The sequence below is a fragment of the Acidobacteriota bacterium genome, assembly GCA_003225175.1.
In the GTDB taxonomy this organism is placed as follows: Bacteria; Acidobacteriota; Terriglobia; order Terriglobales; family Acidobacteriaceae; genus Gp1-AA112.
On record QIBA01000071.1, the window covers coordinates 1 to 81908 of the forward strand.

At 55.9% G+C, this 81908-nt stretch carries 86 protein-coding genes and 2 tRNA genes; 39 read left to right on the forward strand and 49 right to left on the reverse strand.

The features are described from left to right. Nucleotides 1-172 precede the first annotated feature (172 nt). Nucleotides 173-640, forward strand: a complete 468-nt coding sequence (locus DMG62_20630; GenBank protein ID PYY20953.1) for a hypothetical protein — start codon at nucleotides 173-175, stop codon at nucleotides 638-640. A gap of 202 nt (nucleotides 641-842) precedes the next feature. Here DMG62_20630 and DMG62_20635 read toward each other — a convergent pair whose 3' ends face one another. After that, entirely contained in the window at nucleotides 843-2759 is a 1917-nt protein-coding gene (locus DMG62_20635) for a hypothetical protein (protein ID PYY20954.1), read from the reverse strand. A gap of 220 nt (nucleotides 2760-2979) precedes the next feature. On the opposite strand from DMG62_20635, the gene DMG62_20640 reads away from it, so the two are divergent. Continuing rightward, the gene (locus DMG62_20640; GenBank protein ID PYY20955.1) at nucleotides 2980-3477 is read left to right on the forward strand and encodes a hypothetical protein; all 498 of its coding nucleotides are present in this window, start codon (nucleotides 2980-2982) and stop codon (nucleotides 3475-3477) included. Nucleotides 3478-3633: 156 nt separating this feature from the next. Here DMG62_20640 and DMG62_20645 read toward each other — a convergent pair whose 3' ends face one another. Both DMG62_20645 and DMG62_20650 read right to left on the reverse strand, forming a co-directional pair. After that, the gene (locus DMG62_20645; GenBank protein PYY20956.1) at nucleotides 3634-4230 is read right to left on the reverse strand and encodes a hypothetical protein; all 597 of its coding nucleotides are present in this window, start codon (nucleotides 4228-4230) and stop codon (nucleotides 3634-3636) included. Between the two features lie 513 nt (nucleotides 4231-4743). Beyond that, the gene (locus tag DMG62_20650) at nucleotides 4744-5202 is read right to left on the reverse strand and encodes a hypothetical protein (protein PYY20957.1); all 459 of its coding nucleotides are present in this window, start codon (nucleotides 5200-5202) and stop codon (nucleotides 4744-4746) included. Nucleotides 5203-5418: 216 nt separating this feature from the next. On the opposite strand from DMG62_20650, the gene DMG62_20655 reads away from it, so the two are divergent. Then, nucleotides 5419-6147, forward strand: coding sequence for a hypothetical protein (locus tag DMG62_20655; protein ID PYY20958.1), 729 nt, complete (start codon nucleotides 5419-5421; stop codon nucleotides 6145-6147). A gap of 78 nt (nucleotides 6148-6225) precedes the next feature. Here the strand turns inward: DMG62_20655 and DMG62_20660 are convergent, their stop codons facing one another. Beyond that, nucleotides 6226-6477, reverse strand: coding sequence for a hypothetical protein (locus tag DMG62_20660; GenBank protein PYY20959.1), 252 nt, complete (start codon nucleotides 6475-6477; stop codon nucleotides 6226-6228). A gap of 63 nt (nucleotides 6478-6540) precedes the next feature. On the opposite strand from DMG62_20660, the gene DMG62_20665 reads away from it, so the two are divergent. After that, a complete protein-coding gene (locus DMG62_20665; GenBank protein ID PYY21033.1) occupies nucleotides 6541-6999 on the forward strand; it encodes a carbohydrate-binding protein in 459 nt (152 codons plus the stop codon). A gap of 175 nt (nucleotides 7000-7174) precedes the next feature. Here the strand turns inward: DMG62_20665 and DMG62_20670 are convergent, their stop codons facing one another. Continuing rightward, nucleotides 7175-8278 carry a hypothetical protein gene (locus tag DMG62_20670; GenBank protein PYY20960.1) on the reverse strand — a complete coding sequence of 368 codons (1104 nt, stop codon included), beginning with the start codon at nucleotides 8276-8278 and terminating at the stop codon, nucleotides 7175-7177. Here DMG62_20670 and DMG62_20675 point away from each other — a divergent pair. Then, nucleotides 8267-8554, forward strand: coding sequence for a hypothetical protein (locus DMG62_20675; GenBank protein ID PYY20961.1), 288 nt, complete (start codon nucleotides 8267-8269; stop codon nucleotides 8552-8554). The genes DMG62_20670 and DMG62_20675 overlap by 12 nt on opposite strands. 86 nt (nucleotides 8555-8640) lie before the next feature. On the opposite strand, the gene xth is transcribed toward DMG62_20675, so the two are convergent. Then, on the reverse strand, nucleotides 8641-9414 hold the full coding sequence (xth, locus tag DMG62_20680; GenBank protein ID PYY21034.1) for an exodeoxyribonuclease III: 774 nt from the start codon (nucleotides 9412-9414) through the stop codon (nucleotides 8641-8643). A 42-nt stretch (nucleotides 9415-9456) separates the two neighbouring features. Next, complete coding sequence (locus DMG62_20685; GenBank protein ID PYY20962.1) at nucleotides 9457-10434, reverse strand: chromosome partitioning protein ParB; 978 nt, start codon at nucleotides 10432-10434, stop codon at nucleotides 9457-9459. 1065 nt (nucleotides 10435-11499) lie between these two features. On the opposite strand from DMG62_20685, the gene DMG62_20690 reads away from it, so the two are divergent. Next, entirely contained in the window at nucleotides 11500-13329 is a 1830-nt protein-coding gene (locus tag DMG62_20690; GenBank protein PYY20963.1) for a hypothetical protein, read from the forward strand. Nucleotides 13330-13521: 192 nt separating this feature from the next. Here the strand turns inward: DMG62_20690 and DMG62_20695 are convergent, their stop codons facing one another. Then, on the reverse strand, nucleotides 13522-14001 hold the full coding sequence (locus DMG62_20695; GenBank protein ID PYY20964.1) for a hypothetical protein: 480 nt from the start codon (nucleotides 13999-14001) through the stop codon (nucleotides 13522-13524). Nucleotides 14002-14133: 132 nt separating this feature from the next. On the opposite strand from DMG62_20695, the gene DMG62_20700 reads away from it, so the two are divergent. Beyond that, nucleotides 14134-14682 (forward strand): hypothetical protein, encoded by a 549-nt coding sequence (locus DMG62_20700; GenBank protein ID PYY20965.1) that lies wholly within the window; start codon nucleotides 14134-14136, stop codon nucleotides 14680-14682. A gap of 938 nt (nucleotides 14683-15620) precedes the next feature. After that, complete coding sequence (locus DMG62_20705; protein PYY20966.1) at nucleotides 15621-16550, forward strand: phosphoesterase; 930 nt, start codon at nucleotides 15621-15623, stop codon at nucleotides 16548-16550. A gap of 292 nt (nucleotides 16551-16842) precedes the next feature. Here DMG62_20705 and DMG62_20710 read toward each other — a convergent pair whose 3' ends face one another. The 7 genes from DMG62_20710 to DMG62_20740 all read right to left on the reverse strand — a co-directional run bounded on the left by DMG62_20710 (nucleotide 16843) and on the right by DMG62_20740 (nucleotide 21939). Further along, on the reverse strand, nucleotides 16843-17130 hold the full coding sequence (locus DMG62_20710; protein ID PYY20967.1) for a hypothetical protein: 288 nt from the start codon (nucleotides 17128-17130) through the stop codon (nucleotides 16843-16845). A gap of 144 nt (nucleotides 17131-17274) precedes the next feature. Next, nucleotides 17275-18123 (reverse strand): alpha/beta hydrolase, encoded by an 849-nt coding sequence (locus DMG62_20715; GenBank protein ID PYY20968.1) that lies wholly within the window; start codon nucleotides 18121-18123, stop codon nucleotides 17275-17277. A 51-nt stretch (nucleotides 18124-18174) separates the two neighbouring features. Continuing rightward, entirely contained in the window at nucleotides 18175-18564 is a 390-nt protein-coding gene (locus tag DMG62_20720) for a cupin (GenBank protein ID PYY20969.1), read from the reverse strand. A 118-nt stretch (nucleotides 18565-18682) separates the two neighbouring features. Continuing rightward, the gene (locus DMG62_20725; protein PYY20970.1) at nucleotides 18683-19465 is read right to left on the reverse strand and encodes an NmrA family transcriptional regulator; all 783 of its coding nucleotides are present in this window, start codon (nucleotides 19463-19465) and stop codon (nucleotides 18683-18685) included. Nucleotides 19466-19794: 329 nt separating this feature from the next. Beyond that, nucleotides 19795-20076: a hypothetical protein gene (locus tag DMG62_20730; GenBank protein PYY20971.1), complete on the reverse strand. Its 282-nt coding sequence runs from the start codon at nucleotides 20074-20076 to the stop codon at nucleotides 19795-19797. 18 nt (nucleotides 20077-20094) lie between these two features. Further along, nucleotides 20095-20574 (reverse strand): hypothetical protein, encoded by a 480-nt coding sequence (locus DMG62_20735; GenBank protein ID PYY20972.1) that lies wholly within the window; start codon nucleotides 20572-20574, stop codon nucleotides 20095-20097. Between the two features lie 135 nt (nucleotides 20575-20709). Further along, nucleotides 20710-21939 (reverse strand): amidohydrolase, encoded by a 1230-nt coding sequence (locus DMG62_20740; GenBank protein PYY21035.1) that lies wholly within the window; start codon nucleotides 21937-21939, stop codon nucleotides 20710-20712. Nucleotides 21940-22710: 771 nt separating this feature from the next. Between DMG62_20740 and DMG62_20745 the strand changes: the two genes are divergently transcribed. After that, complete coding sequence (locus tag DMG62_20745; protein ID PYY20973.1) at nucleotides 22711-23535, forward strand: 2-methylisocitrate lyase; 825 nt, start codon at nucleotides 22711-22713, stop codon at nucleotides 23533-23535. 27 nt (nucleotides 23536-23562) lie between these two features. On the opposite strand, the gene DMG62_20750 is transcribed toward DMG62_20745, so the two are convergent. From DMG62_20750 to DMG62_20760, 3 genes are all read right to left on the reverse strand, one after another. Then, nucleotides 23563-23901 carry a histidine triad nucleotide-binding protein gene (locus tag DMG62_20750; GenBank protein PYY21036.1) on the reverse strand — a complete coding sequence of 113 codons (339 nt, stop codon included), beginning with the start codon at nucleotides 23899-23901 and terminating at the stop codon, nucleotides 23563-23565. 65 nt (nucleotides 23902-23966) lie between these two features. Continuing rightward, the gene (locus DMG62_20755) at nucleotides 23967-24731 is read right to left on the reverse strand and encodes a septal ring lytic transglycosylase RlpA family lipoprotein (protein PYY20974.1); all 765 of its coding nucleotides are present in this window, start codon (nucleotides 24729-24731) and stop codon (nucleotides 23967-23969) included. Then, complete coding sequence (locus tag DMG62_20760) at nucleotides 24728-24943, reverse strand: hypothetical protein (protein PYY20975.1); 216 nt, start codon at nucleotides 24941-24943, stop codon at nucleotides 24728-24730. The genes DMG62_20755 and DMG62_20760 overlap by 4 nt, the downstream gene beginning before the upstream one ends. A gap of 266 nt (nucleotides 24944-25209) precedes the next feature. Between DMG62_20760 and DMG62_20765 the strand changes: the two genes are divergently transcribed. After that, nucleotides 25210-25977: an NADH-specific enoyl-ACP reductase gene (locus tag DMG62_20765; GenBank protein ID PYY20976.1), complete on the forward strand. Its 768-nt coding sequence runs from the start codon at nucleotides 25210-25212 to the stop codon at nucleotides 25975-25977. Nucleotides 25978-26012: 35 nt separating this feature from the next. Further along, nucleotides 26013-26198, forward strand: a complete 186-nt coding sequence (locus DMG62_20770; protein PYY20977.1) for a hypothetical protein — start codon at nucleotides 26013-26015, stop codon at nucleotides 26196-26198. Nucleotides 26199-26206: 8 nt separating this feature from the next. Here DMG62_20770 and DMG62_20775 read toward each other — a convergent pair whose 3' ends face one another. The 17 genes from DMG62_20775 to DMG62_20855 form a co-directional block, all read right to left on the reverse strand. Further along, nucleotides 26207-26641, reverse strand: a complete 435-nt coding sequence (locus DMG62_20775) for a tRNA (adenosine(37)-N6)-threonylcarbamoyltransferase complex ATPase subunit type 1 TsaE (protein PYY20978.1) — start codon at nucleotides 26639-26641, stop codon at nucleotides 26207-26209. Further along, nucleotides 26638-28215, reverse strand: coding sequence for a bifunctional ADP-dependent NAD(P)H-hydrate dehydratase/NAD(P)H-hydrate epimerase (locus DMG62_20780; protein ID PYY20979.1), 1578 nt, complete (start codon nucleotides 28213-28215; stop codon nucleotides 26638-26640). The genes DMG62_20775 and DMG62_20780 overlap by 4 nt, the downstream gene beginning before the upstream one ends. Continuing rightward, nucleotides 28212-29243, reverse strand: a complete 1032-nt coding sequence (locus DMG62_20785) for a potassium channel protein (protein ID PYY20980.1) — start codon at nucleotides 29241-29243, stop codon at nucleotides 28212-28214. Before DMG62_20785 ends, DMG62_20780 begins: the two co-directional genes overlap by 4 nt. Nucleotides 29244-29330: 87 nt before the next feature. Beyond that, the gene (locus tag DMG62_20790; GenBank protein ID PYY20981.1) at nucleotides 29331-30887 is read right to left on the reverse strand and encodes an amino acid permease; all 1557 of its coding nucleotides are present in this window, start codon (nucleotides 30885-30887) and stop codon (nucleotides 29331-29333) included. A 23-nt stretch (nucleotides 30888-30910) separates the two neighbouring features. After that, complete coding sequence (locus DMG62_20795; GenBank protein PYY20982.1) at nucleotides 30911-32479, reverse strand: amino acid transporter; 1569 nt, start codon at nucleotides 32477-32479, stop codon at nucleotides 30911-30913. A gap of 12 nt (nucleotides 32480-32491) precedes the next feature. Beyond that, the gene (locus tag DMG62_20800) at nucleotides 32492-32824 is read right to left on the reverse strand and encodes a hypothetical protein (GenBank protein ID PYY20983.1); all 333 of its coding nucleotides are present in this window, start codon (nucleotides 32822-32824) and stop codon (nucleotides 32492-32494) included. A 25-nt stretch (nucleotides 32825-32849) separates the two neighbouring features. Further along, nucleotides 32850-33053, reverse strand: coding sequence for a hypothetical protein (locus DMG62_20805; GenBank protein PYY20984.1), 204 nt, complete (start codon nucleotides 33051-33053; stop codon nucleotides 32850-32852). 18 nt (nucleotides 33054-33071) lie between these two features. Further along, the gene (gene accC / locus DMG62_20810) at nucleotides 33072-34436 is read right to left on the reverse strand and encodes an acetyl-CoA carboxylase biotin carboxylase subunit (GenBank protein PYY20985.1); all 1365 of its coding nucleotides are present in this window, start codon (nucleotides 34434-34436) and stop codon (nucleotides 33072-33074) included. 24 nt (nucleotides 34437-34460) lie between these two features. Next, on the reverse strand, nucleotides 34461-34937 hold the full coding sequence (accB, locus tag DMG62_20815) for an acetyl-CoA carboxylase biotin carboxyl carrier protein (GenBank protein PYY20986.1): 477 nt from the start codon (nucleotides 34935-34937) through the stop codon (nucleotides 34461-34463). A gap of 22 nt (nucleotides 34938-34959) precedes the next feature. Then, entirely contained in the window at nucleotides 34960-36090 is a 1131-nt protein-coding gene (locus tag DMG62_20820; protein ID PYY20987.1) for an aminopeptidase P family protein, read from the reverse strand. Nucleotides 36091-36140: 50 nt separating this feature from the next. Then, entirely contained in the window at nucleotides 36141-38573 is a 2433-nt protein-coding gene (locus DMG62_20825) for a hypothetical protein (protein PYY20988.1), read from the reverse strand. A 326-nt stretch (nucleotides 38574-38899) separates the two neighbouring features. Beyond that, nucleotides 38900-39712 (reverse strand): hypothetical protein, encoded by an 813-nt coding sequence (locus tag DMG62_20830; GenBank protein PYY20989.1) that lies wholly within the window; start codon nucleotides 39710-39712, stop codon nucleotides 38900-38902. Nucleotides 39713-39727: 15 nt separating this feature from the next. After that, nucleotides 39728-40393 (reverse strand): hypothetical protein, encoded by a 666-nt coding sequence (locus DMG62_20835; GenBank protein PYY20990.1) that lies wholly within the window; start codon nucleotides 40391-40393, stop codon nucleotides 39728-39730. Nucleotides 40394-40410: 17 nt separating this feature from the next. Continuing rightward, nucleotides 40411-41028: a hypothetical protein gene (locus DMG62_20840; protein ID PYY20991.1), complete on the reverse strand. Its 618-nt coding sequence runs from the start codon at nucleotides 41026-41028 to the stop codon at nucleotides 40411-40413. Beyond that, the gene (locus DMG62_20845; protein PYY20992.1) at nucleotides 41025-42074 is read right to left on the reverse strand and encodes a pilus assembly protein PilM; all 1050 of its coding nucleotides are present in this window, start codon (nucleotides 42072-42074) and stop codon (nucleotides 41025-41027) included. Before DMG62_20845 ends, DMG62_20840 begins: the two co-directional genes overlap by 4 nt. An 11-nt stretch (nucleotides 42075-42085) precedes the next feature. Next, nucleotides 42086-42304, reverse strand: a complete 219-nt coding sequence (locus DMG62_20850) for a DNA-binding protein (protein PYY21037.1) — start codon at nucleotides 42302-42304, stop codon at nucleotides 42086-42088. 579 nt (nucleotides 42305-42883) lie between these two features. Then, on the reverse strand, nucleotides 42884-43138 hold the full coding sequence (locus tag DMG62_20855; protein PYY20993.1) for a hypothetical protein: 255 nt from the start codon (nucleotides 43136-43138) through the stop codon (nucleotides 42884-42886). A 3-nt stretch (nucleotides 43139-43141) separates the two neighbouring features. Between DMG62_20855 and DMG62_20860 the strand changes: the two genes are divergently transcribed. After that, a complete protein-coding gene (locus tag DMG62_20860) occupies nucleotides 43142-43543 on the forward strand; it encodes a hypothetical protein (protein PYY20994.1) in 402 nt (133 codons plus the stop codon). Nucleotides 43544-43587: 44 nt separating this feature from the next. Here DMG62_20860 and DMG62_20865 read toward each other — a convergent pair whose 3' ends face one another. Beyond that, complete coding sequence (locus DMG62_20865; GenBank protein PYY20995.1) at nucleotides 43588-45423, reverse strand: hypothetical protein; 1836 nt, start codon at nucleotides 45421-45423, stop codon at nucleotides 43588-43590. 303 nt (nucleotides 45424-45726) lie between these two features. On the opposite strand from DMG62_20865, the gene DMG62_20870 reads away from it, so the two are divergent. The 5 genes from DMG62_20870 (at nucleotide 45727) to DMG62_20890 (ending at nucleotide 49346) form a co-directional block, all read left to right on the forward strand. Further along, on the forward strand, nucleotides 45727-46965 hold the full coding sequence (locus DMG62_20870) for a hypothetical protein (GenBank protein ID PYY20996.1): 1239 nt from the start codon (nucleotides 45727-45729) through the stop codon (nucleotides 46963-46965). 49 nt (nucleotides 46966-47014) lie between these two features. After that, the gene (locus DMG62_20875) at nucleotides 47015-47209 is read left to right on the forward strand and encodes a hypothetical protein (GenBank protein PYY20997.1); all 195 of its coding nucleotides are present in this window, start codon (nucleotides 47015-47017) and stop codon (nucleotides 47207-47209) included. Between the two features lie 199 nt (nucleotides 47210-47408). Further along, entirely contained in the window at nucleotides 47409-47810 is a 402-nt protein-coding gene (locus DMG62_20880; protein PYY20998.1) for a hypothetical protein, read from the forward strand. 60 nt (nucleotides 47811-47870) lie between these two features. After that, nucleotides 47871-48413 carry a hypothetical protein gene (locus tag DMG62_20885; protein ID PYY20999.1) on the forward strand — a complete coding sequence of 181 codons (543 nt, stop codon included), beginning with the start codon at nucleotides 47871-47873 and terminating at the stop codon, nucleotides 48411-48413. A 240-nt stretch (nucleotides 48414-48653) separates the two neighbouring features. Continuing rightward, nucleotides 48654-49346, forward strand: a complete 693-nt coding sequence (locus DMG62_20890) for a hypothetical protein (protein PYY21000.1) — start codon at nucleotides 48654-48656, stop codon at nucleotides 49344-49346. 3 nt (nucleotides 49347-49349) lie between these two features. Here DMG62_20890 and DMG62_20895 read toward each other — a convergent pair whose 3' ends face one another. The 6 genes from DMG62_20895 to recN all read right to left on the reverse strand — a co-directional run bounded on the left by DMG62_20895 (nucleotide 49350) and on the right by recN (nucleotide 56375). Next, entirely contained in the window at nucleotides 49350-49706 is a 357-nt protein-coding gene (locus tag DMG62_20895; protein ID PYY21001.1) for a hypothetical protein, read from the reverse strand. A gap of 15 nt (nucleotides 49707-49721) precedes the next feature. After that, nucleotides 49722-50165 carry a hypothetical protein gene (locus DMG62_20900; GenBank protein ID PYY21002.1) on the reverse strand — a complete coding sequence of 148 codons (444 nt, stop codon included), beginning with the start codon at nucleotides 50163-50165 and terminating at the stop codon, nucleotides 49722-49724. After that, nucleotides 50162-51286: an adenosyl-hopene transferase HpnH gene (gene hpnH / locus DMG62_20905; protein PYY21003.1), complete on the reverse strand. Its 1125-nt coding sequence runs from the start codon at nucleotides 51284-51286 to the stop codon at nucleotides 50162-50164. Before hpnH ends, DMG62_20900 begins: the two co-directional genes overlap by 4 nt. Before the next feature lie 170 nt (nucleotides 51287-51456). Beyond that, nucleotides 51457-53430 carry a squalene--hopene cyclase gene (gene shc, locus DMG62_20910; protein PYY21004.1) on the reverse strand — a complete coding sequence of 658 codons (1974 nt, stop codon included), beginning with the start codon at nucleotides 53428-53430 and terminating at the stop codon, nucleotides 51457-51459. 3 nt (nucleotides 53431-53433) lie between these two features. Further along, complete coding sequence (locus DMG62_20915; GenBank protein ID PYY21005.1) at nucleotides 53434-54423, reverse strand: 4-hydroxy-3-methylbut-2-enyl diphosphate reductase; 990 nt, start codon at nucleotides 54421-54423, stop codon at nucleotides 53434-53436. A gap of 254 nt (nucleotides 54424-54677) precedes the next feature. Continuing rightward, complete coding sequence (gene recN, locus DMG62_20920; protein PYY21038.1) at nucleotides 54678-56375, reverse strand: DNA repair protein RecN; 1698 nt, start codon at nucleotides 56373-56375, stop codon at nucleotides 54678-54680. Nucleotides 56376-56527: 152 nt separating this feature from the next. On the opposite strand from recN, the gene DMG62_20925 reads away from it, so the two are divergent. From DMG62_20925 to tolB, 5 genes are all read left to right on the forward strand, one after another. Then, nucleotides 56528-56806 carry an excinuclease ABC subunit C gene (locus DMG62_20925; GenBank protein PYY21006.1) on the forward strand — a complete coding sequence of 93 codons (279 nt, stop codon included), beginning with the start codon at nucleotides 56528-56530 and terminating at the stop codon, nucleotides 56804-56806. 216 nt (nucleotides 56807-57022) lie between these two features. Beyond that, complete coding sequence (locus DMG62_20930; protein ID PYY21007.1) at nucleotides 57023-57751, forward strand: flagellar motor protein MotA; 729 nt, start codon at nucleotides 57023-57025, stop codon at nucleotides 57749-57751. A 226-nt stretch (nucleotides 57752-57977) separates the two neighbouring features. Beyond that, nucleotides 57978-58409 carry a biopolymer transporter ExbD gene (locus DMG62_20935; GenBank protein PYY21008.1) on the forward strand — a complete coding sequence of 144 codons (432 nt, stop codon included), beginning with the start codon at nucleotides 57978-57980 and terminating at the stop codon, nucleotides 58407-58409. Then, complete coding sequence (locus DMG62_20940) at nucleotides 58393-59190, forward strand: hypothetical protein (protein PYY21009.1); 798 nt, start codon at nucleotides 58393-58395, stop codon at nucleotides 59188-59190. Before DMG62_20935 ends, DMG62_20940 begins: the two co-directional genes overlap by 17 nt. 317 nt (nucleotides 59191-59507) lie before the next feature. Then, nucleotides 59508-60887, forward strand: a complete 1380-nt coding sequence (tolB, locus tag DMG62_20945) for a Tol-Pal system beta propeller repeat protein TolB (protein PYY21010.1) — start codon at nucleotides 59508-59510, stop codon at nucleotides 60885-60887. A 55-nt stretch (nucleotides 60888-60942) separates the two neighbouring features. Here the strand turns inward: tolB and DMG62_20950 are convergent, their stop codons facing one another. Continuing rightward, on the reverse strand, nucleotides 60943-61308 hold the full coding sequence (locus DMG62_20950; GenBank protein ID PYY21011.1) for a hypothetical protein: 366 nt from the start codon (nucleotides 61306-61308) through the stop codon (nucleotides 60943-60945). Between DMG62_20950 and pal the strand changes: the two genes are divergently transcribed. From pal to DMG62_20970, 4 genes are all read left to right on the forward strand, one after another. Further along, nucleotides 61303-62028, forward strand: coding sequence for a peptidoglycan-associated lipoprotein Pal (gene pal / locus DMG62_20955; protein PYY21012.1), 726 nt, complete (start codon nucleotides 61303-61305; stop codon nucleotides 62026-62028). The two genes, DMG62_20950 and pal, sit on opposite strands and share 6 nt — an antisense overlap. Nucleotides 62029-62059: 31 nt before the next feature. Further along, complete coding sequence (locus DMG62_20960; GenBank protein ID PYY21013.1) at nucleotides 62060-63061, forward strand: transporter; 1002 nt, start codon at nucleotides 62060-62062, stop codon at nucleotides 63059-63061. Nucleotides 63062-63273: 212 nt separating this feature from the next. Beyond that, nucleotides 63274-63525 carry a CopG family transcriptional regulator gene (locus tag DMG62_20965; protein ID PYY21014.1) on the forward strand — a complete coding sequence of 84 codons (252 nt, stop codon included), beginning with the start codon at nucleotides 63274-63276 and terminating at the stop codon, nucleotides 63523-63525. Continuing rightward, on the forward strand, nucleotides 63522-63806 hold the full coding sequence (locus tag DMG62_20970) for a type II toxin-antitoxin system mRNA interferase toxin, RelE/StbE family (protein PYY21015.1): 285 nt from the start codon (nucleotides 63522-63524) through the stop codon (nucleotides 63804-63806). Before DMG62_20965 ends, DMG62_20970 begins: the two co-directional genes overlap by 4 nt. A 214-nt stretch (nucleotides 63807-64020) precedes the next feature. Here the strand turns inward: DMG62_20970 and tnpA are convergent, their stop codons facing one another. The 3 genes from tnpA to DMG62_20985 form a co-directional block, all read right to left on the reverse strand. Continuing rightward, complete coding sequence (gene tnpA / locus DMG62_20975) at nucleotides 64021-64497, reverse strand: IS200/IS605 family transposase (GenBank protein PYY21016.1); 477 nt, start codon at nucleotides 64495-64497, stop codon at nucleotides 64021-64023. Between the two features lie 118 nt (nucleotides 64498-64615). Continuing rightward, nucleotides 64616-65245, reverse strand: coding sequence for a hypothetical protein (locus DMG62_20980; GenBank protein ID PYY21017.1), 630 nt, complete (start codon nucleotides 65243-65245; stop codon nucleotides 64616-64618). Between the two features lie 202 nt (nucleotides 65246-65447). Beyond that, entirely contained in the window at nucleotides 65448-65759 is a 312-nt protein-coding gene (locus DMG62_20985; protein ID PYY21018.1) for a hypothetical protein, read from the reverse strand. Between the two features lie 346 nt (nucleotides 65760-66105). Here DMG62_20985 and DMG62_20990 point away from each other — a divergent pair, with 346 nt between their 5' ends. The 9 genes from DMG62_20990 (at nucleotide 66106) to DMG62_21030 (ending at nucleotide 74855) form a co-directional block, all read left to right on the forward strand. After that, nucleotides 66106-66348, forward strand: coding sequence for a hypothetical protein (locus DMG62_20990; protein ID PYY21019.1), 243 nt, complete (start codon nucleotides 66106-66108; stop codon nucleotides 66346-66348). Nucleotides 66349-66420: 72 nt separating this feature from the next. Then, on the forward strand, nucleotides 66421-66639 hold the full coding sequence (locus DMG62_20995; protein ID PYY21020.1) for a hypothetical protein: 219 nt from the start codon (nucleotides 66421-66423) through the stop codon (nucleotides 66637-66639). An 82-nt stretch (nucleotides 66640-66721) separates the two neighbouring features. Further along, complete coding sequence (locus tag DMG62_21000) at nucleotides 66722-68722, forward strand: peptidase S9, prolyl oligopeptidase (GenBank protein PYY21021.1); 2001 nt, start codon at nucleotides 66722-66724, stop codon at nucleotides 68720-68722. Nucleotides 68723-68767: 45 nt separating this feature from the next. Next, nucleotides 68768-69832 (forward strand): dihydrodipicolinate synthase family protein, encoded by a 1065-nt coding sequence (locus DMG62_21005; GenBank protein ID PYY21022.1) that lies wholly within the window; start codon nucleotides 68768-68770, stop codon nucleotides 69830-69832. Between the two features lie 137 nt (nucleotides 69833-69969). After that, nucleotides 69970-71808 (forward strand): 2-oxoacid:acceptor oxidoreductase subunit alpha, encoded by a 1839-nt coding sequence (locus DMG62_21010; GenBank protein ID PYY21023.1) that lies wholly within the window; start codon nucleotides 69970-69972, stop codon nucleotides 71806-71808. Between the two features lie 3 nt (nucleotides 71809-71811). Continuing rightward, nucleotides 71812-72858: a 2-oxoglutarate ferredoxin oxidoreductase subunit beta gene (locus tag DMG62_21015; GenBank protein PYY21024.1), complete on the forward strand. Its 1047-nt coding sequence runs from the start codon at nucleotides 71812-71814 to the stop codon at nucleotides 72856-72858. A 156-nt stretch (nucleotides 72859-73014) separates the two neighbouring features. After that, on the forward strand, nucleotides 73015-74037 hold the full coding sequence (locus tag DMG62_21020; protein PYY21025.1) for a dihydroflavonol 4-reductase: 1023 nt from the start codon (nucleotides 73015-73017) through the stop codon (nucleotides 74035-74037). Then, nucleotides 73974-74756, forward strand: a complete 783-nt coding sequence (locus tag DMG62_21025) for a nucleoside phosphorylase (protein PYY21026.1) — start codon at nucleotides 73974-73976, stop codon at nucleotides 74754-74756. The genes DMG62_21020 and DMG62_21025 overlap by 64 nt, the downstream gene beginning before the upstream one ends. A 21-nt stretch (nucleotides 74757-74777) precedes the next feature. Continuing rightward, nucleotides 74778-74855: transfer RNA gene (locus tag DMG62_21030), tRNA-Arg, on the forward strand. An 82-nt stretch (nucleotides 74856-74937) separates the two neighbouring features. Here the strand turns inward: DMG62_21030 and DMG62_21035 are convergent. The 3 genes from DMG62_21035 to DMG62_21045 all read right to left on the reverse strand — a co-directional run bounded on the left by DMG62_21035 (nucleotide 74938) and on the right by DMG62_21045 (nucleotide 77939). Further along, nucleotides 74938-75519 (reverse strand): hypothetical protein, encoded by a 582-nt coding sequence (locus DMG62_21035; GenBank protein PYY21027.1) that lies wholly within the window; start codon nucleotides 75517-75519, stop codon nucleotides 74938-74940. 75 nt (nucleotides 75520-75594) lie between these two features. Continuing rightward, the gene (locus DMG62_21040) at nucleotides 75595-76989 is read right to left on the reverse strand and encodes a hypothetical protein (protein PYY21028.1); all 1395 of its coding nucleotides are present in this window, start codon (nucleotides 76987-76989) and stop codon (nucleotides 75595-75597) included. Between the two features lie 110 nt (nucleotides 76990-77099). Next, nucleotides 77100-77939 (reverse strand): hypothetical protein, encoded by an 840-nt coding sequence (locus tag DMG62_21045; protein PYY21029.1) that lies wholly within the window; start codon nucleotides 77937-77939, stop codon nucleotides 77100-77102. Between the two features lie 421 nt (nucleotides 77940-78360). Between DMG62_21045 and DMG62_21050 the strand changes: the two genes are divergently transcribed. The 4 genes from DMG62_21050 to DMG62_21065 all read left to right on the forward strand — a co-directional run. After that, entirely contained in the window at nucleotides 78361-79638 is a 1278-nt protein-coding gene (locus DMG62_21050) for a threonine synthase (GenBank protein ID PYY21030.1), read from the forward strand. A gap of 138 nt (nucleotides 79639-79776) precedes the next feature. Then, the gene (locus DMG62_21055; GenBank protein ID PYY21031.1) at nucleotides 79777-81021 is read left to right on the forward strand and encodes an alanyl-tRNA editing protein; all 1245 of its coding nucleotides are present in this window, start codon (nucleotides 79777-79779) and stop codon (nucleotides 81019-81021) included. 90 nt (nucleotides 81022-81111) lie between these two features. Continuing rightward, nucleotides 81112-81187 (forward strand) — tRNA-Ala (locus DMG62_21060). A 109-nt stretch (nucleotides 81188-81296) separates the two neighbouring features. Continuing rightward, nucleotides 81297-81908, forward strand: a 612-nt coding sequence (locus DMG62_21065) for a hypothetical protein (protein ID PYY21032.1), incomplete at its 3' end; no start/stop codon positions are given.

The following is an 81908-nucleotide window of genomic DNA, read 5'->3' on the forward strand; positions in this document are numbered from 1 at the left end:
TACAGCGGCGCTATGCCTTCGCCCTGGTTTTTCGCCCAGGCTTCTAAACTGACTCCCAATTCGATAAGTACAAAGGACAGCTTGAGACAGTCGCCTTTCTGCCACTCAAGGTGTTCTAATCTTACTGCTGGGGCGGACCGGCCTCTATTTCGTGTCATTGAGGAATTTAACCATGAAGAAGGTTTATCTAGTCCTCGCAGCAACCACCATGTTCGCCATTGGTGGCGCCGCTTTTGCGCGCGGACCGCAAGACGCGCAGAACAGTCAACCACCCAGCCAATCAGGACAAGGCCATGGGCAGGGCAGAGGAGAAGGACACGGTCAAGGCATGATGAGTCCCGATGCGATGCTCGAGCACATGTCGCAGGAACTCAGTCTTACCGATGACCAAAAGGCCAAGCTCAAGCCCATTCTCGAAGACCAAGCCAAACAGATGCAGGAGTTGCGCAAGGATACGTCCAGCTCCGATCAAGATCGCCACGCAAAGATGAAGCAGATCCACGAGAACACCATCAGCCAGATGCGTCCCATTCTGAATGCGGACCAGCAGAAGAAGCTCGAAGAGATGATGAGCCGCCGCTCCGAACATGGAAAGCGCGAGCACGACGGCAACCACAGCTCCGGTTCCAAGCCGCAGTAGTGTTCCAACCGTATACCTGCGGAGCCACTGAGTGTGCTCCGCAGGTATCTGGACGGCAAACGATTCGAATAGGGCTTCTTCGACCAGGAGAATTCTTAGGGGAATTCTTGAGGAAGATGAGGCTAGAGAGGACCAAATAGGGACGATCAAGTAGGGACAACCAGAAAACCGGTGACAGTTCCCGGTTTCTCCAGCCTCTAAATTACTCCGGCAAGCCTATATGGTGTATCAACGTCTGAAAGCGGGGCTCGGTGCCCATCTTGGGGAATTGGGAGTAATCGATTTTCGTCCATACTGCCATGCCGGAGCGCTCCTCGCAGATCTTCTCCAGGATATCGAGAGCAGCGGCGTTGTTCCCAATCTGGGCGTAGGCCTGGGCTAATGCCAGTCGCCCTAAGATGGTCTGCGGCGCCTGCCGCTTTGCCGCTGTGATAACGATTTCTGCTTCCATTCGGTGATAGCCGGCGATGCCTGCGCTCGCGTACGCATCCTTCAATCGAGCGATGTCTTGCTCGCTTGCACCGTCCAGCGAATGTTGCTTCAACGAAGCTTCCACTGCTTCACGGGAACGGCCTTTCGCTTCGTAAGCCGCGCTCATGTACCCATACGCAGCCGAGTAGTTCGGGCTCAGCTCCTGCAGTTTTTTGGAGCGCTCGATGGTCTCGTCGCGATGTGGCGAGTGCGCGAGGATGAGCGCCACGATGTTGTTCAAAGGTACGGAGAGGGGATCGAGCTCCAGCGCGCGATTGGCTTCCGCGATAGCATCATCCCAGCGGCCATAGACGGCCAGGAGCAACACGGCATATCCGTGGTGAGCGGTGGGATAATTCGGATTCAGTTCGATGGCGCGTTTGAACTCCGCCTCTGCGCCCGGCCAGTCCCAGTCATAAAAGAATTTCACCAGAGCCATCGACGTGTGGCTCTCGGCAAGATTGGGATCGAGTTCCAGCGCCTTCAACGCCGCGGCTCTCGCTTTTGGCATTCCCTCACGAGAGGGCATGTTCCCGAAGGCATACGAGCGGTAGAAGTAAGCGTCGGCTAAGCCTGAGTATGCCAAGGCATATCGGGGCTCGTACTTCAGGACGTCCTCGAAGTATTGGATGGCTGTTGCGAGATCAGAATCTGTCCTTTTATTCCAGAAAAAGCGCCCCCGGGCATATGCCTCATGGGCGCGCGGATCGCTGAACTGGAGCGCCGCCAGACGCTGCTGGTGCTGAGGAGTGAGCTCGACCTGAATCTCATTGGCGATGGCATTGGCCACCTCCTGTTGCATGGTCAGAATGCCGCCGTGAGTGCGTTCATAACTGCGGGCCCAAACGTGGGTCTGATCCTTCACGCGAATGAGCTGAGCGGTGACGCGCACACGATCGGCTTCCGTCCGGATGCTGCCCTCGAGGACGTAGTCAACCGCAAGTTCCTTCCCAATCTGGTCCACCGCGACGCGGGCGCCTTTGTACTTCATCGCGGACGTGCGCGCGATTACTCCCAGCCGTTCCGGCTGCAGCGAGCCAAGCTGGGTGATCATCTCTTCGGTCAACCCATCGGCGAGGTATTCCCGCTCAGCGCCCGGGCTGTAGTTCTGGAAGGGAAGCACGGCCAACATGATCTTCGCAGTTGAGCGCGCGGCCGATGCCCGGCTGCGAACCAAATAAATCGCTGCGAGCGCAGTCAGTATCAGAACCATTGCGCTTGCAATCAGCAGGACTTTGCCGGGCACTAGTGTCGTGCGAGGCGGGATTTGTGGAACAGTAACCGCGGCAGCAGCGCTCGCGATGCCATTTCCTGAAGCGACAGGAGCGACGAAGCGATAACCCTTGCGGGGAACGGTCTGAACAAAACGGGGTTTGTCCGGATCGTCAGCCAGCACGCTACGGATCTGGCGTATGCAGGAGTTGAGTCCCTGCTCGAAGTCAACGAAGGTGTCCTGTCCCCAGAGCGCTTCCCTTATTTCCTCGCGGGTCACCAACTGGTTGGCGCGGCTCGCGAGCAGGATCAGCACCTTGGCCGGCTGAGGATGCAGCTTCAGCAGAAGTCCGCTCTTGCGCACCTCTCCCGAACTTGAATCGAGCTCAAAAACTCCAAAGCGAAGAACAGAATTGGGCGCGGAAGCTGTGGCCATAGTAAGCGCTGAGGGGGTGCCAGATTATAGTCCGGATTTCGCCCTGCAGGCCGCAATCATGTATTGAATCAACTCTTCTGCTTTCAGCTGATTGCGCAATCAGAAAAGAACTATGCGGACGATCATTGACCTTCTCTCCGCGAAGTAGCAAATATTCCGCTCGAGTCTCAATTCCGGCATGCATGGAAAAGACCGCAATCAAGCACAAAGGAGATTATTTATGCGATCGACCACTCGCTACTTCGGCCTCTCTCTTGAAGTCATTCTGCTGCTGGCATCGCTCGGCACAACCGCGTTCGCGAAAAACCCAACCTGCTCAGAAGTTGGCGGCGCGATTCTGACCAATATCGGCGGCTTTGGGCAAATCGATGGCCATCCCACGACCCTCGGTCCCGCCACCGGCGATCTGAAGGGCGCAGTGGGCGTCGAGATCAAGGACGTGAATCAGAGTTCGACCGTCATCACTGTGCAGCACCACTGGGTTACAGAGAACGGCGACACCCTGAATATCGATGAAGCCCAGGCGGCGGGCATGTTTCTCCCTAATTCGGCTTTGTTCGCGATCACCGACTATAAGATCACGCTGAGCGGCGGCACCGGACGTTTTGCCAACGCGACCGGCCAGATGAACGCAATCGGCGAAGTCGATTTCAGTACTGGCCATGCCATCCTCCGTTACTCCGGCCAGATTTGCTACAGCGCGCAGGAAAGACGCTAACATGACGACGCGGTCGGCTTGCTTTACGTGGAAGGCACGGCGGAGTTGAGACGTGTGACGCACTCTCCTACCCCAGCAAGAAAACCGAGTTGCCGGGGACCCCGAGTCTGCGTGGAGTTTTGCAGGGTGACGCTGGGGCACCCCCGGCCGCCAAGTCTAGTTCTGAAAAATCTCGAACAGCGAATTCGTCGTCTTGCCGATGTTTCCCAAGTCGCTGGTAAAGCTGTTTCCCAGGAAGCTGCCCGTAACATGGGCGCTGTTAAGTTCATTATTGAGCTGTGTGTGCAGACGCGCTCCGGGAAAGGTCTTCCAGTTCTGACTCAAGGTTCGGTTCGACATTACTCCATCCTGCTGCCAGTCAATCTGGATTACGCCGAACGGTCCTGGAGTGCAGGTGGAACTCTGGCCAGGGAAGTGTGTGCAGCTCGTTGCCATAAATCGGGACACCTGTGACGTGTCCACATTCAAACTCGCGACATTCGCATTGTTGAGTTGAGCCGCGTCATTCGGGATATAGCCACCGCCGAATTGGAAGGTGGAGGAGCCGTCCGGGCTCGAGAACGAGTAATTGTAGATAAGCAGGGTCTGCCCGCTGGTGTCCTGGCTCACAGAGATGTGAGCGATGTATCCGTTGATGCTGAAGGTGTCGTCGGCAAATGTGCCCGTCATGCGGGTACTGATCACCGGCGCACTGTCCTGCGCGAAAGCAAGTGTGGAAAGCGAGACAAGAACGAGAAGGAGGCGGATTTTCATGGCATGGGCCCTTTCTGCCCCGTAAGGGCATGTCTTTCTGGATTTCGGGGGCTTTGATGTCCTGAGATTTCGCAGCTCGCGTGCGAGTTGTCTCAGCCGCGAAGACTTCTCCGGATTGGCGCGAGGGTGGCCTGAGATGAATGTTCATCAGCCCGAGGGCGAGGAGTGAGGGAAAACGCCTCTTTCAAATACCGAAATGGGAATAAAACAGCTGCGGTTCAGGCACCTCAGTGGCACCAGAAAAATTTCCTAGTACGCGCCTTAGTTCTCTTAATTCTTCCGTCGGTCGCCACGCGGGGGGGCGTGGACGGATGGCGCACCTGCTGCCCACCCTTTGATGTTGGTTCCAATATGGAACTTTAGGATGTGGGTGCCCGGCTTATGGAGGGGCACCCTTTGTGTTGGAGTCCGAGCAAAAAAACCGAAACGGGAAAGAGCAGCCAGCCAGTCCTGTTTCGCTGTGGCCGAGTCCGAAAAGGCCCGCTCATTGCCGAGCGAATCTCGGCGGGGATGCTAAGAAACGTTTGTGCTGTGGAAGGCTACTTCCTGCCACTTGCCGCCTCGTTTCACGAAAACACGCGTAACCTGATGTCGCCCGCTCATGTCCTTGCCTTTTTGCGTGCCCTTCACATCAACAGTGTAGGTTGCAACTGCCGCGTTACCGTAATCACGAACTTTCACATCGCTGGTTTCAATTGACTGAATTTTCACATCGCCGTTCTTGAAGGCGCTTACCCATTCACTTTTGGTCAGTAGCTTGCCGTCCTGTCCCACTCGAGTGTAGTCCTCGGCAGCATTCTTCTCGGTGTAAGAGGAGTCACCCTTCAGTGTGGCTTCTCGCGACTGATTGAGCAGCGCCTTGATTTGATCTTCAACGCCGCTCGCACTCTTCTTTTCCTGCGCGACCGCGCTGGAAGAGAGACAAAGCGCCATGCACACTAATAGAGCCAGTGTTCCGATCCTGTTTTTCATGTGTTCTCTCCTGTCATTGCAATCAGACGAGCAGGAATGCTACTCGCCGACACGGAGCGAGTCAAAAATTGGTGCCGCACTCTGGCTGAATCTTGGCCAATTGCGGAATGTCTCACCTGAAGCAGAGTTGAAGTGTGCACCCGGAGAGAAATCCTGGTAATCACGAATTGCACCTCATTACTGCTTGAGAGAGAATGACACCCGGAGGCAGCCATCATGGTTCACACAGTAGTTGATGGAACGTTTCGGCAAACTAATTTGACCAACGAATCTTCCGAGTATCTGGCCAAGCGCGAGGAGCTTCGCCTTGCCGAAATCGAGCTCATGCGACAGCGCGAACGCGTCGCTGGGCTGCGCCGTAGTCTTCCTAAAGGTGCTCCTATTAAGGACTATCAATTTGAAGAGGGTCCACGTGACCTCAACGCTGGTGATGCGCCTGGGAGCACTGTCCGCCTCAGCGAACTCTTCACCCAGCGCAATCGCTCGCTCGTCATCTATCACTTCATGTTCGGAAAAAGGCAGACTAAGGCTTGCCCTATGTGCACCGCCTGGCTTGACGGTGCGAATGGTGTCGCCCATCATCTCGCTCAGAATCTTGACTTCGCTGTTGTCGCGGCCGCCGATCTGCCGACTCTGCGCGCTCACGCTCGCGAGCGGGGCTGGGACAAGTTGCGTCTCCTCAGCGCCGGCAACAACACTTTCAAATACGACTTCGGCAGCGAAGACCGCGAAGGCGGTCAGGATTCAACCGTTTCCGTTTTCACGCGCGACGCCGACGGCACCCTGCGTCACTTTTACACAGCGCATCCTTGGATGGCGCCGGACATTCGGGAGCGTGGCATCGATCTGCTCACTCCTATTTGGCACTTCATGGACCTCACCCCACAAGGCCGGGGCACTTGGTACGCCAGCCTTGCTTACGGTACCAAAGTCCAGGCTGCCTAGTTCACCTCGAGCCAAGGCTTAAACGCGCCATTTCAACGCGGAGTCTACGTACGAGTCGCATCATCGTACATGTTGAGGCTATACAAGCATCTCCGGGTTGCCGTTTACCAAGGAGTTAGGCGATCGCGTCTGAATTGCCGACAATCCGGAAGTCAGGAATTGCACCGGTTGCGCACGCGCTGCTCCGGTCAGCGGTATGATGCGAGTATGCCTATGAATCAGCAATGCCCAGTCTGCAAGGGTCGGCGGACAGACGGAAACGGCAGAACCTGCCGGCAGTGCGGCGGTACAGGAGAACTCAGGCCCGGCCCGGATGAGCGCGACGTGCAAGCCCATGTTCCATATCCGCACCGGCAAGGGCAGCAGCAGAAAGAAAAATCGTTACGCAAGCGCCTGATCAGCCCGATCCGGCAGGTCGCGCCGGTCCCCGAAGCCGAGTGGCTGGAGTTGGACAGAGCGGCCTCGGTGGAAGTGACTTCCGAGGATCCGCAGCATCCGATCGAAGGCGCCCTGCTGAGGGAAGACAAACGTGGATGGCGCGCGTCGGAAGCCGGCCCGCAAACTGTACGGCTCATCTTCGATCAGCCCCAGAATATCCAGCGCATTCAGCTGGCATTCGAGGAGAACGAGGCGGCCCGCACACAGGAGTTTGTCCTGCGATGGATGCCCAAAACGGGACAGTCCCATGAAATCGTGCGCCAGCAGTGGAATTTCAGTCCTCCAGCCACCGTCCATGAGGCTGAGAACTTCTCCGTACAGCTTTCCGGAGTGAGCACGCTGGAACTCGTCATCACTCCCGACATCAGCGGCGGAAAAGCTCATGCTTCTCTATCGCAATTGCGTTTAGCCTGACGTCGACCATGAAGGCCGAGCAGTACTCCAGGCGCGTAATTCAACGCTCACCAATATCACTGGTGCTCGACGCGACCCGCCGCTGGGGATCGCAAAATCCGGAAAGCCCGATCTGCCCCTTTGTGAACTGAGCGCCAGAAAGGAAATAGGACGATTAGCTTCGCAAATTTCCACGCTACGGAGCAGCCAGCGCTAGTTTGATCCTCTTCACATTGTTCTCCCGCTGGCTCTGACTGGGGATCTGCTGGGCTACGTCCAGGGCCTGCTCCAACGCGCGATGAGCTTCTGCCGATTGGCCTTTTCGCTTCAGCGCGTCGGCTTTGGTTTGCAGCAGCCAGGAGCGACCGAGGGCTCCCGGGTTGCGAGACAAGCCACGATCGCAGGCGACAATGGCTGCGTCGTAGTGTTTGGCTGCTTTTTCCATCTGCGCTACGCGCAGTGACGCGTTGTAATTGTGCGGCATGGCGAGCTCGGATGTTCGCAGCGAGGGGAGCACGCGTTCGGGATCGCCGTTTATCTGGATGGCTTCGACGCGGGCGATGTCCACGGCCGAGCGCTCCTCGTCATCCACCGGCTTAATAGCATCGAGTTCGGCCAGCCATTTGTCCTCCAAGCTTGCCGCCAGCGGTTCCTCATTCCGTGAAATAGCGAAGTACATGAGCGTGCGGTAAAGCTCGTTGCGCTCATCGCGTACCGTTTCGGGAGAGGAGAGAGCTTGTTTTGCCAGAGGCACCAGTCTATCCGAAGCCGCACTACGCCAGGCTGCGGCTGTGTCACCCTGGACCAAGCACCACATGCCCGCAGCAACAATGCTGGCAAAGGTATTGTCATGCGTCATGAGCGAGGCTTCCCGGGCGGCAGTTTCTGCGCACTGCTGATGCTGCTCATGCAATTGCAGCGCGGTGACGAGCGAATACTGGGCCACTGGGCGAGGCGGCCAGTCCGGCGGCGCGAGGCGCAGCGCTTCCTGATAAGCGGCGACAGCTTCCGGCGACTTGGTGCTGAGAAGCTCGTCGGCCCGTTGCAGGGCGGCGTCGGCCGACGACTGCGGATTTCGTGCGAGGCTCACTCCCCGGTCCAGGAACGCTCTGAGCTCCGTCTCGGACATAGCTCCCGGTTGATCGGACAGGACCTTGCCGTCGGCATTGATCACATAAAAGGTTGGAGTCGCACTGGCCTCAAAATGGGAAAAGAAATCCTGGTTCTCCGGCTTGTCGAAGTTCAATTCCAGCCAGACAAACTGTCCGGCGTACCTGCTGAGATCGGCATGCGCGAGCATGGTCCTCATCAGGCGGCAGCTCGATCACCACGGAGCCCAGCACTCGACGAAGATCGGCTGCTTGCGTTGCTTTGCTTGCGCGAGCGCTTGTTGATAATTGTCCTGGATGAACGGGAGCTCTGCGGCAAGCACTGGCGCAAAGCCGATAACGATCAGCAAAGCAAGAATCTTTTTCATGCGACGGGAGATGGACGCGTCCGGCAGGTCGAAGGTGAGCAAGAAAGCAGGGAACAGGTTACATGGGACAGGGAACAGCGGGATGGCGTGATCGCGTGATCAGTTGAAGTGAACAGCCAGTGCACAACAATAAGGGTGCCAAAAAATGCGACGGGCTGATCTCTCCATTCATGAAAGTACGTGCTCTAAAGATCGACCTTGATCCACACCGGAGCATGGTCGCTGGCGTTTAGTTCGCCCCGCACCCATCGGTCTACACTGCCGTCCGAAAGTCGCTTCGAGATGTTCGGTGAGAGCAGGAAGTGATCGAGTCGCATGCCTTTGTCCTTCTCCCATCGTTGAAATTTGTAATCCCAGAATGTCCAGAGTGGACCGGCTGGGCGCAGCTTGCGCATTGCGTCGGTCCAGCCTTGAGCGAGCAAACGCGCGAAGGCTTGCCGGCTTTCCGGCTGGATTAACGCGTTGTTGTCCAGGGAGCGAGTCGGATAGATGTCCTGCGGGGTGGGCACGACGTTGTAGTCACCAGCCAATATCACGGGTACACCGCTCGCCATGAGTTCAGCCGCATGAGTAATCAGACGCTCAAACCACGTCAGCTTGTAGTTGAATTTCGGACCAGGCTGCGGATTCCCGTTGGGCAGATAGATGGAGGTGACCAGGACTCCATTCACAGCCGCTTCGATGTAGCGCGCCTGACGATCTTCAGGATCGCCGGGCAGGCTTGAGCGGGTCAGCACAGGAGGGTGGTTCCGCGCGAGAATGGCCACTCCATTCCAGGAACGCTCGCCTTGCCAAACTGCTTCGTATCCGAGCTGGCGAAAGGCATTCACGGGAAAACCGTCGTGATCTGCCTTGAGTTCCTGGAGACTCACAACGTCCGGCTTCGCTTTGGCCAGCCAGGCCAAGAGATTATCCAGCCGCTTGTGGATGTTATTAATGTTGAAGGTCGCGACTTTCACAATAGGCAATTAGCGAATAGCAGATCGACTGTAAAGGTGGCACTATCCTTCGTTGTCCGGTGGCCCGGCTGCTCCTGCCAGGTCTTGCGACTTAATTTTCTCCACGTTAAATCTTGCGGCGCGTTCGCGCATGGTTTGAAGCAGGTCTTCCAGCTCGGGCGAGTCGCCTTTGATCCAGCGTAGAGGATTGATGCGAGCTACCACAAACGATCTTAGATAGGGACTGACTAGCCCGCGCTCCTTGAGTTTTTTCACTACGGCTGCGACCTTCTCCTCGAGGTCGAGTACCGATTTGGCATTCTTCTCGTGCTGCTTGAGGGAGATTCGCAGCGGCTCGTCAGTGAAGGCTTCAAGGCGGCGCAGGATCGGGTGATAGACTCCGCCACCAAAGCGGGGTACACGTTCGTAGCAGATGCCAAGTGTGACCAGCGCGGCTTCGTCAAGGTAAAACGTAAATTTGGATTCGGGACGGGAGGCGTCTTCGTCAACCAGTCCGCGGTAGATGCGGATCACCTCGAGAGAGCGCTCTTTCAGGTTATGGGCTTTCTCCGTGTTGAGAGCCAGGATCTGCCATGCGACTTCCCGATCTGGAACCACGAGCGCCGAAATAGATTTGGCTCCCAGGCGACGCATGGCTGCAAGGCGATGGCGTCCGTTGGGGGTCCAGAAGCCCCCGCCATTAGGAGCGGTGACAGCGATGATGGGATCGAGAAAGCGTCCGGTCTTATTGATTACGTCGGCCAGGCGCTTGTGATGCGCGTCGGAGAGGTCGCGCTGAAAGGGTGTGGGCTCGATAGCGTCGATCGGCAGAATGGAGACCAGGACAGCATGACCGCCAAGCGGATCTTTATAGGAACCTACGACGCATCCGCCGGCTTTCTGAACGGCTCCGGCGATCTCGGCTGCATTTCCTGAAGGTTCAGGTAACTGGCACTCTGCCGGGCCGAGCCCCTTCGTTCCGGGCTTCGCTTTGCGGGGACGCTTCTTCGGCGCTGCGCGTTTCACCATAGGGATTCCCATTCTAGTCGCTCGCCACTCCACGCCGAATGGTGAAACGAATTCCGGCTGCGAGCAACGGATTCAGCGTGAACGTGGCTTAATTCACTGGTGTTCGCGGAACAGTGAATTTATCAGCGAATTTAACAGCGAATATTTTCTCAAGATGAGGGCGAGCAACGGACGATTCCCCGCAACCTCCTGCCCCGTCAGGAATTACGGACATTCGCGATTTTTAGCCGCCAAAAAGAACAGTGAATAACAGTGAATAAGCAGTGAATTGTGAAATTCGCATCCGTTGCTCGCGCCAACATAAGATGATTGCCACGAGCACTTTCCCAAAGCCGCCTGAGTTCCAAAATGAAATTTTCGTTGACTCGCAATCTTGACTCGTGGTAGCACCGAACCAGGTTCGGTGCTGAGGAATAGTTTAGGGACGGAAACGATTTCCAGTCATCATTTGGATTTTCAGGTGGGAGCCCCAGATTTGGGCCTTCAGGTGGGTGGAAGCCCCCGACTTCAGTCGGGGGAGCAAGGCTTTTCAAGCCTTGCGAAAGAAGCGATCGCATAACATTTTGTGGGCTTTAGCCCTGGCGCTTCCCGATCTGAAACCCCACGGCTAAAGCCGCAGCGAAGGCGAATGCGCGCGTTTGCGAGGCTTGAAAGCCTCTCCCACGCATGAATGCGTGGGCTCCCACCCAAAAGGCAAGAGCGTAGGATCGCCCCTGATTTGGATTTTCAGGTGGGAGCTCCCAAATTTAGGTTTTCAGGTAGGAGCCCCCGGATTTATCCGGAGGCAATGCTTCAGCGTTGCAAAGAAGTCCCAACGACGGAATAAACCTAATATAAACAATGGGGTACGCGCATTACGTTAGTGCTTTGACTTTCCCCTCCTGGGATGGCAACTTTATGCACATAACCGAAGTGGCATTTCCCCACCACCGAAGGAAGGGATCAATAGAGCCGAACTTCTCCCCTACTCTCCGCTAAGGATTTCTGTACCCGGACTTGGAAGGTACCGCGAGTGAGCGCTCTGGCCGACGCTTACTGAAAGGCGGTTTCGTGGCCAAGGAATGAGAGGGTAAGAAAGTGAGAAATTCAAGCTCTTTCCTGCGCGGACTCGCCTTTCTTCTTGTTCTGTATCCTTCGTTTTTGTTCTCCCAGGCACCCGTTAGCGACGACACCTTTTCGTCTGCCGATCGCAAAGCAAACTATGGCGATAAAGATTACCTCGCGGTGCAGAGTCCTGCCTCGACTGCATACATCAGGTTCGATCTTTCCCGCTTGCCGCAAGGAATAACCGGAGAACAAATCAATAAGGCCACGGTTCGACTCTGGGTTTCCGCTGTCACTCAGCCTGGTTCACTTGATGTGGTCCGCGTGGCGAGCTCGTGGAATGAGGACACACTCCAAGGCAACAACTTGCCGTTACTTGGAATTACTGATGTACACAACGTGCAAGTGTCCAAGGAATCAAAGAACCATTATCTGGTCATCGATCTCACTGACTTAGTGCGGGACTGGGTGAACAATGCGCAAATGAATTACGGCATCGCCCTCGTTCCCGCAGGAAATATCTCTGCGGCGTTCGATAGCAAGGAGAACGGAACCAACAGTCACGACGCAGAATTGAACGTGGAGCTCCAAAAAATCGGACCGATGGGTCCACAAGGGCCTCAGGGTGTGCGCGGCTTGGTTGGAGCTGCCGGAGCCGCTGGACCTGCAGGGCCGCAAGGTGTACCGGGACCTGCCGGACCTGCGGGCGCAACCGGGTCTGCTGGACCTGCCGGAGCAGTTGGCCCCGCCGGAGCTCCTGGACCGAAAGGGGATACCGGTGCAACCGGAGCCCAGGGTCTCGCCGGACCGCAAGGACCCAAAGGTGATACCGGAGCAACCGGCGCACAAGGTCCAAAGGGGGATACCGGTGCAACCGGAGCCCAGGGACCTACCGGAGCGCAAGGACCCAAAGGTGATACCGGAGCAACTGGCGCACAAGGTCCGAAGGGTGACACCGGAGCAACCGGAGGCCAGGGGCCCGCCGGCGCTGCTGGTCCACAAGGCCCTGCTGGAGCAACCGGCGCGCAAGGTCTGAAGGGTGACACCGGAGCAACCGGAGGGCAGGGGCCCGCCGGCGCTGCTGGTCCACAAGGTCCGGCCGGAGCAACCGGCGCGCAGGGTCCGAAGGGTGACACAGGTGCGATGGGAGTCCAGGGACCCGCCGGTCCGCAAGGCCCGGTTACGTTGGCGTATCCAGACAATCCTCCAGCCAATCCGTCAGCTTACGATGACGAGTTCAATTCTGGGACTTCACTCAAATCCATCTGGGCTGGACCCAGCGCAGGAGTGGTTGATGGCGAGAATGCAGCGTCCTCTGTTGCCGGCTGGGACGTGAACAACACCATCCCAGATTGGTTGAATGTCCATCTCAGCAACGTGGGCGGAGCAAGCTTCGTCATTCAGCAAGCCACTGCCCCGAGCGCTCCGTTCTCCTGCACGGTGAAGTTCAGCATGGCAGGCTTCGCGAATTTTACTGGAGTGTATCTCTACTTCATGAACGGAACTTCTGGCGCAGCCACGGATGGAGTCCGGCCAGGAGTTGAATTCAATCCCTCTGCTTTGGCTTACCAGAGTGTTCAGGCGACATTTAGCACAAAAGATTCGGGCAACTGGAATTTCACTCGCAGCGGGCATGTGATCCCACTTTGGGGAACCTTCTACATGCACGTGAAGTACGATGGAACAAGCTGGCGCATGTGGATATCGCCGAATGCGGTTTCATGGCTTGAAGTAACGTCAGGCAACTTCGTGAAAGCCTTCACGGTTCGTGCTGTTGACGTCTCGATCAAGCTGAACGGCGCAAGCACTGATTCGCGCTTCGGCGTAGATTGGATCCGCTTCAACTGGCTCACGCTTCCGTAACTTGGGAGCCACCCAATGTCGAACGATCAGTGGCCCTCACGTAAGTGTGCGCGACTTGATTGCGTTCGTGCTGCACCGCTCGGCCCAGTCTTTCTTCCCGTTTCGGCTTCTGGGTCCGAGTGCGCCACCCGCCCCTTAGCAGACCTGCCCGGTACCAATCTGCGGTCGTTCAAACGTAACCAGTAGCCCGATTTAGGATCGCGTTCGCCCGGCACCCTTCTTGAGACGAACGGAAAGACACTCGGTCTTGATGCGATTCGGATTCAAAGCGCGCAGCAGATGGGCTGGTTCTCCATTAGGAGTGCGGGAAAGACGTTGATCCCACTCTGCCAGCGTGTGGCGAATCGCGCGGCGGGCAGCCTTTAATTCATCGATCTGCCGATCCACGCGGGCAAGAATCTCCTCGGCGGCAGCTCGCACTTCCCGGCACGGCGCATGCCCGGAGTCGCGCGCCTGCAAGAACGTCGTCACCTGCTTAAGCGAAAATCCGAACCGCAATGCATTCCGCACAAAACGGATTCGCTCCAGCATCGCCTCGGAATACCATCGATATCCGGAATCGGTTCGTTCGATCTTCGGCAGCACTCCCATGCGCTCGTAATAACGCAGTGTATCGGGGCTAACCCCGGCCAGTTCAGCCGCCTCACCAATTCGCAGTGCGCGAGAGTTCATCCCGCCGATGATAGACCCTGGAGCGATTCCAGGGTCAACGGCAGCGCTCAGTCAACTTTACCCTTGACTCTGGAATCGCTTCGAGCCTCTAGGATTTCAGCTACATGCGGTATTCCCTGTGGAGAGGAAACAATGCCAATGCCGAGTTGTAGAAAATTCAGGTTACTGACATTCGCCATCGCCCTCCTGTTCGCACCGCGCACTGTAGCCATGCAACATGAAATGCCGGCAGGCATGACGCACGAACAGCATCTCGCACAAATGAAAAAAGAAGCAGAGATGAAAAAACGCGGGAACGCAGCCATGGGATTTGACCAGGACAAAACCACGCATCACTTCCTGCTTACCCGCGACGGAGGCACAATCCAAGTCGAAGCCGACAATGCGGCCGACACCACCACTCGCGATCTAATTCGCACGCACCTAAGGGCAATCTCAGAGCAATTCGCCAAAGGCGACTTCAGCGCACCTTTGATGACTCACCATGAGGTTCCTCCGGGTGTACCCATGATGCGGCAACTGAAATCGACCATTACCTATACGTTTGAAGAAAATCCCCAAGGCGCAGTCGTGCGCATCAGCTCGGCGAATGGCGACGCGATAAAGGCCTTACACGCGTTTTTGCGCTATCAAATAAAGGAGCACGCAACCGGAGACCCTACGAGCATCAAGGCAGAATAGCAGCCCGAGCGAGCCCGAAAAACGTTCTGTTTGTTACGGTGAACCCGATCGCCAACAGCCCTTCTACAAATGTTTTTCCTAAACGCGGCATTCGCTCCACCAGTGCCGCCCCATCCTGAGCGTAGTCGAAGGATCCTGTGTTTATGCTGTGGCTGTTTGCGGCACGGCATAACAGGATCCCGGCAGAGGCCGATGTCCTCGGAAGTCCCGCCAACTGGCGGGACGCATGCTAGTAGCCCACCACAGCCCAGTGGTGGGCTAGGGAATAACAGAATTGAAGTTCGGCTTCCAGCCGGACGGTCGAGAATTGTCTCAGGTGGGAGCCCCCGCATACCGGGGTCCCCAGCAAACGCGGGGTTCGTTTGCTGGGGTGGATTCATGCGGGGGAACAACGCTTCAGCGTTGCAAAGAAGCGATCGCATAATAATGTTTGGGCTTTAGCCCCGGAGCCGTCCCGATCTGAAACCCACGGCTGAAGCCGGAGAAAAAGGAGAATGCCCGCGTTTGCGAGGCTTGAAAGCCTCTCCCACGCATAAATCCACCCCAGCAAACAAATACGACGTTTGCTGGGGACCCCGGTATGCGTGGGCTCCCACCCAAAAGCCAACAACGTTGCCTTAGCTAATTGCTGATTGCTAATTGCTTTCTTCAAGCTGATTGCTAATTGCTGAATGCTGCTTTTCTTGCAAGAAACAAGGCCAGGGCACCCGCAACTAGCTTTTCTGAAGTGAACGGTCAACTTCGCATTTGTAAGAACGAGAGCTACTCCGCTTCCTTGGAATCGTCAGAATTGGGCGATTACGCCCCTGCGAATGCCCGGCATCTAAGAAAGCTGTGGCCAGCGCAGGTGTGTGGCGTGCTCACTGGTTCGACCAGATTGCAGTGCCCTTACTTCCTCTGGCGCCATTCGACTCATCATTGTTCCGGAGAAGAAAAGTATGTGGACAAACCGACTGTATTCTCTTTCGCTCACAGTCATCGGCGCCATCTTGCTGTCGCCACTCAGCGGCGCGGGGCAACAAAAAGTACAGCATCACATCAAGACCGTTTTCATCATCCTGATGGAGAACCAGAACTGGGCGGCGATCAAGGGCAACCCGCAGGCTCCGTACATCAACAACACGCTGCTGCCGAAGGGCTCGCACGCGGAGCTGTATTTCAACCCGACGCTCAACCATCCGAGCCTACCCAATTACCTTTGGCTGGAGGCGGGCACAAATTTCGGCATCCACGACGACAATCCTCCGAGTGTGAACCACCAGAGCACCACCGAGCACTTGGTAACCCTGCTTAAAAACGCGAATGTCACCTGGAAGGCATATGCCGAGAATATCGATGGAGTTACGTGTCCGCTGACGGATAACTATCCTTATGCGGTCAAGCACAATCCATTTGTTTACTTCGACGATGTGACTGACAATCTGAATCCCAATTCGGCGTACTGCATTCAACACGTCCGTCCATTCTCCGAGCTAAGCACTGATTTGCAGAACGGCACTGTAGCCAGCTACAACTTCATCATTCCGAACCTCTGCGACGACATGCACGACCTCTGCCAGCCAACGCAGATGCAGATCAAACAAGGCGACGACTGGCTGTCACAGCAGGTGCCGGCGATCCTCCACTCGCACGCTTACCACCAGGGCGGCGCGCTGTTCGTCACCTGGGATGAAGCCGAGATCGGCGATGGACCTATCGGCATGATCGTCCTTTCGCCATTTGCAAAAGGAAATGGCTATCAAAATTTCGTCTACTATGAGCATGGCTCGACCCTGCGCACGATGGAAGAGATCTTTGGCGTCAATCCGTTGCTGGGAGATGCGGCGGGCCAAAGTGATCTCAGGGATTTGTTCGCCGTGTTTCCCTGATGAGGCAGAGCTCCGATTCGAACAGCAAAGCAAAGCCCCTTCTGAACCGGCGGCCATCAAGAAGAAGTCGGTGAAAAGACAGCCTGAAACTGCGCGATTATTTTTTTTGTAAATGACGCAGTTCAGGAGCCTGTCGGAGATAGATTTTTTGAAACGAAGAATCAACAACTTGCAAGGAGTGCTGTGTCTGTAAGTTGTTGATTCCTGGTTCGGGAATCGTTCACTCCGACAGGCTCTCAGGCCGTCCCCAGTTTCCTTTTTCTCAAAAAAGAAATAAAAGGTGGCGCGACTCTCAAGATGCAATGGTTGATGGAGAATTACTCGCGCGTATCTTGCGGATCGTGACGAACTGTCCGTCAAGCGAATAGCGGCCGTTCGTCATCAACAGCACATTGTCTATCACTCCGCTTGTCTCTCCTTCACGACTGATTTCTAACCAGGAACAGATATAGTCTTCGCTCTCTGGCCCAAGCCCCTCCTCCATATCAGACAACGTGCGGCATACAGTGGCAGTTATCTCATCACCAGGTATGTCATCGAATGTCAGACTGATGCGATCACCGACGAATAGATCTTCCATTTTGAACCTCTTTCTGCGCGTTAACCATCGAGCTGGATCGCAGCATCTCTCGGGAGTTGTCGATCATTTCCCTACAGACCGATTTGTCAGAACCTCACGCCCGGCAGATCGGCAAAGAAATCCGATCTGCCGCGGCGTCAAGATTCAGGCTGCCGTCCTGCGAGCTTTTTGAACCGAGTTCAGAAATTTCAGCAAGTCGGCGTTGACTTCATCCGGGTGCGTAGCCGTTAGGCCGTGAGGCCTACCCGGATAGTAAATTTCCTGTGCTCCTTTGATGAGCCTCGCCGATTTCTTCGCTGAATCTTTGATCGGCACAATCTGATCGTCCTCCCCGTGCATCACCAGCGTGGGCACATCGAACTTCTTGAGGTCCTCGGTGAAATCGGTCTCGGAAAATGCCTTGATGCTGTCGTAGGCATTCTTGAGACCGCTCTGCATGCTCCACAGCCAGAACTGGTCCAGTATCCCCTGCGAAACGCTCGCACCTACTCGATTGGCGCCATAGAAGGTTGCGGCAAAGTCTTTGTAGTATTGTGAACGGTCTTTGGCAAGACTGCTTCGCCCTCCGTCAAACACCTCGATCGGGACGCCTTCCGGGTTTGAAGCGGACTTCACCAGGAGCGGCGGCACAGCAGCGATCAGAATGGCCGCGGCAACCCGCTTTGTGCCGTGCCGTCCGATGTAACGTGCCACTTCGCCTCCGCCCGTGGAGTGACCGACCAGAGTCACGTCCTTGAGATCGAGCGTCTCAATGACCGCGGCTAGATCGTCGGCGTACCCATTCATGTCGTTCCCGGACGAGGCCTGGCTGGACCGGCCATGGCCACGCCGGTCGTGCGCGACGACTCGGAAACCGTTCTGCGCGAGGAAAAGCATTTGGCCGTCCCACATGTCCGAGTTCAGCGGCCATCCGTGTGAAAACGTGACGACCGGGCCTTCGCCCCAGTCTTTGTAGTAGATTGTCGTGCCATCTTTCACCGTAAGTGTGCTCATACAAATTTCCTCCTTGATTTTTTTCGAAATGGAAATGCTTGCGGTTTTGATTTAGTTGGCGGGTACCAACACGGGAGCGCCTTTGTCCTTCACGAAGAACACCACGAATTTCGCTGGTTTGGTTTGGCTTGCGTTCCGCCCCACGACGTGAACATCATCGGGGCCTTCGTAGAAGGTCTGACCTGGTGTCAGCGTAACTTCCTTTCCGCCTCTCACCTGCATCACGATCGAGCCTTCCAGCACATAAATAAATCCATGGGCATTGTGCCGATGTATTGGGTCTACACTTCCCGGCGGATAATCCACGATGAGCATCAGGCCTTCTTTGCCAGGAAGGTTTGTCAGGTCTTTCGACAGGAGCTCCGTTACCTTAGCTTCCTGTGCTACCAGCGTGCCGGACATCAGAAATGCGAGCACCAGAATTAACTTTGTGAACGTCATAAGGTCACCTTTCGTTTGACCGATGCTATACGCGGCATGAATTGCAGGTGTGTTAGCTGGAAGCCACGCGCCGCTGCGGTTTCACGGTTTTTGCTAGCCGCTAGTGGCAGCCACCGCATCATGCTGCGGGATGCGATTTCGCATGAGGAATCTCAGCTGTGGTCTGATTCACCCAAGCTTCGTAGCGGGTCTCGCCGAGTCGCGCGTTATCACCCGGAACCAGTGTTCTGTCGTTGATCTTCGCCCCAGAGTAGAGCGCATTCGGATCAGCGACGACTTCACGAGGATCTCCGAGCTGGGCCAAACGCCGCCGGACTAGTTCGTCCATACGAAACTGTTCCGGCCCTCCTATTTCGACGGTGCCATTTACCGGCGTCCCTACCGCGATCCTGCCTACAAGAGTCGCGATATCGTCGGCAGCCATTGGCTGGAAGAGCACAGGAGGCAAATGCACCTTGTCGCCAACCATGGAAATGTCGGCAAGACCCTTGACGAATTCGAAGAACTGCGTTGCCTGGACGATCGAGTAGGGGATTGACGATTCCTTAATCAATTTCTCCTGAGCGATCTTGGCGCGGAAGTAACCGCTTTCGGACAGCCGCTGGGTCCCCACGACGGATAGTGCAACGTGATGTCCGACGCCTGCGGCAGCTTCAGAGGTGAGAAGGTTACGCGTTGATGTTTCGAAGAAATTCAGCACCGCCGCGTCTTCCCAAGAGGGAGAGTTCGATACGTCGACGACCACCGATGCACCCTTCAGCGCTTCGGCCAGTCCCTCGCCCGTGAGGGTGTTGACCCCAGTGTTGGGGGCTGCCGCTACTGCTTCATGCCCCTGTTCATGAAGCTTGTTGACGAGCTTTGATCCGATGAGTCCAGTGCCGCCGATCACTACGATTTTCATGATTGACTCCTTTAATAATCAGGTTTGCTGTTTCAGACGCCTTCAAAAACTAGAGCGGTGAACGCAGGCTCTCTTTACTTTACTAGGTCAATGAAGTGAGGCTATCGAAGCTCACCTGAGTACGCCATCCTAATCGCCCGGTTTTGAACGAATCTTCCGATTTCTTTTCAGCACAAACCGTTTCGGCGGTAGAAAGAGGGACAGCCTGAGAGTCTGTCGGAGTAAAAGATTCCCGAACCAGGAATCAACAACTTAAAGACACAGCACTCCTTGCAAGTTGTTGATTCTTCGTTCCAGAAAATCTATCTCCGACAGGCTCCTGACCTGCCCTATTTTTCTAGAATCTGTGTCGATTTGAAACGGGGCAGATCAGGCTGTTCCGTTTCTTTCACACATGAGTAACGTCCAACGACGCGACGGTCTGGGATATTATCCTCGTGATTCGAACCCTTATGTCCTCTTTCCCCGCAGTAGGTCAGCAGCCAACGCCCATTTTGGACTTGCGCGAAGATGCACCGGAAAATATGCCACATGAATTCAGCTTCCGCAGGGTGCAGCAATCCAAAATCGAACACTGGCTCCTTCGATTCGCTCAGGATTCGCAAGATCAAATGCGGGTAAACGCTACCTCACATTGACGGGTAATTGGGATCGATGTCGATGCTGTCGGCTAGGAACGCCTCCAAGAATGCCTCAAAATTAACGGCTGTTGGTTTCTTGAGCTGTGCGATCTGTTCTGCCGTTATCTCCTCCCAGAACCAATCATGCGCAATGAGCACGACGGGCGTTCCGGTTTCCGGCGACGCGGCGTTCAAATCGAAACAAAATGTATCTCCGAAAAGCGTCGTTGAGAAGACAAGGTATCCATGCTCACGGATGTAACAGCCAGGGACATAGTCGGTGTTCTCCTCAATGATGTTCTTGATCGGCCACAGGCGAACACCATCAATCTCAGCGCAAAGAACCGGTTCGGCCTCACGGTAGAACGCGATTGCTTCTTTCGGTACTTTCAGAGATCTGAGTTGATCGATTCCGCCTGGTGTCGCTGGAACAAAATCGATTTCCGTCTGCTTTTTGAGCGTGGCAATCAGGTCTTGCCGATCAGCCATGCGCGAGAGTTTATCAGAGTGGTCGGACGAGCGGGCCCATCCTCTTGCTGCCGGTTCCAATGTGGAACCTAGAAAATGAGTGCGGGATGTACCAGTATCGGCAAGATCAAATCCAAGAACAGCTTTGGCTTTACGCTATCGTCTGTCCTTGTACACGACTCCGCCCTTCATCACGAACACCACTCGGCGTACTGCGGTAATGTCCCTGGTCGGATCGCCATCCAGGGCGATGATGTCCGCTTGCATGACTGGACTGAGTGAGCCGATTTCCTTGTCCAGATTCAGGGCTTGCGCGGCGAGGGAGTTGGCTGAGACCATGGCTGCCATGGGATCCTGGCCGCCGTCCTTGACTCGATAGATGAACTCCTCGGCATTGCGACCGTGGGCTCCGGCCACGGCATCGGTCCCAAAGACGATCTTCAACCCGGGAGTCTTCAGCGCGCGCTTGAACATTTCCACGTTGAGTGGAAGGACTTCTTGCATCTTGGCGAAGCCTTCTTCGGTGTAGCCGGGCGCGCCGAGAAACTTTTCTTTGTTATCCAGATAATTGTGGATCACCAGCCCAACCTGCGGATCGAACCAGGTGCCGTGACTCGCCATGTTGCGCAGATTATCGTCGGTGGTAAGGCTGCCGTGTTCCACTTCGGTACAGCCGGCGTCGGCTGAGGCCTTCACCGCATCTTTGTAAGCGTGCACCACGGAGCGCATACCTTGCGCACGAGCTTCGTCGCAGGCGGCTTTGAGCTGCTCGTTGCCGAGCGTTTGACCTCCACCCTGACGGATGCTGCTCGAAGCAAAAATCTTTAGTACGTCGGCGCCGTCGGCTTTCACCTTGCGGACGAACTCGCGGATCTGATCGGGAGTGAGCTTCTCGTCGGTGAGGGGATTGACCGCCGTCAGAATTCTCGGTCCAGGCACGACGCCGCGATTGATCGCGTCGCGCAGCGGCACGTCTTCCGGCGATCCCAGGCTTTGAATGGTCGTGAAGCCCGCCAGCAGCGTACGCCACGCGTTGCCCTCGGCCTCAAGCGTCGCTCTCTCGGGCAGCTCGTCCTTCTCGCCAAAGTGCCCGTTCGGCCCGAAATGCCATGTAGGATGCGTATGGCTGTCGATCCATCCAGGCAAAACCGTGAAACCGCGTAGATCGTAGTTCGGACGACTGCTGTTGCCGCCAGATTTCCGAATTGAAACAATTTTGTCTCCGCGGATTTCAATCTCTAAGTTACGCAGCACCTTGCCGCGACCGTCAAATGCATAGTCGGTGACGATGGTTAGGGAGCGTTCCTGCGCCTGATCTGAGTTGAGCTGAAAGACGAGGAAGTAATCCTCGCGGTCGGGTTTTACGAAGTCGTATTGTTCAACCAGGCGATAACCCGCTTGCGCGGCTTCCTTTATTACAACGTCCTTCTGAACACCATGATCTTGGCCGTTGCCGTTACGGTCGATGATGCCGAGACGGGCGCTGCTGCGAAGCGACCTTCGCAAGTTTTCCAGCAAGACTACAGGAGCGGCGATCTCGTGGTAGGTCTTCAGTATCAAAACGGAATCCACGCTGTTGGGAGGCAACTTCGGATCATCCGGCGTGCTGAGAATGGTTTTCACATTGTGGAATCGTTCTTTTTGCACTCTATCGTCGATGTACTTGATCGATTCGGGATTGATGTCGACGGCATACACGGTGCCGTCGTTTCCCGTGCGCTTTGCTGCTCTTACCGTGAACCAGCCGGAACCTGCGCCGATATCCGCGACATTGGTTCCTGAATGGATGCCGAGAATGTCCATGACGCGCTGAATCTGGAGCTTCTGGTCTCGCTCCGGATTCTCGAAAATCGAAAGGTCGCCGGCATAGGGTGTGCTGGTCTTTCTGTGTTCGGTGCTCTGGGTTGCGGCTGACTGTGCGGCTAAGCTTGAAAGCTGCAACAGGCAGAGAATGGTCGTGTGAAGACAACGAAGGAGGAAGCTCGTGCGCGATTTGTCCAATGCAACTTGTTGCTGACCTTGCATGTGTTTCAACCAAACCCATCTGAGCCGCTATCTGGCTGCGCGGCAGCGACTTGTCCCATCAGCTTTTTGCGTTTCGAGAAATGGCGAAACGATGCCGATCCGCTGACCATAGAATAATCGCGGAGCCCTCCAATGCCTACTCAAGCAGAAAAAGGAAAAGTATTCCGCGGGCTGCATCAGCGCGATCGTGCGTTCATCATTCCTAATCCGTGGGATGTGGGGACAGCGCGATTATTGCAGTCGCTGGGATTTGCGGCGTTAGCCACTACGAGCGGGGGATTTGCATTCTCTCTTGGCAAATCCGATGGCGCTGTCGATCGGGATACGATGCTCGCGCATTGCGCGGCACTGGCCGCTGCTACCGATCTGCCCGTCAGCGCGGATCTGGAAAATGGTTATGCAGATAGCCCGAGCGACGTCGCAAATACAGTTCGACTGGCCGCGAAAGCCGGCCTGGCCGGCTGCTCCATCGAGGATGTACGTCAAGGTGGTGGAAATGCGCCCTATGAGATCTCATTCGCAGCCGAACGAGTACGTGCTGCCGCTGAGGCTGCGCATTCGCTTGGATTTGCATTCACGCTAACCGCAAGATCAGAGAATTTCATTGTGGGACGTCCTGATTTAGGCGATACGATTGCGCGGTTACAGGCGTTTCAGGAAGCAGGCGCTGATGTGCTCTTTGCCCCAGGACTAAAAACCAAGGACGACATCCGAACAGTAGTTCGATCCGTGGATCGTCCGCTCAATGTCATTATGGGACTTCAGGGCGTGCAACTGAGTCTGGCCGAACTTTCGGAACTTGGAGTGAAGCGAATCAGCGTGGGCTCCGCGCTGGCTCGATCAGCGTTGGGCGCCTTTCTCCGCGCTGCGCGGGAGATGCAGGCCTCAGGAACATTTACCTTCGCCGAGGATGCAGTGAAGTATGCAGACTTAAATGCGATGTTTGCGGGCGCTTAATAACAAACGGAGCATGATGCTGCCGCATTATCCTGGAGGCCAGCTTAGAGGCCGTCCGCCCAGGAGATGCAGATGCAGGTGGAATACTGACTGTCCGGCGCCGGGCCCAACGTTGAACACGGTTCGATAGCTATTCTCGATATTTCGCTCGCGCGCGATCTGCGCGGCTACAAGATGAAGCTTGCCAATGATTGCGGCATCTTCAGCCTTTGCTTGCCGGAGTCCAACAACGTGTTTCTTCGGAATAATCAGCACATGTGTGGGAGCCTGCGGCTTGATGTCCTCGAAGACGAAAGTTTCCGCGTCTTCATAGACTTTCTTAGCGGGAATCTCACCGCGAATGATGCGGCAGAAAAGGCAATCCATCTCCGTTCCTCTATTTGCCTGGACAGCATAGCGAAGACGCAGCATGCTGCGTCTCTACCCGGCTTCTAGTCTAATCGCACGAGGAAGACTCCGCCTTCGGGAGTGGTAATACTTTGCGAAATCTGTTCGGCAAGTTGGCGGTCGTCGTTCTGCACGCGTATGCGGACCCACTCGCCTGTCGGTCCAGCAAACTCGAGTACATTCGCGGGATGATAACGGTCGATCACAGATTGCTCCATTTGCAACGCAGCTTCTCGAGTGTCGAAGGCGCCAATCTGCACGGCCCACTTTCCGCCAGTGTCAAGAGGGGCAGGAGTCTCGAGCAACTCGACTCTTACCCAGGCGGTACCCGGTCCCCACACATCAATAGCCTTGGCCGCAGCCATCGAGAGATCGACGATGCGCTCGCCAATAAATGGGCCACGATCAGTGATGCGTACCACTGCGGAACTCCCGGTCTTGACGTTGGTGACACGAACGAGACTGTTCAATGGGAGCGTTCGGTGTGCGGCGGTCATCGCATGCATGTCGTAAAGCTGTCCATTTGAGCCGCGACGGTTGTGATATGGCGCACCGTACCAACTCGCTAGTCCCAATTGCGTGTACAGAGGCTTTTCGTTTGGCGTAATAGGAACCGGTGTCGCTGGAACCGGTGCGTTCGTGGTTGTCGTGTCGCGATTTGCCGGCGAGGGCAGCGGCGGCGGCGTTGTGACCGTCGCTTGCGGGGGGAGCTCTGGTGGAGGTGGAACGCTCACCGTAGCTTGTTTATGGCCGCAGCCCGAAAGCAGAGGCAAGAACAATACGAGTATAAGAAGACGAGTTGTTCTCATTTCTGCCGCGAGGCCGATTTCTTGGAGTTGTCCAACCGGTCAGCAAGCTTTTTCAGTTCCTGGGCAACGTTGCGCAGGGCCTGCGTTCCCTCGGTTCGCACTTTTGGCACAACGTGATCGTTCAAATGCTGGATCACACTCCTGATCTCCTGCTCAATCTTAGATGCTGCTTCATCCAGCTTGCGTCTTGTCTGATCGAAATCCGAAGGCATGGCTCACCTCGATTTCTGGATTATGAACGCAGAGTGCGGCCAGAGGCAATTGCCGATTTCACTACGGAGCCATACAGGACAGGCAGAACATTCTTCTTGTTCGTCATTCCGAACCGCCGGTTTATGGCGCTGAGGAATCCCTGCGCGAGGCCCTCAATGGTCTTCTATAGATCCCCGCGGTAGTGACGCGGCGTTTCGGAGTGACGAACAACAAACTCGCGGTGAAAATTGCCTCTGTTATTCTTAGAAGTTTCTCGGAGCACTGGATGATCAACATGCAAGGTCGGGTAGCGGTCGTTTTTGGCATTGCCAATAAACGCAGCATTGCCTGGGCGATCGCGCAGAAGTTACAGGCGGCTGGTGCAACCCTGGCTATTACCTATCAGAACGAACGCCTTGCACAGGAAGCGAAAGACCTCATAGAAGCTCTTCCCGGAGCTGCGGCATTTCAGTGCGACGTTTCGAACGACGTGGAGATCAATCAACTGTTCGAGCAGTTCAAGTCACGCTACGGCAAGCTGCACACGCTGGTCCACAGCGTTGCATATGCTCCCGCCGACGAATTGAAGAATGATTTTATCTTTACCACGCGGGAAGGTTTTCGCATTGCTCACGACATCAGCGTGTATTCCCTGATCGCGGTCGCTCGCGCGGCCACGCCACTGATGACGGAAGGCGGAAGCATCATTACGCTCACTTATTACGGCGCCGAAAAAGTTGTGCCTAGATACAACGTAATGGGCGTTGCGAAAGCCGCACTGGAAGCTTCGGTTCGGTATCTCGCTGCTGATCTGGGGCCGCAGAAGATCCGTGTAAACGCAATTTCAGCCGGTCCCATCAAGACGTTGGCTGCCCGGGGAATTTCAGGTTTAGGAGACATGCTGAAGGCGCATGCGGAACGCGCACCGCTGAAGCGCAACGTGGAAACAAGCGAAGTAGGCGATACCGCGCTATATCTCTCTTCCGATCTCAGTACGGGAATCACGGGCGAGACGATTTATGTCGATTGCGGCTACAACATCATGGGGTTCTGAGTAAGCGCTGACTGCTGGAGTGTCATCTTCGCATTATGCCCAAAAAGCAACTGACCGTTTTCGTGATCGTCGATCTAATTCTTGTGGCGGCAGCAATCCTTGCGGTTTTGCGTCACGTGAAGGTGTTATACGTCATGTTGGGTTTTATCGCGTTCTCAGTAATTAACGGAATATTTTTGCTTGTCACCGTTTTGAGAAAGACGGAACCGCGGCAGAAATAGTGATTGTGCTACCGGCGATAAACAATCCTTCTTTCATTTTCCCCAGTTCTGTCGATCGATATCTCTCCATCACATTCGGTCTTAATTTTGTCGAACTTTTCTCCCCACTCCACCAGCAGGATGCTCCCGGGTTCTGAGCGTAGGTCATCGATCCCCAAAGTCGCAAGTTCGCGCTCTGTATCAATTCGGTACAGGTCAATGTGAAAGAGTGTGACCGATTGTCCCCGATACTCGTGCACTAGAGTGAAGGTTGGACTGGTGACATCTTCCTGGCGCGCAGCCTCGAAGCCCTCAGCGATACCCTTTACCAGTGTCGTTTTCCCAGCTCCCAGATCGCCTCGCAAAATGATCATTTGTCCTGCCGTGAGATCTTGCGTGAGCTGGCGGCCAGCAGCGATGGTTTCTTCTGACGAACGAGTGTGGAATTCGCGCTTTGCGCTCACCCACGCTGCTCCCCGCGTTGGATCCAGGTGAATTCGTCGGAAGGCTCTCGAAGTATGCGAAAGGCGGAGGGAAGCGCAGCGATTACGTCGCTGGTAAGCATAGTTTCTTCGGTTTGACTTGCGAGCGCCGCCTCTGCCGCGAGTCCATGCAAATAGACTCCAGCGCGGACCGCATCCACAATGCGATCTGAATGCTGAGCGATGAGACCGGCGATCATGCCTGTGAGGGCATCGCCGCTTCCACCTTTAGCAAGCCCCGGATTCCCGGTAGTGTTCACCCAGATCTCGCCACGGTGGTCAGCGATAAGCGCTCGCCAGCCTTTGAGAACCAAAATAACGTGGTGCTCGCGTGCGAATCTGCGCGCGACTTCGATGCGATTCGCTTCTATTTCCTTAACTGTACTTCCGATCAGACGGGCCATCTCGCCTGGATGTGGAGTGAGCACCAGAGGCCGGTTGCTGCCATCCAGTAATTTGCTCTCTCCTTCGAACGCATTGAGCGCGTCGGCGTCAACAACCAACGGCAGGGGACAACGCACGACGAACTTGCGAACCGCCCGCACAGTCTCAGCATCTCGGCTCAAGCCTGGACCAACGGCAACGACATTCTTCCGCTGGAGCAACGCGGATGTCTCAGGCTCGTCAAGAGCTCGCTCTGAGATCGCTCCGGCTGCGTTCTCGTCCAGAGGTTCAGTCATCAATTCGGGAATCGCTCCAGCTACAACGGGCTGTATGCTCTTCGGAACCGCGCAGGTCACAAGTCCCGCACCAGTTCGCAAGGCTGCAATTGAGGCCATGGTTGGAGCGCCGGATTTTCCGACAGAACCACCGATCACCAGGGTATGACCATAAAGTCCCTTATTGGAATTCAGGGGACGCTCTTTACTGAGGACAGAAGGTGGAGAGTTCCACTCGAGTCCGAGCTTCGACTCAATGACTTCTTCCGGGGAGCCGATACCGGCTACGACAATCGGTCCGCGCGTCAGTGCGGTGAAAATGATTCCAGGTTTGGGTGCAGTAAAAGTGACAACGGCGTTGCTTCTGCAGACAGCTGACTGATTGACGGTGAAGGAGTCGGCGTCGATCCCGGAGGGGACGTCCACAGAAACAACTGGCACACTCGAGCGCTGAATGTGTTCGAATATCTTCGCGGCCAGCTCGGGAAGCGGTGGGTGAAAACCCGTTCCAAAAACAGCATCGAGGATCAGGTCGGCAGAGTCCAATAATGGACGAATGCTGGTAACTTTTTCCGGAGATCGCAATCCGGTTGGGAGCACCGGCATTAGCCTCAGCATCTCACTTGCATCGCCTTTAACGTCTTCGATTGCTCCCAGGAGCAAAACCTTCACCTGCTTGCCGGCCTCATGAAGCTTGCGGGCTGCGACGAATCCATCTCCACCGTTGTTGCCCTTGCCGCAGATCACGATGATCTGCTGTGCCTTGGGGTGTTGCCGTAACACAAACCGTGCGACGGCACTCCCGGCATTCTCCATTAACGTGAGAGATGGAATTTTGTGTCTCTCGGTGGTCAGCCGGTCGATGTCCTGCATTTCAGGGGCGCTAACGATCTTCATTGCGGATTGCCGGCTGCCAGCTCGAGATTGGACATGCTCGCAGGCTCTCCCATTGCGATAAAGTAATCGCCCGGTCGAATTTCGTCGCGCGCTCCTGGATTGAACGAAGTGTTGCCGTCGGAGTGCTTGATGGCCAGAATGATGATTCCGTAATCGCGATGGATTCCTGACTCTCCTACGGTAGTTCCCGCAAGAGGAGAGCGGCCCGCCACTGCAATTTCTTCGATGACCATTTCGTGTCCGCCATCGCGGCCGGTAGTCAGAGTCAGGAAATCAACCACATTGGGCCGAAGGAGCCCTTGGGCGATTTGATGTCCAGCAAATGCGTACGGCGAGATTACCGAATTCGCGCCAGCCTTGGCCAAGTGTTTAGCCGATTCTTCCTCACTAGCGCGAGCGATGATTTTCAGCGTCGGATTCAGACTGCGCGCATTGAGGACGATGAAAATATTGCTGGCATCCGTAGTAGTTGCTGCCACCAGGCCGGCGGCGCGGTCGATGCGCGCTGCGATCAGCGTGCTCTCCTGCGTGGCATCGCCGATCACTGCAAGCCACTCGTGCGGCAATCCCTCAGCTTTGGTTTGATCTTTCTCGATGATCACGAACGGTACAGGCTTGCGAGCCAGTTCGCGAGCTGCACTGCGGCCTACCCGTCCGGCGCCGCAGATGATGTAGTGTCCGGAAAGACCAGCGATTTGCCGCTCCACTCTGCGCCTGCCGAAGAACTGAAGAAGCTCGAATTCTAACAGAGCCTGCGTCAGGGTCCCGATGCCAAGCGCGACCATGACTGCTCCACAACCGATGAGAACAATGGTGAACTCCCGGCCGGCTCGGCTCAGTGGATGCACCTCTTCATAGCCAATAGAGCTGAACGTGATAACGACCATGAAGAGGCTGTCGAGCCAGCTCCAGCCCTCGACGAAGTGAAAACCGATTGTTCCAATTGCGGAAAGGACCAAAAGCGCGAGACCGATCCAGAGCACCCGGCGGAATGCATTGAGCGGATTTCTAACCGGTGAGATCGCCATTCCGGAGGGATTCTAGCAAGCAGTCGGAAGGAATGCAGAAAAAGGAGCGACGGGCTAGCTCGCCCAGCGCTCCCTTGTTTCTCAGGCCTAACGCGTAATTAGTGCTTCTTCTGGATGTCCCTGCTGTACTTTGCTGTTTTTGCGGCTATACGCGAAATAGATGATGAGGCCGATCACCAGCCACACTACCAGTCGAATCCAGGTCGCGGTTTTGAGGCTGTACATCATGTACGCAGATATGACAATACCCATAATGGGAGTGAATGGAACCCATGGCGTAACGAAGGCCCGCTTCACTTCTGTGCCACGCGCGCGCAGAACCCAGACGCCGGCGCACACGATGATGAAAGCCATCAACGTACCAATCGAAACCATTTCTCCAAGTACATCAATGGGGGTGAGGGCGCCTGCCAACGCGACGCAGATGCCTACGAAAATCGTGGAGAGATAAGGGGTGCGAAAGCGCGGATGAACTTTGCTGGCCCAGCCTGGTAGGAGTCCATCTTTGGACATAGAAAAGAAAACGCGAGATTGACCGAGCAACATAACCACCATAGTGCTGCTCAGTCCGCAGATGGCACCAAGCTTCACCACCATACTTCCCCAGCGCACTCCGGTGACGTCGATACCGATGGCTATCGGATCCGGCACGTCAAGGTTTGTATACTTAACAAGTCCAGTGAGCACTACAGCTACAAGGATGTATAGCACGGTGCAAATCGCCAGCGATCCGAGGATGCCGATAGGCATGTCTCGCGCCGGGTTCTTAGCCTCTTGCGCAGCAGTGGAGACTGCGTCGAAACCAATGTAAGCAAAAAATATGATTCCGGCAGCGGTTGCGATTCCCGAAATGCCATACTCACCGTAGTGTCCAGCGTTCGGCGGTAAGAACGGCGTCCAATTGGCCACGGCTTCGCCCCAATGCTTCAGGACGTAAGCTCCGCCGAGCGCGAGGAAAATCAGCAGTACGCAGATTTTGATGATGACGATGAACGAATTGAAATTGGCCGATTCCTTGATGCCGATCACCAGAATCACAGTCACGAGGGCAATGCCGAGAAAGCCGAAGAGATTAAAAGAGGATGTTGTGCTAGGCAGAGTTGCGGGATCGATATGTTCAATTGCAAGCTTCTTCGCAATGCCGGCGAGCCGCTCCCAATGGTCATGGTAGAAGACGAACTTTGTACCGGGAGCGCCTGCGAGAGTTGGGCTGACTCGAATGCCCAAATCACCTAACAGGCTGAGCACGTAACCACTCCATCCGCTGGCCACGGTCGCAGCTCCCAAAGCGTATTCCAGGATCAGGTCCCAGCCAATGATCCATGCTACGAACTCTCCCAACGTTGCATAGCCATAGGTGTAAGCCGAACCGGCTACTGGAATCATGGAGGCAAACTCGGCGTAGCAGAGCCCAGCGAAAACGCAGGCTAACGCCGCGAGGCAGAACGAAAGAATGATTGCTGGCCCCGCATGCATCGCGGACGCGGTGCCGGTGAGCACGAAGATTCCTGTTCCGATGATCGCTCCAATACCAAGCGAAATCAGGTTCGTCGGACCGAGCGCACGCCGCAGACTGTGTTCGCCGCCTTCTTGGGCCTCCTGCATAATGATGTTCAGAGGCTTCTTCGCCATTAAATCCGGCATTCTTGGTTTCTCCTATATGAGAGTTAGCCTGCTTCGCCTTCTAATTGGACCGTACTGCCATTGACGCGGGCACTTCGTGACCAGAATAGGTATATGGGAATTCCGAGTAGGACAATGATCAGTCCAGGCCATGTGTATTGCGGTTTGTAGCGCAACAGTACGACATCGATGAAGATCGCCATCACGATGTAAATGGCAGGTAGAACAGGGTACCCGAAGGCTCGATAAGGACGCAGTACATCCGGCCGGGTTCGCCGCAAAACGAAGAGACCGCCGATCGTCAGAATATAGAAGATGATGACAGCGAACATTGTCAGATCGAGCAGTTGCCCATAGCTGCCTGAAAGGCACAGGCAGCATGTCCAGAGCGCCTGAACTATGAGTGAGGCTACTGGCGTCTTGTAGCGGGGATGGAGTCCTCCGACTGAGCGGAAGAAGAGGCCATCCTTTGCCATCGCGTAATAGATACGCGCTCCCGCGAGGATCAGTCCATTGTTGCAACCGAATGTTGAGATCATGATGGCGATTGCCATCAGCACCGCTCCCGAAGCTCCAAAAGCCTGTTGCATCACGGCCGTTCCTACTCGGTCGTCGGCCGCGTATTGAATGCCGTGTGCCAGTACAGTCGTACCATGCGGATTGCCGTGCAGCGGCAGCACCATGAGGTAAACGAAGTTCGCTGCTATGTAGAGAATTGTGACGAGACCGGTTCCGAGTGCGAGGGACAAAGGAAGATTGCGACGTGGATTCTCAACCTCTGCGGCGGTGAAGGTGACGTTATTCCAAGCGTCAGAAGAGAACAGCGATCCTACTTGCGCTACAGCGACGATCGTAAAGAGTCCCACGAAAGCTATCGGTCCGCCAACTCCTACCTGCACTGGATGGAGCGTACTGAACGAGGCGTTTTGCCAGAAATGTCTGAAGTTTTGACTAATTGCCTCAGCATTGCGCCCGAGCGTTGCGCCGATCAGCACGAGGCCGAAAAGGGCGGCAGTTTTGGAAAAGGTAAAGATGTTTTGGACAATTGCGCCAGTCTTCACACCGAGAACGTTAATCGCGGTAAGGAATAAAACCATGGCAATGGCTACAAGATTCTGGCTGTTTACGCCAACATCCATGTTTCCAAGCGCCATTGGCCCGACCTGCCATTGCGGAACATGTCCGATATGCCAAATCCATTTGTCCGCGGAAATAGCAGGGAAGAGCATGCCCATAAACTTCCCGAAAGCGACGCCGACTGCGGCAATTGTGCCGGTTTGAATTACTGCGAACATCGACCAGCCATAGAGAAAACCCCAGAGCGGTCCGAGAGACTCGCGCAAGAATACGTATTGCCCGCCGGCCTTGGGCATCATGGCGGCGAGTTCGCCATAAGTCAGCGCGCCGACAACCGTCATGAATCCAGTAACAACCCACGCGACAATCAGCAGCGCTGGTGAATCGACTAGGCGTCCTATATCGGCCGAGACGATAAAAATGCCTGACCCGATCATCGATCCAATGACAAGAGTGGTAGCGCTGGTAAGGTTAATGCCTTGAACAAACTGAGAGGATTCGGGGGCTGGGACGCGGACCTGCGTTGGTGTGGTCACTGCCTCATAGTTTTACCCCAATTTGGCCATTTTGAGCAGGAATTGCGCAGTTACTTTGCGGGGATCAGAGAGAAGCTCGCTGATTACTGCTACCGCGTCAGCTCCTGCCTGGATAACTGCCTGGCAGTTCTGCAGGGTGATTCCACCGATTGCGACGAGAGGCTTGCTGCTCCGGGCGCGAGCGTCTTGAATGCCTGCCAAGCCGATTACGGGGCTTGGATTGTCCTTGGATGTTGTTGGGAAAACGGGGCCGATTGCCAGATAGTCCGCGGAGCTTTCGTCCACAACGATCACTTGCTGAATGTTATGCGTCGAGACTCCCAAGACGCCCTTCGAACCAATGATTCGGCGTGCTACCTCGGGAGGACCATCATCCTGGCAGCTCTCGAGCTAATCGGAGGATCTCCCTTCCCGATGCGTGCTTTTCTCTCAATTGGATTAGCGTCGCACCTGCAGCGACGAGTTCGCGCGCAAATTCGCAACTCTCTGCCATGCTTCCTGAGCCAATTCGCGAAGGTACCAGAATGGGATAGAAGCGCGGGAGTTCCAAGGAAGCTTTGCGAGTAGTTGTCAAAAAGTGGAGCAGGCGACGTTAGCGGCCGCTTCCGTTCCTACTGTTCTCCAGGAATCGCTCCATGAACTTCGTGTCGAAGTTGGCGGCGCGAAAGTCCGGATTTTCCATGATTCGTCGATGTAGCGGAATGGTCGTGTGGATCCCTTCTACGATAAACATCTCGAGCGCGCGAGACATCCGAGCAATCGCCTCATCGCGGTCTTTGCCGTGAGTGATCAATTTTGCGATCAGTGAGTCGTAGTACGGAGGAACTACTCCTTCAGCATACGCAGCTGTATCGACGCGCACTCCAGTACCGCCGGGCGTGTTGAAGGCCGTGATCTTGCCAGCCGAAGGAGTGAATTTCTCGGGATGCTCAGCATTAACTCGGCACTCGATGGAATGACCGCGCATCTCAATGGGAGCGGAAATGATTTCGCTCAGCTTCTCCCCAGAAGCGATTCGTATTTGCGCTTTTACTAGATCCACTCCGGTGACCATTTCAGTAACTGGATGTTCCACTTGAATACGAGTATTCATTTCGATGAAGTGCAAACTGCCATCTTCATCCATCAGGAACTCGATGGTTCCAGCATTCTGATACCCGATGTCAGTCAGCGATGACTCTAATTTCTCACTAATCTGCTTGCGCAATTTCGGAGTCACGCGTGTGGATGGCGACTCTTCAAGCAGTTTTTGATGCCGGCGCTGGATGCTGCATTCACGTTCACCAAGCGTCATCACTTTGCCGTGCTCGTCAGCAAGAATCTGGAACTCAATATGGCGGGGGCGTTCGATGAACTTCTCCATGTACAGGTCGCCATTGCCAAACGCGTTCGCGGCTTCGGAGTGCGCTGCCTGAAAAAGCCTGGGCAATTCTTCGGCGCTGCGAATCACACGCATTCCGCGTCCGCCGCCGCCAGCAGATGCCTTCAGAATTACGGGATATCCAACTTGCTTCGCCCATTCGAGAGCCTCGTCTTCACTCTGAATGACACCCTCCGATCCGGGCAGAATTGGAACACCAGCCTTTTTCATCGCGATGCGCGCCTTTTCCTTTTCTCCCATCAGACGCGTGACTTCCGGCGGAGGACCGATGAACTTGATACGCGAAGTTTCGCATACTTCGGCGAAGTTTGCGTTCTCACTTAGAAGGCCATATCCAGGATGGATGGCCTCGACATTTGCGATTTCTGCTGCGCTAATCACGGCAGGAATGTTGAGATAGCTTTCAGCCGAACGGGGAGGGCCAATGCAGACAGCTTCATCTGCAAACCGAACATGAAGAGAATTGCGATCAGCCTCGCTGTATACCGCAACGGTTCGGATTCCGAGCTCCTTGCAGGCACAAATGACGCGAAGAGCGATTTCTCCGCGATTAGCGATTAGGATCTTATTGAACATGCGAAGACTGCAGGCCTCGTCCGACTAGTGCGGGCGGATGCTGAACAATGGCTGTCCGTATTCCACCGGTTGTCCGTTATTGACTAAGCGTTTCACGATTTCACCCCCTACGTCGGCCTCGATTTCGTTCATCAGTTTCATTGCTTCAATAATGCAAAGCACCTGTCCGGCATCGACTTTATCGCCTGGTTTCACGAAAGGTGGAGATCCAGGTGATGGCGACTCGTAGAAGGTTCCCACAATGGGCGACTTAACTACATGCAGTCCTTCCTCGGCGGCCACGGGCTTTGCTGTTCCCGCGTGTCCAATGGGAGGCTGCGCTGGAATATCCGCCGGCAAAGAGGTTGTAACCCCAGGGGAAGCATGAATCGGTAGTGCAGGCGTCGTAATTATTGTTCCACGTTTGATCCGAACCTTTACATCACCGCGTTCCAGCTCGAACTCGGCAATGTCCTGCTCTTTTAGGAACTCGATCAGCTCTCTAAGCTCTTTTTGATTCATTTGCTCTCGTGGGAGTCTGGGATCAGCGGATTACGAGTTCTTTCGATGTCGGGGTGAGCACTTCACAGCCAGTGTCGGTGACCAGGATCATGTCTTCGATTCGCACGCCTCCCTTACCGGCAACGTAAACTCCTGGTTCGATGGTTATCACCATTCCAGCCTCCAGCTTCTGCATTTCGCCCTTTGCCAAACGTGGAGACTCGTGAATCTCAATTCCCACCCCGTGTCCCAGCGAGTGGGTAAAATATTTATCCAGTTTGTGCCCGCGCAATATCTTCCGTGCGGCCGCGTCTACTTGTTGGGCTTCTACCCCGGAGCGAACGGCGGCAATTCCTGCAAGCTGCGCTTCAAGCACTGCCGCATACAGGTTTCGCATCGCCCTATCCGCGCGACCCAGCCATACGGTGCGCGTCATGTCTGAACAATAACCGCCTACTATAACACCATAGTCGAGGACGACGAACCCGCGTCCGATTCGGGCCAAGCTCGGTCGCGCATGTGGCAACGCGGAACGAGAGCCTGACGCAACGATCGTGTCAAAACTCATCTTTTCCGCACCCGCTCGGCGCGCGAGATACTCGACCTCCGCCGCGAGAGAATTTTCTGTTTCTCCAGGCTTGAGTACCCTCAGGACCTCGGGAAATACGCTGGAGGCAAGATTGACCGACTTACGGATTTGATCGAGTTCGTTCTCATCCTTTTTTATTCTGAGCCGCTCCACCAACCCGACGGTCTCGATCATTCGGAAGCGAGATTTCGACGCGACTCGTTCCAGTTCGGAGCTTAGCCGTGCCTCCATCGCCAGAGTTACGTGTTCGCGCTCGATTGCAATGCGGGAGACACTCCGACTCCGCTTAAGCTTCGCTCCCATCAATCGGGCAGCACTTGCAATCGGAGGAACGGCGTCTACTCGTATTCTTGCGCCTTTGACCTGCTTCTTCGCTTGCTCCGTATAACGTCCGTCCGTGAAGAACTCCCAGTCTCCGCGGCAACAGCTCAGGACGCCGGAACTCCCGGTGAATCCGCATAAGTATCGAATATTTGCGCCGTGCAGTATAAAGACAGCATCTAGACGGTCGCGCTCGAGTTGAGTCTGGAGCTTTTTCAGGCGAGCAAGATGGTTCATTTGATGGATGGCGTGACCACAAAACATCGGGCCTCCAGTACTGTACCGGAGGCCCTCGGCGAACGAGCTGCCCAGGTTTAGGACTGAAGGATTCTTGGCGTAATGAAGAAGATCAGTTCCTGGGTCGAGGTGCTGACTGCCTTCCGCTTGAACAGATTTCCCAATATCGGAAGATCCCCAAGCAGAGGAACTTGCTGGCGGGAGATGGTATCTGCGGTCTGGATCACGCCGCCGATTACGACCGTTCCACCGTCTGATACGAGTACCTGCGTGGTCGCCTGTTGCGTGATCAGCTCAGGATTGCCGGCAACCTGCTGTCCGAAGTTCGGAGTGGTGTTCTCCACATCAACGTTCAGGAAGATCGTATTGTCAGAGGTAATCTGCGGCTGGACTTGCAGCCGGAGGAATGCATCCACATATGTGGTCGTAGGCGGACCACCCAATTGCGCTGCAGTCACAACCGGAATGCGGACGCCTTGACGAACGAGCGCTTGAATGTTGCTTTGAGTGACGACTCGCGGACGCGAGAGAATCTTGATCAACCCACGGTCTTCTGCAGCTGTAAGAATCACATCAAGCCGGTAATTGTTCGTGGCGTTGATGAAGCTTAGGCCAGTGGTTGCGCCCACTGCTGGAAAGTTGCTGAACAGTGGAATCTGGTTGCCTCCAACGATGATGTATTTCGGCGCAGTGATTCCCGTGGCCTGAAGTGGCGACGATCCCACTATGCCGGCCCCGCCCACAGCCGAGACGTTGTTTCCGTACCCAAATCCAACCTGAGCTCCAAGATCGCGTGCGAAGCTGCGTGTAGCAGCCACGACGCGAGCCTCGATTTCAACCTGCTGTGTCTTACGATCGAGTTCCTTTACCAGCCGATCGAGTCCCGGGATTACGCTCGGGATATCTTGGATAATCAGCGAATTCGTGCGATCGTCGGCTATGATGTCGCCGCGCTTGGAGAGGAATGCCTTTAAAGTCGGGACAATGGTCTTGGCCGATGCATAGCTTAGATAACGGGTGACTGTGACGCGATCAACGGCCAGTGCTTGAGCTTCCTGCGTTGCACGCAGAGCGTCGGCTTCCCTGCGCAAAGTGTCGGGTAGCGCGATACGCAGCACGTTGCCGTTCAACTGGCATTGCAGCCCATTATTCTGCAGCACGATGGCGAGCGCCTGGTCCCAAGGTACGTCATCAAGCACGATTGTCAAGGTTCCATTGACACCGGGATCCAGAACTACGTTCAGCCCGCTGATTTCATGAATCAGGCGGAAGAAGTCTTTAAGATCGACGTCCTTCAGATTTACCGAAATGGGCTCGCCGGTGTAACGACCTGTGTTGCAATTCTGAGTTGCCGCCGCTGCCGCCATTGCCTGACCGCCACTGGGCTGCGCTGCTTGCATCATTGCAGCTTGCAGCACCTGCGGCTTTATCTCGGCGTGACTCGGACCTGCAGAAAGAGGAATTTCGACCTGAGGCGCAGCACCCAGAATTTTAGCTGCCTCTGAAGCCCGCTCAGTGGCTGTTTTCTCCTGCGCCGGCTGCTGCTCTCGAGTTACTTCGTGATACTGCGGCTGTACGACCACAAAGTCCTGAGCCTGTGGCTTCACTGCAGCAGTGGCGGATGTCCCGTTACTGCGACGACTGGATGTGACCGTGCCCGGCATAGAAGGCATGCTGCCATCCGCCAAAGCCGCTCCTCGAGCCGCCAGCGGCCGGAGCTTAACCACTAGCTTGTCGCTTAGATTCGCGAGCTGAAAATCTTGCGGCGATTTCAGATCCAGTACTACGCGCGTCGTAGGCGGCTCGGCTTGATACTGCGACATCCGCACCATGTTCACATCGGCGGCGTGTACAGGAATGTTATGCGGACGTGATTCTGGTACGGCGTTGGGAAGGTCGATCACCAGGCGATCCGGCGACTTCAGAGTCAACACCTTCGGCGTGAGGACTCCACTGATTCGAATTTCTACATTCGTGCCCTCGTGTCCGCGAACCACCGAGATTCCCCGGACCCGCGCAACTGGTGCATTCGCGTACATTGCTGCGGGTTTCACTGGGGAAGGGCGCGAGAAGCTTGTGCTTGCAGTTTCTCCAGCTTTATCTGTCGAAGCTATTGGCAGCGAGTCGGTACTCACTGACACCAGCACTGCATTCTGTTCGTTGGACAGCTGTACGCTGGCATGTGAAGCGAGAGTCAACTCAACTCGGGCGATCTGGCTTCCATTGGCGGCTTTGTAGGAGTGGACCTGATATGAGCTGATTCCGGGAATGCTGACGGTATGAGTATTAGTGTCGAGTGTGCCGACATCTACGCCGGGGAAATCGACCAGCAATAAGTTGTCGACTGGCCTATATTCGTTGTGAGTAAGAGCGCCATTCGCGCGGATGGTGACGACAGCAGCGTTGCCATTACTTTGAACGCTGATGTCCGTCAACCGCGAATCGGCAGCGGCAAGCGCGGTCAGCAAGGGAACCGCCAGCGCCACACTCAGAAGTTGCTTCAGCCTCATCTCTATCTCTCCTCACGGTCCGATATTTCTACCGAACGCGGCGCGGATTGAAGGCCCAGGAATCACATTCCCATTTAGGACCTGCTACCGCTTTTGGAATTTGCCCACCGCGCAATCCAGGTTATGAAGCACGCGGTTACTACCATCCCAGGAACTTTGGCCGGACTCCACTCTCAAGCGGATTTGCTGCAACTGCTTTGAAACCCGACGCGAGCCTTCGTGCGATTCACAGGCAGGATCCATCTATGTGTACTAACTTGGTTCCGCTTCCAGAGTCCGCACTGGGACATGAAAGCACTCTTACATACTTGATGCCTGCGCGCTTACTAAACCGCCGGGGCAGAAACCTTCTTGACAACCTCCTTGGAGATGGGCCGTCCGAGGATGTCGTTACTCTCTTCTCTAAACACCACGCTATCTCCGGTGATCTTTACAACGCTACCGTTGAACAGCGAATCACGTTCATGCAGCACATAAGGCCGTTTTGAGATGTTCTCGACCAGTGCAAAATTTCCCGACTTCATCTGCACGATGCCTTTGAGCACGATCTGATCGACGATCAGGCATTTCTTTCCCGTTGTGCAGCCCGCACCCGGGCCGTGAGCGCCCGACGCCAGTGGGCTCACAAAGGGATCGCGTTTGCCCGGACTCGGCAGTTTCCTCGGCGCGCTTTCAACTACTTCGGAGGACGGCTCTTTCTTCACTTCCGCAGGCTTGGTGTTTTCCGGTTTCGGAGCGGCTTTGGCTTGCACTGGTGCGGCTTGTTTCGGCGCTGCCTTTTGCGACGCCGGCGTCTTTGCCTGCGGCTTGGCAGCTTGCGTCTTTGCTGGTTGAGCAGCGGCTTTTGCCTGTGTTTTCGCAGTCTGAGTAGAAGTTTTCGCTTGCGCTTTGGCGGGTTGAGCTGGGGTTGGCTGCGCAGCCGACTTGCCTTGCGTCTTTGCCGGTTGCGTGGGGGGCTGCGCGGACTTCGCCTTTGGCTTGAATGGATTCTTGGCTGGAGACTTCGTCGCGCCTGCATCCTTCTTTGGCGCCTGTATTTGAGGAGGATTCGGCTGTACCGTCTGAGAAGCGGGAGCCGTCTGGGCAGCTAGCGCTCCTGCCAGAAGTGCAGTCGCAACAATGTGAGCTGTGACTTTCATGTGTCTCCTCGTTGTTTAGCTCGCTTTCTTTCCCGGCGCCTGACCGGAAGCCGCTGCCGTCGCTGCAGGCGCGGCTGGCGCAGGCTTAGACGGAGAGCTGAAGAAAGTCTTCGCCGTGCAGGAAACTGTTACGGTTTCCCCGGGAGCATAGTCATACTTCCGTCTCACAGCAGATTGTTTACTTTGAATTCCGGCCATGCGCAGATTGTCAACGTTGATGATTCGTTCGCTGGTTCCTACGCGCTCGAAGAATTTCAACATGGCGAAATACGGCCCATCGAGTTCCAAATCGAACGGAACTTCGGTGTAGTACTGCTTGGCCACAATGGGCTTCGCCAGATAATCGCGAATCTCAACTCCCGCCTGCTGAGCGTTCTGTTGCAAGTCACGCATGAACTGGTCCGCTGTCTTCTGATCTGGAACGATCTGCTTTTGCCGGTCCATCTGCCGCTGCAAGGATTCGATCTGCAGCTCGATTTCCTTGAGCTGCGATTCATAAGGTTTCATGCGCGCATTTTCTGCCTGCAGCACTTTCAATTTCGCTATGGATGCATCGTTCGCTGCGCGCATTGCCTCGAATCCTGGAACTGGACCGTACCAGGCGCCGGCAAAAATTGCGGCGCCCACCACCGCGAAGATCACGAAGCGTGCCAAGAATGGAAGTTGATTGAATTTTTCCATGATGATTCTCCGTGCCGCTACGACTTCTTTCCGGCTGCATTCGGCGGCAGCTTCTCGCAAATTAAGCTGAAATTGAATGCCTGCAGTTTTTTCTCTGCCTCATCCTGATAGGCTTCCTTGATTTCGACCGTCTTGAAATATCCGGTCTTCATCAGATTCGTCATCAGGTTGGCCACCGCATTGGAACTCAGCGCTGTACCCTCCACATTCACATTGTTTCCAGCGTCGCTCATGGCAACGAGCCACACTTCATCGGTGTTGTTCACGGTGGCGCTGACGGTTGTCAGTAAGTCGACCGGACCTGACTGGCTGGCGCGCAGCGAATCGATAATCTTGACGCGTTGTTCGTACTCGTCTCTGACTGCCTGACGCTGCTCGAATCGAGCCTTAGTCTGCGCCAGTTGCTGTGCCTCCCGCTGAGCAGCATCCATTTGCTTCTTGATCTCGAGCGCCTGGTTGTTCAGTTGAGTTTGATACCACCAGATCGAGCCGACGGTGATGGCAAGAACGATGATGGCCGCCATTGCATTCGAAGAATTCGGCGAGCCTCCACTCTCGAATTCGATGGCCGTTGTTGCCATCGCGGAACGTCTGCTTTTCGGTTTCGATTTGCCAAGAAGGTTGATGCGAATCATAGCGACTCAAAACTCCTAAGGGCGAGTCCCACGGCCACTGCGAGCTGCCCCGCGTTCTCCCCAACAAAATCTCCAGCGCCATTCGCCTGAATGCGCTGGAACGGATTCAGGATCTCCACCGGCATCGAAAATTCCTGGCGCAAAGCCTCTGTCAGACCGGGAACTGCTGAGGAACCGCCCGCGAGATAAATCTTTTCAATGTGCGACCCCGCTGCTGTAGCACGGAAGAAATCAAACGTCTTCTGGATTTCGAGAACGATGATTTCCGTCACCTGCTTCAATATGGGAAGCTTTGCATCGGGACTCACCTTCCCGATCGTCTCTCCCATCTTCAGAGCTTCAGCATCGTCAAAGCTGAGATCGAGCTCTTTCTGCAGCGAGTCCGTGTACTGATTGCCGCCAACACTGACATCGCGCGTAAACAACGGCGTGCTGCCCTTGACGATGTTGATGTTCATCACACTCGCGCCAATGTTCAGCAACGCAACGGTAGAAGTGGGGGAGGGCTCGTAGTTGTACTCGTAGCAGTTCTGCAGAGCGAAGGCGTCGATATCGACCACTTCGGGAATTTTCCCAGAGAGCGAAAGAACGTTCGTGTAGTTAAGGATCTTGTCTTTCTTCACTGCCGCCAGCAGTACGTCCATCTGCGGCTCATTGGCATTCTCCGAGAGCACCTGGTAGTCGATGTTCACGTCGTTCATGTCGAACGGGATGTACTGCGCAGCTTCCGTCTGCAGGAGCTCAGGCACTTCGCTTTCGGGCACGGTCTGCATCGAGATCTTCTTTACGATTACCGAGTGACCGCTAACCGCGGTCGCGACCAGCTTCGACCCGAACTTGCGCTCGGAGAAGAGCTTGGAGATAGCGCTCGAGACGCTGCCTGAGTCGACGATCATGGAGTCCACCACGATGTCCGAGCCGAGCCGCTCCATACCCAGGTGAGCCACCTGGATCTCGCCCTTGACCTTCTTCAGCTCAACGGCCTTAATGCTGCTGGAGCCGATATCCAACCCAACAATTGTTCTCGACGATCCAAATCCGAACATTCTTTGCCTCGCTATTGGCCGATGGCGGCCCGTGCGGCCCGCGGCCTCTTCTTAGTCGTGCTCTTCGCTTCCCCGACTGAGCTCTTCTCTTCCATCCACTGGTCGAGAATCGTCTTCTTGAATTTCCAGCGGTTGCCCAGTTTGAAAGCCGGGATTTTCTCTTCGTAAACGTATTTGTAGAGCGTGTCGGGACTAACGCCCAGGTACTGCGAAGCCTGGCGAATATTCATCACTTCACGCGAATCTGCACCCATAAATGCCTAGACCTTTCCACGAATGTTGCTTCCCTGAATCGAACTCCACGGGAATTGCCTCATCGGACTGGGGCCTGAAGAGGAAGAGTCCTCTGCTTTCTCGGGGGGGAAACTTAAGGTAGGCGTGTTATACCCCGGTTGCTCCGGGGTGTGTCAAGGGAGAGTTCCGTGTTTCTTCCGGGTTTTATCCCGTTTTCTTCGGATTTTCGTACATGTACCTTGGTGCTCCCGGCGACATACTGTGCTTCTCGCAAAGGCCGATCACAATCCGTAGTGGTATTGATGCACATTGGACGGAAAGAAGACCGAGCCCTTTCGTAAGTCAGCCCTAAAACGCGCGAGGCATACCACTTAGGACAGTGAATCGGGGGTAGCGGACAGGCACAGCGAGGAGGTTTACTGCCAGAGAGGGCGTTTGGTTTATCAATTCGGCCGGTGGTAGCTCCTGACTCAGTAGCTGATTAAGGAACCAAATGAGTTAAGCGCCAGAATAATAAGGGACCTAGAGGGACCGCCGGCAGCCTCTCGGCAGGCCTTTGGTGTTATGTTCCAGATTTATTGCTTCTGACTGGCTACTGCTGCAAAGTTCGCCTGAAGATCCAGCAGGTCTTCCAGCACCCGCTTACGCCGTTCGGCTTCTCTCGCACGTCCAGAGAGGCTGGCGAGCAACTCAAGATCCACAGACCTTGCATCATGCTGCAACTGACAGCATTGCTCGAATAATTCACGATTTAAGCGCGCCGAAAGAAGCCTCAGCTTTTCAAGTTCGCAAGCGGCCTTCCTGGCGTCGATCAGTGGGGGGACCGACATCGCATGCCTCAAAAGAAAATCAGAAAATCGTTTGTTGCTGATTTCGAAGAAGAAGAAGTGAGCCCGAGCGTTTGCGGCTCTGTTTTCCTGGCGCTTCTGCCTTTCAGTAAATACGACGCCAAGATGCGCCACCGCGTTGCTGCCAAAATTCGGTGCACTAGCACTTTCGCGGTTGCAAATGGATGGGTCTTTATGACTCCACAGCAGACGGTACTGACGTCGAAATGCTCCAGCCGATTGCCTCTCAGCCAATTTTTCCCACCGTCAGCATATCCTTCAGAATTCCTGATACTCGCGAATCGTCGGTATTCATGCGGGTTCCAGAATCAAAAGATTCTGCACGGAGAAATTTCCTGCCCTTTTCCTGAGGCAGGGAATCGGGCGAGCAGCAAAGGATGCGTCTAGGCGTATGAATGCGATGCGAGAGTCGGCGCAGCGTCGAAGGTGAGCTACCTTTGTGATTCGATTCCGAGGCGACTCAAGAGATCTTTGAACCTGGCGTCATCGCGGAGCACGTCGGCCATTGGGTCCTGGTTCACGAACACGAGGTAGTCGCAACGTTCAGTCAGGGCTTTGTTCAGCCATCGGAAGGCCTGATCTTTGTCCTTCATGCCGGTGTAGATCCATGCGAAGTAGATGGCCGGGACGTACTCAGTCCTCGAGAGTTGGGTGAGCTGGTCCAGGTACTGCTGCGCCTGTTTTGTATTGCCAGAACGAGCATAGGCATAGCCTACTGGCGCAAGTGTGGCGGCATTGGGAGAATTCGCCCTGGCCTGCTGAAACTCCGAGATTGCGTCAGCATTGCGCTCCTCCATCAGGTACGCGCGTCCCAGATTGTAGTGCGCAAGAGCAGAGGATGGATCCAATTCAAGCGCTGCCTTCGCCTGATCGGCGGCGTGGGCGTAATCGCGCGCGAAATAGTAAGCCTCGGCCAGCGCGATGTTTACCGCGAGGGAAAGCGAATCCTGTTCTTTGGCTCGAGTCACAGTAGCGATCGCGCTCTTGGTATCTCCGATCGCGTAGTAGTAAAGGCCGAGCCACTGATGTGCGGTGGCATACGAGGGATCTAGCTGGATGGCGCGATCGAACTCCTGCTTCGCCCTGCCAAGATGGTGGTCGTAAACGAGCGAGATGTACGCAAGTGAAGTGTGAGCTTCAGCCAATGAATCATCGAGACTGAGCGCTTTTTCCGCCGCCGCTTTCGCTTCCGGGAAAGCCTTTGTCGGCGGCAGGACACCAGATTGGGCGGAGCCAAGGAGAGCCAAACCGTCAGCGAGTCCGGCATATGCAGCGGCAAAGTTGGGGTCCTCGGTTATCGCCAGCTTGAAGTAGTTCATCCCTTTTCCCATGCTGGCGACGCCGCGCTTGCTCCAGAAATATCGACCATGGAGAAAGTCGTCGTAGGCTTGTGAGTTCTTCGTCCCGATTCTTGCCTGTCGCGGCGGCGATGACGTGTTGCTCGATTTTTGATGAGGCGTAAGCAGATCTGAAAGCTTGTGCTCCAGGTCCGCGGCGATTCTCGACGAGGCACTCGGAATGCTCTGTATCTCGTCGTCGTAACTGTTCGCCCAAACCTCTGTTTGATCCGAAACTTGAACAAGCTGCACGTTGATACGGACACGATCGACCTGCCGTTTTACCGTTCCTTTGGTTACGAAATCGATACGCAAGTCGCGCCCGATCTGATCAACCGTCTTCTGTTCGTAACGAGCAGCGGTAACGCGTTCAACAACGCTAATTTTGGACGACTGCAATTGGGCCAGGGAGGAGATCACATCATCCGAGATGCCGCGCGCGAGATAGTCCAGCTTTGGGTCGTCACTAAGGTTCTCGAAGGGAAGGACCAGTACACGGGCGGGGAGCGGAATTGTCGCAGTGGAGATCCACTTCCAAATCAGGAAAGTGCCGATGGCAACGATTAACAGGGCTGCGGCAAGGGTGAGAGCTTTCTTGCGTTTGGAAGGCTCCTCATCGATCGGAGTATCAATCTCTTTTATTTCTACTTCCACATCATCGAAGGGCCGTTGTTTCAAGGAATCCAACCCATTTGCGGGCTGAGCCGGAGGAGCTTCGACCTCAGACGCGTCGCTCTCGAGAAATGCTCCCTCGGACGTCATCCAGATATCGATTTCCGCTTTGAAAGCAAAGATCGCCCCCGTCTGCCGCTGGCGATGGATCGGCAGGCCTTTTTTCTCCCAGCGTTGGACCGTCCTCACATCTTTATTCAGATAAAGGGCGATCTCTTTCCAGGAGTCGAAGCGCTCGGTGATGATGTTAGGCGCCATATTGTTGCGGAAATGGTGTCGATTGTATGCCGGAAAGGATTAACTGACACGACAAAAAACGACATTTGGCGGCAAACGCCACAGGCTCTTCACATTGGCAGGGCTAGTGCGGCTTAAGGTGAATTCCCAACTTTCCCGGCGGGCGTGTCTTGCCGGTCATTGCTCTACGGCAGAGGTACACATTCCGCGACAACACGCGGCAGCATTCCCTGACCGTCCTTTGCCGCTTGAGACGCGACTTCGTTCGAAGTACGTTCTGCGTGCCGGACCGAAATTGGTTCGAGCAAAAAAAGGAGAGCAGAGATGCAGCGACACAGGAAGAACGTGCAGATTTATGGATGGCTGCTCATAACCGCAATGGTCATGGTCCTGAGAGGCTTTGCGGCGGGGCAGCAGATTATCACTGGTAATGGTCAAGACGGTTCATCCTATGAGATCGCCGTGCCGGCACAGTGGAATGGGGACTTGGTCCTATATGCCCATGGCATCAACGATCCCCAGGAACCGCTGGTGGTACCCAGCCAGGACAGCGACTTTGCCCCCTTCCGCGACGGAATGGTCGCTCTTGGGTATGCGGTCGCTTCCTCAAGCTGGTCGACCAATGGATACGCCGTCAAGGACGGTGTGCAACGCACACACCAGCTCAAGGGAATTTTCGTATCCCAATTCGGAAAACCAAACCGTACCATCCTGATTGGCAAGTCGCTGGGCGGACTGGTAGTCGTTAAATTGGCCGAGCAGTACCCGTCGCAGTATGACGGAGTACTGTCCCTGTGCGGAGCCATTGGTGGTGGCACGCCTGAGATCAAATACCTGGCAGATGAAAGAGCAGCTTTCGATTATTTCTTCCCGGGTGCCGTTCCTGGAGATGCGTTCCATACTCCATTGCTCGACTTCAACCCCGCTCCACCCCGCCCGATCTTCCTCTCAGCATACTTCGCGCTGCTGAACGGATTCACTCCTCAACAAGACTTCAAGACCTTGCAATTTGCGAGGGTAGCCAAGCTGGATGCCATTAGTCCCGCTGAGATCATTCAAACCGCGCTGGAAGGCGTGGGTTTCAGCGTTCGCTTTGATACAGATCTGCTGGAGCGAACGCACGGCGGCATTCCTTATGACAATACGCTCTTCAACTATAGCGGCACGTTCAATGATGCGACTTACACAGATGCGGCGCTAAACGCCGGTATCGAGCGATTTGCCTCTGATCCACAAGCCGTGAACTTTGTTCAGAAGTATTACGACCCGACGGGCAATCTGCAGATTCCGATGCTGACGCTCCATACCGTTCGAGATCCCAGGGTGCCGAATTTCCACGAAGGCATTTATGCCGGACTCGCAGCCCAGGCAGGAGCATCAGGGCAGGTAGTTCAGCAGACGCTGAATCGTTTCGGGCACTGCGCATTCGGCAATGATCCCAATGCTCCCCAGGGCGCGTACACCGATGCCGATCCCACGCTGAAGCTGAATGCCTTCGCTGCGCTCGCGAAGTGGATCGCAAATGCGGCCAACAAGCCGCAGGGAGGCGAATTAGTTCCATAACGAGATTGACGCCGGTGAGCTGAGAGATAGTAGAGCGAGATAAAGCATTGTGACTGCAATTCAGAATCTGATTGGCGCACTCCAGCCTGGCGACGGGCCCGATCCCCGCTGCCGGATTTCGAAAAGGGAAAGATCAATTTCGAGCTCCGGCACAGGCGATGAGCGCGCTCTCCTGGCTCTAGCTGGCCGAGTTCCGGTAAAGGTGACTGCGGAGGCAGCTGCGATCGCATCGGCGATCTGCTAACCAGCAGCTCGAAGGCGGGATATGCGATGCGCTGCGCCAACCGGGTCACCTGCTCCGGAGAAATCATAGGCGGCCGCTACCGCTCGGATCACGCAGCGGCATGATTCAGGCGCTTTTGACCGTGCAGTAACTGAGGACGTAAACGGCCCATCATGTTTTACGGGGCAAATTTGTCGCATATGGGCGACGGGAGGTGGAAATGCTCAGCCAACGTCTAGATGGACTTCAATGGACTACGCTCTTCGCCATTGCCATTGTCATTATTTCCTGGACTGCTTGTGTGCCAGGAGGGTTCCAGCTGCCGTCGATCTGCACTCCTGCGCCAACTCTCAACACGATCAGTCCGGCTGAAGTGAAGGCTGGTTCGCCCGAGTTTGCGCTCCAGGTAACCGGCAAGGACTTTCACTCAGCGTCGTTCCTCATGATCAATGGCCAGCAGCGCACTACGATGATTGGGGGCGAACACGAACTCTCGGCGCTGATTGAGCCATCTGATGTCGCGCAGCCGGGCGTTGCTAAGGTAGTTGTAGTCACGCCACCCCCGAAGGACGGCTGCGGCGGCGGAACCTCAAAGGAGCTGGCACTGACAATAACGCCGTAAACGAGGCCGAAATCAAGGAAGCGCCCAAATCGTCAGCTCTCAGAGACGGAGGTGTTAGTCATGTGTACGAATTCGCTAGCTGTTGCGTTGCTGTTTTCCGTGATGTCACCAGCGGCATTCGCGCAACAGACTGCAGCTTCCTGGGAAGCTATTAAACAGGCACAAGGAAAAAGCATCGCCGTTGTGCATAACAATGGTCACTCCGAAATTGGACAACTGGAGCAAATCTCACTCGTCTCACTCAGCTTGATTCAGCACGGAGGCAGGATTGTCGTGATCTCGCATGATGATGTCCGAAAGGTGTACCTCCGAGGTAGCCGGTCCCGCAAAGGAGGAGCGCTAGCTGGTCTCGTAATCGGCGCCGGTAGCGGAGCCGCCGTCGGCGCCATCGGCACGCAACCGTGCGATGCCTGCATCATCAGCTTCAGCCGCGGCGAAGGCGCAGCCATTGGTGCAACTTTAGGCGCCGCGGTTGGCACGATTGTGGGCGTGTTAGTTGGGGGACCGCACAAGAAAGTCCTCCTCTATGACAAAGGTGTCGTCTCACATCGGGAAAACTCGTCGTTCCTTACGCCAACCGCCGATAGTCCAACGAGCGACTGAAGATCGTCATAAATTTTAAGGGTGCCTAACTCTCAGCCCTCATTGCGGTTTCCGATGTTGCGCAGCCAGGGACTGCCAAGATCGTTTGGTCGCGCCACCAGCAAAAGACGGCTGTGTCGCAGCGTCGACCAAGATGCTCATGATCACACCATACCTAAAACAGGTTACCCTCGTGACCTTGTCGAATTCCCCTGAAGTAACAATCATTGGTACTGCGAGGGCACTTCTCCGGTAATCACAATGAGCTCAGCTCCCGTTCCCCGATCCAGCGCCCATGCTGTCCCCAAAGTAGCTCTAGTACAGCTCGATGCTTCGTCAACCGAGACCTTAACGAGAGCCTTTGCCCAATATGGCGTTCAGGCAGTTCCAATAGCCGAAGAGTTTCCCCGGCGCCTTGGGATGGAGCAGTTCCAGGGATGCGTCGTGCTGCTGGACGAGCACGCACCCGCCGTTCTCGAAGCAGTGCGGTCCTCACGGTCTAACCACAGAATGCTCCTGTATGGGATCTTGCCGCGAGAGAGTGATGTGCGGCGCTTTTCCAAATTTGGGATCAATACTCTGATTGAGTCTCCCGTAGAGCGTAGCAACGCGGTGCACGTTGCTCGCTCTACTTGTTCGTTGTTGCTGAACGAACTGCGTCGCTATGTCCGCATTCCACTCGTAATCGAGATATCCATTGCGAGTCTGGTAGGAGATCTGTCTGGCTCCACCCGAGAGATCAGCGGAGGAGGTATGTCCGTCCAACTGGCGCGCATGGCTTCCCTGTCAGATAAGCTGCGGCTCGCATTCACACTGCCCGAAAAATCTGCCGTGACCATAGAAGCTGAGGTCTGTTGGCAGAAGGACTCCCTGGTGGGGCTCAAGTTTCAGGAGTCTGATCCAGCACGCCAGATTGTGCGGAAGTGGATCAACAAGTTTCTCGGACTCGATTAAACCTCAAGCGCCGTCACGAAGGATCGAGCCGTCGGCTGGAATATGCGCGATCCAGCTTTTCAATCTGGTGCTTCCATTGGCGACAGTTCTCACGAAGTGACCGAATAATTTGTTGATCTGCGTCCTGTAACGCTGGGTGTCGCGCGTAAGCATTCGCTTCGCCTTCCAATAGCTGTGCCATTCGCGCACAGAAAATCTTATAGAGCTGTTCAACAGGTCGCATTTCGTGCTCCAGCTGATGGGATGCCGAAGGGGTCGTAACTGGCGAGCGTTACTCAGACTGATTTGGAAAAAAATAAGCTCGCCTGTCCAAAGAAATCCGAAGTCCATAATGGGCAGACTGTTTTCCCGTTTTGGCAAGCTAGAGAGCTTCTCCTACTCCAGGGCTTCGGGCGTGATCTGGATATTCTTTTCTCCAGCAGCTCTCTTTTCCCAATATTTCTTGACCCAGGCTTCAAAGCTCTTGCCCGCTGCAGGATCGCGGTCGCTGAATTTGAGTGCGGCAATATCAGAATAGGGAATGGAGAGTTTTTCACGAGCGTTGCTGGGGATCACTCTAACGAAGGACTCGGAAAGGTCGTTCCCCGTGCGACGATCGAAGATGTAGCCTTCCACCTTGCTGCCATCTTTGCGCGTAATCGCGATATCGCCGCGGTAATCGAAAGCCTTTTCCAGTGCCAGGCGGACATCGTTTTCATTTGCGAGTTGGGGAATCCAGCCTTCGAGGCGCTCGTGGGATGTTCCCGGAGCTACTTCGAGCGAGTCAGGATTGGCAGGCAGGTGCTGCGCAGCAACCGTGGATTGGGATACTTCGTTCATGCCCGAGTCCCTTCAAGTTCGCGGCTGCCAGTTTCAATTTGGACCAGAGAATTAAAGGCATGCACGGGACGCACCGACTCCTCCAGCAGCTTGAGTGCGCTCTTGTCGTCGTAGTGCGAGAAAGTGGCCCGAATCGTGCGCACAAATCCGGCGAGGGAATTGAACGTATCGTTCACGGCAGAGGCTTCGTACCCGCTGTGTACCATGCAGTTCGCGCAGCGCTGATTTCCCGATTCGGTACCGTAGTTATGCCACTCCGTGGCTTCCATCAATTCCTGAAATGTATCGGCATAGCCGTCCTGCAGCAGGTAGCAAGGCTTCTGCCAGCCGAAGATGTTGAATGTCGGCATTCCCCATGGCGTGCAGGCGTAATGCTGTTTGCCCATCAGGAACTCAAGGAATAGCGGCGACTGATTAAACCGCCAGCTCTTCCTACGGTTCGACAGAATTGCGCGAAACAGGCGACGGGTGCGAGCGCGTCCGAGAAAATGCTTTTGATCAGGCGCCTTGTCGTATGAGTAGCCGGGTGAAAGCATCATGCTCTCCACGCCGAGATCCATCATCTCGTCGAAATGCGCGCGGACGCTGTTCGGATCGGCGCCGTCGAAGAGTGTGGTATTGGTGGTGATGCGGAATCCGCGACGGATCGCCTCACGAATGCCTTCGATTGCCAATTCGTACCCACCCTCGCGGCAGACAGAAAAGTCGTGGTGCTCGCGTTGTCCATCGACATGTACTGAGAATGTCAGGTACTTGCTTGGCTTAAAGAGATCGAGTTTTTCTTTCAGCAGCAGAGCATTGGTGCAGAGATAAATGTACTTCCTGCGAGCGACCAGTCCCTCGACGATCTTGTCGATCTCTGTATGCATGAGCGGCTCGCCCCCGGGGATACTGACGACCGGCGCTCCGCATTCGTCAACCGCGCGGAAGCACTCCTCCGGCGTGAGCTGCTGCTTGAGAATGTGCGGGGGATACTGAATCTTGCCGCATCCGGCACAGGCAAGATTGCAGCGGAAGAGCGGTTCGAGCATGAGGACGAGCGGATAGCGCTTGCGCCCTGACAGCCTCTGTTTCAGGACGTAAGTTGAAACCGTCCACATCTGTGAGATTGGTCCCGGCAAAATTCCCTCAAGTTCCCGGCGAATCTATCGCTCACCGAAATATCTTTTGCATCGCCGCCAGAAAAGCCTCGAATGCCGCTCCTTCGGAGCTCGGTTGTTTCTGTCTCAACCCAGCCCTTAGGGGACTGGCCTACGAGAATTCCGCGCCTGCGGCGCCGGCTCAGAATTCTTTATGACAGCAACGATTCCATTTGCAGTCGTTCCGTGCTCACTGTTTTCCCATATGCCGTCAAGGCGATTAGCGGGAAATAAGCCCGATACAAGTGGTACGCGAGGTAAAACACTCGAGGAAAGCCGGTTCCAGTGTATTCAGGCTCATCCCATCCACCATCCTTGCGCTGCGTGCGCAGCAAACAGGCAATCCCGCGAGCTACGGCGTCGCTGCGCGTGTCACCTGCTGCGAGCAATCCCATAACGGCCCATGCAGTTTGCGACGGCGTGCTGGCGCCAATTCCCTTCGTTGTGGGCTCGTCGTAGGACATGCAGCTCTCGCCCCATCCGCCATCGGGATTCTGGTACATGCGCAGCCACTCCGCGGCCTGCTGAATGCATGGCTCGTGATTATCAATACCCATGGCCTCGAGTCCGCGCAGAACCAGCATTGTGCCGTAGATGTAGTTCACTCCCCAACGTCCAAACCACGAACCGTCAGGCTCTTGTTCCCGTTTAAGGAACTCAATCGCTCGCCTCACTCGAGCATCGTTCTGGGTATATCCGTAAGCTGCCAGACATTCAAGGATCCTGCCAGTGATGTCCACGCTCGCGGGATCGAGCATGGCATTGTGATCGGCGAACGGGATGTTTTGAAAGACCATCTTGTCATTGTCTTTGTCGAACGAAGCCCAGCCGCCATTCTTGCACTGCATGGCGAAGATCCAGTCAATCGCGCGCTGCACTGATTCGTGCTGGTAGCGCTCGTTCGGAACCTGAATCTTGCTCAGTCCAAGAGCGACCATCGCCGTATCATCGACGTCGGGATAAAACTCGTTATTGAACTCGAAGTACCAGCCGGCAGGAGCGGCATTCTTAACTTTGACCGCCCAGTCTCCTTTATGTGTCACCTGCTTCTGCAGCAACCACTCACCGACGGCAACCATGCGCGAATCGGTGGGCGGCAGACCAGCTTCGCCGAGAGCGAACGCGGCATAAGCCGTGTCCCAAACGGGAGACTTGCAGGGCGCCATGCGGAAGGTATCTTCTTCTTCGATACCCAACGCCTCGAATTCGTCTATGGCGCGAATTACCTGGGGATCATCGGTCGAATATCCCAGGCAGCGCAGCGCGATGATGGAGTTCATGATCGCCGGATAAATGGCCGCCAGACCGTCGCTCATCTCCATGCGTTCGAGCATCCACTTCTCGGCCTTCTTGAGCGCGATCGAACGCAGCGGACGCACATGTACACGCTCGAACCAGTGTGTGAGACGGTCGAGCACGAGAAAGAAATTGCGCCAACTGATGAGTTTCTCGCTCCACTTCAGATGAAGATCCGTGTTGTGACGGCCGGCAGGGAAGAGTTCCTCAATTCCCATCTCATCGGGAATCTTCTTAAAGGGTTTCTTGGCGTAGGCGATCGAGAGCGGCACGAGAATGCCGCGGGACCACGACGAAATCTCGTAGATGTTGAACCAGAACCAATTCGGGAACAGTACGATCTCCGGTGGAATCGCTGGCACTGCGTCGTAGTCGTACTGGCCGAGGAAGCACAGATAGATCTTGGTGAAGGTGTTGACCGCAGTGACCCCGCCGAGACTCTCGATGCACTCTCGCGCTCGTACCAAAACGGGATCGTCCGTCTTATAGCCTGTGAGCTTCAGCCCAAAATAGGCCTTAACCGTAGCGCTAACGTTCGATGGTCCACCGTAGTAGATCGGCCAGCCGCCGTCTTCATTTTGATGGCGCAGGATCTCACGTGCGGTCTTCTGCAGGCGCACTTCATCGCGCGTTCCCAAAAGGGTATGCAGCAGGATGTAATCGGATTCGAGGGTCGTGTCGGCTTCGAGCTCGCCGGACCAGTATCCTTCCGGCTCCTGGAACGCGAAGAGGAACCTTCGCGCGCCGTCCACCGCCGCGGCTACGCGGCTGGCGATGTCATCGATCTTGCCAAACACCATCTGCACAGGGCGACGGGGGGTTTCGTCCATGGCTTATGATTCCGCGGCGACGACAGTCGTGGAGGGTGCGGCGTGAATGGCAGCCACGATCTCCGGCGGGAGTCCGAAACGAACGTTCTCCGCCATAATTTCGACTTCCTCGACGCGATTGAAGCCCTCCTTCGTGGAGAGATACTCGACCACTTCTTCCACCAGGCACTCCGGAGCCGAAGCTCCGGCGGTGAGCGCGACCGCCTTTACATCCTCGAGCCACTCCGGACGGATCGCGCGGAAGTTCTCAATCAGATACGCAGGAGTCTCGAGCCGAGTTGCAACTTCTACCAGCCGGTTCGAATTCGAACTGTTCTCGGAGCCCACCACGAGTAGCAGATCCGCTTGGGGAGCTACATTCTTCACCGCGATCTGCCGATTTTCGGTGGCGTAGCAGATATCTTGCGCATGGGGCCCGTGAATCTTGGGGAACTTGCGTTTCAGGGCCTCGATGATGTCCTTGGCTTCATCAAGTGACAGCGTGGTCTGCGTCAGATAGGCGACTCGCTCGGGATCGGGGACATGAACCCGTTCGACTTCTGCCGGCGAACTGACGACCTGCGTCACATCCGGAGCCTCGCCTAGCGTGCCGATGATCTCATCGTGATCGCGGTGTCCCACGAGGATCAGGGAATTGCCTTGCTTGGCGAACTTGATCGCCTCTACGTGGACCTTGGTGACAAGCGGACAGGTGGCGTCGATAACCTTCAGCTTCCGAGCTTTGCTGGCCTCGCGAACTTCGGGAGCTACTCCGTGCGCGCTGTAGATAACACGTGCTCCCTCCGGAACGTCCTCGACGCTATCCACGAAAATTGCGCCCTTTGCAGCTAAATCATCAACGACGTAGCGGTTATGAACGATCTCTTTGCGGACGTAAATTGGGGCGCCAAACGTCTCCAGCGCAATGCGGACAATGTCGATCGCGCGCACCACGCCGGCGCAGAATCCCCGCGGCTTGAGCAGCAGGACTGTCTTCTCGGAATTGGGGGTCATTACCTGTCTCTAAGTATAGCCGCGAACACCGAATAATCCGATTTCAAAACTACAAGGCGGAACTTGGCCAGTCAACGCAACTTCCTGAAATGGCGAGGATTAGCATTGGGCGGGGGTTATGGGGACGCGAATGGCGGGTTCACGTTCGGGCAGTGTTTGGGGTGTCATTCCCAAGCGAAGCGAGGAATCCCTATCGTGCCGATGCACTTTCGTGAAACCAGGCAGTTGCCGGCTAAGGCTCGCAATGACAATACTCACGACGCATTCGCCTTCAACATCTGCTCGGCATGCTTCAGGCTCGCGTCGGTTAACTTCGCGCCGCTCAACATTCTGGCGATCTCTTCTCGGCGCTCTTGGGTGTCCAATTGGCGAATGCTGGTACGCGTTCGCCCGCCGGATTCGTGCTTTTCGATCAGCAGGTGATGGTCAGCAAAAGAGGCAATTTGCGGCAGATGAGTCACGCAAATCACCTGATTATGAGCACCTAAAGCCTTTAATTTCCTGCCCACCGCCTCGGCGGCGCGTCCGCCGATGCCGGTATCGATTTCGTCAAAGACCAGGGTGCGATCAGCCGTTCGCCGCTTTGGCTTGCCATTGCCATTGGTTCGGGAGTGTCCGGACTCGACGCTTGCCTTCAAAGCCAGCATTACGCGCGACAATTCCCCTCCAGATGCGATCTTTTCGATGGGATTTAGCGGCTCTCCGGGGTTAGTCGCTATCAGATATGCGACAGAATCGAGGCCTGAAGGCGACCAGTTTGCGTCATCCTCAGAGGTCATTATTTCCACTCGGAAGCGCGCTTTCATCGCTAATTCATTGATTTCTGCTTCCGCTAACTTCTCTAATTTGCGCGCTGCAGAGGCTCGATTGCGCGAAATTTGCTGCGCTTCCGCCAGATAATCCTGGGCTGCGGCGGCTAATTGCTTCTTTAAAGCGCGCAAAATCTCCTCACGATTCTCAATTTCATCCAGCTTTTGCGCCAGATCTGCGCCATAAGCGAGCACTTCTTCGACGCTATTTCCATACTTTCTCTTCAGCCTATCGATGGTTTCCAGACGGTCTGCGAGCTCTGCTAAGCGCCCTGGGGAGGCGTCAATGCCGTCTGCATAGTCGCGAGTTGTGGCGCTAACGTCCTCGATATCGGCCCTCGCGGACTCCATTGTCTTCACTAATTCGGCAAATTGAGCGTCAAATCGCGCCAGTTCTTCCAGCTGGCGCGCCGCAGAACGCAGCGTTGCGAGCGCAGAATTAGGCGATTCGTACAGCAAATCGTAGGCTCCCATCGCCGCGGAATACAGTTTTTCCGCGTTTTGCAGCACTCTGCGCTCAGTTTCCAGGCGCAAATCCTCGCCTAATTCGAGCTTAGCGGCGTCGATTTCCTTCTTCTGGAAGCTCCACAGGTCCACTAAACGCAGCCTATCTTGCTCACTGCGCTCCAATTCTTCGATTCGCAACCGCAATTCGCGCCATTCGGCGTACTTTTTTGCGACTAACTCGACGCCAATTCCGGCATAAGAATCCAATAATTTGAGCCTCGCGGGCGGATCAAAGGCCAATACCGTCTCGTTTTGCGCGTGAATAGTCACCAATTCCGGCGCTAACTGCTTCAATACAGCGACAGTTGCGGGCTGATTATTCACCCAAACGCGGCTCTTAGCGCCGATTTCGCGCTTCAATATCAGCTCTCCGGACGCGCTTTCAACACCATTGGCGTCAAGAATGCGGTCTATCTGCGCGCTTGCAGGATGAAATACGCAGCTCAAAACCGCCTTATCGGCACCATGACGCACCACTTCCGGCGACGCTTTATCACCCAGAAGCAGCGCGAGTGCATCGATCAAAATGGATTTTCCGGCGCCAGTCTCACCGGTCAGGAGGTTGAGTCCAGGTCCGAACTCCACTGTTACGTGATCGATCACTGCGTAATTCTCGACGCTAAGCTCGACGAGCATCAGCCGCAGAATAGCCTTGTTCGCGAACCCAAACAATCGGTTTCGCGGGTTTGTCATTCCGAACCGCCCCTCATTTTGGGCGGTGAGGAATCCCTACGGACGGCTAGAATGTCGGCCCGTGCCAACAATCCCAAACGGTTTATTTCGTCTACATTCTCGCGAGTCTGTCAGGAACACTGTATGTGGGAATCAGCAACAACGTTCAGCGGAGATCAGCCGAGCATTGGATCGGAAGAGCGGGTAGCTTTACGACAAAATACAAAGTTGACCGTCTAGTCTTATTTCGAAACTTCAGTGACATCGTCAAGGCAATCGCGCGCGAGAAGCAGATCAAGAGTTGGCGAAGAGAGAAGAAGGTCGCGCTTATCAACAGCATGAATCCGGCTTGGCAGGATCTGCGAAAGGAACTAATGGTGAGCACGCTTATGTGAATGTCTCGCCAGGCGCTTTGACGTAAACACAATGGAAAAACCTCGTCGAACGAGACCGCATGGGCATCGAGGGATTCCTCTCTCGGCGCACAAACAGCGCCTCCCTCGGAATGACAGGAAGACACTCCGCAGAAGTACATGTACTCACGAGGTACTAAGGGCTTCGACTCTTTGCCATGCAGAGTTGCGGTTTGCTACCTTTTAGCAGAGGTATAAATGACGTCTCCCCCCGCTCTCCTTGCGTTTGCTACTGATATCGGTGGTCTCATCTCCGACGCCGGCCCGGTCGCACACACAGTCCTGGCGCTCTTGCTTTTGTTCAGCGTTCTCTCCTGGTCGATCATCTTGTCGAAGGGAACGAAGTTCCGCCGCATGCGTGCGCAAAGCGGACGATTCCTGCGCGCATTCCGCAAAGCTAATGGACGTCTGCAGGACGTTTCCGCGGTCTCGGAGCAGTTCAAGCCAAGTCCGCTGGTAAGCGTTTTCGAGGGCGGATTCGACGAGTATCGTCGCCAGAGCGGCGCAGGCTCGCCGCGCAATCTGAGTGCGGTACAACGCGCCGTTCAGATCGCCTCTTCCGAAGAGATGACGCAGATGGAATCCCGCCTTCCGTGGCTGGCGACCACAGGCGCAATCACGCCATTTGTCGGCCTCTTCGGCACGGTGTGGGGCATCATCGATGCCTTTCAGGGACTTGGCAATGCAGGCGCCGCGACGCTGCGGGCCGTAGCTCCAGGAATTTCCGCGGCGTTGATCACCACCGCCGCCGGACTCTTTACCGCGATTCCGGCCGTCATTGCCTATAACCAATACATGCAGCAGATTCGCGAATTCGGTGCACGCATGGACGACTTCGGCCTGGAACTCCTGAATACAGTCGACCGCTCCGCGCCGACACCGCAATCAGCAAGAATGCGGGAAAGCGTCGTTCTGGAAGAAAGATAACGAACTCACCACCGAGACACGCAGTCACGGAGAACAGCAAAGACGGGATTGAACACGGAGGACACGAAGGTCGCGGAGGCTTGCCCTGGCGGAACAGACATTCCACTAAAGATTCAGAGCGTCGATATGATATGCGGAAAACCTGCATTTCCTCTGTGTCTCTGTGTCCTCCGTGTTCAGTCCCGGTTTGGTTTTTTTTCCTGACTCCGTGGTGAAATAGGTTTTTATGGCATTCACCAATTCCCAAGGTCGCACACAAAGCTCGCTTTCCGAGATCAACATCACGCCCTTTGTGGACGTGGTGCTGGTGTTGCTTATTATCTTTATGCTGACGGCGCCGATCATCCAGTCGGGGATTGAGGTAAACGTTCCGCATACGCAGACGGTGAAGGAGATCACCGAGCCTCGGCTCGTGCTCACCATGGATCGCGATCAGAATGTCTTTTTGGGAAGCGATGCGGTTAAGCTGGCCGAGCTTCCCAAAATATTGCATGACCGGGTAAAGGATCCCGAGCATCATCCAATTTACCTGCGCTGCGACGAGAACGTGACCTTCGGCGCATTTGCCGCTTTGATGGATATCGTGAAGCACAGCGGCATCACCAACGTCTCCATCGTTACCCAGCCTTATCAGAATAAGAATGTCGCAACGCGTTGACATCTTCGACATCCGCGAGTCGTGGAAGGGGCCGATCAGCGCCTCTGTCGCATTTCACGGAGCGATCGTGGCAGCTGTTCTCACTTATGGCGCAATCGTGGGCGTCTCCCGAAATGAATGGGGCAGTGGAGAGAGGGTTACTGGCGAAGCCATTTCGGCGACATTGGTAGGAGCCAGCGCGATCCCGCTTCCGCGCGAGCAGCCTACGGAGAACATCGTGGCCAACGAATCTCCAGCGGTGACGCACTCGCAGCCCAAGGAAGTTGCTCCTGCAGTGCCTGAGGCGGTAAAAATTCCCGAAACGGTAAAGATTAAGCCCAAGGAACAGCCGAAACGGAGCGTGGAAAAGCATCCTGAGCCGGTGCAGCAGGCTACGAACCAACTGCAGTACGGCGCAGGGGGCCAGGTTCACCAGAACTTCACCACCTTCAACAGCGCGCTTGGCGTGGGTGCGGTTGCTATGACGACGGGCGGAGACTTCGGAAGCCGCTACGCATACTATGTGCGTCAGGTGACGCAGGCGTTGTCGCAGAACTGGCTGAAGTATGAGGTGGATCCGCACGCCATGCCGAACGCCTCGGTCTCCGTTTCCTTTGACATTTCCCGCGATGGCTCGCCCTCGAACATCAGAATTACCCAGTCGAGCGGCATACCCTCGCTCGATACCTCTGCCGTTCGAACGCTGCAGCGCATCGACAGCTTTGGGCCTCTGCCGACCGATTATCGCGGCGGCAGTGTAGGCGCCGAATTCGAATTTCGGTATACGCCGATTAAGAGATGACGAATTCAGAGATGACGAAGTTGATTAATGAATCCAACAATTACTCGACGTCCACTGTCTTCACGAAGCAAAGTCCGTTTCGGTGGATCCGGAGGTGGAAGCCCCCGACTTCTAGTCGGGGGAGCGAGGCTTTTCAAGCCTCGCGGAGGAGCTGCATCCCACATTGTCGCGCTTTAGCGCTGGTTCGCAGACTGCCCGGGGCTAAAGCCCAACTCATTGCTTCATTGTTTTGCCGCCGGATTGGAAGCCCGGCTCCTCCGACTGAAAGTCGAGGGCTTCCACCGGGGGCTTTCCATGAACCATCGCTGCTAAAGCCGATGCCCTTCCCTAAACCACGCTTCGCGCCAAAATCCCTTCCTAAGACACGTCATACGTCCTTCCTGGCGCTCTCAGTTGTCCTAATTCTGTTATCCCCCCTCGCCTTTCCCCAACAAGACAAATTCCAAGGCGTAGTTACCCAGGGCGTCGAACGCGTCCGCATCGCTGTTGCCGATTTCAAGCCCGCGAGTGCCGATCCCAATGCGGGACAGCTTCTCACGACCTTTAATACAGTCCTCTTCTCTGATCTGCAGAACGCCGGAATCTTCGACGTAGTTTCGAAGAGCTTCAATCCATTGCAGGTGCCGGGCACACCGCAGGAGGTCACGCTCGACGCCTGGGGAAATCCTCCGACGAATGCCGCCATGCTCGCTTTCGGAAACCTCGGCGTAAGCAACGGGCAAGTTTCCGTCTCCGGCTGGCTCTTCGACGTCAAGAACAGCGTCTCGCCGCAGGTGCTTGGCAAGCAATACCGCGAAGACGCTACGCCGGATAACGCGCGCCTGATCGCGCACCGCTTTGCCGACGAGATCATCTTCCGTCTCGGTGGAGGCATTGCGGGAATCGCCGAGAGCAAAATCGTTTTCGTCAGCAATCGCACCGGGACCAAAGAAATTTGGATGATGGATTACGACGGCAACGGCGAGCGCCAAATCACGAAGCTCGGCAGTGTCTCGCTCTCGCCGCGCATCTCGCCCGATAATTCGCGAATTGCCTTTGTGGAACTGGGCAAGCGGAGCGTGAATATCCGCATGTACTCGCTCGATCTGAGTCGGGCAGTGACCTTTCCTAATATTGGAGGCACGACCATCTCTCCGGCGTGGTCGCCGGACGGGCTGCGCCTGGCATTCTCGTCGTCACGCACAGGAGATCCCGAAATCTATGTCTCCAACGCCTCCGGCGGAGAGCTTGCTCGTTTGACAGAGGTTCACGGTCCGGACGTCTCGCCCTGCTGGAATCCCAAAACGGGAGGACAGATTGCGTTCGTAAGCGGGCGCTCAGGGTTGCCGCAGATTTACACCATGGCGTCGGATGGAACCAATGTGCAGCGCATGACCGATACGGGATACGCGGTGTCGCCATCCTGGTCCCCGAATGGGCAATACCTGGTTTTTGCGTGGTCGCGCAGGTACGGCCCCGGAATCCCCGGCGCGCAGGACATTTATATAATGGATGTGGCCAGCAAGACGTGGGCGCAGTTAACCCATGACGCGGGTTCCAACGACTTCCCGTCATGGTCCTCCGACGGACGGCACATCGTTTTCCAATCCAATCGTTCCGGCACGACCCAAATCTGGACCATGCTGGCCGACGGCACCCAGCAGCACCAGTTAACTCATACGAGCCAGAACACACAACCCAACTGGAGTTGGAAGTAAACTTTCACTTTGATGATGAACCAGGGAGAAATCGGGTGATCGGGTGAAGTGAAACCTAGGCTGTCGGCGTTCGGCTGTCGGCTTTCGGCCTGTAAACGTTTTGGTACTCCGTCGAAACTGCCCATTGGCCGAACGCCGAGTGCCGAGAGCCGAGCGCCCATTTTCGGAGGAAATGAACGAAGGAGAAATCGGGTGATCGGGTGATCGGGTGAAGTGAAACCAGGCTGTCAGCTGTCGGCTTTCGGCCTGTAAACGTTTTGTGGTTCATCGAAACTGTACATTGGCCGAACGCGGAGTGCCGAATGCCGAGCGCCCATTCCGAATTCAATTGATCACTGGATCGGTTGTTTCTCGTGAAGCCTATATTTAGCCATTCATTATTTTTTCGGAGGAGATCGTGAATAAACGCCAGTGGATGCATGCGACTCAGATCGCAGCGTTGTCCATACTCTTGGTGATTGCCGGCTGCCATAAGGCCAAGCCGGTGCCACCGCCGCCGCCACCGCCACCGCCGCCGGCGCCCACTGCGTCGATTTCGGCGAATCCGTCCGCCGTCAATGCTGGGCAGTCCACACAGCTCACGTGGACGACGGAGAACGCCACTGACGTTTCCATCGAGGGTGTGGGCAAGGTGCAGGCGAGCGGGTCACAGACCGTGACTCCGACCGATTCCACGACTTATCGCCTGACCGCGACCGGTCCTGGCGGAACGCAGGAGGCAACTACGCGCGTGACGGTGAACCGTCCGGCGCCGGTGCAGGCGCTTCCGCAGGAGCCGACGCTTACCGATCAGCAGTTATTCGAGCAGAACATTAAAGACGCGTACTTCGAGTACGACAGCTACGAGATTCGTCCGCAGGACGGAGCTACGCTGCAGGCAGACGCGCAGTTCCTGAATCAGCATCCAAACTGGAGAGTGCTGATCGAAGGGCATTGCGACGAGCGCGGATCAACCGAATACAACATGGCGCTCGGCGATAGCCGCGCGCAGGCTGCGAAGCAGGCGCTGATTTCTGCGGGTGTGGCAGCCAATCGCCTGACGACCACCAGCTTCGGCAAGGAGAAGCCGTTCTGCACTGAGTCGAACGAACAGTGCTGGCAGCAGAATCGACGTGGGCATCTAGCGCTGGCTGGGCAGTAGGGAAGTCATTCAGCGGGCAGTTGTTTAGTGCATGGTAGAGACGCAGCCTGCTGCGTCTCTACGCCGCGTCCAACTGTGCACGACGGTGTTTGAATTGGATGACGGCTGCTCGATACCAACGTCAGTAATAGAACAGCTCACACAGAATCACGAGCACAACATGAAAATCAAATTTCCTCATTCCATAGCAAGCCTGCTCAGCCTCGCGCTGTTGCTAGCGCCCGCTGCCTTCGGCGCCAATAAAGAAATGGTGCAATTGCAGACGCAGGTGCAGGCTTTGCAAGATCAACTCTCGCGGCTGCAGCAAAGCAACGACGAGCGTTTCGGCGCGATGCGCAGCCTGATCGAGCAGAACACAGACACGGTCAATCGGGTTGCTAATTCGCTCGACGCCATTTCACATTCGCTGCAGACCTCCACCGCAGATCAGGGTGGCAAAGTCGATCAGGTGTCGGCGCAGGTGCAGTCGTTGCATGACGCGGTCGATGAGCTGAAGGCGCGACTGGCGAAGGTCAGCAAGCAGCTCGACGACATGGCCGCGGCGCAGCAGAACCTGCAGGCTGCGCCACCGGGCGGTCCGGGCCAGAATCCGCAGCTGCCGCCGCAGTCCCAAGCTCCGCCGCCTGACGTGCTTTATAACAACGCGCTCAGCGACTACAACGGAGCCAAGTACAACCTGGCTGCGCAGGAATTTGCCGACTACATCAAGTACTACGGCAACACCGATCTGGCAGGGAACGCGCAGTACTACATCGCCGATATCGAGTACAAGCAAGGGAACTACAAGCAGGCGGTGCAGGACTACGACAAGGTCATCGAGCAATATCCCAGCGGCAATAAAGCTTCTGCCGCGCAGTTGAAGAAAGCCTACGCGTTCCTCAACTTGAACCAGCGCGACGCCGGAGTACGCGAATTGCGCGCACTGATCGCCCGCTATCCCAAATCACTCGAAGCCCAGCAGGCCCGCGAGCGCCTGAATAGTTTGGGGGCCACAACCACGGCCTCCAAGCCGAGTCCTACCCGGCCGCGGTAGGGAAAAACGCAGCCGTCAGCATTCAGCACTCAGCATTCAGGCGCGACACACCTTGGTCGGTGCGATCCTACGATGGACGCAAGTGTTGTGGCACAGCCGCCCTCGGCTGTGGCTCGGCTCAAAGCCAACCTAGGCGACGGCGCGTTTGAAGCAAGAAGTCGATCTCAATAAGTTGCCGTAATACATAATAATACGTGGTAATATCTACGTATATGAAAAGCGCTGAAAAGACGATCAGTTTCCGTGCAGAAGCCGAGAAGATCGATGCCCTCGATTCGCTCGCAGCCGCAAAAGATAGGCCGCGTAGCTACCTCATCAATGAGGCGATTACCAATTACATCGAGCTTCACGCTTATCAGGATGCGTTAGTGCGCAAAGGACTCGAGCAGATGCGACAAGGGCGCACAGTGCGACACGAAGAAGTCGTTGAGCGGCTGAAGAAGACTGGCCGCGCTCGTCGATGATTGAATGGACCGAGCAGGCTACACAGCAACTGGATGCCGCTCACGATTACATTTCCCTCTCGAACGGCGAAGACATCGCAGTTCGGATCACTTCGCGCATCGTCAGTAGCGTCCTGCAACTCGATGCGTTTCCCATCTCAGGAAGGCCGGGCCGTGTTCCGGGCACGCGGGAACTCGTGATTTCGAAGACTCCGTTCATCGCGGTTTATGTAATGGAGAAGAGTCGGATCGTAATTCTTGCGATTTATCACGCAGCGCAGCGCTGGCCAGAATCGTTTTGAGAATCAGCATTCAGCACTCAGCCGCGAATCTTGGTCTAAACGCTGCCCGCCAATCCTTAATTGACGCTGCGGGCTGAAATGCCCATTTTGGGCCGCGATCAATCAGGGCTCAACGATGGTAGGCCCGGAGGGCCGGCTGGCCAAACGTGAGCCCAGTCCCAGAAGGGCTGGGTAAGGGTATTGGTTGCCAATCCGAGCGCCGTAGGCGCGGCACTCAGCCAAACACGTATTTCGGATCATACGGAATACCAGCCTTCTTCAGCAGCGCCACAAACTCCTGCTCGAAGCTCCTCTTCTTGTGATGCTCGCGCTGGTTGCGAATGTAGGCCTTTACGGTTTCAATCTGCGATGCACTCACAGCGAAGGCTCCGTAGCCAGTCTGCCAGTTGAACTCAATTCCCTGTTTGCGAACAAAGCGCGACGAATTCGCTTTGAACCTGTTCACCGCCTCTGCAAGCTTCATCGTTGGCGGCAATAGAAAGAGTAAATGGGAGTGATTGGGCATGCCACCAGCAGCGAGCAAAGGAATCTTGTTCTCGCGCCCGATCTCGGCAACAAACGAGTAGAGCCGCTTCTCGAACTCAGGTGGAATCAGATTTTTTCGATTGGCGGTGCTGTAAACGACATGAACGTGGTTATTCGTGTAGGAGTGACTCATGTCGGTGTTGGGCCCTCCGAGGCTCGGCATCATACCATCGCACGATGAGTGCCGCGCCTACGGCGCTCAGGATCTCGACGGCCACATAACCCTGACGTTTGGCCAGCCGGGCCTCCGGCCCTGTCATTCTCGTCGATTACAGATTTTTCTCTTACACGAGCATCCACGTCGGATTTTGTCGAAGACATTCGAGTTCAAAAGGTAGCCCGCGACCTTCTCGATTGAAAATCCTTAACTGAGCGATCCATAGAGTTGAACGCATAGATCTAGATCGAGATAACAGTATTGGATCGGGATTAATGAACTTCCAAAATCTTAGGGCCGGAGGCCCGGCTGGCCAAATGTGAGCCCAGTCCCGGAAGGGCTGGGTTACGTGAATATGACAACCGAGCGCCGTAGGCGCGGCACTCATCTTGTTCACAGCGTCGGCTAGTGACATGGTTGGAGGCAACAGAAATAACAAATGAGAGTGATTCGGCATGCCGCCCGCAGCGAGCAATGGGATTTTGTGCTCTCGCGCAATCTCCGCAACGAATGGGTAGAGGCGCTTTTCAAATGCAGGCGGAATTAAATCTTGTCGATTGTAGGTGCTGTAAATCACATGCACGTGATACGGCGCTCGGTTGTCATATTCACATAACCCAGCCCTTCCGGGACTGGGCTGACGTTTGGCCAGCCGGGCCTCCGGCCCTGTCAGTTTGAGCGCACTTGGACGCTGTTTTAGATGCACAGGTTCTGGCGATGTTGAGGAAGGCCCGCGTGCCGTATGGTCCGAAAATATGTGTTTGGATGAGTGCCGCGCCTACGGCGCTCGGGATCTCAACGGCCACATATCCCAGCCCTTCCGGGACTGGGCTCACGTTTGGCCAGCCGGGCCTCCGGCCCTGTCATTTTGGGCGCACTTGGATTCGGTGCTTTAGATCCACAGGTATGGTGGAGCGCAAGGAATATCTAGCGCTGAATGCTGAATGCTGAATGCTGCTTTACTTCAACCCCAACTCCCGCAAACAATACTTAATCTCCGTCGCCACTTCGACCACTTCCATTCCCGGTTCGACCATCAACTTGCAGGAGAGCGCTTGACGCGGTGCGCCTTCGGGATTGGACTTGTAGGAAATGCGGCAATACTGGCACTCCTCGTTCCAGCAGAATCGCCCCATGGCGACGTTTTCCGGCGAAAGATACTGCATGGCCCGCAGAAGCATGTTGCCTTTGGGTACCTGGAATTCTTTGCCGAGGATTTTGATGGTGATGAGTTCGTCGAAAGGACGATAGAGCGGGCCGGGGTGGCTCATGGGATGGGGACATTGTAAGGCGAGCACTCAGCATTCAGCACTCAGCGTTCAGCCAGGAACCGTTCTGGAGGTCGTCAGATGGCGATGCCACCCCGTTATTCACTGCCAGGCCAGCTGTCTCCTGACTCCTTGTGAAACACGGCCGAGGACGGCTGTGGCCACGGCACGTGACTGAATGTTTCACGGCTGAATGCTGGGTGCTGAGTGCTGAATGCTATTTCACAAAAAACCAGTGCCACACCCTCACTGCTCGGGGCTACAATGCTTGCCACCCGAAACGGAGTGTCCCATGTCCTACGCAACCCGTGCCCGGCAAAACTCCATCTCCTCTCCTGAGGAGACTTACATGCCAGATCAGGATAATGATGTAAAGAAAGGCGCCGTCGAGAGCGAGAATCGCGATCAGCGCAGCCAGACGTCGCTCGAAGGCCAGCTTGCCCACCGCACCGAGGACAGACGCATCAAGGGGCGCGACACGGATTTTCCCGAACCGGGAGAGAACCCCGAACACAGCGGGCAGGAGATGGATCCGGGCATGCGCCAGAAGACCAACCAGAACGATAAGAAAGATGATCCGCTGGTGGCTTAGCGTCAACCGGGATGCGTTCGGTGTGAGACGAGCAGCTGGCCCAAAAGAGGCAGAGCCTAGGGTAACGTTTCGGTGTGGGGCAATCGCGGATTCTATTTGGCGATGGCCCATCGTCACAAAATTGTTTTTGTCTCGCCCAGCATCAAGGAAGGTGCCGTCCCTCCGGGACTCGGGATTCTGATCTACACCTCAACCCAGCATTTCATGCCGAAAGCCGGGCATTTCATGCTGGGCTTTCACATTTGGCGCCTACGGCGCGTTTGGCCCTTCGGGCCGGATGATGCCACTTGATCCCTAGGGCATCGCCTTTCCGCCGCAGGCTAGCTGCAAATCCTGGCTTCTTCTGGTAAAACTTCTCCTTCCAGAGGGACGCATGAATCGAAAACTTTGCTTCGTATCCATCCTTTTCTCGGTTCTTTCTTCGCTGTCGTTGGCTTCCGCACAAAGCGCACCGAGCGGTCCGCCTCCGGCGCCGCAGAATTTCCAGCCAAACTCGGCTTTGGTGGTTGAGGGCATTCCACCTGTGCCCATGTCAATTGCGCAGCAGGCCGACCGATACACCCAGGTTCGCGGCGCTGCCTTTCTCGATTGGAATCCGACGAAGCGTGAAATGTTGATCAATACGCGGTTCGGCGATGTGCCGCAGCTGCATCGCGTGGCTGCTCCGGGAGGAGCGCGGACGCAGCTTACGTTCTTTCCTGATCGTGTAACTTCCGCGCGCTACGATCCGGTGGCGGGAAAGTTCTTCATCTTCTCTAAAGATATCGGCGGCGGCGAGTGGTTTCAGTACTACCGCTACGACGTGGATTCTGGAGACATCACGCTGCTGACCGATGGCAAGTCGCGCAATCTGGACGCAGTATTCGCCAATCACAGCACCAAATTTGTGTATACCTCAACCCGTCGTAACGGCCAGGACACGGATATTTGGCTCATGGACGCGGCTGATCAAAAAACCGATCGCATGCTGCTGCAGCTTGAGGGTGGCGGATGGAACCCGACCGACTGGTCTCCCGATGACAAGCAGCTTCTGGTCATACAAGGGATCTCAGCCAACGAAACCTACATTTGGCTGGTAGATGTCGCCTCAGGACAGAAGAAGCTGCTTACGCAAAAAGGATCGGAGCAGATTGCCTACGGCGATGCGAAGTTCAGCAAAGACGGCAAGGGCTTTTATGCGACCAGCGATCGCGACTCAGAATTCCAGCGTCTGGCTTATTTTGATCACGCTTCGCTCCAGCCGAAGTATCTGACCAGCGATATCAAGTGGGATGTAGACGATTTCGACATCAGCGAAGACGGACGCACGATTGCATTTATCACCAATGAAGACGGAGCGAGCGTGATTCGTCTGCTCGATACCGCTTCCGGACGGCAGAAGCCGGGACCGAAAATTCCGCTGGGCGTGGTTGGCCGGGTGAAGTGGCATAAGAACAATCGCGACGTTGCCTTCAGCCTCAGCTCCGCCAAGTCTCCACTCGATAGCTATTCTTTCGACGCGCAGACCGGCAAAGTCGATCGCTGGACCACAAGCGAAACCGGCGGACTGAATCCGGCGACCTTTGTCGCGCCGGAGATGATCCACTGGAAGACCTTCGACGGGCGTACCATTTCGGGATACGTGTACAAACCGGATGCGACGAAGTTCACGGGAAAGCGGCCGGTGATTATCGATATCCACGGCGGTCCGGAAGGGCAGTCGCGTCCCGGATTTTTAGGCCGGAACAATTACTACCTGAACGAACTCGGCGTCGCCCTGATCTTTCCCAACGTTCGCGGTTCAAGCGGCTACGGCAAAACCTTCCTCAAGCTCGACAATGGATTCCTGCGCGAGGGTTCGTACAAAGATATTGGCTCGCTGATGGATTGGGTCAAACAGAGTCCTGAGCTCGACAGCGGAAACATCATGGTCACCGGTGGAAGCTACGGCGGGCACATGACATGGGCGATCGCAACGCTCTACGAGAATGACCTCTGCTGCCAACTGCCCGTAGTAGGTCCGAGCAATCTGGTTACGCTGCTTGAGCACACGGAGCCTTATCGTCGCGACTTGCGGCGCGTGGAGTACGGCGACGAGCGCGATCCTAAGATGCGTGAGTTCATGGAACGCATTGCGCCGATGAACAACGCTGCGAAGATCACAAAGCCCACCTTCGTCGTTGCTGGAACCAACGATCCGCGAGTTCCGGTGAGTGAGTCGCGACAGATGGCGGATAAGCTGAAGGGCAACGGAGCTCCGCTATGGTATCTGGAAGCGAAAGACGAGGGCCACGGATTCTCGAAGAAGAAGAACCAGGATTTTCAGTTCTATTCCACAATCATCTTCGTGAAGACGTATCTGCTGAAGCAGCCGGTGGAGCAGGCGGAACGGTAGAGACGCAGCATGCTGCGTCTCTGCCACGGTGACGTAGAATAGGGCATGCTCCTCTCCGGCATTTTTCCCGCACTTACCACGCCTTTCTATTCTGACGGCCGTCTCTACCTTAAGAAGCTCGAGCATAACGTCGATCGCTATTCGCGCACTCCCATTGCAGGCATGGCTATCCTTGGGTCCACCGGGGAAGTTGTAATGCTCTCCGAAGACGAGCAGCGCGAGGTGTTGCGCCTCGCAGTTGAAGTCGCTGCTGCGGAGAAGGTTCTGCTTGCGGGTGTGGGACACGAGTCCGCGATCAAGACCGTGGAAGCTGCGGAGTTTGCCGCGAAGCTGAACTATGATGTCGCGCTGGTGCGCACGCCGCACTACTACCGTCCGCAGATGAAGCCTGAGAATCTGCTGGCCTACTATCGTTTCGTTGGCGATCGTTCGCCTCTTCCGGTTTTGATGTACAGCGTGCCGCCGTTTACCGCGTACGATCTCCCGGCCGACGTGATTCAAGAATTGGCGGAGCATCCGAACATTATCGGCATCAAGGAATCCAGCGCAGTGATGGAGAAGATCGCCGACGTAGTTGCGCGAACTCGTCACATCAAGCGCAAAGCGAACGCAACCGAGGTCTTCAACGCGGTCACAGGACGCATGCTGCTGGGCGTGCTCAAGAATACGGAAGAGCTGGTGAGCGTGGCTGCGCTTGCCGGTTCGGGATCGCCGAGGGTTTCGTCGAGCGAGCCGCCGAAGCCGAGTGTGAAGGTCATGCGTCAAAAGGAAGTTGGCTTTCAGTTGCTCGCCGGATCGGCGCAGAAACTGTTGCCGTCGCTCGAAGCAGGAGCTGCGGGAGCTGTGCTCGCCTTCGGAGCCGCCGCCCCGACTGCATGTTTCGAGATCTACACTGCATGGAAAGACGGCGACAAGGAATTGGCGAAGTTGAAGCAGCAGCGGGTCGTCGAACCCGCGACGCGGGTCGCAAGCCAGCTCGGCATTCCTGCGCTAAAGTACGCGCTGGATCTGAATGGCTATTATGGCGGACCTCCGCGTTTACCGCTGCTTCCGCTGACCGCGGATCAGCGTGCCGAGGTGGAGAAGTTCATGGCGGATGTGAGGAATTAGTAGAGACGCAGCGTGCTGCGTCTCTACGGTTCTTCCATTAGACGAAAGTTGCTGCTCCATCCGGGGCCCGGCGTCTTATAATTTTAGGTTCGACTGCACAGCAGGGACGCAGCAGGAATCACACTCAAGGACTATCGATGGCATCAGGGGACTTAGCCGTTCAGGACGTTGCACAGCGTTCTGAGCGTGATCGAATCATCAATGACTTCAGCATTCAGGTAGCCACCGTCAACGGGTCTGGTTCGCAATCGGCGAACACCGTTCTTCTTCGCAGCTTGTTTCGCATGGGAGTTCCCGTTTCCGGAAAGAACCTTTTTCCGTCGAATATCGCGGGGCTCCCAACCTGGTACACCATCCGTTGCAGCAAGCATGGCTACGTCGCCCGCAAAAAAGAGATTGACATGCTGGTGGCGATGAATCCGGAGACGGCGAAGGAAGACGTGATGTCTCTGGCGTCGGGGGCTTCTGTCATTTACGACGAGCCGCTGAAGCTCGATACGCTGCGCTCTGACCTGATCTTCTACTCCGTTCCTTACGACAAGATCGTTGCTGCCGTGTGTCCCGAGGCCAAGCTGCGCAAGCTGGTCAAGAACATGATTTATGTCGGCGTGGTCGCGCAGATTCTCGGCATCGAGATGAAGCAGGTGGAAGCGGCGCTGCGCAAGCAGTTTGCCAGGAAAGTAAAAGCCGCCGACTTGAATATGACCGCCGCGAAGGCAGGTTTTGATTACGCCGCCGCATCGCTCACGAAGAAGGATCCGCTCTTCGTTGAGGCGATGAATGAAAATCAAGGCAAGATCATCATCGACGGCAATGCCGCCGCAGCGCTTGGCGCGATGTTTGCCGGAGTCACAGTTGTCACGTGGTATCCGATTACGCCTTCTTCTTCGGTTTGCGAGCAGTTGATCGACTACATGAAGAAGTACCGAATTGGTCCGGACGGTGAAGCTACGTTCGCGATTGTGCAGGCTGAGGATGAACTGGCTGCGATCGGCATGGTACTCGGCGCGAGCTGGGCTGGAGCGCGGGCGATGACTTCGACTTCCGGTCCGGGAATTTCGCTGATGACCGAGTTCACCGGCATGGGCTACTACGCCGAGATTCCGGCGGTGATCTTTGATATTCAGCGGGTCGGTCCATCGACCGGGCTTCCTACGCGAACATCACAAGGTGACGTGCTTTCGATTGCGTTTCTCGGCCACGGCGACACCAAGAACGTAATGTTGTTTCCCGGAAGCGTGACCGAGTGCTTCTCCATGGCGGTTGAAGCATTCGATCTTGCCGAGCAGTTGCAGACCCCTATCTTCGTGCTGTCGGATCTCGATTTAGGAATGAACAACTGGATGTCTGAACCCTTCCCGTATCCGGAAAAGCCGTTCAGCCGTGGAAAGGTGTTGGGCGCCGAGGACTTGAATCGCCTGGGCGGATTCGCGCGCTACAAGGACATTGATAAAGACGGAATCCCATACCGTACGTTGCCCGGCACCGATCATCCGGCGGCGGCGTACTTCACGCGCGGCTCAGGACATAACGAGAAGGCGCAATACAGCGAGCGTCCGGACGACTATCAGAACAACATGGAGCGCCTGAACCGCAAGTTCGAGACGGCGCGCTCCTATGTGCCGCGGCCGGAAGTCGTCGCCGATCGTGGAGAGAAGATCGGGATTATTGCCTATGGCAGCAGTGATTTCGCGGTTCGCGAAAGCCGCGACCAGCTGAGGCAGGAGTACCAGGTTGGCACCGATTATCTGCGGATAAGGGCATTCCCGTTCAGTCGCGAGCTGCATGACTTCGTGGCGAAGCACGAACGGGTGTACGTCGTAGAGCAGAATCGCGATGCGCAAATGCTGAGCTTGCTGAAGCTCGACCTGAATCCAACACAGACTTCGAAGCTGCGCAGCGTGCGTCACTTCAATGGATTACCCATCGACGCGCGGTCGGTTACCGACGAAATCATCTCCCAGGAAGGGAAGTAGTTCATGGCGATCACCCCAACATCCACTCCGGCCCCGAAGACGAACCGGCTCGGGCTACAGGTTATCGAGTACCGCGGCGGCAAGACTACGCTTTGTGCCGGCTGCGGACACAACGCGATCTCCGAGCGCGTGATCGACGCTATGTATGAGATGGGCGTGCAGCCGGAGCGCGTGCTCAAACTCTCGGGCATCGGCTGCTCGTCCAAGACCCCAGCGTACTTCATCGGCCGCGCGCACAGCTTTAACTCGCTGCATGGCCGCATGCCTTCGGTTGCCACCGGCGCCGTGCTCGCCAATCGCGGCATGCTGTCAATCGGGGTGAGTGGCGACGGCGATACTGCCTCGATCGGCATGGGACAGTTCATTCATCTGATGCGGCGCAATCTGCCCATCATTTACATCATCGAAGACAACGGCGTGTATGGATTGACCAAGGGCCAATTCTCCGCGACTGCCGACCTCGGGTCGAAGCAGAAGTCGGGAGTGATTAACGATCTGCCGGCGATTGATACCTGCACGCTGGCAATCCAAATGGGCGCGACATTTGTGGCGCGTTCATTCTCCGGAGACAAGAAGCAGTTGCTCACGATGCTGAAGGCTGCCATCGCGCATCGGGGCACAGCGATGCTCGACGTGATCTCCCCCTGCGTCACGTTCAATGACCATGAGGGATCGACGAAGTCTTACAAGTACGTGCAAGAGCATGAGGAGGCGATCGCCGAGGCTGGATTCGTGCCGCACTTCGAGAACATCTCCGTCGATTACGATCCGGGTTCTACGTTTGACGTGAGAATGCACGACGGTTCCCATTTGCGTTTGCGCAAGTTGCATGAAGATTACGATCCTACGAACAAGACAAACGCGGTGAAGAACCTGATGGAGTCGCACGAGAAAGGCGAAGTCCTCACCGGCATCTTCTACATTGACACGCAGAAGCCAAACTTCGTGGATCTGCTGCACGTGACAGAGACGCCGCTGGCGCATCTGCCGCAGGAGGCGGTGCGTCCGCCTAAGCGCGTGCTGGATGAAGTGATGGAGTCTCTGAGATAAAACAGGCACTCCGCATTCGGCACTCGGCATTCAGCCAGTACACTTGATGGATTCCCGGCCAGCTCGCGTTCGATCCTGCAAAACCCGAGATAATGTCAGTATTCTCGAAGTCGGTGGTCGGCTAAATGCTGAGTGCTGACGGCTGAGTGCTCTCACATGAAAGCATTCGTTACAGGAGCAACAGGATTCGTCGGCAGCCACGTTGCCGAGCTGCTTCAACAGCAGGGCGCGGAGCTGCGTCTGCTGGTGCGACCCGGAACTCGCACGGACAATATCGATCTTCTTCGCGCCGACCGCGTGGCAGGCCAGCTTGGGGATTTCACCTCGTTGGTCCGGGGCATGGCGGGATGCGACGTGGTCTTTCATGTCGCGGCCGACTATCGGCTGTGGGTGCGCAATCCTGACGAGATGTATCGCGTAAATGTCGACGGCACACTCGCAGTGATGGATGCAGCTCGGCAAGCCGGCGTGAAGCGCATTGTGTATACCAGTTCCGTGGCGACGATGGGATTCCTCTCCGACGGCACGATAGTTGATGAGAACACGACGGTGGATCTGTCTGACATGATCGGTCATTACAAGCGCTCGAAGTTTATGGCCGAACAGGCGGCGCTTAGTGCTGGTCGGGCGGGAGCGCCGGTGATCATCGTGAATCCGACGACTCCGATCGGCGAGCGGGACATCAAGCCCACCCCTACTGGGCGGATCATTGTGGACTTCCTTAATCGCAACTTTCCCGCTTATGTGGATACCGGACTCAATCTCGCGGACGTGAAAGAAGTCGCGCGCGGACATCTATTGGCGATGGAAAAGGCGAAGCCGGGCGAGCGATATATTCTTGGTGGAGAGAACCTCACGTTGAAGCAGATCCTCGATATGCTGGCGGAGATCACCGGCCTTGCGTCGCCCAGCACCAGGGTTCCACATGGACTGGCGTTGGGATTTGCTGCATTCGACCAATTCTTTACGGGCGTGCTGCGCCGCAAGGAACCACGAGCAACGCTTGAAGCCGTGCGCATGGGACGCAAAAAAATGTTCGCTTCATCGGCCAAAGCAGAACGTGAGCTTGGATATCGCGCGTTGCCTGTGCAGGATGCTCTTCGCCGCGCGGCGGCATGGTTTGTGCAGCATGGATATGTGCGGCAGCCTTTACCCGCAGCGATGGGAGTCGCAGGCTAATGGCCCGCGTTGGAATTATTGCCGCCATCTTTCGCGAGGTGCACCCGCTTGTCCGCGGCATGGAGCCCCTCAAGTATCTGCCGGATCGGCGCGTGCAGATGTATCAGAACAGGAATGCTGTCATCGCCTATGCCGGGATGGGACACGAACCCGCCTTCGCCGCAGCACGCGCAGTGTTGTCCGTAGATGAGATCAGCTCGCTGTTGTCGGTTGGATGGGCGGGAGGATTGAATTCGAGCGCGGTTGCAGGCAAGGTCGTGCGTCCTGTGACGGTGGTCGACTCCGTTTCGGGAAAGCATTATTCAGCCGGCGGCAACGATGGTACGTTGGTGACAGTTGAACGAGTCGCCGGGGTCGAAGAAAAGCGGCGGTTGGGCGAGCAATACCAAGGCGACTACGTCGACATGGAGGCGTCTGCGGTCGCCGAATGCGCGCATCAGGCCGGTCTGCCCTTCCACTGCTTCAAAGCCATCTCAGACGCTCATGACGCGCGTCTCCCGGATATGAATCAGTTCAACCGCAACGGCCAATTCAGCGCCTGGCGATTCATCGCTTACATTGCGATTCGCCCGGGACTCTGGCGCGCGGTCTCTGATATGAGCAAAACATCGCTCGATTCTCGCGATGCGCTGTGCAGGCGGTTAGAGCAGTGGATCGCCGAGAGCGTTCAGGCGTCAGCATCCAGCATTCAGCCGGCTGCGAGGAAGACGGCGACTTAACGTCAGCTAAAATGGAGTTACGCGCCCGTAGCTCAGTTGGACTAGAGCATTTGCCTTCTAAGCAAAGGGTCGCAGGTTCGAATCCTGCCGGGCGCGCCATGATGTAACCGTCTCCCTTCAAAATCAGCCGAAGCAAGATGCGGTTCATCCAACTTGGGCAGCCCTGCAGCATGCTGCTTCTCTACCGAATTGGTCCTGATTTTCCGTGGCATTGCTGCATGATTGCGTGTTGAACCATTTTCATCGCAATAGCCCAGCGTTTCCGCGCCTGAGGTTCATCTTCACCATATCCATTTAGGTAAAACGTGATATAGAAGCACGCTTGCCTTTCGGCGCGATGATCGAGGCAGCGGCGAACTGTGCACTCGACGGCGCTGGCCAGTTCGGGAGCGTGTCGCAATAGCTTTGCCAGGGATCGCACGAAGCCCTCGTTTTCCGCGAACTGGGTCCTCCGGTCTTTGTCCACGAAGAGCAGATCCACGTACGATCCGAATTTGCATGGCTCGCCGAAGACCTCATCTTCTGTATTGATTTCGCGGCTTGTCCATGCATCGCATTTAGCAGTCTCAAATGGGGAGTCCGGCGAATTGGCCCAATTCAGGAATTCGGCCAGCTCGGAATAAGCGCAGGCTTCGGGAATCTCCAACAGGAGTTCGGGCTGCCGCTTTAGATCCAGGAAGCGCGACGAGCCGTCTTCGAGCGTCCACGGGATCTCGAGTTGAGGATCGTCGGCGCCGAGTTCGACCGTCCATTCCGCGAGCATGGGTTTTGATTATGACTAACAGCAACTCAAAACCAAAACATGACACGAATCACACGGAACCGTGTAGGTTGATTTTTAGCCGCGAGCCTTTTTGGAGCGCCAGTAGAGCGCCAGTCCGATGAGGATTGCGAGGCTTGTCCCGCCGATCAGCTTTAGTTCGAAGACGGCTGTATTTGTGGTCTCGCCCGGCGGAATCATGGAAATCCCCATGGCTAGAAGACAGATGAGAAATCCCAAGGCGCCAACGATCCAGACGCCGGTTCGTCCGCCCGGTACCAGCACTGCGTCTGGAGTTTGCTCGCGGTCGCTGCGATACGCGAGCTTGATCGCTGCGGCATACATATAAAGGAAGGGCAGAAAGTAGAGGATGATGGCGGCATCCACCAGCACCTGGTAGGCTCCGTTCACCGTCTCGTTTAGTTGCGCCAGGATGAGCACTGCTGCGGAGATGCCTGCCTGGATCAGAATGGAAATGTAAGGCGTCTTCCAGCGCGGATGAATCCTCCCAAAGGCGGAAGGCAAATAACTGTCGATGCCAACGGCAAAGGGAACGCGAGCGACTCCGGCGACGGTGGTGCCCACGCCGCCGGCGTTTCCCACCGTGACCAGCAGGGCTGCCAGCACGCCGAGGAAGCCAAGTCCAACCAGGCTCGAGCCATGCGCAATTGCCTGGAAGACCCCGCTCTTGGGATCGACCTCATTGGGCGCCACAAGCCCCATGGTTGCTACTGTGCCAAGGATATAAATGATCGCTATCAGCACTCCGGAAGCAAAAATCGCGCGGGGAAAGGTTCGCTTAGGGTCGCGCACTTCGTCCGCCATCGCGCAGACCAGCTCCATGCCGGTGAATGCGAATGCAATTTGCGACCAGAAATTCACGGTACCGAAGTTCCAAACCGGGAGTGTGCTGTGCCAGGTGATGTGGGTCTGCGATCCATGCCGCACCCAAACCGCCGCCGCCACTCCTACAAGGATGAGCAGCGGAGCGTACGTGCCTACGCCTCCGGCATTCTGCAGCCATTTACCGATATTGAGGCCGACGATGTTCATGCCCACCGCGACGGCCAGCAGTAACAGCGAACCGGTAAGCAGGAATCCGCGATCGTTGGCGAGGTGCCCGTGTCCGGCGCCGCCGACATAGGCGCTCATCGCTGTGCTCGCTACCAGCAATCCGGGAAAATAGAAAAAGGAATAGACCCAGTAAGCCCAGCCGGCGACGAATCCGTGAAAGTCGCCAAAGGCTTCCCGGGTCCAGACATAAAGCCCGCCTTCCGCCGGAAATCGAGTAGAGAGTTCAGTGATTACTAACGTCGTGGGAAAGAAAAAGAAGACAGCCGCCAGAGCCCACAAGCTGATGGAAGATGTCCCGTTATGGGCCGCAGCGGCGATCCATCGCGGGCCGAGTACGGCTGCGATGTTGAAGAGGAGAACGTCCCAGAAGCCCATCTCGCGGCGAAGCTGCGAGATCACCTCTCGATGGGGTTGAGCCAAGCTCTGCGCCTCCCGTTGGCGGAAAACAAAATCCCGGCCGCTGACGACCGGGATTCAAAGCCTACCAGATTTTGATTGTGAGGCCGCGACTATCGGCGCATGAAGTAGAACAGCGCTCCTCCAGCTATACCCAATGCTCCGAGCAGCAGGATGATCGGTAAAGCCGAGGAAGTCTGCGGCAGCTTCGCGGTGTTCTGAGCATTCTCTACCGGAGCAGAAGCTTGCGCAGGCGCAGGCGGAGCAGACTGCCTCTCGGTGAGAGCCTGATCTTTATGGCGCTGCTGGGCCGCAGTCGCACTGTTCTGACGTGTCGGAGCTGTGGCCGGCTGATCGCTTTGCGGCAATGCCGGCATCCGGTTTTCCGCGACCAGAGTATTTTGCGCCGGTGCTTTCGCCAATTCTGTGGACGCCGCTGAACTCTCCGGTCCTAGATTTCCCGTTCTGACACCTTCAGCATTCAGCCTGGCAATGCTGTCGTTATTGAAAGACCTGGATGCTTTGGGATGCTGAGCTTTAATTGCCCGTGCAATCTCGGCCAGGCTCTGTCTTGAGGTCGCGGCTGCCGGAGCTCCGGAAACAAAGTGCTGAACGCCAAACTCAAATCCTTCATTTCCGCTGGCTGGAGCGCTGCCCGTGAAAGAGGACTCTTGAGCGTTGCCGGAAACCGGCGAGATGAAGTTGGGGTTATAGACCGAAGGTCCCGTAGCCGTCCTGCTATCGTTGGTATTTACATTGGTAAGCGGCGCCCCTACCGCTGGGCCGCTGCCGGGAAGCGCGATGTCTGGCGTAGAAATGATTGGAGCATCGGGAGTGCCGGCAGGGCTTGACGCTACGTTGTACGTGGTTCCGTATCCACCCGTGGTTGTAACTTGACCAACGCATGCCAAAGATGCGATTAAGACCAGAGAGAGAGAAAGTTTACTGAACATTGGAGACTCCTGGGAGGTGCCGCGCACGTTCCCTTCGGCATTGTCGTGCCTTTGTTCTCTGTTGCGCCCTACCAGTCCAGGCGCAGGGATCCTGCAACCTTGGATGTGAGAGCTGCTCAGAGGGATGCGATAGTACCCCTAATAGTCAACAATTTCCAGTGTTTCGGATGACAGCATGACCACTGTTCTTAACCGGAACTCAAGCCTGTTCCAATGTTGCAAACCTTTGTCACCCTCCTTGTCTCGTTGGTGGGCGCTCGTTCCAAAGATGGAAGCTGGGCTCTCAAGGTGGCTGTGAAAAGGCTACTATGGCACTGATTTACCATGGCTTACATCCGTCGAAGCTTCCGCGGTCGTAGAGGCAACGTCTAAACATCCCAGCCGGCAGACGGTGAGCAAAGCAGATTGATACACTTCAATCATGGCCGCACCGCAGGTTCCATCAGCAACTGTTAGCCAATCATCCGGGACCCCAATTGCTTACTTCGAGTGCTCGAAGTGTGGGGAACGCCTTGATGCAAAGGTTCCGCAAACTCTCTGTCCTAGAGATGCCGGTTCGCTGTGGGTTCGCTACGACTTGAAACAGGTTCGCGCTCGCGCTGATCGCGACGATATAGCGTCGCGTACGAATAGCATGTGGCGTTACCGCGAGCTGCTGCCCGATGTTGAACCGGTGACTCTCGGCGAAGGTTTGACGCCGATGCTTGCGAGTCGCAAGCGCCCGAATGTCTGGATCAAGGACGAAGGCGCCAATCCGACCGGCTCGTTCAAAGCCCGCGGCCTCTGCATGGCCGTGACGATGGCCAGGCACTACGGACTAAAGAAGCTCGCGATTCCCTCTGCGGGAAACGCCGCTGGAGCCCTGGCCGCATACGCGGCCGCTGCCGGCATCGAGGCAAACATCTTCATGCCGAAAGACGTGCCTGAGGCGAATCTCGTCGAGTGCAAGGCTTACGGAGCGAATGTAACGCTGGTCGATGGACTGATCAGCGATTGCGCGCGCATCGTCGGCGAGCGCAAGCAGGCAGAAGGCTGGTTCGATATTTCCACGCTGAAGGAGCCTTTCCGTGTGGAAGGGAAGAAGACGATGGGGCTCGAAGTTGCCGAGCAGCTGGGGTGGCGGCTGCCCGACGCGATTTTCTATCCCACCGGAGGCGGCGTTGGGCTGATCGGCATGTGGAAGGCCTTCGAAGAATTAGAGCAGCTGGGATGGCTGAGCTCGGGAGCAAAGCGTCCCAAAATGGTAGCGATCCAGGCCAGCGGATGCGCTCCCATTCCGAAAGCCTTCGAGGAAGGGAAGAAGGTCTCCGAAGCATGGAAGGATGCGCACACCTTCGCTTCGGGCCTGCGCGTTCCCAAGGCCCATGGCGATTATCTGATCCTCGACTTTGTTCGGCGCAGTGGGGGAACTGCAATTGCTATTTCCGACGAGGATATGCTGGCCTCGCTGCTCGAGTGGTCGCGCGAGGAGGGAATTTTCCTCTGTCCGGAAGGAGCAGCAGCTACCGCTGCCTACGACAAGCTATTGGCAAGCGGATTTCTGAAACCAAGCGACGAAGTTGTGATCTTCAACACCGGTACCGGACTCAAGTACATCGATGTGATTGCCCAGGCAATGGGAATCTCGCGCGCGACAAACGGAGCTGGATCGCAGACGCCGGCGCAGCGAAGCATCGGCGGCATTATTGGGCCGTATTAAGAGCTTCTAAGCCTCTAACTCCTAAGCTTCTAAGCAGAGCGATACAGAGCAATGCAAATGTCATTAGTATCTGTGCCGGTCCGATCTGAATGCGAGAAGCTTTTGCTTAGAAGCTCAGAAGCTTAGTAGCTTTCTTTCATGACAGAACGCCTCTACTACAACGACTCCTTTCTCTATGACTTCCGCGCCAGTGTTCTCGATACGCGGGAACTCAAGCGCGACGGCAATCAGTCCACTTGGGCGGTGAAGCTTGACCGAACAGCGTTCTATCCGGCGAGTGGAGGACAGCCGTACGACACCGGCCGCCTTACGACCGAATCCAAATCGGGAGTGCCTCTTGAAATCACCGTGGAGGATGTTTTTGAAGATGAGGAGGGCGAAGTCTGGCATCGGGTTTCAAAAGTCGTGCCGCCGGGCGTCGAAGTGCGCGGGGTAATCGATGGGGAACGACGGCGCGATCACATGCAGCAGCACACTGGTCAACATTTGTTATCGGCAGCTTTCGTACAGCTGCTCAATGGAAAGACTGTTTCGTTTCATCTGGGAGAGGAGATATCGACCATCGACATCGATGTGCCGGGGGTATCGCGGGACGATCTGCTGCGCGTTGAGCGGCTGGCAAACGAGATCATCGCCGAAAATCGTCCGATATCAGTCCACTATGCAACGCGCGAAGAAGCTGCGCAGATGGGAGTACGCAAACTCCCCGAGCGCGCCGGCGAAATTCGTTTGGTGAACATCCGTGATTTTGATCTGAATGCCTGCGGCGGGACGCATGCTCAAAGCACCGGACAAATTGGCGGTCTTCTCATTCGTCGCACGGAAAAGGTGAAACAGGGTTTGCGGGTGGACTTCGTCTGTGGTCTCCGAGCGGTTGCAGTGGCGCGTCGGGATTTCGAGATTCTCAGCGAGGCGTCGGGCTTGTATCCGTGCGCACCGCGCGACTTGCCTGCAAACATAAGCAAGCAGCGCGAGGAGGGTCGTACGATCCAAAAACGGGAAGCCGCGGCACTGGAAGAGCTGGCAGAGCTCAAGGCGGCGCAGCTGATCCGCGATACAGCTGTTGAGCAGGGAGCCAAGCGGATCGTGCAGGTGTTTGAAGATCGCGATGCGAGTTTCATCAAGCTTCTCGCGCAAAAGCTGACGAAGGGTACTTCAGGAGTAATCGCGCTGCTAGGGTCCGCAGCGAATCCGCCCGCGCTGGTATTTGCCCGGTCTTCGGATTTAAGTTCCGATATGGGAACCTTGTTGCGCGAACTCGTCAGTGCAGCCGGAGGGCGCGGTGGTGGAGGCAAGGATTTCGCGCAAGGCGGCGTGCCCGACAAAGAGCGTTTGCAGCCGTTGCTGACCGAAGCAGAAGCCCGCCTTGCGAGCGCAGCGTAATAGAGATTCACTCCCCGCCGAGTGCCTGCCTCAAGAGCCAGCTAGCGAGGCAACTACCGCACTGATAAAATCAAATTCACCTACCAACGTGGGGCTATAGCTCAGCTGGGAGAGCGCATCGTTCGCAACGATGAGGTCGTCGGTTCGATCCCGACTAGCTCCACCACCTCCTAGGTGCTGAAAACAGAATAGGTTATTGGAATTTCGCGCCAATCGTACAATAAACGTACAATGCCGCTCCTCTTCAGGCTCCAGCAAGGCCCGCGAGGAGAAGCATGCTCAGCGTCTATACCAGGCACTATCCACCTTGCGCGCAGACCGACAGCAACTACCGCCGCTGCCGCTGTCCCAAGTGGATGAACGGCACTCTGCCGACCGGCAAGTTCGTTCGTCTCTCAGCCAAGACCCGCAGCTGGGAGTTGGCCGAGCGCAAAGCCCGCGCTCTCGAGCTTGCTCACGACCCGCTACGCCCGCCGGACCAGCCGAATGCTTTGAGAATCCGCATCGAGCAGGCGGTCAAAGATTTCTTGGAAGATGAAGAGGCGCGCCAGCTGGCCAAGACCTCCCGGGCACAAAGCAAAACATTGCTCCAGCGACAATTTTTAGAATGGGCAAAGAGCAACCGGCTCGTCTTTATCGACGAGATCAGCACGCCTCTGCTGCGACAGTTCCGCGCTTCGTGGAAGAACAGCGCGATTACAACGCAGCGCAAGCACCACCGGCTCAACTCCTTTTTCGCCTTTTGCGTCGAGAACGAGTGGCTGCTGCGAAACCCATCAAAGCGGATGAAGGAGGTTCAGGTCACCGTTCAGCCGACCGACTATTTCACCCCAGAGGAATTTCAGCAGATCGTCGACGCAACATTTGCCTACGGCGAGTGGAAGGGC

Excerpts from the sequence above, each read along its gene's own strand:
- shc (PYY21004.1), bottom strand. The coding sequence starts at position 53,430 with ATGGACGAAACCCCCCGTCGCCCTGTGCAGATGGTGTTTGGCAAGATC.
- pal (PYY21012.1), top strand. The coding sequence starts at position 61,303 with ATGCATGCGACTCAGATCGCAGCGTTGTCCATACTCTTGGTGATTGCC.
- DMG62_20825 (PYY20988.1), bottom strand. The coding sequence starts at position 38,573 with ATGAGGCTGAAGCAACTTCTGAGTGTGGCGCTGGCGGTTCCCTTGCTG.
- DMG62_20960 (PYY21013.1), top strand. The coding sequence starts at position 62,060 with ATGGTAGAGACGCAGCCTGCTGCGTCTCTACGCCGCGTCCAACTGTGC.
- DMG62_21010 (PYY21023.1), top strand. The coding sequence starts at position 69,970 with ATGGCATCAGGGGACTTAGCCGTTCAGGACGTTGCACAGCGTTCTGAG.
- DMG62_20890 (PYY21000.1), top strand. The coding sequence starts at position 48,654 with ATGAGCTCAGCTCCCGTTCCCCGATCCAGCGCCCATGCTGTCCCCAAA.
- DMG62_20685 (PYY20962.1), bottom strand. The coding sequence starts at position 10,434 with ATGGGAATCCCTATGGTGAAACGCGCAGCGCCGAAGAAGCGTCCCCGC.
- DMG62_20930 (PYY21007.1), top strand. The coding sequence starts at position 57,023 with ATGACGTCTCCCCCCGCTCTCCTTGCGTTTGCTACTGATATCGGTGGT.
- DMG62_20870 (PYY20996.1), top strand. The coding sequence starts at position 45,727 with ATGCAGCGACACAGGAAGAACGTGCAGATTTATGGATGGCTGCTCATA.
- DMG62_20780 (PYY20979.1), bottom strand. The coding sequence starts at position 28,215 with ATGAAGATCGTTAGCGCCCCTGAAATGCAGGACATCGACCGGCTGACC.
- DMG62_21045 (PYY21029.1), bottom strand. The coding sequence starts at position 77,939 with ATGTTCAGTAAACTTTCTCTCTCTCTGGTCTTAATCGCATCTTTGGCA.
- DMG62_20755 (PYY20974.1), bottom strand. The coding sequence starts at position 24,731 with ATGAGAACAACTCGTCTTCTTATACTCGTATTGTTCTTGCCTCTGCTT.
- DMG62_20790 (PYY20981.1), bottom strand. The coding sequence starts at position 30,887 with ATGCCGGATTTAATGGCGAAGAAGCCTCTGAACATCATTATGCAGGAG.
- DMG62_20940 (PYY21009.1), top strand. The coding sequence starts at position 58,393 with ATGTCGCAACGCGTTGACATCTTCGACATCCGCGAGTCGTGGAAGGGG.
- DMG62_20850 (PYY21037.1), bottom strand. The coding sequence starts at position 42,304 with ATGAATATTCGCCAGGCTTCGCAGTACCTGGGCGTTAGTCCCGACACG.
- DMG62_20630 (PYY20953.1), top strand. The coding sequence starts at position 173 with ATGAAGAAGGTTTATCTAGTCCTCGCAGCAACCACCATGTTCGCCATT.
- DMG62_20700 (PYY20965.1), top strand. The coding sequence starts at position 14,134 with ATGCCAATGCCGAGTTGTAGAAAATTCAGGTTACTGACATTCGCCATC.
- DMG62_20950 (PYY21011.1), bottom strand. The coding sequence starts at position 61,308 with ATGCATCCACTGGCGTTTATTCACGATCTCCTCCGAAAAAATAATGAA.
- DMG62_20865 (PYY20995.1), bottom strand. The coding sequence starts at position 45,423 with ATGGCGCCTAACATCATCACCGAGCGCTTCGACTCCTGGAAAGAGATC.
- accC (PYY20985.1), bottom strand. The coding sequence starts at position 34,436 with ATGTTCAATAAGATCCTAATCGCTAATCGCGGAGAAATCGCTCTTCGC.
- DMG62_20640 (PYY20955.1), top strand. The coding sequence starts at position 2,980 with ATGCGATCGACCACTCGCTACTTCGGCCTCTCTCTTGAAGTCATTCTG.
- DMG62_21050 (PYY21030.1), top strand. The coding sequence starts at position 78,361 with ATGGCCGCACCGCAGGTTCCATCAGCAACTGTTAGCCAATCATCCGGG.
- DMG62_21055 (PYY21031.1), top strand. The coding sequence starts at position 79,777 with ATGACAGAACGCCTCTACTACAACGACTCCTTTCTCTATGACTTCCGC.
- DMG62_20675 (PYY20961.1), top strand. The coding sequence starts at position 8,267 with ATGCGCGAGCATGGTCCTCATCAGGCGGCAGCTCGATCACCACGGAGC.
- DMG62_20745 (PYY20973.1), top strand. The coding sequence starts at position 22,711 with ATGCCTACTCAAGCAGAAAAAGGAAAAGTATTCCGCGGGCTGCATCAG.
- tnpA (PYY21016.1), bottom strand. The coding sequence starts at position 64,497 with ATGATGCCGAGCCTCGGAGGGCCCAACACCGACATGAGTCACTCCTAC.
- DMG62_20725 (PYY20970.1), bottom strand. The coding sequence starts at position 19,465 with ATGAAAATCGTAGTGATCGGCGGCACTGGACTCATCGGATCAAAGCTC.
- DMG62_20885 (PYY20999.1), top strand. The coding sequence starts at position 47,871 with ATGTGTACGAATTCGCTAGCTGTTGCGTTGCTGTTTTCCGTGATGTCA.
- DMG62_20735 (PYY20972.1), bottom strand. The coding sequence starts at position 20,574 with ATGGCTGATCGGCAAGACCTGATTGCCACGCTCAAAAAGCAGACGGAA.
- DMG62_20670 (PYY20960.1), bottom strand. The coding sequence starts at position 8,278 with ATGCTCGCGCATGCCGATCTCAGCAGGTACGCCGGACAGTTTGTCTGG.
- DMG62_20860 (PYY20994.1), top strand. The coding sequence starts at position 43,142 with ATGCCTCAAAAGAAAATCAGAAAATCGTTTGTTGCTGATTTCGAAGAA.
- DMG62_20710 (PYY20967.1), bottom strand. The coding sequence starts at position 17,130 with ATGGAAGATCTATTCGTCGGTGATCGCATCAGTCTGACATTCGATGAC.
- DMG62_21025 (PYY21026.1), top strand. The coding sequence starts at position 73,974 with ATGGTTTGTGCAGCATGGATATGTGCGGCAGCCTTTACCCGCAGCGAT.
- DMG62_20840 (PYY20991.1), bottom strand. The coding sequence starts at position 41,028 with ATGATTCGCATCAACCTTCTTGGCAAATCGAAACCGAAAAGCAGACGT.
- DMG62_20970 (PYY21015.1), top strand. The coding sequence starts at position 63,522 with ATGATTGAATGGACCGAGCAGGCTACACAGCAACTGGATGCCGCTCAC.
- DMG62_20820 (PYY20987.1), bottom strand. The coding sequence starts at position 36,090 with ATGTTTTGTGGTCACGCCATCCATCAAATGAACCATCTTGCTCGCCTG.
- DMG62_21020 (PYY21025.1), top strand. The coding sequence starts at position 73,015 with ATGAAAGCATTCGTTACAGGAGCAACAGGATTCGTCGGCAGCCACGTT.
- DMG62_20835 (PYY20990.1), bottom strand. The coding sequence starts at position 40,393 with ATGGAAAAATTCAATCAACTTCCATTCTTGGCACGCTTCGTGATCTTC.
- DMG62_20785 (PYY20980.1), bottom strand. The coding sequence starts at position 29,243 with ATGGCGATCTCACCGGTTAGAAATCCGCTCAATGCATTCCGCCGGGTG.
- DMG62_20990 (PYY21019.1), top strand. The coding sequence starts at position 66,106 with ATGCCAGATCAGGATAATGATGTAAAGAAAGGCGCCGTCGAGAGCGAG.
- DMG62_20715 (PYY20968.1), bottom strand. The coding sequence starts at position 18,123 with ATGAGCACACTTACGGTGAAAGATGGCACGACAATCTACTACAAAGAC.
- DMG62_20830 (PYY20989.1), bottom strand. The coding sequence starts at position 39,712 with ATGAAAGTCACAGCTCACATTGTTGCGACTGCACTTCTGGCAGGAGCG.
- DMG62_21000 (PYY21021.1), top strand. The coding sequence starts at position 66,722 with ATGAATCGAAAACTTTGCTTCGTATCCATCCTTTTCTCGGTTCTTTCT.
- DMG62_20845 (PYY20992.1), bottom strand. The coding sequence starts at position 42,074 with ATGTTCGGATTTGGATCGTCGAGAACAATTGTTGGGTTGGATATCGGC.
- DMG62_20750 (PYY21036.1), bottom strand. The coding sequence starts at position 23,901 with ATGGATTGCCTTTTCTGCCGCATCATTCGCGGTGAGATTCCCGCTAAG.
- DMG62_20650 (PYY20957.1), bottom strand. The coding sequence starts at position 5,202 with ATGAAAAACAGGATCGGAACACTGGCTCTATTAGTGTGCATGGCGCTT.
- DMG62_20855 (PYY20993.1), bottom strand. The coding sequence starts at position 43,138 with ATGTCGGTCCCCCCACTGATCGACGCCAGGAAGGCCGCTTGCGAACTT.
- DMG62_21035 (PYY21027.1), bottom strand. The coding sequence starts at position 75,519 with ATGCTCGCGGAATGGACGGTCGAACTCGGCGCCGACGATCCTCAACTC.
- DMG62_20760 (PYY20975.1), bottom strand. The coding sequence starts at position 24,943 with ATGCCTTCGGATTTCGATCAGACAAGACGCAAGCTGGATGAAGCAGCA.
- DMG62_20900 (PYY21002.1), bottom strand. The coding sequence starts at position 50,165 with ATGAACGAAGTATCCCAATCCACGGTTGCTGCGCAGCACCTGCCTGCC.
- DMG62_20705 (PYY20966.1), top strand. The coding sequence starts at position 15,621 with ATGTGGACAAACCGACTGTATTCTCTTTCGCTCACAGTCATCGGCGCC.
- DMG62_20985 (PYY21018.1), bottom strand. The coding sequence starts at position 65,759 with ATGAGCCACCCCGGCCCGCTCTATCGTCCTTTCGACGAACTCATCACC.
- tolB (PYY21010.1), top strand. The coding sequence starts at position 59,508 with ATGCCCTTCCCTAAACCACGCTTCGCGCCAAAATCCCTTCCTAAGACA.
- DMG62_20965 (PYY21014.1), top strand. The coding sequence starts at position 63,274 with ATGAAAAGCGCTGAAAAGACGATCAGTTTCCGTGCAGAAGCCGAGAAG.
- DMG62_21015 (PYY21024.1), top strand. The coding sequence starts at position 71,812 with ATGGCGATCACCCCAACATCCACTCCGGCCCCGAAGACGAACCGGCTC.
- DMG62_20770 (PYY20977.1), top strand. The coding sequence starts at position 26,013 with ATGCCCAAAAAGCAACTGACCGTTTTCGTGATCGTCGATCTAATTCTT.
- DMG62_20880 (PYY20998.1), top strand. The coding sequence starts at position 47,409 with ATGCTCAGCCAACGTCTAGATGGACTTCAATGGACTACGCTCTTCGCC.
- DMG62_20645 (PYY20956.1), bottom strand. The coding sequence starts at position 4,230 with ATGAAAATCCGCCTCCTTCTCGTTCTTGTCTCGCTTTCCACACTTGCT.
- DMG62_20720 (PYY20969.1), bottom strand. The coding sequence starts at position 18,564 with ATGACGTTCACAAAGTTAATTCTGGTGCTCGCATTTCTGATGTCCGGC.
- DMG62_20915 (PYY21005.1), bottom strand. The coding sequence starts at position 54,423 with ATGACCCCCAATTCCGAGAAGACAGTCCTGCTGCTCAAGCCGCGGGGA.
- DMG62_20655 (PYY20958.1), top strand. The coding sequence starts at position 5,419 with ATGGTTCACACAGTAGTTGATGGAACGTTTCGGCAAACTAATTTGACC.
- DMG62_20935 (PYY21008.1), top strand. The coding sequence starts at position 57,978 with ATGGCATTCACCAATTCCCAAGGTCGCACACAAAGCTCGCTTTCCGAG.
- DMG62_21005 (PYY21022.1), top strand. The coding sequence starts at position 68,768 with ATGCTCCTCTCCGGCATTTTTCCCGCACTTACCACGCCTTTCTATTCT.
- DMG62_20765 (PYY20976.1), top strand. The coding sequence starts at position 25,210 with ATGATCAACATGCAAGGTCGGGTAGCGGTCGTTTTTGGCATTGCCAAT.
- recN (PYY21038.1), bottom strand. The coding sequence starts at position 56,375 with ATGCTCGTCGAGCTTAGCGTCGAGAATTACGCAGTGATCGATCACGTA.
- accB (PYY20986.1), bottom strand. The coding sequence starts at position 34,937 with ATGAATCAAAAAGAGCTTAGAGAGCTGATCGAGTTCCTAAAAGAGCAG.
- DMG62_20635 (PYY20954.1), bottom strand. The coding sequence starts at position 2,759 with ATGGCCACAGCTTCCGCGCCCAATTCTGTTCTTCGCTTTGGAGTTTTT.
- DMG62_20695 (PYY20964.1), bottom strand. The coding sequence starts at position 14,001 with ATGAACTCTCGCGCACTGCGAATTGGTGAGGCGGCTGAACTGGCCGGG.